Genomic DNA, 115,343 nt, shown 5'->3' with positions numbered 1-115,343 from the left:
ACTCGCACCCACGCGGACAGACCTGCCCGCCGCGGTGACCACGCTCGCTGGACCGGGCGTCGGACACGCCGTCGCTCTCGGCGGCGTCCGCCTAGACTGGCCCGCGATGACCACCGACGAGCCGCAGGCCACACCGCACGACCTGGTCGAGGAGACCGAGGAGCAGCTCGACGCCGTCTCCGAGGAAGCGGCGGCGCTCGAAGCGTCGGACGCTGACGTGGTCGACGCGAAGACCGTGTCCGCGACGGAACTGCGGAGCCTGTTCGAAGACCAGGCGCTGCCGTTCATGGACCAGCTCTACGGCGCCGCGATGCGCATGACGCGGAACCCCGCCGATGCCTCGGACCTCGTTCAGGAGACCTTCGTCAAGGCCTTCGCTGCGTTCCGCCAGTTCCGCCAGGGCACGAACCTCAAGGCGTGGCTGTACCGGATCCTCACGAACACGTTCATCAACACGTACCGCAAGAACCAGCGGAACCCGTACCAGGGCACGATCGACGAGCTCGAGGACTGGCAGCTCGGCGGCGCGGAGAGCGTCACGCAGTCCATCTCGGCCCGCTCGGCCGAAGCGGACGCGATCGACCACCTGCCGTCCTCCGCCGTGAAGGACGCGCTGCAGGCCATCCCGGAGGACTTCCGGATGGCCGTCTACTTCGCCGATGTCGAGGGCTTCTCCTACCAGGAGATCGCCGACATCATGAAGACCCCCGTCGGGACGGTCATGAGCCGTCTCCACCGTGGTCGCCGGCTCCTCCGGGGGCTCCTGGCGGACCACGCCCGAGAGACCGGCATCGTCCCGGACGCAGCGTCGACGGCGACGATGCGCGGACGAGGCCGGAACACCGCGACCACTGGTCGCACCGCGAACCCGGGCCGCACCGCGGCTCAGGGCCGCACGGATCGAAAGGGTGAACGATGAGCGGCTGCGACTGCTCCAAGGCCAAGGCGGAGCTCGAGGAGTTCCTGCACGACGAACTCCGCCGCGAAGACGCGGCGGACATCCGCGAGCACATGGACGACTGCGAGGACTGCACCACCGAGCACCGCGTGAACGTCGTCCTCATGGAGACCGTGAAGCGCGCGTGCAAGGAGACCGCTCCGGACCAGCTCCGGACCGAGATCCTGGCGCGCATCCGCGTGGAGCAGGCGACGCACTGACACCCGTGCGACGCGTCGTGCGGTGTGCTCCCGGCGTCACACGGTGTGTGGCGTCGGTAGGGTCGCCAGCATGACCTTCTCCGTCGAGTCGATCACCAGCTGGTCCGACCCGGACGTCGCCGACGTCGCCGCCCTCGTCCGGACCCTCGGGCACACCGCGGACGAGTCCGCGATGCGCGCCCGGCTCGAACGCCTGACCGCCGAGGCGGGCCACCGCACGTGGTTGGTCCGCGACGACGACGGCCGCGCGGTGGCCGTCGCGGGAGCGCAGGTCACGTGGGCGTACGCGTCCGACGAGCCGACGGCGCAGCTGCTCCTGCTGGTGGTCGACCCCACGGCCAGGAGGCTCGGCACCGGTTCCGCGCTCATCAGCACGTTCGAGACGTGGGCCGTCTCGCAGGGCGCCCGGCAGCTGTCCGCCGTCAGTGCGGCCGCGACCGACAGCGCGCACCGCTTCTACCAGAAGCGCGGCTACCACGACGCGGGGGTGCGCTACACGCGCATCGTGTAGCTGCGCGCGCTGCGCGCGCTGCGCGCGCCGCGCGCCGCGCGCCGCGCGCTGCGCGCGCTGCGCGCGCTGCGCGCGCTGCGCGCGCTGCGCGCGCCGCGCGCCGCGCGCGGCGCGCGCGCCGCACCCGCGCGGGTCGTTCCGCGCGTGGTGAGTCGAATCGCGCGTAGGAGGTGAGAACTTCCGACTCGCTACGCGCGAATCGCCTTCCCAGTGCACCCGAGATGGGAAGGAACGCGCGACGTGCGTGGCGGAGGCGTGACGAGCCTCCCGGCGGATCCGAGCGCACGACGCGCCCCCGGACGCACAACGCGCCCCGCTGTGACGGGGCGCGTTGTCTGCGCGAGGGCGCGAAGCCGGTGTCCGGCGAGCCGAGGGGCTACCCGAGGGCCTTCGTGATGACCTCGGTCGCCTCGTGGGCGCTGCGCTTCGAGGAACCCGTCGCGGGTGCCGCACTGGCCGGGCGCGACGCGACCGAGAGCGGGCGTCCGTCGAGGTGCGGCGAGAGGTTCATGCACACGAACGGCCAGGCGCCCTGGTTCTCCGGCTCTTCCTGCGCCCACACGACGTCGGCGTTCGGGTAGCTGCCGAGGACCTCGAGGATGCGCTCGAGGGGGAGCGGGGCGAGCTGCTCGAGCCGCACGAGGGCGACGTCGGTCGTCCCGCGCTTGTCGAGCTCGGCGCGGAGGTCGTGGTGCACCTTGCCGGAGTGCAGGACCACGCGGCGCACGGCACCCTTGTCGGTGATGTGCGCGTCGTCGAGGACCTCTTCGAAGGTCCCGCTCGTGAAGTCCTCCACCGCGCTCGTCGCCTGGCGGAGTCGCAGCATCGCCTTCGGGCTGAACACGATGAGCGGCTTCTGCGGGCGCTCCCAGGCCTGGCGGCGGAGCAGGTGGAAGTACGACGCCGGCGTCGACGGGCGTGCCACGACCATGTTGTCCTCGGCACAGAGCTGCAGGTAGCGCTCGATGCGTGCGGACGAGTGGTCCGGCCCCTGGCCCTCGTAGCCGTGCGGCAGGAGCAGGACGAGGCCGGAGCGCTGTCCCCACTTCTGCTCTGCGGAGGAGATGAACTCGTCGATGACGGTCTGCGCGCCGTTGGCGAAGTCGCCGAACTGCGCTTCCCAGAGCACGAGCGCCTCGGGCCGTTCGACCGAGTAGCCGTACTCGAACGCCATCGCCGCGTACTCGCTGAGCAGCGTGTCGTAGATGTAGAAGCGGGCCTGGTCCTCGGTCAGGTTCGACAGCGGCAGCCACTCCTGGCCGTTCACGCGGTCGTGGAAGACCGCCTGGCGCTGGACGAACGTGCCGCGGCGGGCGTCCTGCCCGGCGAGCCGGACCGGCTTGCCCTCGGTGAGGATCGAGCCGATCGCCATGAGCTCGGCCATCGCCCAGTCGACGCCGCCCTTGCGGGTCATGTCGGTGCGCTTGGTCAGCAGGGCCTGCAGCTTCGGGTGCACCTGGAACCCGGCGGGCGGGTTGCCGTGCGCGTCGCCGATGAGCTCGACGAGTTCCTGCGAGATCGCGGTCTCGTGGACGTCGTTCTCCGAGTCGTCGCGCTGCGAGGTCGGGCGTTCGAGCCCCTGCACGGCGCCGTCGTCGTCGACCGTGATGACCGGGATGGTGCCCGTCTGCGCTTCGTGCGTCTCCGCGAACGCGCGCTCGAGGCGGTCCTGGAAGTCGCGGTGCGCTTCGTCGTACTCCTCTTGCGTGATGTCGCCGCGGCCGACGAGCGCCTCGGTGAACAGGGTGCGGACGGAACGCTTCGCCTCGATCAGGTTGTACATCAGCGGCTGCGTCATCGAGGGGTCGTCGCCCTCGTTGTGGCCGCGTCGGCGGTAGCAGACCAGGTCGATGACGACGTCGCGGTGGAACTCGTCGCGGTACGCGAACGCGAGGTCCGCGACACGAGCCACGGCTTCGGGGTCGTCGCCGTTCACGTGGAAGATCGGCGCCTGGATCGTCTTCGCCACGTCGGTCGAGTACACCGAGGTGCGCCCGGAGTCCGGCGGGGTGGTGAAGCCGACCTGGTTGTTGATGACGAGGTGCACGGTGCCGCCGGTGCGGTACCCGCGGAGCTGGGACATCTGCAGCGTCTCGACGACGACGCCCTGGCCGGCCATCGCCGCGTCGCCGTGCACGAGCACGGGGAGCACACCGAAGGTGCCGGCGGGCTTCCGGTCCTGCTTGGCGCGGACGATGCCCTCGAGCACGCCGTCCACCGCTTCGAGGTGGGACGGGTTCGCGGCGATCGTGATCGGGATCGACGTGCCGTCGGAGGCGCGGAACACGCCTTCGGTGCCGACGTGGTACTTGACGTCGCCGGAGCCCTGGCCCTGCACGGCGCCGGGGAGCGTGGTGCCCTCGAACTCGCGGAAGATCTGGCCGTAGGTCTTGCCGGCGATGTTCGTCAGCACGTTGAGACGACCGCGGTGCGCCATGCCGATCGCGACCTCTTCGAGCCCGGCGAGGGCTGCCTGCTGGATGAGGGTGTCGAGGAACGCGATCGTGGACTCGCCGCCTTCGAGCGAGAAGCGCTTCTGGCCGACGTACTTCGTCTGCAGGAAGGTCTCGAACGCCTCGGCCTCGTTGAGCTTGCCGAGGACGCGGAGCTGCTCTTCCTTCGAGGGCTTCGAGTACGGGACCTCGATGCGGGACTGCACCCAGCGGCGCTGTTCCGGGTCCTGGATGTGCATGTACTCGATGCCGACGGTGCGGCAGTAGGCGTCCCGGAGGACTCCGAGGATGTCGCGGAGCGGCGCGGTCGTGGTGCCGGCGAGGCCGCCGGTGACGAACTCGCGGTCGAGGTCCCAGAACGTCAGCCCGTGGCTCTCGATCTCGAGGTCGGGGTGGGTGCGCTGGCGGTACTCGAGCGGGTCGACGTCGGCCATCAGGTGACCGCGGACCCGGAAGCTGTTGATGAGCTCCTGCACGCGGGCCGTCTTGCCGACGCGGTGCGCCAGGTCGACGTTGATGTCGTTCGCCCACTGGATCGGCTTGTACGGGATCCGGAGGGCGGAGAAGATGCCCTCGTAGAAGCCGTGCTCGCCGATGAGCCGCTCGTGCACCTTCTTCAGGTACTCGCCCGACCCGGCGCCCTGGATGACGCGGTGGTCGTAGGTGCTCGTCAGCGTGATGGTCTTGCCGACACCGAGCTCGACGAGGGTCTTCGGCGCGGACCCCTGGAACTGCGCGGGGTACTCGAGCGCGCCGGCGCCGATGATCGCGCCCTGGCCCTTGGTGAGGCGGGGGACCGAGTGCACGGTGCCGATGCCGCCCGGGTTCGTCAGGGAGATCGTGGTGCCCTGGAAGTCCGTCGGGGTGAGCTTGTTGTCGCGGGCTCGCTTGACGAGGTCTTCGTAGGCGGTGAGGAACTGGCCGAACGTCAGGGTCTCCGCGCGCTTGATGCTCGGGACGAGGAGCGAGCGGGTGCCGTCCTTCTTCGGGACGTCGATCGCGATGCCGAGGTTGACGTGCGCGGGCTGCACGACGAAGGGCTTGCCGTCGCGCTCCTCGTAGAAGACGTTCTGGCTCGGGAAGTCCTTGAGCGCCTGGACCATCGCCCAGCCGATGAGGTGCGTGAAGGAGATCTTGCCGCCGCGGGCACGGCGCAGGTGGTTGTTGACGACGATCCGGTTGTCGATCATCAGCTTCGCCGGGATCGTCCGGACGCTGGTCGCCGTCGGGACCGTGAGCGAGGCGTCCATGTTCGAGGCCAGCGTCTTCGCCATGCCGCGGAGCGGGGTCGCCACGTCTTCGTGGGTTTCCTCGTGGTCGTCGGCCTCGTCGTTGGCCTCGGCCGGGATCGGCTGCGGCGACGGCTGCTTCGACGTCGTCCGGGCCTGGATCTGGCCGCCCTTGCCCTCGGCGGGGGCGGCGTCCGACTGCGCGGGAGCCGAGGCGGCCTGTGCCGGGGCAGCCTGCGCCGAGGCAGCCTGCGCGAGTGCCGGAGCGGCAGGCGCCGAGGCCGCGTCCGCGGGAGCGCTCTTGCCGGCGGCACTCTGGTGGTAGCTCTCGAGGACCGGCCACCAGGACTTGTCGACCGAGTCCTTGTCGGCGATGAACTGCTCGTAGAGCTCGTCCACGAGCCACTCGTTCGCGCCGAATTCGCCCGCGGTCTCGTCAGTTCCGGTCAGATGGCTCGACACAGCCGATCGCCCACTCTCCGTCGATTGATACTCGTGTGTGTCGTGCGGCGCAACCCTGCCCCGCACGACGTCAAGCGTAGCCGTTTCCACATGTCCGTTCGGTGTCAGCCCGAGGCATGTCGTCGAGCAGTACGGTGGGCCGCATGAGGTTCTACGAGACCCGGCCGACGCACGACCTGACGTACTCCGACGTGTTCCTCGTCCCGAGCCGATCCGCCGTGACGAGCCGCTTCGACGTGGACCTCGCCGCGAACGACGGCTCGGGCGCCACGATCCCGATCGTCAGCGCGAACATGAACTCGGTCACGGGCCCCCGGCTCGCGGCCACCCTCGCCCGACGGGGTGGGCTCGGGGTGCTCCCGCAGGACATGCACCTGCAGGACCTCGACGCCGCGATCCGCTGGGTCAAGGACCAGCCCGTCGACTTCGACACCGCCGTCGAGATGGGGCCGGACACCACCGTCGCGGAGACCCTCGAGCAGCTCCTGCCCGTCGCCGGCCGCGGGGTCGTGGTCCGGGGCGGTGACGGCGACTACCTCGGGTGCGTCCCCGCCACCCGGCTCGGCACCGCCGGCCCCGACGCCACGCTCCGCGACCTGCTGCACGGCGCCTCCACGGGCATCGACGCCGAGGACGCCGGCACCCCGCGGCACGTCTACGACGTCCTCACCGCGGCGGGCGCGGACTTCGCGCCGGTGACCCGGCACGGCCACGTCGTCGGCACCACCAGCCCGACCAGCGCGATCCGGTCGAGCATCTACCGTCCGGCGGTGGACGCCTCCGGTCGGCTCCGTGTCGGCGCCGCAATCGGCATCAACGGCGACGTCGCGGCCAAGGCGCAGGCCCTCGCCGCTGCCGGCGTCGACGTCCTCGTGCTCGACACCGCCCACGGCCACCAGGAAGGGATGCTCCGCGCGCTCCGCACCGTCGCCGCCCTCGACCTCGGGATCCCGCTGGTCGCCGGCAACGTCGTCACCGCGGACGCCGTCCACCACCTCGTCGAGGCGGGCGCGTCGATCATCAAGGTCGGTGTGGGCCCCGGTGCCATGTGCACGACCCGGATGATGACCGCGGTCGGGCGTCCGCAGTTCTCCGCCGTGCTCGAGACCGCCGCGGCGGCGAAGGCCCTCGGCGCGCACGTCTGGGCCGACGGCGGCGTGCGGTACCCCCGTGACGTCGCACTCGCCCTGGCCGCGGGCGCGAGCGCGGTGATGATCGGCTCGTGGTTCGCCGGCACGCTCGAAGCGCCCGGTGTCCTCCGGCGCGACGCGAAGGGCGCCGCCTACAAGGAGAGCTGGGGTATGGCGTCCGCCAAGGCCGTGCGCGAACGCTTCGAGCGCCTCGACCCGTACGAGCGGGCACGGAAGGCGCTCTTCGCCGAGGGCATCTCGTCCTCGACGATCTACCTCGACCCGGAGCGGCCGAGCGTGGAGGACCTCCTCGACATGATCACGACGGGCGTCCGCAGCTCCGCCACGTACGCGGGCGCGACGAGCCTCGCGGAGTTCCACGACCGTGCGCTCGTCGGCATCCAGTCCGCCGCCGGGTACGAAGAGGGCAAGCCGCTCCCGGTCAGCTGGTAGGGGCACCACACCCGACCCCGTGACGGACGGGAGGCCCGGTGCCAGCTGGCACCGAGCCTCCCGTCCGCTTGTCCGGAGCGTCTACCGGCGTCTGGTCGCGTCCTCGACGGTGCCGACGAGCTCCTCGAGGATGTCCTCGAGGAACAGGACGCCCGTCGTCCGGCCGTCCGCGTCGAACGCCCGCGCCACGTGGCGGCCTGCGGCGCGCATCGTGGCGAGCGCGTCCTCGAGGTCCATCTCGGTGTACAGCGAGATGAGCTGGCGGATGCGCTTCGGGGGCACCGGGTCGTCGAACTCGTCGGGGCGCAGGTCGATGACGTCCTTGACGTGCACGTAGCCGGTCGGCTCGCCGGTCTCGCCGGTCAGCACGTACCGGGAGAACCCGCGCTGCGCGACCGCGCGTTCGACGTCAGCGGGGGTGGCGTCCTCGGGGAGCGTGACCAGCTCGGACATCGGCACCGCGATGTCCCGGACCTTCTTCTCGGTGAACTCGAACGCCATCCGGAGCGTGCCGCCGTCGTCGGACAGCGTGCCCTCGCGGCGGGACTGCTCCACGATGGTCTGCACCTCCTCGACGGTGTAGGCGCTGACCGCCTCGTCCTTCGGCTCCACCTTGAACAGCCGGAGCACGGCGTTCGCGATCTCGTTGAGGCCGACGACGACCCAGTGCAGGCCGTGGCCGATGTACCAGAGCGTCGGCACGAGGAGCAGTGCCGCACGGTCGGGCATCGAGAACGAGATGTTCTTCGGCACCATCTCGCCGAAGACCACGTGCAGGAACGAGACGAGCAGCAGCGTGAAGACGAACGCCACGATGCCGATCACCTCGACGCTCCACCCGGTCAGGTGCAGCGGGACCTCGAGCAGGTGGTGGATCGCCGGCTCGGAGACGTTGAGGATGAGCAGCGAGCACACGGTGATGCCGAGCTGGGTGGTCGCGAGCATCCGGGTCGCGTGCTCCATCGCCCACAGGGTCATCTGCGCGGCACGGGAGCCCTCTTCGGCACGGGGCTCGATCTGGGAGCGGCGTGCGGAGATCACGGCGAACTCGGCCGCGACGAAGTAGGCGTTGCCCGCGAGCAGGACGAACAGCCAGAAGATGCCCCACCAGTCGCTGCTCATCGGGTGCTCTCCTTCTGCTTGCTCTTCGCGGACGAGTTCGGGATCGTCACGCCGCCGGGCGGGGTGTCCGTGGGGGTCGGGGTCCAGCGGACCCGGTCGACCCGCCGTCCGTCGAGGCGCTCGACGCGGAACACGCCGTCCTCGAGCGGGACCTCGTCGCCGACGACCGGCAGCCGCCCGAGTGTCGACATGATGAAGCCGCCGACGGTCTCGTAGGGGCCGTCCTCGGGGACCTTGACCCCGGCACGGTCCTCGAGCTCGTCAGGACGGAGCAGCCCGGGGAAGGTCAGCCAGTTGCGGGAACGGACGACGTCGATGCGGGCGCGGTCGTGCTCGTCCGACACCTCGCCGACGATCTCCTCGATGAGGTCCTCGAGCGTGACGACCCCGGCGGTGCCGCCGTACTCGTCGACGACGATGACCATCTGGTAGCCGCGGCCGCGCACCTCGGTGAGGAGCGTGTCACCGGGCATCGTCTCGGGGACCCGCTCGGCGTCGGTCATCAGCGCGCCGACGGGGACCTCCGGACGCTTCTCACGCGGGACGGCGACGGCCTGCTTGACGTGCACGATCCCGACGACGTCGTCCGCGTCCTCCTCGATGACGGGGAAGCGGCTGAAGCCGGTCCGGCGGGCGAGGGTGATGACGTCCTCGGCGGACTCCGAGACCCGGATCGTGGACAACCGCGGGCGCGGGGTCATCACGTCGCTGGCGTCGAGCTCGGAGAAGGACAGCGTGCGCTGGAGGAGCGTCGCGGTGTCCTGTTCGAGCGAGCCCTCGGACGCCGAACGACGGAGCAGCGACGTGAGCTCCTCGGCGCTGCGCGCACCGGAGAGCTCCTCCTGCGGCTCGATGCCGATCGCGCGGAGCACGGCGTTCGCGGTGCCGTTCAGCACGGCGACCGCTGGCTTGAAGACCGTCGTGAACGCGATCTGCAGCGGCACCACGAGCTTCGCGGTCTGCAGCGGCAGTGCGAGCGCGAAGTTCTTCGGCACGAGCTCGCCGAGGATCATCGAGAGCAGCGTCGCGATGACGAGCGCCACGATCGAGCCGACCGTCTCGACGATCCCCTCGGGGAGCGCCAGCGCCAGGAACGGTGCCTCGAGCAGCTTCGCGATCGACGGCTCGAGCAGGTAGCCGGTCAGCAGCGTCGTCAGCGTGATGCCGAGCTGTGCGCTGGACAGGTGCGTCGAGGTGACCTTGAGCGCACCGATGACCGGCGCGAGGCCGGGCTCGCCGCGGTCACGGCGCGCCTCGACGTCGGCGCGGTCGAGGTTCACGAGTGCGAACTCCGACGCGACGAAGACGCCGGTGCCGAGCGTCAGCAGGATGCCACCGACGAGCATGACGATGTCGATGGGGCTCATCGGGTCCACCCCCGGGGGCTGGACGTGCTCCGCCAGCGGACAGCGCTGCGGGCACACGACGAGTCAGGGCAGCTCACTGAGTGAGCGCCGGATGAGTGGTGGGGCGAAGAAGGATTCGGAGGATCGTCCACAGTGGTCATCATCGTAATCACGAGGTCGGGCCGGAACCCGAGAATCCGCCTTACTTCGTGACGCTTGCTCGGTGGTACTGCTGGGGCTCGTAGTCGAGTTCGACCCCGAGCTCGACCGCCGCACGGAGCGGGAAGCCCGGGTCACGGAGGAACTCACGCCCGACCATCACCACGTCGGCCTGCCCGGTCGCCACGATCTGCTCGGCCTGGAACGCCTCGGAGATCATCCCGACGGCGATCGTGCCGATGCCGGCGTTCCGCTTGATCTCCGCGGCGAAGGGCACCTGGTAGCCCGGGCCGACGGGGATCGGCGCACTCGCGACGTTGCCGCCGGTCGAGACGTCGGCGAGGTCGGCACCGTGCTCGGCGGCCCAGCGGGCGACCTCGGTGACCTCGTCGAGCGTCAGACCGCCGTCGGTCCAGTCGGTCGCGGAGAAGCGGACGACGATCGGGAAGCCCTCGCCGACCTCGGCACGCACGGCGTCGACCACGTCGAGCAGCGCGCGGGCCCGGTTCTCGAGGGAGCCGCCGAACTCGTCGGTGCGGTGGTTGCTCAGCGGGGAGAGGAACTGGTGCAGGAGGTACCCGTGCGCGGCGTGCAGCTCGACGAGGTCGAAGCCCGCCTCCACGGCACGACGTGCGGCGACGGCGAAGCCGACCGCGACGAGGCGGATGTCCTCGGTGGAGAGCTCGCGCGGGACGTCGTACCCCGGGAACGCCTCGGCGGACGGGCCGACGGCGGTCCAGCCGCCCTCGGACGCCGGGACCGTGCCGTGGGACGACTCCCAGGGGCGGTAGGTCGAGGCCTTACGGCCCGCGTGGGCGAGCTGCACGCCGGCCGCGGCGCCCTGCGAGTGGATGAAGTCGACGATCGGGCGGAACGCGTCGCGCTGCTCGTCGTTCCAGAGGCCGAGGTCCTGCGGGCTGATCCGTCCCTCCGGCACGACCCCGGTGGCCTCGACGACGACCGCGCCGGCGCCGCCCTTTGCGAACCCGCCGAGGTGCACGAGGTGCCACGGCGTCGGGACGCCGTCCTGCTGCTCGACCGAGTACTGGCACATCGGGGAGACCCAGATGCGGTTGCGGACCGTCAGGTCGCGGATGGTGATCGGCTCGAACAGGGCGTGCGTCACGCGGTGGCTCCTTCGTGCGGGGTGGCCGTCACCGACAGCTCCTCCAGGAACCCCCGGAGCAGCGCTGGTGACGTGTAGTGGTGGCCGACCGCCCCGATCGCTTCCGCGCCGGCGGCGTTCTCGGCCCTGTTGTCCACGAACACCATCTGCGACGGCTCGATTCCCAGACGCTCGCAGGTGTCGCGGTAGATGGACAGGTCGGGCTTCAGCACGTGTTCCTCGGCGCTCACCACGACTGTCTCGAACAGCGACCCCATCGGCGACCGCCGGTACGGGTCCCCGAAGTCGAACCCGGCGTTCGAGAGCAGCGCCAGCCGGGTGCCGGCGTCGTGCAGCTCCTCGACGAGGTCGAGCACCGCGGGGTCGACCTCGAACCACCCCGTGTAGTCGATCGCCCAGAGCCGGTGGATCTCACTGACCGACCAGGAGCGGCCGGTGCGGGCAGCGATCGCGCGCCAGTACTCCAGCACGCTGAGGTCGCCGCGGTCCAGGTCGTGGCGGAGCTCCTGGTAGACGGGGAAGAGCTCGTCCTCCGGCAGCCCGGTGGCCTCGAGCAGGGCGTCCCGCGCGGCGGTGGGCGTGCGGCTGATCACCTCGCCGTAGTCGAACACGACGACACGACCGGGCAGGAACAGGCTCATGCGCTCCACCGTAACGTGGGGTCGATGAACGACTTCGTGCCCTTCTCCGTGTCCGACGCCGCCGCGTGGACGACCGCGCCGACCGGGGAGTCCACGAAGTACCGGCGAGGGGTGCTCGGCGTCGCGACCGGTTCGGCCGCCTACCCGGGTGCGGCGATCATGGGCGTCGACGCGGCCGTGCACACCGGGGTGGGGATGGTCCGGTACGTCGGACCCGACCGTGCGACGGACTTCGTGCTCGCCCGCCGTCCCGAGGTCGTGTCCGGCATCGGCCGCGTGCAGGCCTGGTTGGTCGGGTCCGGGATCTCGGCGTCCTCGCTCGGTTCGCTCGACCCGGCGACCGCTGCCGCCTTCGAGCACGCGTCCGAGGACGGCGTCCCGGTGGTCGTCGACGCCGGGGCGATCCCGCTGGTCGACCTCGGACCGCTCGCGGTGCTGACGCCGCACGCGGGGGAGCTCGCCGCGCTGCTGCACGTCTCCCGTGATGCAGTCGAGGAGGACCCGCGGGGCTCCGCGCTCCGCGCCGCCGAGCAGACCGGGAGCGTCGTGCTCCTCAAGGGCTCCGACACGCACGTCGTCACCCCGGACGGGTCCGTGCGGCTCGTCGCGTCCTCCGCCACGCCGTGGCTCGCCGCCGCCGGCGCGGGGGACGTCCTCGGTGGGGTGCTCGGGGCGCTCGTGGCCACCCGGGCGGGCTCCGGGGAGGTCGGTCCGGCGGACCTCGCGCACCTCGCGGCGGCCGCGGCGGTCGTGCACGGCACCGCGGCGCGGCGGGCGTCCGGCGGTGGGCCGTTCACGATGACGACGCTCATCGAGGCGCTGCCCGGTGTCGTCCGTGACCTCCTCGTGACCGGGGACGCGCCCGCCTGAGGCGCGCCGGGGTCGCCCGCTGCCGAGCCGGAGCGACAGGGTCGCTGTCGTACGACAGCACGGTTGTCGGTGTGCGGCGCGGCGCGCGGCGCGCGGCGGGAGCGCGGCGGGCGTGAGCGGCGCGCGGTGGCCGCCGCGTGCACTGGTCGCGACCACGGCCGGCCGGGAGGCTCGGTGGCGGACGGGTGCTGCGCCTCCAGGCCGGTGGGGTGTGCGTCCACGGCACGTGCGTGCGCATGTTCCGACACCGCGCCGGTCGATCGACTCCTGCGGTGTCGGAAGGCATCAGCGCACCCGCGGGGACGCGGGGCGTGCTCGCGGGAAGCCGCAACGACCGCGGGATCACGCATGCGGCGCGGGAGCCCGCACCGATCCCGCTGGCGGGGTGCGGGGTCCTCGTGGTGGACCCGGTGGACGCGTAGACAGACCTGTGAGGGACACCGCCGGACCGCAACCACGGGCCGGTCCGGTCCCCGGAACCGCTCGACCCAGAAAGCGATCCACGACCATGCAGGACGCACACCGCGCCGTGCGCCACGTCGATGACGACGACGGCAGCACCGCAGCTCCCACCCGACGCCGGGACGACCGATGAAGGTCTCCAGGTCACTGCTCGTGTTCGCCGCGGTCATCGCCGCCGGTGTCACCCTCGGCACGGTCTCCACGGCCGATGCCCGCGGGTGGGTGGGCGACCCCGCCTCGCCCTCCGCGGCGTCGGTGTCCGCGCCGACCCCGACGCCCACCGTGCCGGCGAACGGCGCCGCCCCGACCTTCTCCGAGGACTTCGACACCCCGGCAGCTGCTGGTGGGCAGTTCGCCACCACCTACGCGGGGTCCTGGCAGCCGTACCCGGACGGCATGGCCAACCGGTACTGGTCGAACGAGATCATCAGCGCGCACGACGGCTACATGGACGTCGCGATGGACGGCAAGCGCGGGGCGGCCGGCACGTTCGGCACCCCGACGGGCGCGTGGGGACACGTCGGCGGGACCTTCAGCGTCCGCGCCCGGGCCACCGGTGGCGACGGCAACGGTGCCGCGTTCCTGCTGTGGCCGACCTCGAACGTCTGGTCCGAGGGGGAGGTCGACTTCCCCGAGGGCACCTTCCAGGGGACCGTCGGCGCGTTCAGTCACTCGATGGTGAAGGGCCAGGAACGGAGCGCGGTCGGGCTGCACACGGACGCGACGTGGCGGCAGTGGCACACCTACACGACCGAGTGGATCCCGGGGGAGGCGGTCCGGTACTACGTGGACGGGCAGATCGTCCTCACGGTGACACAGCACGTGCCGACCACGGCGCACCGGTTCATGTTCCAGATCGGCAACTGGGGGAAGCCAGGGCACCTCGAGATCGACTGGGTGAAGACCTGGGACCGTTCCTAGGCGGACGTCACCCCGCGGGCGTCGCGTGGACGAGGAACTCGACCGTGCCGTCGTCGTCGACCTTGACGAACCCGAGGCTCGGGGCCTGCACGCCGTAGTCGGCGAAGGTGATCGGGATCGAGCCGGAGATGTCCACGCCGTCGCCGTTCAGGCCGACCTCGAGCTTCGCGGTGACCGCCTTCGTGACGCCGTGGAGCGTCAGGTCCCCGCTCGCCTCGACCTGCTTCGTACCGGACCCGGTGGGGACCGCGTCGGCGATCGGACCCGTGAGCGTGAACGTCGCGGTGGGGAACGCCGAGGTGTCGAGCGCGGAGTCGCGGAAGTACGAGTCGCGCTGGGCGGAGTCGGTGGCGATGTCGGCGACCTGCACCGTGATCGCGGCCGTGGTGATCGAGGAGCCGTCCACCGTGGCGGTGCCGGTCACGCTGTCGGTGCGGCCGGTGACCGTGACGTCCGAACCGTTCAGCACCTCGTGCAGGCGGTAGCCGGCCTCCGAGTCCCCGCCCACGGTCCAGGTGCCCGCGAGGTCGCTCGCATCGAGCGTCGAGGGGGCGCGGCTGGCGGCGACGCTCGGTGCGGCCGATGCCTTCGCGTTCTCGGCGTTCGAGTACACGTTCGTGCCGATCAGGACGCCGGCGACGCCGAGGACGACGACGGCTGCGGCGACGGAGATCCAGATGGTGGCGGTGCGGCGGCGGCGGGTGGGCTTCGGCTGGCGCCCGTTGCCGCTCCGCGGGTGCTCGGGGGTCCCGTTCGTGGTCACGGGGAGACGGTGACACGTCACTCTCGGGAAGTGCTGGGTGTCGCCGCTCCGCTCATCCGGTGCTCGCTACGCTCATCCGGTGCTGAAGTCGCGCTGGTTCGAGGTCGTCTGCTTCGCCGTGGCGTTCGTGATCGTGCACGCGGTGCTGTGGTGGCTGACGTCGGTGACGGCGAACCTCCCGCTGGGTGACGTGACGATCACCTACCGGCGCTGGATCGAGACCGGGCTGCACGCGCACTCCTGGGTCGGGATCGACTCGGACTGGGTCTACCCGATCGTCGCGATCGTGCCGATGGCCGCGGCGGCACTCGGTGGCGTCGCCGCCATCGGCACCGGCTGGCTCCTGCTCATGGTCCTGCTCGACGCCGTCGCCTGCTGGTTCCTCTGGCGGTTCCGCGCGCTCGGCGTCCGCGTCGTCTGGTGGTGGCTGGTGTTCCTGCTGGCGCTCGGCCCGATCGGCCTCGGGCGGATCGACACCGTCGCGACCGCCGTGGCGCTCGTCGGTGTGGCGTACGTCGCCTCCCGCCCCGCCGTCGCCTCGGCCGTGTTCACCGTCGCGGCGTGGATCAAGGTCTGGCCGGCCGCGCTCGTCGGGGTGCTCCTCGTCCTGCGGCGCGGACACCGGCGGGGTGTGCTCACGGGTGCGCTCACCGTCACCGCACTCGTCGTGCTCGTCGACGTGCTGTTCGGCGGCGCCGCGCACCTGCTCTCGTTCGTCGGGCAGCAGTCCGGCCGTGCGCTCCAGATCGAGGCGCCCCTCGCGACGCCGTTCATGTGGGTGGCCGCCGCGCACGTGCCCGGCGCCGCGGTGTTCTACGACACCGAGATCCTGACGTTCGAGGTGTCCGGCACGGGGACCCACCTCGCCGCGGCCGTGTCGACGCCGCTGATGGCGCTCGTCGTGCTGGCCGGGTTCGGGCTGGCGGTCTGGGCGGTCGCGCGTGGCGCCAAGCGCGCCGAGGTCGCCCCGGTGCTCGCGCTGCTGCTCGTCGCGGCGCTCGTCGCCACGAACAAGGTGGGGTCGCCGCAGTACATCGGGTGGTTCGCGGTGCCGATCGTGTGGGGGCTCGTCGCCGGGCGGGGCAGTGCGCGTCGCTTCCTGCCCGTGGCTGTGCTCGCGCTGCCGATGGCGTTCCTGACGCAGCTGATCTATCCCGCGTACTACGACCAGGTGCTCACCGTGCAGCCGTGGATCCTCGTGGTGCTCACCGTGCGGAACGTGCTCGAGGTCGTGATCCTGGTCTGGGCGGTGGTGCTCGTGGTGCGGCTGGGGCTCCTCGCGAAGCGATCCCGCGACTCGGACGGGCGGCCGACGGTCGCCGAGGGCAGGATGGACGCATGATCGTCGCGTTCTCCATCGCTCCGTCCGGCGGCCCGTCCGCGTCCTCCGACGGCTCCGTCCACGATGCGGTCGCCGCCGCAGTGCGGGTCGTGCGGGAGTCCGGGCTGCCGAACCGCACCTCCTCGATGTTCACCGAGATCGAGGGCTCGTGGGACGAGTGCATGGCCGTGGTGAAGGCCGCGACCGACGCCGTCCTGCCCTTCGGGACCCGCGTCTCGCTCGTGCTCAAGGCCGACATCCGACCCGGACACACCGGTGAGCTGGACGGCAAGATCGAGCGGCTCGAAGCGGCGCTCGACGCCTGAGCCCCGAGGCGTGCACGCCCGGGACCCTGTGCCCCGATCTGGGGTCGACTGGGAGTTGGCTGCGTGAGAGATGCTCTCCTAGCGTGAGGACGTCCACATCCGTGGCGTCATCAGGGGGAGCACCACATGCCGTACGGCAACTACGAGTTCAGCAAGGACATGGGGGCCATCCGGGCCGACCAGGCAGCGTCCGCGAAGTCACTCAAGAGCATCGAGTTCGCCAGCGGGGCGAGCATGGTGTTCAACGGGCTCACCGCGCTCAACGCGGCGAAGGCCGCACGGAGCGCCCAGGAGCAGATCGCACTCCAGCAGGAGCAGAACGCGCTGCAGCAGGCCATGGCGGAGCAGACCGCCCGTCACGAGTTCTCGATGTGGCGGCAGACGCCCGAAGGTGCGGCCTTCGTGGACTGGCAGCAGCGCGCGGCCGCACTCATCCCGTTCCTCCGTGACCGGGACCGGTCGTGGCAGTCCGCCTGGGCCGGTGCCATCGGGCGCGCCCGTGCGGCGACCCCGGTCGACGAACAGCGTCGTGTCGCGGGGCAGCCCGCGAGGCTCCGCCAGACCCCGCTGAAGGTGCTGTCGATCGTCGCGTTCGTCCTGCTCGTGTTCCCGCTCGTCGGACTCGGGCTGGCGGCGCTGACGTCGGCGTTCTCGAACGGGCAGCAGGCGTACCAGGACTGCCTCGGCAACGTCAGCGAGATCCTCACGCGTGCCGAGTGCGAGGCGATCAGGCCCGGGAACCCGTTCGTCGGCCCGATCGTGTGGCTCGTCCTCCTCGCCGGCCTCGGCGTGCTCTTCACGGTGCTGCGTCGTGTCCGGATGCGCGCCGCGCGGAACGACCGTCGACTCGCGGACGAGTCGGCGGCGCGCACCGAGCGGTGGGGCTTCGACCCGCTGCTGACCACCGGCGCCTGGTACGGCTGGCACGAGTCCGAGTCCTTCCAGGGGTACGCCGACCGGCTCGAGCAGCTCGTCCGGAGCGGCGCCACGACCCGCCCGACCGCCGGGCAGCTCATCCGCCTCCAGGTCCCGACACCGTGGCAGCCGGCCGACCACCTGCCCGCCGAGGTGAACGACTTCCTGGCGACCGTCCAGCAGGAGAACGCGTCGCTCGCGGTGTGAATCGGGGGTGTCCTCCGGCGGGTCGCCGACACGCCGGAGGCCTCCCGCGGATGTCGGTGGTCGGGTGTCTCATGGGGTTCATCGAGCCGCACCCGGTGGCCCGATGACGACGAGGAGATCGCGATCATGGCGGACCTGACGATGCACGACGGTTGGTGCGAGGACTGCGATGCGCGGACGGTCGTCATCGACACCGACGCGCACGGCGAGCACGCCTGGGCGACCTGCGTCGAGTGCGGAGCGGGCTGGGTGCACCGTGACGACGCAACGGCCCCGACCGTCGTCGAGCGCGAACTGGAGCGCCGCGCGGCCTGACCTGCAGGACGCCCGCCCGCTCGAATCGTTTCGTGTCGGTGTCTTCCGTGGGTGTTTGGAGCGGTCTACACTGATCCGACCGGACCGTTGCCGCGGTCTGGCCCCGACCGGCTCCGGCTGGTCACCGACCGGCTCCGGCTGGTCCCCGACCGGCTCCGGCCGGTTGCTTCCGTTCACCGTCGAGCGGACCGGCTGCACGCCGGTCGCGATGACGCGGTCCCCAGCCTGGAGGCCCGGCGCGGCCCCGCAGCACGCCGCACCTCCAGCCACGGCTGGGTCCAGACCCGCCCTCCCGTTCGAAGACCAGGCACCATGTCACAGCTCACGCCCGCGCGCCGCGCACTCGCGCTCATCGCGCTCGCCCTCGGTGGCTTCGCCATCGGTTCCACGGAGTTCGTGGCGATGGGGCTGTTGCCGAACATCGCCGCAGCACTCCTGCCGACGCAGTACGCCGCCGACCCGGACGCCGGGGTCGCGCACGCCGGCTGGCTGGTGAGCGCCTACGCCCTCGGGGTCGTCGTCGGTGCGCCGACCATCGCCGCGATGTCGGCGAAGTTCCCGCGCAAGGGCCTCCTGCTCGTGCTGCTCATCGGCTTCGTGGTCGCCACGATTGCCAGCGCGATCCTGCCGTCCTTCGGGCTCGTCCTGGTCGCACGCTTCGTCGCCGGGCTGCCGCACGGTGCGTACTTCGGGATCGCGTCGATCGTGGCCGGCGACATCATGGGTCCTGGCAAGCGCGGCAAGGGCATCGCGATGGTGCTGCTCGGGCTGTCGATCGCGAACGTCGTGGGTGTCCCCGCGATCACCTGGATCGGGCAGAACGCCGGCTGGCGTGTGGCGTACGGCGTGGTCTCGGTGCTGTTCGCGGCGACCTTCCTCGCCGTCGCGGCGTTCGTGCCGCGCAGCGCCCGTGACGAGTCGGCGTCCATCGGCCGCGAGCTCCGGGCCTTCCGCGTCCCGCAGGTGTGGCTCGTGATGGGCCTCGGCGCCGTCGGGTTCGGCGGGTTCTTCGCCGTGTACTCGTACATCTCGCCGCTCGTGCAGAACGTCACCGGGTTGTCGGAGGGCGCGGTGCCGCTCGTCCTCGTCGTCGTCGGGCTCGGCATGGTCGTCGGCGGTGTCCTCGGCGGGCACCTGGCGGACCACAGCGTCAAGCGCACCATCTACTTCGGGATGTTCGCGCTCATCGGGGCGTTGCTCGTGACCGTGCTGACCGCGCAGTTCACGGTCGGCATCTTCGTCGGGGCGTTCCTGCTCGGTGCGACCTCGTCCGCGATCCCGCCCGCGGTGCAGTCCCGGCTGATGGACGTCGCCGGCGACGCACGGACCATCGCGGCAGCGCTCAACCACTCGGCGTTCAACATCGGGAACTCGCTCGGCGCAGCGCTCGGTGGCGCGGTCATCGCCGCCGGGTTCGGCTTCGTCGCACCGGGGTGGCTCGGCATCGTCCTGGCGCTGCTCGGCGTCGGCATGACCGCGATCAGCTACGGCGTCGAGCGCCGTTCGACCCGCCGTGCGCGCGTGTCGTCCCCGCACCCCACGACCGGCCCGATCACGTCCCCGATCCCGATCGTCTGACCCCGCTTCGCGCCGCCCGATGCGCTGTCCCGCTCCGTGAGCGTGCTCGATCTCGGTCGGCGCAGCTCGCTCGACGGGCGGTGACGACCCACCGTGCTCGGCAGACGCGAGCGGTGTGTCGTGACCGGTGGGGTCACACCGCAGTGCCAGGCACGCACCAGCGTCGCACCGCACCGGGAAACGGACACAGCACCACGGGATCCCGTGGTGCTGTGTCCGTTTCGTGGCGAAGCCCGGAGCGCGGGCATCCCGGCGCCCGGGCCCCGCCCCGCACCGAGCGCGCGACTACAGCCCGTGCGGGCTGCCGTCCTGCACGATGATGCCGTCGGTGATCGCCCGCTTCCGGAGCGCCACCTTCGTGCCGACGTCGAAGCCGGCCACGCGGTACTTCTCGCGGATGCGCTTGAGGTAGCTCTTCGCGGTCTCCTCGGAGATGCCGAGCTGGTACGCCACGCTCTTCACCGGCTCGCCACCGCCGTAGAGCGCCATCACGCGCCGCTCCTGCGCGCTGAGCTTCGGCACGCCGCCGACGTCGCCGCTGTTGATCGCCAGGTCGAGTTCTGCGGAGACGTACTGCTCGCCGCGCTGTGCGGAGCGGATCGCCTCGACGATCATCTCGGCGTCCTCGCTCTTCACGAGGTAGCCGAGCGCGCCGGAGCCGAGGGCTTCGCGCACGACGTTCGGCTCCGAGTAGGTGCTCATCACGACGGTCTTCACGCCGGCCGTCTTGAGCGTCGAGATCTTCAACGAGACCGGGATCGAGTCCTTGAGGTCGAGGTCGAGGAGCACCACGTCGACCGGGAACGCGGGGCTCGTGAGGAGCTCCGGCCAGGTCGTCACGGCGGCGACGAGCGTGATGTCGTCGGCGGCGCCGCGGATCCACTCGGTGAGCGCGCCGAGGAGCATCTTGTGGTCGTCGACGAGGGCGAGTCGGATCGGTTCCTCTGGAGTCGCCATGCTGGCGTCCTTTCTCGTGGTCTGCGTGGCCGAGCCTAGGTGGTGGGCCCACTCGGCGAGGACAGGCTGGTCAGGGTGTCCGGCAACCCGTCACATCGTGGGGTGCCGGTCGACGACGCAGTGCGCGACGATGTGCAGCGCGCCGTCCCGCATCGTGTCGGTGTACGGGCCGATGCGCGCCAGGCCGCTCCACGCCGTCGGACCGAGCCGGCGCCGGGTGACCCCGCGCGACTCGATGACGATCGGGACGTCCATCGTGTCGTCGGAGACCGGGTGTCCGGCGGTGCCGACGGGGCCGAGCGTCACGGAGACCATCGGGACACCAGGCTGCAGGCCGCGTCCGTCGCCGACCATCTGCCAGAGCGCCTGCAGCAGACCGTCGCGCTGCGCGGGCGTGAGGTGCCCGGCGAGGGAACTCGGATCGGCGACGCTGACCGCACGGCCGAGGTGGTCGGACTCCGTGATCGCGTGGTAGAGCCAGGTCTCGCGGCGGCCCTCGATGAGGTGCAGGCGGAGCTCCGTGGCCAGCGACGCGGCGACCGAGGACGACGCGTCGGACAGGGGGAGCGGGTCCGTGCCGTTGGCGACCGCGTCGAGGAGCTTCTCCGCGGCGAGGTCGAGTCGGGCGAGCTCGTCCGAGGCGAGCATCCCGACCGCGAACTGCGGCGCTGTGACGTTCGACTGCACGAGCACCCGGTCGAGCTCCCGCTGGACGAGCTGCCGGAAGCGGTGGGTGACGAAGATCGCCACAGAGGGCGGGACGATCACGAGCGCGAGCATCGACAGAAGCCCGGGGATCGTCTCCGAGGTGATCGGGGTCGACGCGATCGACATCCCGACGAACGCCAGGCCGAGGACGGTGATGGCTGCAGCGACCTCCCGCGCGGGGCGGAGCGTCGCCACGGGCAGGAGCGCGAAGCCGGCGGCCACCGAGGCGCTCGCGGTGTGGGCGAGGTCGTGCTCCGGCCAGACGCCGATGAAGTCGAGGGTGACGACGCAGCCGAGCACCACGCAGATCAGCGCGAAGGCCAGTCCGGTCAGGCGTTCGCCGTAGGTCATGACGCTGAGGCCGACCCCGACGGCGGCCACGATGAACAGCATCCACGCGGCGGCCGGCAGCCACGGATCGGTGTAGCCGTTCCAGTGGGCGAGGAAGACCGCGATGCCGGCGACGGCCTCGACCGCGGTGAGCACCGCGGCGCCGAGACCGAGGTGTCCCGCACCGAGCGAGGCTCCTGGCTTCGCCGCCTGCCGCAGCGATCGTGCCCCGGTCGAGGTGGAGGGGAGGCCGCGCGCCTGCCGACGTTCGGTGCCCCGATAGCGCTCACGGGCCTCCCGTCGGGTCCGCGGAGCGGGCTGCGCGCTCTCACCGGGGAGACCGCGACCGATGGTGTCCTCGGGGATGCGGCTCATCGGGGCGCCTCCAGGACGACGGTGGTGCCGGAACCCGGCGCGGAGAAGAGGCGGGCGTCGCCGCCGACTTCGCGGAGGCGGTTCACGACGCTCTCCTTGAACCCGAGCCGTTCTTCGTCGATCGCCCCGATCTCGAAGCCGACGCCGGAGTCGGTGACCATCGCGCGGACCATGTCGTTGTCGTGCACGATCGTGACGTGCGCCTCGGCGACGCCGGCGTGCCGGCGGACGTTCTCCAGGCACTCCGCGAGGGCGAGCAGGAACGCGTCGAGGACGTTCGTGGGGAGGAGCACCTGGCCGGTGCCGTGCCAGCTGACCTCGAGCCCCATCCGGCCGAAGCGCTGCTTGACCGACTCGAGGGTCTGCCCGAGCGGGGACTCCTCGGTGCGGGTGAGGGAGTAGTCGCCGGACTGCTGGGGCTGCGGCGTCGCGCCGAGCCGGAGGTGCCGGAGGAGTCTGGCGTCCTCCGCAGCCTGCTCGCGCATGGCCTGCTCGGAGACGCCGACGCCCGAGTGTGCGAGGAGTGTGAGCGTGGCGAGGACCGTGTCGTGCAGGAGGCGCGCGCCCTGGCGGCGCTGCGCCTCGGTCTCGCTGGCCTGCCGCTCCGCGCGGTGTGCCGTGCCGATGCTGTAGATGCGGCGGGCGACCCGGGGGATGCTCCGGGAGATCCAGAACGCGACGACCGCGGTGAGCACCCAGCCGAGGGCAGCGCCGCCGACCGGGGAGGTGAGGACACCGCCGGTGGCGTTGACCATGATCGCGAGCGACGCGACACCGCCGAGGACCGTCAGACCGAGGCCGACCAGGTGTCCGCGCTGCGCCATCAGCAGCGAGGAGAGGCCGCCGGCGGCGAGGGGGACGAGTGCGCTGGCCACGACCGGGCGGGCGTCGGCGTCGGCACCGGTGGTCAGGAGGAAGAGCGCTCCGAGCCCGGAGACGAGCGTCAGCGCGGTCCACCACACGGCGCCGTTCCAGCCGAAGACGACGAGGGCGGCGACCATCACGACGATGCAGGCGACGCCGGCGGCGAGCGGTCCGGCGGGGACGGCGAGGGAGCACAGGATGCTGACCAGGCTGACGAGCGTGCAGATGATCCCGACCACACGGGTCGTCGACCGGAGGAGTCGGTCACGTTCCTGTGCGAGGGGTTCCATCGTGGTCCTGATCGGTTCTGTGCTCGTCGGTGGTGCGATCGGCCGGGCGGCGGTGCGGTGCGGTGCTGTGCTGTGCGCGTCGGCGCGGCTGGTCCGGACATCATTCCACGAGCGACACCCATTGGGGGGTGTTCGGCACGCCTGCTAGTTGGGTTTGGCAACGAAGTTGTTATTGCAGTTGCGATCAGAACCGGGGACCGGCATCAGCTGGACGGAACACGTCCAGCAGGTGCGCACATCGTCCAGGCGGCCGGCCGGCCGCCGCGCGGCTCAGCCGAGCAGCCGCCGCAGGTGCGCCCCGACCGCCTCGTGCTCGATGAGGAACCCGTCGTGCCCGAACTCGCTCTCGATCACCGCGGCCCGGTCACCGTCGAGCGTGTCCGGGATCCCCGCGGCGATGCGGTGCTGGTCCTCCACCGGGAACAGGCGGTCGCTCGAGATCCCGACGACCAGGGTCCGCGCCGTGATCCGCCCGAGCGCCGCCGCGACACCGCCCCGCCCCGCGCCGAGGTCGTGCGAGTCCATCGCGTGCGTCAGCGTCACGTAGGTGGACGCGTCGAAGCGCCGGGTGAACTTGTTCCCGTGGAAGTCGAGGTAGCTCTCCACCGAGAACCGTCCGTCGTCGCCGAGCGGGGACACGTCGGACTGCCAGGAGCGGTCGAAGCGCCCGTTCAGCTCGTCGGACGCGCGGTACGTCATCATCGCCATCCGCCGGGCGAGGGACAGCCCACGGGAGGGACCGTCGCCGGGGTCGGCCTCGAAGTAGTCGCCGCCGGCGAACCCGGGGTCCATCTGGATCGCGGCGCGCTGCAGCGAGTTCGCGGCGATCTGGTCCGCGGTGGTCTGCGCCGTGCTGGCCAGGACGGCCAGCCGCGCCACCCGCGACGGGTACGAGGCGGCGAACTCCAGCGCGTGCATCCCGCCCATGGAGCCGCCGACGACCGCGGCGAACGTGTCGATGCCGAGCGCGTCGGCGAGCTGGGCCTGCGCGGCGATCTGGTCCCGCACGGTGACGAACGGGAACCGGGAGCCCCACTCGACGCCGTCCGGGGACACCGACGACGGCCCCGTCGAGCCCTGGCACCCGCCGAGCATGTTCGGTGCGACGACGAACCACCGGTCCGTGTCGATCGCGCGGCCCGGGCCGACGACGTCGCCCCACCACCCGGCGGTGCGGTGCCCGGGGCCGGCTGCGCCCGCCACGTGGGAGTCGCCGGTGAGCGCGTGGAACACCACGATCGCGTTGTCCCGAGCCGCGTTCAGTTCGCCCCAGGTCTCGTAGGCGATCCGGACGCTCGGCAGGCGGCCACCGCGGACCCACTGCTCGCCGATTGCGGTGAAGTGCCGGGATCCGGGGTGGTCGCCAGGGCGCCAGGCACCGGTGACCGGGGGTTTCCCCAGTGTGCCGAGTGCGGTGCCGGGCACCAGGGTGGACGGCACGGAGTCCTCGGGAGTCGTCTGCCAGTCCATGGTGCGTCCATTCTCCCGGACGGGGGCGTGCCCGGTCGCCGTGTTACGTCGTCCCGGTCGCGTCCGGCGGTGGTGTGGTCGGACCGGACGGGAGGCTCGGCTCGGCTCCGCCGCGGTCGTCGCGTCCGCGGGGGGCGACACCGTCGCTGTCGTACGACGACGGGGACGTCGCTGTCCGGCGGGTGCAACAGTTGCACACGCGAGGGAACGACGAGGTCGCTGTCGTACGACAGCGACCTCGTCGTTCTGGGTCGGGAGCGCGCGTCGGGAGTCTGGGTCGGGAGCGCGCGTCGGGAGTCCGCGTTGGGAGCGCGGGTCGGGAGCGCGGGCCGCGCTACGCGCGGAGGCCCTCCTGCGCGACGGCACGGGCTGCGGCGAGCCCGGCCTCGAGGTCCGCCTTGAGGTCCTCGACGTTCTCGATGCCGACCGACAGGCGGACGAGCCCCGGCGTGACACCGGTCGTCAGCTGCTGCTCGGGCGTGAGCTGCGAGTGCGTCGTGGACGCCGGGTGGATGACGAGCGAGCGCACGTCGCCGATGTTCGCGAGGTGCGAGAACAGCGACAGGTTGTCCACGAGCGCCCGGCCCGCGTCGACACCGCCCTTGAGCTCGAACGACAGCACCGCGCCGACGCCCTTCGGCGCGTACCGCGTGGCGGCGCCGTACCAGGGCGAGGTCGGCAGCCCGGCGTACGCGACCGTGGCGACGTCGGGGTGGCGGTCGAGCCACTCCGCGATCTCCTGCGCGTTCGCGACGTGGCGTTCGATGCGGAGCGAGAGCGTCTCGATGCCCTGCAGCAGCGCGAACGCCGTGTCGGGGGAGCTCGAGGCACCGAGGTCGCGGAGCAGCTGCACGCGCGCCTTGATGATGTAGGCCAGCGAGTTGCCGACCGCCTCGGCGAAGACGGCCCCGTGGTAGGAGGGGTCCGGCGTGTTGAACTCGGGGAACTTCTCCGGGTGCTGCGACCACGGGAAGGTGCCGCCGTCGACGATGACGCCGCCGATGACGGTGCCGTGTCCACCGAGGAACTTCGTCGCGGAGTGCACCACGATGTCGGCCCCGTGCTCGAACGGACGGATCAGGTACGGCGTCGCGATCGTGTTGTCGACGATGAGCGGCACGCCGGACTCGTGCGCGATGTTCGCGACGGTGGTGATGTCGAGGACGTTGATCTTCGGGTTGCCGATGGTCTCCGCGAAGAACAGCTTCGTGTTCGGGCGGACCGCACGGCGCCACTCCTCGGGGTCGTCCTGGTCCTCGACGAAGGTGGTCTCGATGCCGAGGCGCGCCAGCGTGTACTTGAACAGGTTGTAGGTGCCGCCGTAGATCGACGACGACGACACGATGTGGTCGCCGGCCTGCGCGATGTTCAGCACGGCGTACGTCTCGGCGGCCTGGCCGGAGGCGACGAGGAGCGCACCGGAACCACCCTCGAGCGCCGCGATGCGCTGTTCGAGGACGTCGTTCGTCGGGTTCATGATGCGCGAGTAGATGTTGCCCGGCTTGGCGAGGGCGAAGAGGTCACGCGCCTCGTCCGAGTTCGCGAAGACGTACGAGGTCGTCTTGTAGATCGGCGTGGCCCGGGCACCCGTGGTCGGGTCCGGCTGTGCGCCGGCGTGGACCTGCGTGGTCTCGAACCGCCACTGCGCGGCGTCGTTCTCGGTCATCTCGTGCTCCTGTCCGTGCAGCTGGTCGTCGGGTCGCCGTGGGCGCCGGTCGGGAGGAACGGCGCGCCTTCACGTCGTCGCACACGCTACGGACGTGGCCGGTCCGGCACCACCGCCCCCGTCTCGTGACGTAACGCATGTCGACGCCTGCGCGGAGATGTCACTGCCGGAACAACCAGCGCACGTTCGGCTCGAGGAGCCAGTGCATGCCGCGGCGGACGAACGGCTGCGCCAGGAACAGGCTCACTGCGCAGGCGATGACGACCATGAGGAGCACGAACGGCCACGCGGAGTGCGGTCCGGCCAGGACGCCGGACTCACGGATCGGGTAGAGCACGAACGTGTGCAGCAGGTAGACGTACATGGTCGCTGCGCCGAACTGCGTGATCCAGACGTTCCGCCGGGGGACCAGCACCAGGAAGGACGCCGTCAGCAGCGTCGCGAGGAGCATCAGCCCGAAGCGCACCGCACCGGCCCACCACGCGTCCTCGCCGAGCCCCGAGTAGGAGTCGTCGTAGAAGAACCAGTGGTGCAGGTCGAACTCCTTGAACTGCGGGATCCACAGCGCGCAGGACACCGCCCACGCCAGGAACACGATCCCGGCGGCGACCCGGACCCGGACGACGGTGCGCCGGGACGCCTCGTACCAGCGGTCGAACACGCCCCACTGCTTCACCTGCCACCCGAGCAGGAAGAACGGCAGCAGGCTGATCGCCCGCGACAGCGAGAGCGTCGAGTCGACGTTGTCGAAGTACCCGACGCCGATGCTGAACACGACGGCCCAGAACAGCGGCCACCGCAGCTGCGCGAGGTACGGCAGGATCAGCTTGAAGATCCCGAGGGCGAGCAGGAACCAGAGCGTCCACGTCGGCTGGGTCGGGTTGAACTTCTTCCCGCCCTCGACCAGCGCCTGCACCACGGTCCAGATCGTCTGCATGATGATGTACGGCACGACGATGTCGGTGATCGTCCGGCGCATCCGCTTCGCCGTCGGGGTGTCCGCGGACGAGAAGTACCCGCTGATCACACCGAACGCCGGCATGTGGAACGCGTAGATGAACGTGTACAGCGCGAGGGCGTGCTCGCTCGCCGTCGTCTGTCGCTGGATCGCGTGGCCGATCACCACGAGCGTCACCGCGATGAACCGCGCGGTGTCCCACATCGGGATCCGGCGAGGGGTCTTCCCGGGTTCGAGCCTCGTGTCCGGGGTCGAGGGTGCCGGGGGCGCAGCGTCCGTCGTCATCGGCGGTCACGTTACCGGATCGTGATGTGCGCGGTTCGGTACGGTTGTCCGGACATCGCATCGGTGTCGGATCTGACCTGCGCTGGAGGAAGCACATGGCACGTCGCGTCGTCGTCACGGGAGCGAGCTCGGGGATCGGGGCGGCCACCGTCCGTCTGTTCACCGCGCACGGATGGGACGTGCTGGCCGTCGCCCGACGCGCCGAACGGCTCGCGGCGCTCGCCGAGGAGACCGGCGCCGACACCCTCGTGGCCGACATCACGGTGGCCGAGGACGTGGCGGCGCTCGCTGCGCGCGTCGCAGAGCTCGGGGGAGCCGACGTGCTCGTCAACAACGCCGGCGGCGCCTTCGGGTCCGCGAGCGTCGAGGACTCCGACGTCGACGACTGGCGCGCGATGTTCGAGGTCAACGTGATCGGCACGAAGCGCGTCATCGCGGCACTGCTCCCGCAGCTGCGCCGTCGCGCTGCCGATGCCGGGAGCGCCGACATCGTCACCGTGACGAGCACCGCGGGCTTCACCGCCTACGAGAACGGCGGCGGGTACAACGCGGCGAAGTTCGCCGAGCACGCGCTCGTCGGCGCGCTGCGGCTCGAGCTGAACGGCGAACCGATCCGCGTCGTCGAGATCGCCCCGGGCCTGGTGAAGACCGACGAGTTCGCGCTCGTCCGGTTCGGCGGCGACGAGGCCAAGGCCGCCGCGGTGTACGACGGCGTCGAGGACCCGCTGACGGCTGACGACGTCGCGGCGGCGATCGTGCACTCGGTCGAGCTGCCCGCCCACGTGAACCTCGACCTCATCACGATCCGTCCGGTCGCGCAGTCGGCGCAGCACAAGCTCGCGCGCGGACACCTGTCGCCCAAGTCCTGAGCGGCACCGGACCGCCCGGGCTCGCGTCCGCACGCGCCCGGGCGGCGACTGCGGGTCGCGGCAGTGGCATCCCTGCCGGTACCGTGGTCGGATGCCGATCAGCAGCGAACCCGCCGAGTCCCCGTCGCCCGCTGTCGTGACCGTGACGAGCGGGCCAGAGGTCCTGGGCTGGCTCGAGTTCGGCGACGCGGCACGACTCCTCGCGAAGGACGTCCTCTCCGCCGGGTTCGAACCCGAGGTCGTGGTGGCCGTCGCCCGCGGCGGACTCATCATCGCCGGGGCCGTCGCCTACGCGCTCGGCACCAAGGAGTGCGGCTCGATCAACGTCGAGTTCTACACCGACGTCGAGCAGCGCCTCGAAGAGCCCGTCGTGCTCGCACCGGCCCTCGACGCCCCGAGCCTCGCGGGCAAGCGCGTCCTCGTCGTGGACGACGTCTCCGACTCCGGGCGCACCCTCGCCCTCGTCGTGGACATCATCGCGAAGGCCGGCGCCGACGTCCGCAGCGCGTGCCTCTACTCCAAGCCGGGCACCGTCCTCGAGCCCGACCACGTCTGGCGTCGCGTCGACGGCTGGATCACGTTCCCCTGGAGCGCCCTCGCACCCGTGACGGCCGAGTCGTGAGCATCCACCTCGTCGGCGGCGGACTCCTCGCCGCGTCCGACGCCGCTGCTCCCTTCCTCGCCGAGGCGACCGCCCGGTCCGCCGCGGTCGGCCGCACCGTCCCGCGCATCGGGCTCCTCTCGGTCGCCGGCCCGGACGGCTCGAGCCCCTCGTCCACCGCGGACATCGCGGAGACGCTCGGCGGCGCGCGCGCCGCGGAGGTCCTCGTGACCGAGGTCGCGCCCGGCCAGCCGTTCAGCACCGCCGTCCTCAGCGACATCGACGCGCTCGTCGTCGGCGGCGGCCGCACCCCGGACTACCTCGACGCCATCGCGCCGCTCGTGGACCAGATCCGGCTGCTCGTCTCGGACGGGCTGCCCTACCTCGGCTACTCGGCCGGCGCGATGATCGCCTCCGACCGGGCGCTCCTCGGCGGCTGGCGCGTCGGCGGTGTCGAGGTCTGCCCGGAGGGCGCGTCCGAAGGTCTCGACGAGGTGGAGCTCCGCGAGGGCCTCGGCCTGGTCGACCTCACCATCGACGTGCACGCGGTGCAGGCCGGCACCCTCGCGCGGCTCATCGCCAGCGCGGAAGCCGAGTTCGTCACGGCGGGTCTCGCCATCGACGAGGACACCGCACTCGTCGTCGGCGAGGGCGCGCTCGAGGTCCGCGGCTCCGGCAGCGTGTGGCGGGTGGTGGCCGGCGACGAGTCGGTCTCCGTCGGGACCATGGGCGCGTAGCAGCGCACCGACACCCCGATGCAGCCCGTCCCGCTCGCCGACCTGGTCGATCCCGGCTGGGCGACCGCGCTCGCCCCGGTGGAGGACGACGTGCACCGCATCGGTGCCTGGCTCCGCGAGGAGACCGCCGCCGGTCGTCCGTACCTGCCGGCGGGCGCGTCGGTGCTCCGCGCCTTCGAGTACCCGTTCGACGACGTGAAGGTCCTCGTCATCGGGCAGGACCCGTACCCGACGCCCGGGCACCCGATCGGGCTGTCCTTCGCGGTCGACCCCGGCGTCCGCCCGGTCCCGCGCAGCCTGGCGAACATCTACCGCGAGCTGCACGACGACCTCGGGGTGACCCCTCCCGAGCACGGCGACCTCCGCCCGTGGTCCTCGCGCGGCGTGATGCTGCTCAACCGGGTGCTCACCGTCGGAGCGGGGGACGCCGGCAGCCACCGGAACAAGGGCTGGGAGCGGGTCACCGAGCAGGCCGTCCGGGCCCTGGTCGCCCGCGGGAAGCCGCTCGTCGCGGTGCTCTGGGGCGCCCAGGCCGGGTCCGTCCGGCCGTTCCTCGGGGACACCCCGGTCGTCGCATCGGCGCACCCGAGCCCGCTGAGTGCCTCCCGCGGGTTCTTCGGCAGCCGTCCCTTCTCGCAGGTGAACGAGCTGCTCGTCGCCCAGGGTGCCGACCCCGTCGACTGGACGCTGCCCGCGCGGGTGTGACGAGCCTCCAGGCCGGATCCGTGACCACGCGTCGGACGCGACCCTGCCCCGCGCGTCGGGCGGGACCCGTAGGCTCGGAGCGTGCTCGAGGAGGAATACCGCCAGCGGCGGGTGCTGCCGCGCCATCTGCGTGCGCCGGCCCCGTCGGAGACCGCGTTCGTCTGGTCGATCCGCGCTGCGGAGCCGTCGGACCTGCCGGACATCCGTGACATCCATTCGCACTACGTGCGGAACTCGTCGGTGACGTTCGACGGGTCGGTGCTGTCCTTCGCGGCGTGGAAGCAGCGCTACGACGAGATCCGGCGGCGGAAGCTGCCCTTCCTCGTCGCGGTGAACCCGTCCGGGCAGATCCTCGGGTACGCCCTCGTCGACCCGTGGAACCCGCGCGACCGGTCGAACCACGTCGTTGAGAACTCGATCTACCTGGGGCCGGCGTCCGGCGGCAAGGGGCTCGGACGCGCGCTGATGGAGGCGCTGCTCGACGAGTGCCGGGCCGCCGGCGTGCGCGAGGTCGTGGCGGTCATCGCCGACCGGTCCGCCGACGCCTCGATCCGGTTGCACCAGCGGCTCGGCTTCGAGGAGATCGGGCGGATGGGCAAGGTCGGCTACAAGTACGACCGGTGGCTCGGCACGGTGACGATGCGACTGCGCCTCCGCGGGCCGCGGACGCGGCGCGGCGCCCGCCGGTAGCGGGCGCCGAGCCGGGTCAGCCCACGGCGTCAGCGCGCGGGGGTCAGCGCGCGGGAGCCAGCGCCAGGCGGGCGATGACCTCGGTGGCCTCCTCGGACGGGGTGCGGTCGGCGGCGATCGTGATGTGCGCCTCGTCCGACCCCGGGAGCTCGAGGATCGCGAGCTGGGACGCCAGCAACGACGTCGGCATGTAGTGCCCCGTGCGTGCGGACATCCGCTCCTCGATGAGCGCCCCGTCCCCGGCGACGTGCACGAACACGACCCCCGGCGCCCGGAGGACGTCGCGGTACGAGCGCTTCAGCGCCGAGCAGGTCACGACCCCGTGTGAGCCGTCTGCCAGGTGGTCGTCGATCCAGCCGGAGACCACGTCGAGCCAGGGCCACCGGTCCTCGTCGTCGAGGGGGATGCCGGCGTGCATCTTGTCGACGTTCGCCGGCGGGTGCATCGAGTCGCCCTCGGCGAAGTCCCACCCGAGTCGTTCGGCGACCATCGCGGCGACGGTGGACTTGCCGGAGCCGGAGACCCCCATCACGACGAGGACGCGGGCATCGAGCGCAGCGGAATCGGTCGAGTCGCTCACGAGATGAACACCCCGGCCAGCAGGACCCCGAGCAACCCGAACACGGAGATCAGGCACTCCAGGACCGTCCACGTCTTGAACGTCTGCCCGACGGTCATGTTGAAGTAGCTCTTCACCAGCCAGAACCCGGCGTCGTTGACGTGCGACAGGAACACCGAGCCGGCGCCGATCGCCAGGACGAGCAACGAGGTCTCTGGCGTGGACAGCCCCTGCGCGATCGGGGCCATGATGCCCGCGGCGGTGACGGTCGCGACGGTGGCGGAGCCGGTCGCGACACGGACGAGCGCGGACACGACCCACGCGACGAGGAGCACCGAGACGCCGGAGTCCTTCACCGCGTCGGCGATCACCCCGCCGATCCCGGTGTCGATGAGCACCTGCTTGAACCCACCACCGGCACCGACGATGAGGAGCACCCCGGCGACGGGCGGCAGCGCGCTCTCGAGGGACTTCGACACCGCGGACCGGTCCATGCCGCCGCCGATCGCGAAGAAGACGATCGCGTAGAGCGCGGCGAGGCCGATGGCGATCATCGGCGTGCCGAGGAAGTCGAGCAGGCCCACCCAGGTGCCGGAGGCGTCGGGGACCGTTGCTTCACGGATGGCCGCGGCGAGCATGAGCACGACGGGCAGCAGGATGCCGATGAGCGCGACCGTGAAGGACGGGCTGCGCGGTTCGGTGATGGTCCGCGTGAAGTCGCTCTTGTCGTTCGGGAGCGACGCGGTGTCCTGCGAGGGCCGTCCGCGTCGGGCCTGACGGCCTTCGTGCGCGGGATCCGAGCCGGCACCGGAGCCGCCGCCGGAGCCCGAACCGGACTCGGAGCCGCCGCGCGACCCGAACAGGTCCGGCGCGGGGATCGGGACCCAGCGGGCCGCGAAGGTGGCGAAGAGCGGCCCGGAGAGGATGATCACCGGGATCGCCAGCACGATGCCGAACGCCAGCGTGGTGCCGAGGTTCGCCCCGACGGTCGAGATCGCGACGAGCGGGCCGGGGTGCGGCGGCACGAACGCGTGCATCGTGGAGAGGCCGACGAGCGCCGGGACCGCGATCTTCATGACCGGGACCTCGCTGCGCTTGGCGACGAGGACGATGATCGGGATGAGGAGCACGAGGCCGACCTCGAAGAACATCGGCAGGCCGATCAGTGCCCCGATGAGCGCCATCGTCCAGGGCAGCAGCGCCTTCGACGACTTCCGGACGAGCGTGTCCACGACCCGGTCGGCGGCGCCCGAGTCGACGAGCATCTTGCCGAACATCGACCCGAGGCCGACCAGGATGCCGACGCTCGTCATCGTGTCGCCGAATCCGGTGCCGAAGCTCTCGACCGCCTTCGCCGGGGCGAGGCCGGCACCGATGCCGACGCCGATCGCGCCGATCGTCAGGGCGATGAACGGGTGGATCTTGAGCCAGGTGATCAGGACGATGATCACGACGACGCCGGCCAGCGCTGCGATCACGAGCTGCGGCACGGTGCCGGCGGCCTTGACCGTCTCGGTCCCGGCGGCGAGCACGGTGTTGGTGACCGGTCCGCTCGCGGTGAGGGGGTGAGGCATCGGTGCCCCTTCCTGGAGCCGCTGATGCGTGGCTCCGTCGCCTTGGTTCTCGGTGGTGCTGGCGCGTCACGCCGTCACTCAATAATCTGATTAATCAGACTACATGGCGATCTGCCGCGCGGCACACTCCCGTCCGCGCAGTCTGCCGGTCTGATGGAGATCGCGTCACACCGACGCGCACGACGTACTGCACGGAGGAACGATGACGACCCCACGCGGCCTGCACGCGCAGGTGCTCGAGACGCTGGGCCAGCGGATCGTCTCCGGAGCGGTCGTCGCCGGCACGGTGCTCCGCCCCGAGGACGTCACCGCGGAGTTCGGCGTCTCGCGCTCGGTGGTGCGCGAGGCGCTCCGCGTCCTGCAGTCCCTCGGCCTGGTCGAGCCCCGGCAGCGCGTCGGCACCCAGGTGCTGCCGCCGACGTCGTGGGAGCTGCTCGCGCCGGAGGTGATCCGGTGGCGCGGTGCCTCGAGCGGGTACTTCGTGCAGCAGCGGGAGCTCCTCGAGCTCCGCCTCGGGATCGAACCGGTCGCCGCCTCCCTCGCGGCGACCCGCGGCACGGGTGCCACCGCCCCGGTGCTCGCCGCCGCGCTCGACATGGTGGACGCCGCACGGTCCGGGGACGGGACCGCCTACCTCGAGGCCGACGTGCGCTTCCACCGCGCGCTCCTCACCGGCTCCGGGAACACCGTCTTCGCGCACTTCGCGACCACCGTCGAGGCACTGCTCCGCACCCGCACCTCCGAGTCCCGCGACACCATCACCCGGTGGACGGGCGCCGCCGCAGCCCGGCACGAGGCCGTCGGACGGGCGCTGGCCGCGGGCGACCCGGCGGCGGCCGCGACGGCGACGACCGCCCTGGTGGGCGTCACCCGCGACGAGTTCATCGCCGAGGCGCCCGGCCGCTGACGCCGACGTGCGGTGGCCGGCCCGGGCGGTGAGCGCGCGTCACCACCGGACGGGAGGCTCGGTGCGGGCCGGCACCGGGCCTCCCGTCCGGCGGTCTCAGCGTTCCGTCACGTGACCCGCCTCGACACGCCACTGGCGGTCCAGCCGGACCGTCTCGAGCATCCGGCGGTCGTGCGTGACGAGCAGGAGGGTGCCGTCGTAGGAGTCGAGCGCCTGCTCGAGCTGCTCGATCGCGGCGAGGTCGAGGTGGTTCGTCGGCTCGTCGAGCACGAGGACGTTCACCCCGCGGGCCTGCAGCAGCGCCAGCCCGGCACGGGTGCGTTCGCCGGGGGAGAGCTCTCCGGCGGCACGGCCGACGTGGTCCGCCTTGAGGCCGAACTTCGCCAGGAGCGTGCGGACCTCGGCTGTGGCCATCTCCGGGACGAGGTCCTCGAAGAGCACGGCGAGCGGCTCGGTGCCGGTGAAGAGCCCGCGCGCCTGGTCGATCTCGCCGATCGCGACGTTCGCCCCGGTGCTCGCCGTGCCCGTCGTCGGTCCCTGCTTGCCGAGGAGTGCGCGGAGGAGCGTCGACTTGCCGGCGCCGTTCGGGCCGGTGATGCCGATGCGGTCGCCGCCGTCGACCTGCAGCGACACCGGGCCGAGCGTGAAGTCGCCCTGCGTGAACGTGGCGTCGGACAGGGTCGCGACGACGGCGGAGCTGCGCGGGGCCTGGCCGATCGTGAACTCGAGCTGCCACTCCTTGCGGGGCTCCTCCACCTCGTCGAGGCGGGCGATGCGCGACTCCATCTGCCGGACCTTCTGCGCCTGCTTCTCGCTCGACTCGGAAGCGGCCTTGCGGCGGATCTTGTCGTTGTCCGGCGCCTTCTTCATCGCGTTCCGGACGCCCTGGCTCGACCACTCCCGCTGCGTGCGGGCACGGGACACCAGGTCGGCCTTCGTCGCGGCGAACTCGTCGTACGCGTCGCGCTTGTGCTGCCGGGCGATCTCGCGCTCTTCGAGGTACGCGTCGTAGCCACCCCCGAAGAGCCGGTTCGAGGACTGTGCCAGGTCCAGCTCGAGGACCGCGGTGACCGAGCGGGCGAGGAACTCCCGGTCGTGGCTGACCAGGACGGCGCCGCCGCGGAGGCCGTGCACGAAGTCCTCGAGGCGGCGGAGCCCGTCGAGGTCGAGGTCGTTCGTCGGCTCGTCGAGGAGCACGATGTCGAACCGCGAGAGCAGGAGCGCCGCGAGGCCCACCCGTGCCGCCTGCCCGCCGGAGAGCGCGGTCATCGGCGCCGTCGTGTCGACGGTGAGCCCGAGGTCCGCGAGGACGACCGGGACGCGTTCGTCGAGGTCCGCGGCTCCCGAGGCGAGCCATCGGTCGAGCGCGGTGGAGTAGCGGTCGGCGGCGTCGGCCCCGGCGTCCGGGTCCCCGAGCGCCGCAGCAGCGGTGTCCATCTCGGCGGTGGCCGCGGCGCAGCCCGTTCGCCGGGCCAGGTACGCCGCGACCGTCTCGCCGGCGACGCGCTCGTGCTCCTGGGGGAGCCAGCCGACGAAGGCGTCGGTCGGGGCGAGCGACACCGTGCCGGCGAGGGGTTCGTCGACGCCCGCCAGCAGCCGGAGCAGCGTCGACTTGCCGGCGCCGTTCACGCCGACGACCCCGATCACGTCACCGGGTGCGACCGTCAGGTCGAGGGAGTCGAACAGCGTGCGTGCGGCGTAGCCGCCGGCGAGGCCCTTGGCGACGAGCGTGGCGGTCATGGTGCCATCGTCCCATGGCGCGCGGGCCCGTTTTGCGGTAGCCATGGGGGTGTGAACCGTTCCGTCGCCGTCGTGGGTCCCGGCGCGATCGGGACGACCGTCGCGGCGGCGCTCCACGAGGTCGGCAGGACGCCGGCGCTGTACGGGCGACGAGCGCGTGCCGACGTCACGCTCGTCGTCGACGACCGCCGGATCGTGGTGCCGGGGCCGGTCGTCGGCGTTGGTCCTGCTCCGGCCGTGTCGGCTCCTGTTCCGGCCGTGTCGGTTCCCGCTCCGGCCGTGTCGGTTGCTGCTCCGGCCGTGTCGGTTCCTGCTCGGCCGGTCGACGTGGTGTTCCTCGCGGTGAAGGCGACCCAGGTGGCGGCGGCCGCCGGGTGGCTCGACGCGCTGTGCGGGCCGGACACCGTCGTGTGCGTGCTGCAGAACGGCGTCGAACAGGTCGCGGCCGTCACGCCGTACGCCGGGAGCGCGCAGGTCGTCCCCGCCGTGGTCTGGTTCCCCGCCGTCGGCGAGCCGGACGGCGCCGTGCGGTTGCTCGCGCCGGCTCGGCTGACGCTGCCGGACACGCCGGCCGCAGCAGTCGTTCGCGACGTCCTGGACGGGTCGCGCTGCTCGGTCGAGCTCGCGGCCGACTTCACGTCCGTCGCCTGGCGGAAGCTCGTGCAGAACGCCGTGGCGGGACTCATGGCGCTGACGGGCCGCCGTGCCGGGGTGTTCGGCCGGCCGGACGTCGCCGAGCTCGCCCTCGCCTACGCGCGCGAGTGCGTCGTGGTCGGCCGTGCCGTCGGGGCGGACCTCGGGGACGACGTGGCGCCCGCCGTCGTCGCGGGCTTCGTCGACGCACCCGCCGACTCCGGCACCTCGATCCTCGCTGACCGCGACGCCGGCCACCCGCTCGAGTGGGACGTCCGCAACGGCGTCGTCCGTCGGCTCGGACGCGCCCACGGCATCCCCACCCCGATCAGCGACGTCGTGGTGCCCCTCCTCGCCGCCGTGAGCGACGGACCAGGGTGACGACCGCGCTGTTCCTGCTCGCCGCCGGGGTCGTCGCCGGGGTCATCGGCACGGCCGGTGGGATCACGTCGCTCGTGGCGTACCCGGCGCTCCTCGCCGTCGGGGTGCCGGCACTCGCCGCGAACGTGACGAACTCCGTCGCGTTGCTCGGCAGTGGTGCGAGTTCAGCGCTCCGGGCCCGCGGCGACCTCGACGGGCACGGCGCGACGCTGCGGCGGTGGCTCCCGGTGACGGTCGTCGTGTCCGCCGTCGGCGCGGTGCTCCTCCTCGTGACGCCGGCGCACGTGTTCGACCGGATCGTGCCGTTCCTCGTCGCCGCAGGGTCCGTGCTGCTCCTGGCGCAGCCCTGGATCGACCGCCGCCGGGGAGCCGCGCGGATGCGCCGTGGCTCCGCCGCCGCGAGCGTCTCAGCCGTGTCGCTCTACAACGGGTACTTCGGGGCGGGGTCCGGCGTGCTGATGATCGCGGTGATGCTGCTCGACGGCGAGCCCGTGCTGCACCGGGCGAACGCGCTCAAGAACGTGCTGCTGCTCGCGGCCGACATCGTGCCCGCGGTGCTGTTCGCGGTGTCCGGGACCGTGGTGTGGGCGATGGTGTGGCCGCTCGGGGCGGGGGCCGTGATCGGTGGTCTGATCGGGCCGTCCGTCGCCCGCCGGGTGCCGCAGACGCCGCTGCGGATCGCGATCGCGGTGTGCGGGTTCGTCCTGGCGGGGTACCTGCTCGTCGCGGGGTGACGGGTGCCCGGTGGCGCGTGCCGGGCGCGAGCCGGGTGGCGCGTGGCGAGTGCCGGGCGGGCGCGTGCGGGCGTGTGGTGGGGCACTTCGCGCGTGGTGAGTTGAATCGCGCGTAGGGGGTCGGTTCTTTCGACTGCCCGAGCCCGATTCGACCTTCCAGCGCGGATGCCATGGGAAGGAACGCGCACCGGGCACTGTGGCGGGTCGGCCTCTCGCGCCGCGCTCGGCTCGGGAGTGAGTCGCTCGATCGTCTCCGCGCGCTCGGTGAGTGCCCGCATCTGCGAGCCTCGATCCCGAGGGGTCGGTCCAACCGTCGCCCGACGGGTGCCGGGTGCCGGGTGCTCGATCTGGTCGGCCTCGGTGCGGGGTCTTGCGCATGCATACCGGGTATGGGCATACTCGGTATGTCCGGAGCTGTCGTCCACGAGGACGACGTCACGACGGACACGACCGCGAGGGGGATCGCATGAGCGTCAGGATGGGTGTACTCGCGCTGCTGGTGGGAGGACCCGGGTACGGGTACCAACTCCGGGGGGAGTTCGAGCACAGGACCGGCGGGACCTGGCCACTGAACATCGGCCAGGTCTACACGACGCTCGACCGCCTCGAGCGGGACGGCCTCGTGGCCCGCGGCGACGCCGACGACGACGGACACGTCGTCTACACGGCGACGGACGCGGGCCACGAGGAGGTCGCCCGCTGGTTCAGCGAGCCGGTGCCGGCCAAGCGCGGCCGGGACGAGCTCGCGATCAAGTTCGCGCTCGCGGTGACCGTGCCCGGCGTCGACGTCGCTCGACTCGTGCAGGTGCAGCGTGCCGCGGCACTGCGGAACCTGCAGGACCTGACCCGGCTGAAGCGCTCGGCGGACCCGGCGGCGGACCTCGCATGGTCACTGGTCCTGGAGTCGATGGTGTTCCAGGCGGAGTCCGAGGTGCGGTGGCTCGACCACGTCGAGTCCTCCGTCGCGCGGTACCGTCCGTCGGCCGCGCCCACGACTTCGTCGTCTGCTGCGTCTGCTGCGTCTGCTGCGGCTGCGGGCTCCGCGGGAGGTGCCCGGTGACCGCGACGGGGTCGACGGTCGTGCCGCTCCTCGAGCTCGACGCCGTCAGCGTGCAGTACGGCTCCGGTGCCAAGGCCGTCACGGCGCTCGCCGGCATCGACCTGCGGGTGGCCCGGGGCGAGATGGTCGCCGTGATGGGCACGTCCGGCTCCGGGAAGTCCACGCTGCTGGCGTGCGCCGGAACCCTGCTCCCGCCGACGAGCGGCGAGGTCGTCATCGACGGCGACTGGCTGTCCGACCGTCCGGCACGGGACCTCGCGGCACTGCGCCGACGGCTCGTCGGGTTCGTCTTCCAGGACTTCAACCTCATCCCGTCGCTCACGGCTGCCGAGAACGTCGCGCTCCCGCTGGAGCTCGACGGGTGGAAGCCGAGCCGCGCCCGGCGCGCCGCCGAACTCGCGCTCGACAACGTGGAACTCGCGCACCGCATGGACGCCTACCCGGACGACCTCTCCGGCGGGCAGCAGCAGCGCGTGGCGATCGCCCGCGGCGTCGTCGGCGACCGTCGGCTCGTGCTCGCCGACGAACCGACCGGCGCGCTCGACTCCCAGACCGGGGAGGTGGTGCTGCGGATGCTCCGCCGGCACGTCGACGCCGGTGCCGGAGCACTCCTCGTCACGCACGACGCGCGGCACGCGGCGTGGGCGGACCGGATCGTCTTCCTCCGCGACGGACGGATCGTGGACGAGACGGCGTACTCCGGCGTCGAGCTGACCCTCGCGCACGGACGGTCCGGCTCGTGAGCGGCCGACGGGACTCCGCCCGGGGCCACCGTCGATCGGCAGCAGCGCGACCGGACCTCGTGGTCCGGACGCCGCTCGCGCTCCGGTCGGCGGTCCGACTCGGGCGACGGCTCGCCTTCGCCAGGCTCGGACGCGCGGCGCTGATCGTCGCGCTCATCGGCGTCCCGACCGCGGGCTTCGCGGCGGCGGCGGTCGTGGTGCAGTCGACCCAGGCGACGACGACCGAGAGGCTGGACTACTCCCTCGGGCACGCGGCCGCCCAGATGCGGGTCGTCGGGCCGGACCTGTCGGGCATGCGGCAGGACCCGGTCGACTGGCAGGTCACCGACACGCGCCGGAACTCCCCGGCGTTCCGCTCCTCCGATGCCGACCAGCCGTGGGCGTCGGTACTCGACCACGTCCCGGCCGGCGCGGTCTCGATCCCGGTGGGCTCGACGAACGTCGTCGTGGACGGGCCGAAGGGGCCCGTCGCGCTGCCGGGGACCGAGGGCAGCACGTGGGACGACGCCCTCGACGGGCACTGGCGCGTCCTGAGCGGCCGGGCGCCGACGACGCCCGCCGAGCTCATGGTCACGCCGGCGACGCTCCAGCGGCTCGACGCCCGCGTCGGCGACACCGTCGACGTCACCGACCCGATGACGAAGCGGTTCACCATCACCGGGACCATGCGCGACCTCGGGTCCGTCCCGGACGTCCAGGGCGTGTTCCTGCCATGGGGGACGACGCTCGGCAACGCGGCGGACGCCACCGCTGTGGAACCGTACGACCTCACCGTGTACCTCGCGACCGACGCCCCGACGTGGTCGGAGATCCACGCGCTCAACGCGCACGGCATCGTCGTCGAGTCCCGCCCGGTGGTCCTCGACCCGCCGGACGACCGCGTCGGTGGGCAGGGCAGCGGGATGAACTGGTACCTCGCCGGCCTCACGCTGATCGGCGTGTTCGCACTCTTCGAGGTCGCGCTCCTCGCCGGTGCCGCCTTCCTCGTCGGGACCCGCGCGGACTCCCGCTCCTACGCGATCCTCGCGAGCGTCGGCGGCGACCGGCGGTTCGTCCGGACCGTCGTCGCCGGCTCCGGCCTGGTGCTCGGGGTCACGGCGGCCGTCCTCGGCGTCGCGGCCGGCGTCGGCATCGGACGGGTCGCGTTCGGCGTGCTCGACAACGGCGACGTGACGTCCTACCCGGGCTTCCACGTCCCCGCGCTCCTGCTGCTCGCGATCGCCGGTGCCGGGGTGCTCGCCGGACTCGTCTCGTCGCTCGTCGCCGCGCGCGCTGCGACCCGCATCGACGTCCTCAGCGCCCTGCGCGGTTCCCGACGGCCGGTCACCCCCAGCCGGAAGACCCGCGTCCGGCGACGGATCTGGGGTCCCGTGCTCGTCGTGGTCGGGGGCGTGATGACCCTCGCCTGCGGTGTCGGCGTGCTGATGCTCAACGACCGCCCGGTGCAGCACGACGACCTCGCCTGGATCGTCGGCGCCGGGGTCGCGCTCGGTCCGTGCCTCGTCCAGCTCGGCGTGGTCCTGTGCGCGCCCGAGGTGCTCGGAGCCGTCTCCCGCGCCACGGAGCGACTCGGTTTGGCGTCGCGACTCGCGGCTCGGGACGCCCGACGCAACCCGATCCGCACCGTCCCCGTGCTCGCCAGCGTCATGAGCGTGGTGTTCGTCGCGTCCGTCGTGATGACCTGGACCGCGTCGTCGCACGCCGCGTTCGTCCGCGACTACGAGTACCGCACGGCCGTCGGCGTCGCCACCGCCGACGTCTCCGTGACCAACGGCGGCTACGACGCGGCGGTGACCCGGCACGCGGCCGAGGTCCTCGGCCACGTGCTCGACCACGACCGCATCCGGGTGCTCGGCGTCGCGCAGGAGCAGACGACCGAGCAGCCCGGCACACAGACGCTCCCGCACGTCTGGGAGCAGCGCGACTGCCCGACGAACGACACGACAGGGTGCTCCCGGTTCCTGCAGTCCACGGACAGCACCGCCCCGCACATCTGGGCGGGCACCGCGGACGACCTCGCGGTGCTCACCGGGCACCGCACCTCGGCTGCCGTCTCGGAAGCGCTCGCCTCCGGCAAGGCGGTCTCGCTCTGGCCGGAGTACGTCCGCGACGGTATGGTCCGCATCGACAGCTTCGAGGACCGGAAGTGGGACGACCCACTCCCGACCGGTGACACCCGACCGGATGCGAGCGTCAGCATCCCAGCGGTGCTCGACGTGCAGAGCCCACGGATCATGGTCGGGGTATTCATGACCCCCGAGACCGCTCGGCAGCACGGCGTGCCGACGGTTGACGGCATGCTCGTCACCCGCCTGCCCGGGCAGCTCACGACGGCGCAGTGGGACGACCTGAACTCGGCGTGGCAGGGCCGCGGGGGAGCGGACCGCGACCTGTGGGGCGGTCCGGCCTTCGGCTACGAGGCCGGACCGGTCGACGGTTCGGCCCCGGTGATGGCCGTCGCCCTGGCGCTCGCTGCCGCCGTGACGATCGGCGCGACCGGTGTCGCGGTCGGCCTGGCGCGGGCAGACGGCCGGCGCGACGACGAAGTGCTCGACGCCGTGGGGGCGGCACCGCGGCTGCGCCGGCGGATCTCCACCTGGCAGGCGGCGATCCTCTCGGCGGTCGGCGCGGTGATCGGCACGGCCCTCGGGTTGCTCCCGATCCGGGCGCTCACGCTCCGGTTCACGGACTCGGCCGTCGGTGTCACGCACACCCCCTTCGCGCCCGACTGGACGATGCTCGTGCTCCTCGCGCTCGGCCTGCCGGTCGTCGTCACGCTGGGCACCTGGCTCACGTCCGGCCGTCGGCGCCGCCCGACGGTGCGTCGCGCGCCCTGACCCGGCGCGCCAGCTGCCGGCCTCGCCGACTTGCGTCGAAATGGTGTCCGAAAGCGACAGTGGTCGCGAGCCGCGCACACGACCACTGTCGCTTTCGCGCACCACTTCGCGCCGGGTAGCGTCGCGGACGTGGCGAACGTGCGGGTGGTGGCGTACCGGGAGGCGTGGGCCGGGCGGTTCGGCGAGCTGCGGGATGCGTACGCGGCCGCGCTCGGCGCGTCTGGACTGACGCCGATCGCGATCGAACACGTCGGGAGCACGGCCGTGCCGGGGCTCGCGGCGAAACCGGTGATCGACGTCGACGTCGTGGTGGACGCCCCGGACGTCGATCTCGCAGTCCGAGCGCTCGGACTGATCGGGTTCGAGCCGTCCGGCCCGGGCGGCGTGCCAGGCCGGGTCGCCTTCTTCACGCCGGAGCGCTTCCGGCCCAGCAACACGTACGTCGTGACGGTGGGGTCGCTGGCGCTCCGGAACCACCTCGCGGTGCGCGACGTCCTGCGGTCCGATCGCGCACTCCGAGACGAGTACGGCACGGTCAAGCTCCGCGCGGCCGATACCGCTGCGGACATCGACGCGTACCTGGCGGCGAAGAGCGAGGTCCTCGAGCGGATCCTGCGCAGGGCCGGGCTCAGCGACGGGGACCTGGCAGCGATCGCGGCGGCGAACCGGGCGATCGCGGAGCGGGGCGCGCTCGGCTAGGGAGTGAGTCGCTCGATCGTCTCCGCGCGCTCGGTGAGTGCCCGGATCTGCGAGCCTCGATCCCGAGGGGTCGGTCCGAGACGCTCGCCCGTGAACCGCACGAGGTCGAGGAGAACGACCGCGACACAGGCGCGGAGCACGACGGGTTCGGCGGCTCTCGCACCCGCGGTGACGATGCGTTCGACTGCAGCCGGGGTGATCCGCGCGTGGCTGAGCAGCGTCGCGAAGTCGAAGACGCGGGTTCCGCTGCCGATCGCCTCGATGTCGACGACGCCACGGACGACGCCGTCCTGGAACAAGAGGTTCGCCGGACGGAGATCACCGTGCACCATGTCGGTCCGCGGCCACGCGACACTGCCAGCACCGTCGGCCAGCCGGTCGCACACCTCGAGCAGGCGACGGTCGGCGCCCTGCTCCCGGGCGGTGGAACGGAGGCGCTCCCAGCCGTCGCCGAGTTGCTCGAGCGCGAAGTCGGTCCAGGAACGGCCCGGGTCCGGGTCGAGGCCGGCCTGCGACTCGACGACGTCGACGATCGCCGCGGCGGTGCGTTCGTCGACGAGCTCGATGGTCCGTCCTGGGCAGAACTCCTGCAGGACGTACGCGGTGCCCGTCGTGGTCGTACCGACCTCCGACCACGCCGGGGTCGGGTACCCCGCTCGCCGGACCGCGGCGACGGGACCCGCGGCGGCCGTCACCTGACGCGCCCACCCGGCGTCGGCCGTCAGCTTGAGGACCGCCGTCCGTCCGTCGTCGTGCCGGACCGACCACGCGCCGGACTGCAGCCCGCCCCGGAACGGTGAGCCGAGCCTCCATCCCGGTGCCCTGCCGTGGACCTCGTGCAGCACCTGCTCGGCGGCGGCGCGGTCGCTGGTCACGGGCACGACGCTAGCGGGTGGGCGCGGGCAGGATGGGCGCATGACACGCATCCTCGTGACGGGCAGCACCGACGGCCTCGGACGCGCGACGGCGCAGTCCTTCCTCGACGACGGGCACGACGTCGTCGTGCACGCCCGGAACGACGAGCGCGCCGCTGCGCTGGCGTCGCTGACGGACCGTGGGGCCGAGCTGCTCGTGGTCGACCTCGCGGAGCGTGGGGCGGTCGTCGCCGCGGCGACCCGGCTCGACGCGGAAGGGCCGGTGGACGCCGTCGTGCACAACGCCGGCGTCATCTCCGGCCGGTCGCTCGTCCCCGTGAACGTGGTGGCGCCCTACCTGTTCACCGCACTGCTCACGACACCGACCCGCCACGTCTACCTCAGCAGCGGCATGCACCGCGGTGGCCGCGCGGAACTCGACCGGATCGACTGGAGCGGGTCGACGGACTCGGCGAGCTACTCGGACACCAAGCTCCTCGTCACGGCGCTCGCCGCAGGCATCGCTGAGCGCTGGGCTCCCGACGTGCTGGCGAACGCCGTCGACCCCGGGTGGGTGCCGACGAAGATGGGTGGCGCGGGCGCACCCGACGACTTCGAGCTGGGGCACCGGACGCAGGAACGCCTCGTGACGGACCCAGACCTGCGGGTCAGCGGCGGGTACTGGTTCCACGGGGAGCAGCAGGAGCCGCATCCCGCCGTCCACGACCCTGCGTTCCGGGAGCGACTGCTGGACGTGCTGGCCGCGGAGACCGGGGTGTCGTTGCCGTCACGGTGGCGGCGCGTCCGGCCCGTGCGTGGCGAGCCATGCGGACGCGAGGCCGATCGCGTGTATGGAGTCCGGCGTGCCGGGGCGGTTCAGGAACGCGTGCCCGCTGCCCGCCAGCACGTGCCGCTCGACCTGGACACCCGCGGCGGTGAGCTCGGCCGCGAACCGTTCGCCGGACGCACGCATCGTGTCGTGCTCCGCGTCGACCAGGAGCGTCCGCGGGAAGGCGTCGAGCGGGTGGCCGCCCGGGAACGCGCGGGGATCCGCTCGGGCGTCGCCGGTGCGGGCATGGGCACGGTTCGCGGCATCGAGGGCCCACGGGGCGTGCGTCAGACGACGGTGCCCGCGGACGGTCCGGGCGATCGCCGGGACACGGGGCGTGCGGGCGTGGAAGAATCCGTACGCGAGGAACGCCCCGACCGGCGCGGGCAGGTCGTCGGACGCTGGCGTCCCGGACACGGCCAGCGCCGCCGCTGCGGCCAGGCACGCGCCCGCGCTCGCACCACCGAGCACCACCCCGTCGGAGGCGGCCTCGCTGACCGCGCGGTACGCGGCGAGGACCTCCCGGTGCGCCAGCGGGAACGGCGTCCGCGCACGGGGCCCACGCCGCGCCGCCCACGGCATCCCGGGGAGGGGTGAGAGCCGGTAGTCGACGGTCACGACGGGGACACCGCGCGCCGCGAGTGCCCGGGCGACGGCGTCCGACTCCGGCAGGTCCAGGTCACCTCGGAAGAAGCCCCCACCGTGCAACCAGAGCAGGGTCGGCGATCCGGGGCGGACGGCGGCGGGCTCGTACCGGCGGAGCGGCACCGGACCGGACGGCCCCGCGACCAGGTCGTCCGCGAGTGAGACGGTCACGGGAGGACGTCCACCACCCGGACGTCGCCGACGACCGGGTCGAGGGCCCCTGCCGATGCCGCGGCGAGGTCCGTGCGCAGCACGTCGAGTTCCTGCGCGGGCACCCACAGCTCGAACGTGGCCGCTGCGCCGTACGTGGTGTCCCCCAGGGTGGCGTCGTGGTGGTCGACCCAGGAGCGCAGCACGTTGTCGAGCCGCCCCGCGTCGGCGTGCTCGACGTCCACGCTGACCCGGGTGAGCGCGACGCGGCGGACGACCGTCGCCCGGTCGAGCGCCTCGGACACCGAGGTGGAGTACGCCCGGACGAGCCCGCCGGCGCCGAGCTTCACGCCGCCGAAGTACCGGGTGACGATCGCCACGACGTCCGTGAGGTCCCGACGGCGCAGCACCTCGAGCATCGGGACGCCCGCGGTGCCCGACGGCTCGCCGTCGTCGGAGGACCGCGCCTGGTCGCCGAGCACCCCGGTGACCATCGCGGTGCAGTGGTGACGGGCGTCCCAGGCCGCGCGGCGGACCTCGGCGATCGCCCGGTCCGCGTCCGCGACGTCCGCCACGGGGACCACGTGCGTGATGAACCGCGACTTCGTGATCACGATCTCGTGCTCGAGGGGCGCAGCGACGGTGGACGGGTAGCTGCGGCTCACCCGACGAGCGTACCGACGGACGACGACCGGGCGCCGACGACCTGGCATGCGACGGGCCTACAGTGCACCATGACCGAAACCGAACCGACACCGGGGCTCATGCGCCTCGGCGTCGTCGCGACCTCCCGGAAGGCCGACGAACACCGGCTGCCCATCCACCCCGCGCACTTCGGCCGCATCGACGCGGACCTCCGTGCGGCCATGGTCGTCGAACGCGGCTACGGGCTGCGTTTCGGCGTCCCGGACGAACAGATCGCACCCCTCGTCGGCGCCGTCGCCGACCGCGCCGAGGTGCTCGCAGCAGCCGACGTCGTCCTGCTCCCGAAGCCCCAGGCGTCCGACCTCGCCGACCTCCGGGACGGGCAGGTCCTCTGGGGGTGGCCGCACTGCGTCCAGGACCAGGAGATCACCCAGCTCGCGATCGACAAGCAGCTGACCCTCATCGCGTGGGAGGCCATGAACCACTGGCAGCCGGACGGCGGCTTCGGGCTGCACGTCTTCCACAAGAACAACGAGCTCGCCGGGTACTGCTCGGTGCTGCACGGCATGCAGCTCTGCGGCTCCACCGGGGACTACGGCCGCCGCCTGACCGCCGTCGTGATCGGCTTCGGCGCCACCGCCCGCGGCGCCGTCACCGCGCTCAACGCACACGGGGTCCACGACGTCCGGGTGCTCACGAACCGTCGCCCGGCCGCGGTCGGGTCACCGATCCCGTCCGTCGACGTCGTGCACTTCGAACACGACGCAGCGGCCCCGCACGCCAGCACCGTGAACACGGACCAGGGGCCGGTGCGCCTCGCCCCGTACCTGGCCGAGAACGACATCGTCGTGAACTGCACCCTGCAGGACCCGAACGCGCCGCTGACGTACCTCCGCACCGAGGACCTCGACGCGTTCCGCCCGGGGAGCCTCATCGTCGACGTGTCCGTGGACGAGGGCATGGGGTTCGAGTGGGCACGAGCCACCACGTTCGCCGAGCCGATGGTCACCGTGGGTGACTCGACGAACTACTACGCGGTGGACCACAGCCCGTCGCTGCTCTGGAACTCGTCGACGTGGGAGATCAGCGAGGCGCTGATGCCGTTCCTCCGGACGGTGATGACCGGGCCGTCGGCGTGGACCGGGTCCGAGACGATCCGCCGGGCGATCGAGATCGAGAACGGCCACGTCCGCAACGAGGCGATCCTCACCTTCCAGGGACGGTCGCGGGCGTACCCCTACCCGATCCGCTGAGCGGGACGGACGCGCCAGCGCGGCCGGTCACGCCAGCCGCGGCACCACCGTCGCGAAGCTGCCGTCCAACGCCGCCATGAAGGACGCGTGCACCAGGCTCCCCGGGACGGTGGTGTCCCAGAGCGTCAGGTCCGGCGCCGCGCAGGCGTCGGACACGACGGTCACCGTGAACCCGAGCTCCGACGCCGCCCGCACCGTGGAGTCGACGCACATGCTGCTCATCATCCCGACGACCACGAGCTCGGTGACCCCGGCATCGGCGAGGAGCGACTGCAGCCCCGTCCCGACGAAGCTGTTCGGCTCGTGCTTCTCCAGCACCGGCTCACCGTCCGCCGGCGCCACGAGCGGGTGGAACCCGACACCCGGCGTCCCCGGCACGAAGAAACCGGCATCCGCCTCGGTCGCGGTGTGGAACACGTGCACGACCAGCTCACCCGAGGCGCGGAACGCATCGAGGACCTCCCGCGCCGCGGCGGCCGCCGCCTCCGGCTCGACGAGGGGGAACGCGCCCCCGGGGAAGTAGTCGAGCTGGATGTCGACGAGGACGAGCGCACGGGTCATGGATGCAGCGTAACTAGGCTCGGGAACCGTGTTCGAACTCCACCACCTCTCCGCGCAGGAACTCTGGGACTGGATCCGCCGCGGCGACACCACGGCCCGCGAAGCGACCGAGCACTTCCTCGCCCGCATCGAACGGCTCGACCCGGAACTCGGTGCCTTCGTGACGGTCACTGCCGACGACGCACGCGAACGGGCCGACCGTCTCGGCCACCTGGTGCCGACGTCCAGACCGCTGTGGGGCCTCCCGTCCGGTGACAAGGACCTGTACGACCGGGCCGGCGTGCCCACCGGATCCGGGACCGTCGCGCTGCCGGAGCGGCCCGCGACCGCCGACCACCCGCTGGTGGCGGCGCTCGCCGCGGCCGGCGCGCTGAGCCTCGGGAAGACCGCGAGCCCCGAGTTCGGGATGTCGTCCTCGTCGGAGACCCGCCGCGGTGTCACGCGGAACCCGTACGACACCACCCGTGCGCCGGGCGGCTCTTCGAGCGGTGCGGCCGTCGCGGTGGCCGCCGGACTGCTGCCGGCAGCGGTCGGGTCCGACGGCGGGGGATCGGTGCGGATCCCGGCGGCAGCGACCGGCCTGGTCGGGCTGAAGCCGAGCCGCGGGCGGGTGCCGTCCATGCCCGGGCGGTCGGGGGTCGGCGGGCTGTCGGTCGCCGGGCCGCTGACGCGGACCGTGGCGGATGCCGGGATGTACCTCGACGCGCTGGTCGCGCCGACCGGTCTCGACGAACCCGTGCCGTACGCGCTCGTGACCCCCGACGTCGGCGACGGGCCGTTCACCGCTGCGGCCGTCCGTGGCGAGGGGCGCTTCGTCCTCGGGGTGCTCGACGGGTCCCCGTGGGACGACACCGTCGACGTCGTCGTCGACCCGGCAGCCCGTGACGCGGTCGACACCGCGGTGCGGGTGCTCTCCGAGCTCGGGCACGGGATCGAGGACGTCGCGATGCCCCGCACGCCCTACGCCTCGGCGTTCCGGGTCGCGTGGGAGAGCTCCGCGGCGCAGCTGCCGTCCGTGCCGGGGATCGACCTCACCGCCCTCACGCCGCTCGTGTCCTGGCTCGTCGCCCGCGGGCAGGCGCTCACCGGGACCCAGGTGCTCGCCGCGATGACGGCGCTCGACACGTTCTCGACAACGCTGATCAGCGCGTTCGGCCGGTTCGATGCGGTCATCACGCCGACGCTGGCGCTCACCCCGCGGCCGCTCGGCTGGTACGGGGACGACCCGTCGGAGGACTTCCGCCGCCAGTGCGCGTACTCGCCGTGGACCTCGATGGCGAACGTCGCGGGGCTCCCCGCGATCACGCTGCCCGTCGGGGTCACTGCGGCGGACCACCCGGACGGCGGCGGGCTGCCGATGGGCGTGCAGCTGATCGGGCGGCCGGGCGGGGAGCGGACGCTCCTGGCGCTCGGAGCGCAGCTCGAGCGGCGGCTGCGCTGGCAGCGGAGGCACCCGCCGGGGTGGTGAGCGCGGCCGCGCGGCGGGGCGGCGGCGCCCGGCGGGGCGGCGGCGCGGGTGGGGCGGGCGGGCGGCGCGGCGGGGCGGACTCGCAACGACGACGTCGCTGTCGTACGACAGCGACCTCGTCGTTCCCCCGCGTCGACAACCATTGCAAGCGCCCGCCGACGACAGCCTCGCTGTCGTACGACAACGCAGTTGTCGTCGGTTGCGGACGCAACGAACGTGCCCTGCGGCCCACCACCCACCGGCCTGGAGGCTCGTGGCGGCCTGGCACCGAGCCTCCAGGCCGGCACGTGGTCGCGACCTCCGACACGGCGGCAGACGATCGACGCCCGCGATGTCGGAACATGCACACGCGCCGGATTCGTCCGCATGATTCGATACGGCGGCGGTCGATCGACGCCCGTGGTGTCGGACCATGCACACGCACCGGATCCGTCCGCATGATTCGACACGGCGGCAGTCGATCGACGCCCGCGGTGTCGGAACGCTTCTGTCGCCGCCCGCGCCCGCGCCCCGCGCGCCCGCGCCCCCCCGCGCGCCTACGGCAGCGTCGGCGCCGCCGCCACCAGCGCCCGCGTCACCGGGTGCGCCGGCGCGTCGAGCAGGGACACCGGCCCGTGCTCCACGATGCGACCGGCGGACATCACCGCGACGGTGTCGCACAGCCGCTGCACCACGCCGATGTCGTGCGACACGAGCACCATCGTCAACCCGAGCGACTCCGCGAGGGACTCCAGCAGCGCGATCACCCGCGCCCGCACCACCACGTCGAGGGCGCTCATCGGCTCGTCCCCGAACAGGATCCGCGGCCCGTGCACGACGGCCCGCGCGATCGCGATGCGCTGCCGCTGCCCGCCGGAGAACTCGTGCGGGTACCGGTCCACGGCGTCGGCGGGCAGGTCCACGCGCGCCAACGCCGACGCGACCAGCGACCGGTGCGACCCCGGGATCCGCAGGGCTCGGAGCGGCTCGGCGACGATCGACCCGACGCGCATCCGTGGGTCGAGCGAGGCGTACGGGTCCTGGAACACCACCCCGGTCTCGCGCCGGAACCAGCGCATCGCGGCCGCGGACCCGGACGCGACCACCGGTCGACCGTCGGCGGACACGCTGCCGGCGGAAGGAGCCTCCAGACCGGCGAGGAGCCGCACCAGCGTCGACTTGCCGGATCCGGACTCCCCGACGATCCCGAGTCGCTGCCCGGTGGCGACCGTGAGGTCGACGCCGTCGACGGCGGTGCGGATCGGCCCGGGTTCGAACGGTCCACGGCGGGGGAGCCGGTAGGTGCGGTGCAGGCCGGTGCCGACGAGGGCGTTCACGGGAGCCTCCTGGCGGTGGCGCGCGCCGCGTCGACGAGCGCGCGTGTCGCGGCGTGTCGCGGCGCGGCGAGCAGGTCGGCGACACTGCCGCTCTCGACGACGCGCCCGGCGTCGAGCACGACGACGGTGTCGGCGATCCGCGCGAGGACCGCGAGGTCGTGCGTCACGAACAGGATCGAGACGTCGAGGCCGGCGAGCAGGTCGAGGATCCGAGCCTCGGTGGTGACGTCGAGCGCCGTGGTGGGCTCGTCCGCGATGATCAGCCCCGGCTGCCCGGCCATCGCCATCGCGATGCAGATCCGCTGCCGCTGCCCGCCGGAGAGCTGGTGCGGGTACTGCCGGAGCAGCGACGTCGGGTCGGGCAGACCGACCGCGCGGGCGAGGTCGAGGGCGGCCGCATCGGCACCCCGACGGTCGAGTCCGCGGTGCAACCGGAGCGGTTCGGCGATCTGCTTCCCGACGCGGCGCAGCGGGTCGAGTGCGGTGCCGGGCTCCTGGAAGACCATGCCCATCCGGGCGCCACGGAACGCGGCGCGCGACCGGTCGGGCATCCCGACGAGCTCCGTCCCGTCCAGGCGGATGCTGCCCGTCACGTCCGCGCCGGTCGGCTCCAACCCCATCAGGGCCAGTGAGGTCATCGACTTCCCGGATCCGGATGCGCCGATCACGCCGACACGACGGCCGGGAGGCACGGTGAAGCTCACGTCGTCGAGCACCGTCCGCCCCGTGATGCGGACCGACAGGCCACGCACCTCGAGTCCGCCGGCTGCGGTCGTGCTGCCGGCCGCGGTGTTGCTCGTCGCGTCGTTGCTCGTCGGGTCGCTGCTCGTCATGCGGTCACCCCGGTCTCGGCGGAGCTCACGTCGGTGCGGGTGGCGGTGTCCGCGCGGGCGGTGCCGCTCGTGCGGTCGCCGGACGTCAGCCGCGGGTCGGACGCGTCGCGGACGGCGTCCCCGAGGAGTGAGAGCGCCGCGACGACGAGGGCGATCGCCGCGCCCGGCCAGGTCGCGCTCCACGGGTGCACGCCGATGTACGTCTGCAGGTCGGCGAGCAGGCTGCCCCAGGACGCGGTGCCCGACCCGGCGCCGTAGCCGAGGTAGGACAGCCCGGCCTCCGCGAGGACCGCGGTCGCCATCGCGAGGGAGAGCTGCACGGTGAAGATCGGGGCCGCGTTCGGGATGAGGTGCCGGAACAGCACCCCGCCCGGTCCGACGCCGGAGGCCCGCGCCGCCGTCACGTAGTCGCTCCGCGCGATGCGGCGGATCTCGCCGCGGGCGACCCGGGCGATCGTCACGCCGAAGCTCAGCCCGACCGCCACGATCACGACCCCGAGCGAGCCGCCGAAGACCGCGGTGAGGAGCATCGCCGTGAGGAGCGTGGGGAACGCCACCAGGATGTCGAGGAGGACGGCCGTGCCCTCGCGGACCCAGCGCGCGGTGAGCGATCCGATCGCGGTGAGCACGATCCCGACGACGCTCGCGATCAGCCCGGCGCCGATCGCCACGACGAGCGTGGTCCGCGTGCCGGCGAGCAGGTAGCTGGCGATGTCCCGGCCGATGCCGTCCGTGCCGAACCAGTGCGCGGCGCTCGGCGGGTCCCACTGGTGGAACGGGTCGGTGCGGAACGGGTCCTGGGGCGTCCAGAACAGCGACACCACGGCCAGGACCACGAGCAGGCCGAGGACGACCACGGCGAAGGCCCCGGTCGGGCGGGCGACGAGTCGGCGGATGCTGGCTCCGGTCATCACGCTGCCTCCCGCTGCCGGGGGTCGAGCGTGCGGTGCACCACGTCGACCGCGAACCCGACGAGCAGCACGAGCCCGGTGAGCACGAGGAGCTCCGACTGCACCTTCGTGATGTCGCGGCGTCCGACGTCGGTGACGAGCATCCGGCCGACGCCGGGCAGCGAGAACAGCTGCTCGACGACGACGGCCCCGACGAGGAGCCCGGCGATCTGCACGCCGAGGACCGCGAGGACCGTCAGCGCGACCGAGCCGAGTCCGTGCCGGAGGAGCGCCTGCGTGCGGGTGAGCCCGATCGCCGCCGCGGTCCGGAGGTGGTCCGCGTCGAGGACCGACAGCGTCGCCGATCGGGTGAAGCGGAGGATCACCGCGCCCTCCACCGCACCGATCGTCAGCGCGGGGAGCACGAGCGAGGAGAACGCCCGACCGGGTTCGGACCAGCCGTCGAGCGGGAAGCCCTGCGTCGGCAGCCAGTGCAGCGTGACGGCGAACAGCGCGACCATGAGCATGCCGGCCCACACGATCGGCACGGACGCGACGGCCTGCGCGACGAACGCGATGACCGCCCCGCCGGCACGACGCCGGAGCACGGCGGCGATGACGCCGAGCGGCACGCCGATGACGAGCGCCGCCGCCAGGGACATCCCGGCGAGGGGCAGCGTGACGCCGAGCTTCTGCGTGATCTCCGGGGCGACGGCGCCGTTCGTGACGAGCGAGCGCCCGAGGTCACCGCGGAACACCCCGCCGATCCAGTCGAGGTACTGCACGATCGCGGGCCGGTCGAGGCCGAGCTGCTGCCGGAGCTGCTCGACCTGCGCCGGCGTCGCCTGGGTGCCCGCGACGATCTGCGCGACGTCGCCGGGCAGCACGCGGAGCGTGGCGAAGATGATGATGCTCGCCACGAGCAGGCCGACGACGAGCAGCAGCAGTCGCCCGATGAGGAACCGGGTCACGGGATCGATCGTAGTTGTGTGTGGGGCGGGCTACTTGATCGCCAGCTTCGACAGGTCCAGACGCGAGTTGCCGCCGTCGTACGGGAAGCCCGTCACGCCCGTGCGGACCGCCGTGATCGACGTCGCGGTGTACAGCCACTCGCCGGCCGCGTCCTCGCTGACGATCTTCGCCGCCTTCCGCAGGTCCTCGGTCTTCGTCTCGGTCGACGTCGTCGCGACGGAGTCCGCGTACAGGGCCTGCACCTCGGCGTTGTCGTACCCGAAGTAGTAGTCCGGGTTCGCCCAGTTGCCGAAGTCACGTGCCTCGACGTGGTTCACCATCGACAGGTCGAAGTCCTTCTTCTCGAACACCTGCGACAGCCACGTGGCGAAGTCGACGCGCTTGACGGTGAGCGTGATGCCGACGTCGGCGAGCTGGGACTTCAGGACGTCCCCGATGGTGGTCGGGTAGACGTTCGCGTACGTGAGCGTCAGGTTCAGCTTCGGCGAGCCCGCTGCGGCGAGGAGCTTCTTCGCGTTCGCGGGGTCGTACGCGTCGATGTCGGTCAGGTCCTGGTACCCGGGGTCGAGCGCCGGGATCGGGCCGCCCTGCTCGACGCCGGTACCGCCGATGGCCTTGATGAGCGCCTTCGCGTCGATCGCCTGGCGGATGGCCTGCCGGACGCGCTTGTCGGTGAACGGCGCCTTCGCGTCGTTGAACGCGAGCGTGTACTTGTCCGTCGTCTTGCCGGAGTGCAGCGAGATGTCCGGGTTGCCCTGCAGCTGGCTCTTCAGGGTACCGTCGACGGCGGTCTGCACGTCGAGGTCCCCGTTCGCCATCGCGTTCACGGCCGTCGAGGGCTGGGTGATGTACCGGAAGACGATCTTCGCGACCTTCGCCTTCGTGCCCCAGTAGTCGGCGTTCCGCTTGAACGTCAGGGAGTCGCCCTGCTTCCACGAGGCGACCTCGTACGGGCCGGTGCCGTTCGCGGTGTCGGAGAGGTCGTTCTTCGCAGCCTTCTCGAGCACCAGGCCGGAGCGCCCGGTGAGGTTCCAGAGCAGGTCGGAGTCCGGCTTCGCGAGCTCGAGGACGACGGTGTCGCTCGACGGCGACGTGATCGAGGACACCCCGGCCAGGCGCGCGGAGTCGACGTAGGACGTGTTCGACTTGACCTGCTCGAGCGACCACACGACGTCGGCGGCGGTGACCGGCTTGCCGTCCTGGAAGGTGGTGTCCTTCCGGAGCGTGAACGTGTACGTCAGGCCGTCGCTCGACACGTCGTGCGACGAGGCGAGGACGTTCCGGATGTCGCCGGTCGAGGTCCGGCCGACGAGGCCCTGGTAGACGTTGTCGATGAGGACCTGGTCGAGCGCCGCACCCGACTGCGTGCGGATGTCGAGACTCGTCGGCTCGAGGACCAGGCCGACCCGCGCGGTGGCGTCGTCGCCACCGGTCGTGGTGTCCGAGGACCCCGAGCACCCGGCGAGCGTGACGCCGGCGACGAGTGCCATCGCGGCCGCGACCATCGCGGTACGACGGCGGCGGGAGAGGGAGAAGCTCATGGGTCGTGGGTTCCTTCCGGCGCACGTGGAGCGACGGTCGTCGCGCGCGCTCGGAAGAATCTACCGGCGCGCGGGGGTTTGTTCGATCCCGTGCAACAAACCGTTACGAGCGGCCCATTCCCGGATCGCGGTGGCCAGCGCGAGGGGCGCCTGGGTCTGCACCGCGTGGCGCGCCTCGACCGTGACGATCTCGGCGTGCGGCAGCCGCTCGGCGAAGGTCGTGACGAGCTTGGGGGAGACGTACCCGCGGTCGCCCCGGACGAGCAGGATCGGGACGTCGAGCGCCTCCAGGTCCGGCCAGGCGTCCGCGAACCGTCCCACCGATGACGTCCGGCCGGCGGGCAGGTGCGGGAAGTGGTGGCGACGGACGAGCTTCCCGTCCTCGCCGAGGCGCGTGGTGTGCCGGGCCTCCCGCAGCAGCACGGCGCGGTCGTCGCCGACGCGGGCCTCGATCGCGCGGTCGACGACCTCGTCGAGGGACGCGAACGGTTCCTCGGTCTCCAGCGCCCGCGCGATCCGGTCCACGGCACGCTGGGCGAAGTCGGGCGACATGTCGACGAGCACCAGGCCGGTCACGCGCTCCGGTGCCGTCGCGGCGATGCGGGCAGCCAGGATCGCGCCGAGCGAGTGCCCGACCAGGACACCCGGCGGGACCTCGAGCGCGTCGAGTGCGGCGATGACGGCCGGCGCGGTCGCGGCGGCCGCGTAGTCGGCGTCGTCCCGCCACGCCGACCGGCCGTGGCCGGGCAGGTCGAGGGCGACCGCCGGCTGACCGACGGCCAGGGCCGTCGCGTCGAAGCTGTGGGCGTCGATGCCGAGCCCGTGCAGGTAGGTGACCCGAGCCTCCAGACCGGGTTCCGCCGGGTCCTGCCAACGGATCGCGGAGATGTCGCCACCCTGCTGGGTCCGGATCTCCTGCCGGGAGGCTCGGAGCGGCGCCGTCACGCCGCTCGCGCGGGCGAGGTCGGCCAGGTCGCGGAATTCGTCGTCGGCATCGGGCACGGTGCCCAGTCTCGCACCCGGCGCAGTCCTTCCGCCGTCAGGGCTGTCCTTCCACCCTTAGGTTAGGCATGCCATACTTGGTCCTCGTGGCAGCCCGGTTCCGTGTCTTCTCCGTCCGTGTGGCAGCCGTCACGTCCCTCACCCCGAACTTCGTCCGGGTGACGCTGACCGGCGACGAGCTCGGCTCCTTCTCCGCGGTCGGACTCGACCAGAGGATCAAGGTCGTGCTGCCGATCCCCGGCCACGGCTTCACCGACCTGCCGGACGGCGCCGACTGGTACACGGCGTGGCGCGAGCTGCCCGATGCCACGCGCAACCCGCTCCGCACGTACACGGTGCGCTCGTTCCGCCCGGACGCCCGCGAGCTCGACATCGACTTCGTCGCCCACGGCGACACCGGCCCCGCGTCGCGCTGGGTCTCCTCCTGCATCGTGGGGGACGAGCTCCGGATCGTCGGACCCGCCGTGCCGTCCTCGCCCGCCGAGCTGCCCGCCGGCGGTGCCGAGTTCGCCCCGGGCGCCGCGAACCGGATCCTCCTCGCCGGCGACGAGACCGCCGCGCCCGCCATCTGCGCGATCCTCGAGTCGCTCGACGTCACGACCGTCGGACACGTCTTCATCGAGGTCCCGACCGACGCCGACCGGCTGCCGATCACCGCGCCCGCCGGGGTGGAGGTGCGGTGGATCGCCCGGAACGGCGCGTCGCACGGGGTCCGGATGACCGACCAGGTGCACGCGTGGGCGTCGACCGCCGTGGCGGGCGCCGCGCCGTGTTCGTCGGCGGACGAGCTGGCCGACGTCGACGTCGACGAGCAGGTCCTCTGGGAGATCCCGCCCGTCACCGACTCGCAGCTCTACGCCTGGATCGCGGGAGAGGCCGGGTGCATCAAGGAGCTCCGCCGCCACCTCGTGCGCGGGGTCGGGCTCGACCGGAAGCAGGTCGCGTTCATGGGCTACTGGCGGCACGGCAAGGCCGAGAATTGACCGTGGGCCTCGCTGGTGTCGCAGTGCCGACCACGGCGCTCGGTGCCCGGGGACTGACCCTCGCCTACGACGACCGCGTGGTCGTCGAGGGGCTCGACGTGGACATCCCGGACGGTGAGCTGACCGTCATCGTCGGCCCGAACGCGTGCGGCAAGTCGACGCTCCTGAAGTCCCTCGCGCGGACGCTCAAGCCGAACGCGGGGACCGTGTACCTCGACGGTGCGCCGATGTCCTCCTACCGCCCCAAGGCCGTCGCGCGCCGGGTGGCGATGCTGCCGCAGACGCCGATCGCGCCGGACGGGATCACCGTGCGGGACCTCGTGTCGCGCGGACGGTTCCCGCACCAGGACCTGCTGCACCCGACCTCCGGTTCCGACCGGGCCGCCGTGCAGCTCGCGTTGACGCAGACGGACACGCTCTCCCTCGCCGACCGCGGGGTCGACGAGCTCTCCGGCGGGCAGCGGCAGCGCGTCTGGATCGCGATGGTGCTCGCGCAGGAGACCGACATCGTGCTGCTCGACGAGCCCACGACGTTCCTCGACATCGCGCACCAGTACGACGTGCTCGAGCTCGCCGCGTCGCTGCACGCGGCCGGGCGCACCGTCGTCGCGGTGCTGCACGACCTGAACCAGGCGGCGCGGTACGCGACCCACGTCATCGCGATGCGCGCGGGGTCGATCGTGGCGTCCGGGCCGCCGACGTCGGTGGTGACGGCCGACCTCGTCGAGGACGTCTTCGGCCTGCCGTGCGTGGTCGTTCCCGACCCCGAGACGGGCACGCCCCTCGTGGTCCCGCGCCGCGCGCGCTGAGATCGCACTTCGTGTCGGGTCCCGCACCGGACCCGGCCCGTCGAGATCGCACTTCGTGTCGGGTCCTCGTGCGGAGCCGGCCCGCTGAGATCGCACTTCGTGTCGGGTCCTGCACCGGACCGCGCCCGCTGAGATCGCACTTCGTGTCGGGTCCTGGTGCGGGCGTCAGACACGAAGTGCGATCTCACCGCTCAGGGCGAGGCGAGGCGGGCACCGAGACGAGCGGGCACCGAGACGAGCGGGCACCGGTCAGCGGTAGTTGCCGTCCTCCAGGCCCGCCTCGATCTCGAAGCGGTTGCGCAGGGGATCACGCCCCGCGAGCGCGTACAGCAGCGGCATCAGCATGCCGTAGCGCCGCCACTGGGCGACGTGCACGCGCTCGTGGCGGAGCACCCCTTCGCCGTCGTTGTCCCGCGTCAGGTACACCGACCCGACGCAGGTCCCGCCGCGCCGGAACACCCAGCGGGGCAGGCCCGAGCAGACGATCAGCCCGTCGACGACCCGCACCGGCCCGGTCGACAACGGCAACCCGACCGCGAGCCCGACGAGGGTCGCGAACCCCCAGCCGGCGCGGGAGACGGGGGAGTCGAGCAGCGGGTTCCACACCCGTTACTCCGGGCGGCCGTAGGTCTCGAGGAGGCGCAGCCAGATCTCGTTCATGGTGGGGTAGGCGGGGACGGCGTGCCAGAGGCGGTCGATGGGGACCTCGCCGACGACGGCGATGGTGGCCGCGTGGAGCATCTCGGCGACGTCCTGTCCAACGAAGGTCATCCCGACGACGACCTTGCGGTCCTCGTCGACGACCATGTTCGCCCGCCCGGTGTACCCGTCGGCTTGCAGTGACGCGCCGGCGACGTTGCCGAGTTCGTACTCGACGACGCGGATGTTCAGGCCCTGCTGGCGTGCCTTGGCTTCGGTGAGGCCGATGCTGGCGACCTCGGGGTCGGTGAAGGTGACCTGTGGTGCGGCTGCGTGGTCGGCGGTCGCGACGTGCGCACCCCACGGCTCGGTGTGCAGCGGCGTGCCCTGGTGGCGGGCGGCGATCGCTTCACCGGCGGCGCGCGCCTGGTACTTGCCCTGGTGCGTCAGGAGGACACGGTGGTTGACGTCGCCGACGGCGTAGAGCCAGTCGGTGCCGGTGACGAGCATCGTGTCGTCGACGTCGAGCCAGTCCCCGGCGGTCAGGCCGACGGACTCGAGGCCGAGGTCGCGGGTGTGCGCGGAGCGGCCGGTCGCGGCGAGGACCTCGCTGGTGATCACCGTGGTGCCGTCGTCGAGGGTCGTGGTGACGAGGCCGTGCTCGTCCCGGTCCACGCGGGTCGGGTTCACGCCGGTGCGGACGTCGATGCCGGATTCACGCATCGCGTCGGCGACGAGTTCCCCGGCGAAGGGTTCCATCCCGCCGAGGAGTCCGTGTCGTGCGACGAGGGTGACCTTCGACCCGAGCGAGGCCCACGCGGTCGCGAGCTCGGAGCCGGACACGCCGCCGCCGATGACGAGGAGGCTCTCCGGGACGTGCTGCGCACTGGTGGCCTCACGCGTGCCCCAGGGCTTCGCGTCGGCGAGGCCCGGCACGTCGGGGAGGATGTGGAGGGAGCCGGTGACCAGGGCGATCGCGGCGGCGGCGGTGTAGGTGGTGCCGTCGACCTCGATGGCCTTCTCGCCGGTGATGCGGGCGTGTCCGCGGATCAGGTCGATGTTCGCGGAGTCGAGCCAGGACACCTGGCCGTCGTCCTTCCAGTCCGAGGTGAAGGAGTTGCGGCGGGCGAGGACCCGTGCGGCGTCGAGGTCGCCGGTGACGGCCTGCTTCGCGCCGTCGAGCCGCTTCGCCGCGGCGAGGGCGTGTCCGCTGCGGAGCAGCGCCTTGGAGGGCATGCACGCCCAGTAGGAGCACTCGCCGCCGACGAGCTCGGCCTCCACGATCGCGACGCTGAGGCCGCGCTTCTTGGCGTAGTCCGCCACGTTCTCGCCGACAGCGCCGGCGCCGATCACGATGAGGTCGTAGTCCGTCATGGAGCCGAGCGTACGCGGAAGGGCATGGACGGCGTCAGCCGACGCGTGCGGCCGCCGTGAGTGCGCCCACCGCGCGGAGGATCACGCCCATGTCGTCGACCGCGCGGTCCGGGTCGACGGGGGCGAAGCCGGTCAGCGCCGCCCCGACCAGGCGGCGACCACGGGTGGCTGCCTGGATGCGTTCGACGAGTGCGGCGCCGTCGAGTCCGAACGGGACGGGTTCGAGGAGCCCGTCCACCTCGGACGGGTCGAGGACGTCGAGGTCGACGTGGACGTAGACGGAGTCGGCTCCGGTGGCGTCGACGGCTGCGGCGATCGCGTCGGGGGTGGCGGCGTCGACGTCGAGGTGTCGGATGCCCGCGCGCTCCACGGCGTTGGTCTCGGAGTCGTCGACGCCACGGGTGCCGGCGAGTACCACCGAGGGGGAGGCCAGGGTCGGCAGCCCGGGGAACAGCTCGGACGGCCGGTCCACCAGGATCCGCAGCGCTGCGGTCTCGGCGGCGATCGGCTGCGCGCGGTTCAGCGGGCGGTACCCACTGGAACCGGAGATGCGGACGAAGGCGGTCCCGGGTTCGAGGGCGACGCTCCCGCCGAGGGCACTCGCGCCGTCGCCTCCGATGACGAGCACGGGCTCGGAGGCGATCGAGATCTCTTCTGCGACGCGCTCGGCGACCTGGAGCACCGAGGTGTACCGGGCGACGGCCGTCTCGAGGCGGTCACCCGCACCGGTCGGGACGTCGATGACGGTGGTGGCGGCGCGGGGGAGGTCGGCTGCTATCGCGGCGGCGCCGTCGCCGAGGCGCATCGCGCGCGACGACGCCGAACCCTGCCACTGACCGACGACGAGGAACTGCATGTCCTCATCCTGTCAGGCCGGGCCCGGCGTCGTCCGTGCGCGACGGGTCAGGACGTCAGAGCGACGAGGATCCGCCGGACTTCAGTGCCGCGAGCCGTGCTTCGACCTCGGCGTCACGGCCGACGTCCTCGAGCGACTCGAACTGCGCGTCGAGGCTCGACGACTGCAGTTCCTGCTGGCCGATGACCTTCGCTTCTTCGCGACGGACCTTCTCCTCGAAGCGTGCGAGGTCGCTCGTCGGGTCGGTGATGTCGATGTTCCCGATCGCGTCGTTGACCTTTGACTGCGCTTCGGCGGTCTTGGCACGCGCGACGAGGGTGTTGCGCTTGGACTTCAGCTCTTCGAGCTTCTGCTCCATGCCCGCCAGGCCCTGCTTGAGCTTCTCGACCTGCTCGTTCTGGGTGGCGAGCGGGGTCGCGTTGTCCTTGACTTCCTGCTCGGCGGCGATCTGCTTGCCGATCGCGATCTTGGCGAGGTTGTCGAACTTGTCGGCGTCGGCGGGCTTGCCCTCGGCGCGGTACTTGTCGGCGGCGGTCGAGGCGTTCGCGGCCTTCTGCCCCCACTCCTGCGCGGCGCGGACGTCTTCCTCGTTGTCCTGCTCGAGGAGGCGGAGGTTGCCGATGGTCTGCGCGATGGCGCTCTTCGCGTCGGCGATGTTGTTCGTGTAGTCACGCACGAGCTGGTCCAGCATCTTCTGCGGGTCCTCGGCGTCGTCGATGATCTGGTTGATGTTCGCCCGGACGAGCGAGGAGATGCGACCGAAGATCGTCTGCTTTGCCATTGCTGTTCCCTTTCTGGGGTGGTTGTCCATCGGGTTGGTACGTCAGCGGTGCACGGTCAGAAGCGACCACCGCCCGAGAAGCCGCCGCCGCCCCCGCCGCCACCGCCACCGCCGAAGCCGCCGCCCCCACCGCCGAAGCCGCCGCCGCCGAACGAGCCGCCGCCGAAGCTGCCGCCGCGTCCGCCGAGGAGCCCGCCGAGGACGATGCCGGTCACGAGGCCGCCGAGCTGCGCACCGTTCCCGCCGCCACCGGCACCGGGCCAGCCGCCCATGTCGTTGCCCGCTTCGTCCATCGCGGCCGCGGCGTACTGCTCGGCGGCACGCGCTGCCTGCAGGGCACGGAGCGGATCGGTCGTGGCGAGCTGGACGGCGTCGTCGAGGGCGCGTTCGGCTTCGGAGAGGCGTGTCCGGGCGGTCGGCCCGACTGCGCCGCGGCGCATCGAGATGAACTCCCGCGCCTGGCTGATGCGGGTCCGGGCGTCGCGGAGGGCGGCGTCGAGGGCCTGCAGCGCACGCTGGTTCTGCTCGTCGGCGGTGCGGGCCGTGGCGAGTGCGGCGTCGATCGCGGTGTTCGCCTTCGTGAGGGCGTCGACCGCGGCGATCGGGTCCTTCGGGTCGAGGCGTTCCCGGAGCACCGTCTCCGCGGTGGTGACCGCCGCGGCGAGGTCCGGGCCACCGGTGCGCAGGGTCCGGGCTGCGGCGACGTCACCTTCGATGTCGAGGCGCATGGCGTCCACCCGTGCCGAGGCTTCCTGGAAGGTCCCCGCGGCGCCGACGGCGGAGCCGGTCAGCTGCTGCACCTGGGCGAGGGCGTGCTGGCCGTCGCGGACGGCGACGACCGCTTCGCCCTTGTCGCCGTTGGCGATCGCGGCATCGGCCGCTGCGGAGCGTTCGGTGGCGTAGGCGAGGACTTCACGCGCCTGGTCGACGCTGTCCGACACGGTCGCGAGGGTCCGCCCGGCGTAGGAACTGCGGATGCGTTCGAGCGCGGCGGCCGCCTGGTCGAGCGTCGGCGGTGCGGCCCTGACGGCTTCGGCGAGGGCGACCGCTGCTTCGTCGACGCCGTCTTCGAGTGCGCGGAGCTGGTCGAAGGACTCCGTCTGCTCGGCGATAGCCGCGTGCGCCTGCTCGCAGATGGCGATGATCTGGTTGGACCAGTCGGCGCGCTGCTGCGGGGAGTCCGGGATCTCGTCGTCGAGCTGCTGCTGGAAGGTGAAGGCCTTCCGCACGTTCTGCTTGGCCGTGGCGACGGCGTCGGCGAAGGGCTTCGCAGCGTCGGCGCCGAACTGGGCCGTGGCGAAGCCGACTTCCTGTTCGGCGGTGCGGAGTTCGTCGTCGATGGTGACGAGGGCGGCCCCGGCCGTGCGTTCGAGGTCGGCGAGGGAGGCTTCCTGCGCCTTCGTCGCCGCGGCGGTCCTGCGCTTGTTCCGGGTGCGGATGACGAGGACGATCACGACGACCGCGATGACGACGACGAGCAGCAGGATCCACAGCCACGTCAGGTTCGGCGGGTCCTGCGAGGCGGAGAGCCCGTCGGCGAAGGCGGTGGCGGCACCGGCCCAGTCGCTGTCGCGCAGCTTCGGCACGAGGTCGTCGTTGACCGCGTTCTGCACGTCCGAGGAGGTGATCGCGGTCTCGTTGGTCTGCTGGATGTCGTAGGTGCGGGCGTCCGTCGCGATCGAGAGCAGGATGCCGTTCGAGTCGATCTGGTTGAGCGACATCGTCTCGTCGCCCCACGCGGCGTGGTCGCTCGGGTCGGTGAACTCCGGCACGTAGACGACGTAGAGCTGCGTGTCCGTCTTGTCCGCGAGGTCGCGGACGGCCTTCTCCACCGCGGTCTGCTGCGAGGCGCTCAGCGCGTCGGCGTCGTCGAGGACGTACGCACCGTCGAGCTGCACGGGCGCGGTGGCCCGGGCAGCCGTGGCCGGAGCGAGCACCAGGAGCGCCGCGATCACCGCTGCTGCGAGCCGTGCGCCCCAGCGTCCGGACGTCCCCCTGCCAGCGTCGGGCCGCCTGGTGTGCGATCCACTCTGGACCGTTCGCATCCGTTCTCCGTCCGTTCGGCAACGCCGCCCCCGAGGGCCGCGAAGCCCGGACTGCTGCGGGAGCGCGCCGTCGCCCGGAGTCTATCCAGGGACCGCATCGCTTGGCCCGGGACGCCCAGCACCTGTGGAGAGAGTTCCCCGGAGCCGGATCCTGTCCCCCGATCGGGGTAGTATCCGCAGCAGACCGTTTCGACGACGAAAGGGGTCGGCAATGGAACGAACGATGAACACGGAGGTCGTCCCGCTCGAGGACGGCTTCCACCGGGTGTCAACACCCGCCAGCGGAGTGATCGGTTTCGTGCGCGAGCACAACGGCCGCTACGAGGTCCTGCGCGGCCGCGTGCGCCAGGCGACCCGGTCCGAGGGTCTCTACTCGACGATGAACGTGGCACTGATCGCGCTGACGCACGCCTGAGCACGACGCACGCCTGAGCACGACACGCGCCTGAGCACGACGCACGCTCGAGCAAGCCGCTCACCACACGAGACACCGCCGGTCCCGGCGGTGTCTCGTTGCGTCCGGGGCGTGCCGGCGACAGTCCGGGCGTCCCGGCGACAGTAGAGTGCCTGCGTGGGTGAGTCGAGCCTCCAGGCCGTGTCGGTGCGCGTGTGCACGCCGGGCGCGACCCGACAGGCCGACCGGGAGGCCCTGCTCGCCTTCGTCGCGGAGGTCACCGGAGCGGATCCCGCGTCCACGGCGCTCGGCCGCCGGTGCCCGCACTGCCGCGGCACCGACCACGGGCGCCCCTGGGCGACCGCGGACGGCCGCCCGGTGGGGCTGAGCCTGTCCCGCACCGACGGCGCACTCGCCCTCGCGGTGGGACCGGCCCCGCTCGGCGTCGACGTCGAGCGCGTCACCCGGGTCGCCGCGGCGCCCCTCGACGCGTCCACGCCCGGTGAGCGTGTGCGGTACGGGGACGACCAGCGCGCCCGCACCGCCTGCTGGTCCGCCAAGGAGGCGGTGCTGAAGCTGGACGGCCGCGGGCTCCGCGTGGACCCGGCGACCGTCGACGTGGACCTCGACCTGGACATCGACGCGGGCACGGCCGCGCTCGACGGTGTGCGACACCCCGTGCAGGTGCACTGGCTCGACGACGACCTGGTCCTCGCGGTGGCCGCGGGCGGCGTCCCGATCGACGTCGAGGACGCGCGCCCGGGGGACCGGCGCTAGGGGAGTTCCGGGACCCCGGACTCGTCGATCCAGGGGCCGATGACCGTCTGGACGGCGGTCGTGCTCCGGCCCGAGGTGGTGGCGAAGGCGTCGACGACGTCGGACGGGGTGACCGTGCCGTGCCGGTGCCGTTCGGTGATGGTCCGGAGCCCGGCGGAGAACGCCGGGTCGCCGACCGTCCGGCGGAGTGCGTGCAGGGCGAGGGCACCGCGCTTGTACACGCGGTCGTCGAACATGTCCTTCGCGCCGGGGTCAGCGACCACCAGGTCCGACGGGTGGTCGAGCAGCGCCTGTCGGTGCTCGGCCGCGAGCACGTCCGCGGTGTCGCCGCCTCGGTGCTCGGACCAGAGCCACTCGGCGTAGCAGGCGAACCCCTCGTGCAGCCAGATGTCCCGCCAGCGGCCGAGGGTGACCGAGTTGCCGAACCACTGGTGCGCGAGCTCGTGGGCGATGAGCCGGTCGGTGCCGTGCTCGCCGTCGACGTGGTTCCGGCCGAAGACCGCGAGGCCGTGCGCCTCGAGCGGGATCTCGAGTTCGTCGTCGGTCACCACGACGCCGTATGCGGGGAACGGGTACGGGCCGAACCGGTCGGCGTACAGCGCGAGCATCTCCGGGACCTGCCCGAAGTCCGTCTTCACGGCGGCGGTCAGGTCGGCGGGGTGGTGGATCGTCACCGGGACCGGCGCGCCACGGAGCGTGTGGGTGCGGTAGCGGCCGATCTGCACCGTGGCCAGGTACGTCGCCATCGGGTCGGTCGTGGCGTAGGTCCACCGGGTGCCGCGGCCGGCGCGCTCCTGACCGAGGAGCTCTCCGTTCGCCAGCACGTCGTACCCGGACTCGCACGTGACCTCGATGCGGTACGTGGCCTTGTCGTCCGGACGGTCGTTGCACGGGAACCACGACGGCGCTCCCGTGGGCTGCGCGGCGACGATGACGCCGTCGGTGAGTTCCTCCCAGCCGATCTGCCCCCACGGGCTGCGGAGTGGGTGCGGAGTCCCGCGGTACCGGACGTGCAGCGTGAACTCGGCACCGGCGGCGATCGGTTCCGCCGGGGTCACCGTCAGCTTGTGCACCGCGGTCGACGTCTTCTTCGCTCGCTGCCCGTCGACGTCGGCCCGGTCGACCGTCAGCCCGTGCAGGTCGAGGACCACACGGTCGAGCGGTTCGAGCGCGGTCGCGGTGATCGTCGCGGTGCCGTCGAGGCGGTTCGTGGCGACGCGGTAGTCGAGCCGGAGGTCGTAGTGCGTGGCGCTCCAGCGTCGGTCGCCGCTGTGCGGGGTGTACGGGTCGGCGGCTGTGTTCGTCGGCTTCACGGTGCCGGTCAGTCTGCCACGACGCCGGCGGTCGGGTCCGTGGACGCGGCCCGGGCTGTCCAGGGTGCGCTCTCCCACGGCGCGATCGGGTTGCCCGCCCAGGACGTGCCGCCCGGGACCTGCTCGCCGCGCATCACGAGCGACGCGGGTGCGATCGTCGCCCCCGGGCCGATCCCGGCGGCCGGCAGGATCACGCTGTGCGGTCCGAGGGTGCCGCCGGCGTCCAGCCGGACCTCGTCGAGCTGCATCACCCGGTCGTGGAACAGGTGCGTCTGCACGACCGTGCCGCGTGCGATGGTGGCGCCGTCGCCGATCGTGACCAGGTCGGCCTCTGGCAGCCAGTACGTCTCGCACCAGACCCCGCGGCCGATCGTCGCGCCGAGGCTCCGCAACCAGGCGGCGAGCGCCGGCGTGCCGATGGCCTGCTCCGCGAACCACGGACGCGCGACGGTCTCCACGAACGTGTCCTGCACCTCGTTGCGCCAGACGAACGAGGACCACAGCGGGTGTTCCCGTGCGCGGATCCGACCGACGAACACCCACTTCGCGATCGTCGACACGGCGGCGGCCACGGCGCCGGCGACGACGAGGACGACCGCGGCGAGGAGCACCGTCCACCCGATGCCGACCGCCGACCAGAGCGCCAGGAGCGTGCCGCCGACCCCGAGGGCGATCGCCCCGGACACCATCGGCGCGACCACGCGGAGGACCTCCCAGCAGCCGCGCGCCACCCGGAGCCGCCGCGGAGGACGGAACGTGCGCTCCTCGTCGAAGGACGTCGCCGCGCGTCGGAGCCGCACCGGGGGAGAGCCGAGCCACGACGAGCCGCGCTTGGCCTTCTTCGGGACGGCGGAGAGCACCGCGACGAGCGCCTCACGCGGGACGCTCCGCCCGGCGCCGGTCATCCCGCTGTTCCCGAGGAACGCACGGCGACCCACCTTGGACCGGCCGATCGTGATGCGGCCGCCGCCGAGTTCGTACGTGGCGACCATCGTGTCGTCGGCGAGGAACGCACCGGACGCGATCTGCGTCAGGGACGGCAGCAGCAGCACCGTCGAGATCTCGGTGTTCCGCCCGACCCGTGCCCCGAGGAGCCGGAGCCACACCGGGGTGACGAGGCTCGCGTAGAGCGGGAAGAGCAGTGTGCGCGCGGCGTCGAGCACCCGTTCGGTGCACCACGCCTGCCAGCCGATCCGGGAACGCACCGGGTGCCGTCCCTCGTGCAGCCCGATCCCGAGCAGCCGGACCGCGGCGACGACGAGCCCCGCGTACACGATCCCGGCGACGACGGTCGCGAGCGGGACGAGTGCCAGCGCGTGCAGCACCGCGGCGCCGAGCGTCGGCGCCCGCCCGACCAGCGCAGCGGTCACGAGCAGTCCGACCGCGACACCGGTCACGGGCAACCCGGCCACGGCGACGGACCCGGCCCCGTACGCGGCGAGCCAGCGTCGACGTGACGCGGGGCGAGCCTCCCGGCCGTGCCTGGCCGACCCGACGCGTTCCGCCGGCGAACCAGCCCAGCGCTCGCCCACCGGGACCCGGCCCTGGACGGCGGAGCCCGCCTCGACCTCGGCACCCGCGCCGACGACCGCTCCGGGCATGAGCGTCGTGCGGCTGTGCACCACCGCGTCCGACCCGACGACGACGCGCCCGAGCCGGAACACGTCTCCGTCCACCCAGTGCCCGGCGAGGTCCACCTCGGGCTCGATCGACGCGCGCCGGCCGATCGTCAGCATCCCGGTGACCGGCGGCAGCGTGTGCAGGTCGACGTCCCGGCCGATCCGCGCCCCGAGCGCCCTGGCGTAGTAGCTGATCCACGGGGCACCCGCGGTGGACGGCCCGTCGACCGCCTCGGCGATCCGCTCGGCGAGCCACACCCGCACGTGCACCGAACCGCCCCGCGGGTGGTCGCCCGGCCGGACGCCGACGAGCACCAGGCGGGCGAGCGCCACCGTGACGGCCATCTTGCCGACGGGCGTCACGAACACCAGCACCGCGGCGACCAGGACCGGCCACGGCAGCACCGGGAGGAACGGCAGGGTGGTCGCGTGCAGGACCGCTGCGACGAGGGCCGTCCACGTCAGGACCCGGAGGCCGCGGAGCACCTGGACCGGCAGCCCGAGGAGCGTCAACGCGATCCCCGTCGCCGGCGGGGTCGGCCGGACGTCACGGTGTGCGGCGGCGACCGGGCCCGACGCGTCCAGCGCGTCCGCGAGCGCCCCGATGCGCGGGTGGTCGTAGACGTCTGCCACCGTCGTGGTGGGGTAGCGCTCGCGGATCGCCGAGACGAGCTGCGCCGCCGTCAGGGAGCCGCCGCCGTGCGCGAAGAAGTCGTCGTCGACGCTCGTCGGGGGGATGCCGAGGATCGCGGCCCACCGTTCGGCGATCCACGCGACGGTGGGCGGGAGCGAGAACTCGTCCCCTCCACCCGCAGCACCCAGCGGCCACGGGAGCGCCGCCCGGTCCACCTTGCCTGACGTCCGCGTCGGCAGGGTGTCCACCACCACGAGGAGCGGCACCAGCGCCGCCGGCAGCTCCTCCCGCAGCCGGGCGTTGGCCGCCGCCGTGTCCACGACCGCACCCGCGACGGGAGCGACGTACCCGACGAGCACCTGGTTCCCCGCCGGCGTCCGCTGCACCACGGCAGCCCCACCGGCGACGTCGTCGAGCGCCTGGAGCGCCGCGTCGATCTCCCCGAGCTCGATCCGCCGCCCACCGAGCTTCACCTGGTCGTCCGCCCGACCCTGGAACACCAGCCCCTCCGGGTCGTACCGGACCAGGTCACCGCTCCGGTACGCCCGCTCCCACCCGAGCTCCGGGAACGGGGCGTACTTCTCCGCGTCCTTCGCGGGATCGAGGTACCGCCCGAGCCCCACCCCGCCGATGACGAGCTCCCCGACCGCACCCGGCGCCACCCGCGCACCCGCGGCGTCGACCACCGCGAGGTCCCAGCCGTCCAGGGGCAGCCCGATCCGGATCGGCACGCTGCCGTCCAGCAGCGAACCGCACGCGACGACCGTCGCCTCCGTCGGCCCGTACGTGTTCCAGACCTCCCGGTCCCGACTCGCGATCCGGGCCGCGAGCTCGGGCGGACACGCCTCACCGCCGAAGACCACCAGCCGGACCTGCTCCAGCGCGTCGTCCGGCCACAGCGCCGCGAGCGTCGGGACCGTCGACACCACCGTGATGCCGTGCACGATCAGCCACGGCCCGAGGTCCACGCCCGTCCGCACCAGGGAGCGCGGAGCCGGCACCAGACACGCGCCGTGCCCCCACGCGAGCCACATCTCCTCGCAGGACGCGTCGAACGCGACGCTCAGCCCGGCGAGCACCCGGTCACCCGGGCCGATCGGGGCCCGCTGCAGGAACATCCGCGCCTCGGCGTCGACGAACGCCGCAGCGGAACGGTGCGTCACCGCGACGCCCTTGGGCACGCCCGTCGAGCCGGAGGTGAAGATCACCCATGCGTCGTCGGCCACGTCCGGTCCGTCGGCGCTCGCCGCGGGGTCGACGACCGGAGCGGGCACGCCGGGCACCCCGTCGGCGGCGTCCCCGTGCAGCACGCCGCCGGCGCCGATCACGCCGACGACCCCGGCCTCCCCGAAGACGAGCGTCGCGCGCTCCTCCGGGTCGTCCGCGTCGACGGGCACGTACGCCGCGCCGGCCGCCAGGACCGCGAGGACGGACAGGTACAGGTCGCGCCCGCCGGACGGGATCCGGATCCCCACGCGGTCGCCGCGCCGCACACCCCGCCGGGCGAGGTCGTCGGCGCGCTCGTGCACGAGCCGCAGCAGCGTCCGGTAGTCGATCGCGCCGTCGGGGTCCTCGAGCGCGAGCGCGGTCGGGTGCGCATCCGCGGTCGCCCGGAGGACGTCGAGCAGCGTGCGCGCCGGCGGTGCGAGCGTGCCGCGTGCCAGCTCGGTCTGCGGGTTCCCGGTGGCGAGCGTCATCGAGTCCTCTTCCCGGTCGTGTGCAGGTCGACCGGCCCGTGATCCTAGGGGGCCGAGGTGTCCTGTTCGGAAACAGCAGCCCGCGCCGCGTCCAGCGACGCAGCGAGGTCGATCGACTCGTCCAGTCCGTGCAGCGGCGACTCCGTCCGCCCCTCGGCGACGTAGTCCGCGAGCGCGACCGCCTGCCACACCAGTCCCTGCCGTCCACGCAGCCCGCTCGGCTCCGACCAGCGGTCCGCGTCCGCCCCGTGGTGCAGTGCGAACGAGGACGGGAACACGAAGTGGTCCGTGTACCGCACCGTCGCCCGGCTGCCGGCGATCGTCGCCAGGCCAGGCGTCCACGCGGTCATCGACGTGGTCGCCACGGACTGCGCGCCGCCGGTGGCCGTCGACACGGTGACGGACTGGAGGTCCACCCCACCGTCCGAGACGACTCCCGTCGTGCTGCTGGTCACCGGGGCGCCGGTGGCGAACCGTGCGAACCAGTGCGCGTAGACACCCGCATCGAGCAGGGCACCGCCGCCCTGCGCCCGGTCGAACATACGATCGGTCGGGTCCGGCTCGTGCGGCCAGCCGACGTCGACCATCGCCAGACGCACGTCGCCGAGCTCCCCGTCGGCGAGGAGCTGCGCGATCACGGTGGTCCCCGGGAGGTACCGGGTCCACATCGCCTCCATCGCGAACACGCCGGCGTCGCGGGCGGCGCTCGCGAGGCGTCGCGTGTCGGCCTCGGAGGTGGTCATCGGCTTCTCGACGAGCACGTACTTGCCGGCGGCGATCGCGAGGAGCGCGTGCTCGAGGTGCTGCGGGTGCGGCGAGGCGACGTAGACGACGTCGACGGTGGGGTCCGCGACGAGGGCCTCGTACGAGCCGTGTGCGGTGGGGACGCCGTGGCGTGCGGCGAAGGCGGCGGCGCGCTCGGGGGAGCGGGAGCCGACGGCGACGACGCGCTGGTCGGAGTTGGCGTGCAGCGTGGCGGTGAAGTCGTTCGCGATCTCGCCGGGGCCGATCACGCCCCACCCGAGCGTGGTGCCTCCGCGGAGCGGAACGGCGGTCGGCAGCGGAAACGTCATCGTCATCCCCCGAACCTACCGACGGCTCAGAGAGGCGGCGTCGATCCGCCCGCATACCTGTCGGACCCGACCACAGGCCGCCGCGCGCCTGTCGGAACGAACCACGGGGGATCAGTCGCGGCCTGCCGCGACATCGCGGGCTGCGGACTGAGCGAAGCGAAGACCACAGCTTCCGCGGCAATGTCTCTGTGCCCCCAGGAGGATTCGAACCTCCGCCCCTGCCTCCGGAGGGCAGTGCTCTATCCCCTGAGCTATGGGGGCCCGGGGTGGGAACAACCGTAGCAGGTCCCAGCCGCCCCCCAGGACCACCGGTTCCCTCGTGGGCCGTGGTCCGGTCACGGGCGGCCGGGAGGCGCGGTGCGGGCCCGCACCGCGCCTCCCGTCGGGTGGGCGGTGACGCTGCACGGCGTCGCTCGCGTCAGCCGGCCGGGGTCGCGGTGGGGGTCGGCGTGGCCGTCGCGGACGGCGAGACGGACGCTCCCGGTGTCGCGGACGCGTTCGGCGCGAGCACCTGCCGCACCGCGTCGACGACCGGCTGTGCCGAGCCGGGTTCGGTGAACAGGGTGGAGGAGGTCGTGATCCAGTACGGGTCCGCGAAGGCATCGGCGCGGCCGACGTCGTCGGTGAGGGAGAAGTAGCCCTCCACCGTGTAGGTCGGCACCGAACCACCCCGCTCGTACAGGGCGTCCTTGAGGTTCGTGAGTGACTTCTCAGGCAGGTCGGCGACCGCGACGGTGATCGTGACGGAGCTGTCGGCGACCTCGTCGAAGACGCAGACCCGGCCGCGCTGCTGGGCGATCCGGGCGGCGGCGGAGCCCTTCGCGGGTTCGGCCGAGGCGTCGAGTTCGAACTGCTGGCCGTAGACGGCGAAGGCGGTGTCGGGGAGGAGTTCTGCGCACGTCTGGGTGACGCGCTTGCCGATCGGCGCCGCGGTGGCGGAGGCGCTCGGCGTCGGGCCGGCGGAGCGTGTGGCGGTGCCGTCGGCGTCGCCACCGGAGCAGGCGGCGAGCACGAGGGCGGCGGGGACGGCGAGCGCGGCGACGCTGATCGCCCGGACCGATCGTCGGGAGGTCATGCGGCCATGATGCTGCATGCGTCCGTGTGAGCGAAGGGTGCCGTCGCGTGTGCAACGGGTGCCGTCGCGTGTGCAACGGGTGCCGTCGCGTGTGCAACGGGTGCCGTCGCGTGTGCAACGGGTGTCGGCGCCACGCCCGGTAGACTCGTCCGCCGTGACTCCTGCCGAACTCTCCGCCGCGTACCTGTCGATCCTGACCGGGATCGTCGAGCGCCGAGGCGCGTCCGACACCGTGACCGTCGAGGAGTCGCACGTCGCCCTCGAACGCCCGAAGAACCGGGCGCACGGGGACTGGGCCTCGAACGCCGCCATGCAGCTCGCGAAGCGCCTCGGGACGAACCCGCGCGAACTCGCGACGGAGATCGCTGGCGAGCTGACCGAGCTCGACGGCGTGGACACCGTCGACGTCGCCGGCCCCGGCTTCATCAACATCACGCTCGAGGCGGCTGCTGCCGGCGAGATCGCCCGCACCATCGTGGAGAACGGCGAGTCCTTCGGACACGGCGACCTCTACGACGGCGTGCGCATCGACCTCGAGTTCGTGTCCGCGAACCCGACCGGCCCGATCCACATGGGCGGCGTCCGCTGGGCCGCGGTGGGCGACAGCCTCGCCCGCGTGTTCCAGGCGCAGGGTGGCCTCGTCACGCGGGAGTACTACTTCAACGACCACGGCAGCCAGATCGACCGGTTCGCCCGGTCGCTCGTCGCCTCCGCACTGGGGGAGCCCACGCCGGAGGACGGTTACGGCGGCGCGTACATCGCCGAGATCGCGGCCCGGGTGCTGTCGACCTTCGACGGGGACGTGCGCAACTTGCCCCGCGACGAGGCGCAGGAGCTGTTCCGGCGCGAGGGCGTCGACTTCATGTTCGCCGACATCAAGCAGTCGCTGCACGAGTTCGGCGTCGACTTCGACGTCTACTTCCACGAGAACGCGCTGCACGAGTCGAAGGCCGTCGAGCGCGCCATCGAGCGGCTCCGCGCCAACGGTCACATGTACGAGGCCGAGGGCGCGCAGTGGCTCCGCACGACCGAGTTCGGCGACGACCGGGACCGCGTCGTCATCAAGTCCGACGGGGAGCCCGCGTACATCGCCGGCGACCTGGCGTACTACCTCGACAAGCGCGAGCGCGGGTTCGAGCGGAACCTGATCATGCTCGGCGCCGACCACCACGGCTACGTCGGCCGGATGATGGCGATGTGCGCCGCGTTCGGGGACGAGCCGGGCAAGAACCTCGAGATCCTGATCGGCCAGATGGTCAACCTGCTCAAGGACGGCGAGCCGATGCGCATGTCGAAGCGTGCGGGCACGATCGTCACGATGGAGGACCTCGTCGACGCCGTGGGTGTCGACGCGGGCCGCTACTCGCTCGTCCGGTTCGCCAGCGACACCGCGATCGACATCGACCTCGACCTGCTGACCAAGCGCACCAACGACAACCCGGTGTTCTACGTCCAGTACGCCCACGCCCGCACGCAGTCGGTCGCGCGGAACGCCGCGGCCTCGGGTGTGGACCGCTCGGCGTTCGACGCGTCGCTCCTCACCCACGACACCGAGGGCGCGCTGCTCGGGGCCCTGGCGGAGTACCCGCGCGTGGTCCGGCAGGCCGCCGAACTCCGCGAGCCGCACCGCATCGCGCGCTACATCGAGCAGCTCGCGGGGCTGTACCACCGCTGGTACGACGCCTGCCGGGTGACCCCGCTCGGCGACGAGACCGTGACCGACCTGCACCGCACGCGCCTGTGGCTGAACGACGCCACCGGCCAGGTCGTGCGGAACGGCCTCGGGTTGCTCGGGGTGAGCGCGCCCGAGCGCATGTAGCGCCGCGCGGCGGTCGCGCGTGCCGCGCCGCCCGCGCCGCCGGCCGAGCTTCGCGTAACCAAAACCACTCCGCACCACGGATGTCCGTGGTGCGGAGTGGTTTTGGTTGTGCGGCGCCGGCCCGCACCGCGGCGGGCGCACCGCACCGCGGCACCCGCCGCGCCCGCCGCGCCGGGCCCGCACCGCGCCTCCAGGCCGCATCCCGGGGGACGCTGGCAAGGTGGGACGCATGTCCACCGCACCCGCCGCCCCACGCCAGCGCCGCCGCGGCCGCACCGCAGCGATCGTCGTCATCGGCATCGTGGTGCTGCTCGCCGTGCTCGTCGTCATCGCCGAGTTCGTGCTCCGCGGCGTCGTCGACCGGATGATCGCGCAGCAGGTCGAGCAGTCGCTGCCCGACGGCACGACCGGCACCGTGGACGCCCACGCCGAGGGCGTGATCATCCCGCAGCTCATCAGCGGCACCCTCGACGACGTGGCGATCTCGTCGACGAAGCTGACGGTGGACGGCATCCCGCTCGCCGCCGACGTCACCGCGCACGACGTCCCGATCGACGGCAAGGGGAACGTGCACGACGTGGACGGCACGGTGACCCTGGCGGCGTCGAGCGTGAAGGACCTCGCGAAGTACAGCCCGCTGTTCGACCGCCTGTCGCTCGTGGACGGTGGCGTGCAGCTCTCCGGGACGACGGCCGTGCTCGGCTACGACATCTCGTACCAGGCCCGTGGCACCGTCGCCGCGCAGTCCGCGGGCAAGGGCATCACGATCACCCCGAAGACCGTGCGCATCACGAACTCGGCGCTCGACCTCAAGGTCGACGACATCCCCGGCGTCACGAACACCCCGGTGCAGGTGTGCACCGCGCAGTTCCTGCCCGAGGCGCTCCGCGTGCGATCGCTCGACGTCACCGCCGCGAAGGCGACCGTGCGGATCACCGCCGACGAGCTGCCCCTCAGCGAGGACGGTCTGCAGACCGTCGGCACGTGCTGACTTCTCCACAGCGTGCGTAACACCGGACGGGAGGCCGGGCCCGGCTCGGTAGGATCGGGTCCCGTGAGCGAGAACCCACTTGCCCCGCCGCGGCTGCGGTTCCCGACGGATGCCTCCGCGCTGACCGCGCGGATCTGGCCCGCCTCCGCGACGCGCACCGACGACGGTTCGCTCGCGATCGGCGGTGTCGCCGCGTCCGACCTCGTCGCGCAGTTCGGCACGCCGCTGTACGTGGTCGACGAGCGGGACGTGCAGTCCCGTGCCGTCCGCGTGCGCAACGCCTTCAGCGAAGCGTTCGGCCGCATCGGCGCGCACGCCCACGTCTACTACGCCGGCAAGGCGTTTCTCACCACCCAGGTCGCGGCGTGGATGGCCGAAGCGGACCTCCGTGTCGACGTCTGCACCGGCGGTGAACTCGCGGTCGCCCTGGCCGGCGGCGTCGACCCCGGCCGGCTCGGGTTCCACGGCAACGACAAGTCCGACGCCGAGATCGCCCGCGCGGTGCAGGTCGGGGTCGGCACGATCGTCCTCGACTCCCACGAAGAGATCGACCGCGTCGCCGACGCCGCAGCGGCGGCCGGTGTCGTGCAGCGCGTCCGCATCCGGATCAACAGCGGGGTGCACGCCTCGACGCACGAGTACCTGGCGACCGCGCGCGAAGACCAGAAGTTCGGCATCCCCCTGACGGAAGCGGTGGACGCTGCGGAGACCATCCGGTCCCGGCCGTCGCTCGCCTTCGTCGGGCTGCACTCGCACATCGGGTCGCAGATCTTCGACGAGTCCGGGTTCCGTGAAGCCGCGCGTCGCCTGATGGACGTGCACGCCACGCTCGTGCAGTCCGGGCCGGTGCCGGAACTCAACCTCGGCGGTGGCTGGGGCATCGACTACACCGAAGCCGACTCCGCGTTCGAACCCGAAGACGTCGCCGACGCCCTCGCGATCATCGTCGCCGACGCCTGCGCCGAGCGCGGCATCCCGGTGCCGGACGTCGCGGTGGAGCCCGGGCGGTACATCGTCGGGCCGGCCGGCATCACGCTCTACCGGGTCGGCACGATCAAGCCCGTCACGCTCGAGACGACGGACACCGACGGCGCTGCCGACGGCGGCAGCGCCACCCGCACGTACGTCTCGGTCGACGGCGGGATGAGCGACAACGCCCGCCCGGCGCTGTACGGCGCCGAGTACACGGCACGGCTCGCCCGGACCTCGGACGCACCGGCGGTCCTGAGCCGCGTCGTCGGGAAGCACTGCGAGAGCGGCGACATCGTCGTCCACGACGAGTACCTGCCCGGGGACGTGCACCGCGGGGACCTCCTGGCCGTCGCGGCGACCGGTGCCTACTGCTGGAGCCTCGCGAGCAACTACAACCACGTCGGTCGTCCGCCGGTCGTCGCGGTCGCCGACGGCCGAGCACGTATCCTCGTCCGTGGTGAGACGGTCGACGACCTCCTCGCCCGCGACACCGGGGTGTCGCCCGTGGCCGCTGCCGGTGCCGCGCGGTGAGCCCCCGAGATCCCGGAGACACGCACCACATGATCGAATACCGCAACGTCCGCGTCGCGCTGCTCGGAGCCGGCTCGGTCGGCTCGCAGGTCGCGCGACTCCTGCTCGAACACGGTGACGAGCTGGCCTCGCGTGCCGGCGCCGGCCTCGAACTCGTGGGGATCGCCGTCCGTGACGTCGACGCCCAGCGGGACGTCGACCTGCCGCGCGAGCTGTTCACGACGGACGCTGCGTCGCTGATCCTCGGCGCGGACATCGTCGTCGAGCTCATCGGCGGCATCGAGCCGGCGCGCACCCTCGTGCTCCAGGCCCTGCAGTCCGGCGCCGACGTCGTCACCGGCAACAAGGCACTCCTCGCCACGCACGGCCCCGAGCTCTTCGCCGCGGCGGAGCAGGTCGGCGCGCAGCTCTACTACGAGGCAGCCGTCGCCGGGGCGATCCCGATCATCCGGCCGCTGCACGACTCCCTCGCCGGCGACCGCATCGTGCGGATCATGGGCATCGTCAACGGCACCACGAACTTCATCCTCGACCTGATGGACCGCGAAGGCGCCACGTTCGACGACGCCCTCGCCACCGCGACGGAGCTCGGGTACGCCGAGGCCGACCCGACCGCCGACATCGAGGGCTACGACGCCGCGCAGAAGGCGGCGATCCTGGCCTCGATCGCGTTCCACACCTCGGTGCCGCTCGCCGCCGTGCACCGAGAGGGCATCACCTCGGTCACCATCGAGCAGGTCCGCGCGGCGCGGAAGGCCGGCTACGTCGTGAAGATCCTCGCGACGTGCGAGCGCCTCACCGACGAGAACGGGCGCGAAGGCGTGAGCGCCCGCGTCTACCCGGCCCTCGTCCCGGAGTCGCACCCGCTCGCCAGCGTCCACGGCGCCAAGAACGCCGTCTTCGTCGAAGCCGAAGCGGCCGGCGACCTGATGTTCTACGGCGCCGGAGCCGGCGGGGTCGAGACGGCCTCCGCGGTCCTCGGTGACCTGGTCTCGGCAGCACGCCGGCACGTGATCGGCGGCCCCGGCATCGCCGAGTCGACCCGGTCCGACCTGCCCGTCTTCCCGATCGGCACGGTCCGGACCAGCTACCAGATCACCCTGCACGTGACGGACGCACCCGGCGTGCTGTCCACCGTCGCGGGCATCCTGGCGAAGCACGGCGTCAGCGTCGAGACCGTCGAGCAGTCGAGCGCACACGGGGTCGGCGGCACCGCGACCCTGGTGATCGGCACGCACGAAGCCCGCGAATCGGACCTCGCCGACACCGTGGTGTCCCTCCGCGGAGAGGACGTCGTCACCGACGTCGCCAGCGTGCTCCGCGTCGTCGGCGCCTGAGCCGCTCCCGATCCACCAGTCCCCACCAGCACTGCAGCACCGACAGAGAGAGAACCCCGATGGCCCACCAGTGGCAGGGCGTCCTGCGCGAGTACGCCGACCGACTCGACGTGACCGAGGCGACACCCGTCATCACGCTGGGGGAGGGCGGCACGCCGCTCATCCCGGCGAGGCGTCTCTCCGAGCGCACCGGCGCCGAGGTCTGGGTGAAGTTCGAGGGCATGAACCCGACGGGCTCCTTCAAGGACCGCGGCATGACGATGGCGATCTCGAAGGCGGTCGAGCACGGCGCGAAGGCCGTGATCTGCGCCTCGACCGGCAACACCAGCGCCTCGGCGGCCGCGTACGCCACGCACGCCGGCATCACCGCCGCCGTCCTGGTGCCGGAGGGCAAGATCGCGATGGGCAAGCTCAGCCAGGCCGTCGCCCACGACGCCCAGCTGCTGCAGGTCCAGGGCAACTTCGACGACTGCCTGGACATCGCGCGCGACCTCGCCGCGAACTACCCGGTGCACCTGGTCAACTCGGTCAACAACGACCGCATCGAGGGCCAGAAGACCGCCGCGTTCGAGGTCGTCGACGTCCTCGGTGACGCCCCGGACTTCCACTTCCTGCCCGTCGGCAACGCCGGCAACTACACGGCGTACTCCCGCGGCTACCGCGAGGACGTCGCCGCCGGTCGCTCGTCGAAGCTGCCGCGCATGTTCGGCTTCCAGGCCGCCGGCTCCGCCCCGATCGTGAACGGCGCCGTGGTCCAGCACCCGGAGACCGTCGCCTCGGCGATCCGCATCGGCAACCCGGCCTCGTGGAAGTTCGCCCTCGAAGCGCGTGAGGAGACGGACGGCTACTTCGGTGCGATCACCGACGCCGGCATCCTCGCCGCGCACCGCATCCTCTCGGCCGAGGTCGGCGTCTTCGTCGAACCGGCTTCCGCGATCGGTGTCGCCGGGCTCCTCGAGCGTGCCGACGCCGGCGAGATCCCGAAGGGCGCGAAGGTCGTCATCACGGTGACCGGCCACGGCCTCAAGGACCCGCAGTGGGCGCTCCGCACCGAGGACGGCTCCGACGTCACGCCGACCAGCGTGCCGGTGGACACCGCCGCGGTCGCCGACGTGCTCGGACTGGCCGGCGCGCGGTGAGCCCCGACCGCTCGTCCGGACCGGAAGCGGGCACGACCGCCCGCATCGCTGTACCGGCCGGACGGGCGGTCCGTGTGCGGGTCCCGGCGACCTCCGCGAACCTCGGCCCGGGGTTCGACTCGCTGGGGCTCGCGCTCTCCCTCTACGACGAGGTCGACGTCCGCGTGCGCCCCGAGCCGGGCGCGACCGTCACGGTGGAGGGCGTCGGCGCCGGTGAGGTCGCGACGGACGACACGAACCTCGTCGTCCGTGCCGTCCGCCGTGGGCTGGAGCACGCCGGAGTCGAGCAGCCCGGCCTCGAGCTGACGGCGGTGAACGCCATCCCGCACGGTCGCGGGATGGGCTCGTCCGCCGCGGCGATCGTCGCCGGGCTGATGGCAGCGCGTGGACTGCTCGAGGGGATCGTCGACCTCGACGCCTCGACGCTCCTCACCCTGGCCACCGAGATGGAGGGGCATCCGGACAACGTCGCACCGGCGCTCTTCGGCGGGCTCACCATCGCCTGGATGACGGCGGAGGGGCCCGCGTACAAGCGGCTCCTGGTGCACCGCGGTGTCGCGCCGGTGGTCTTCGTGCCGACCTCGACCCTGTCCACGAAGCTCGCGCGCTCCCTGCAGCCCGAGAGCGTCCCGCACGCCGACGCCGCGTTCAACGTGTCCCGGTCGGCGCTCCTCGTCGCCGCGCTCATCCAGAGCCCGGAACTCCTGCTCGCTGCGACCGAGGACCGGCTGCACCAGACCTACCGGGCGAGCGCGATGCCGGAGACGGACGCGTTGATCCGCCTGCTCCGGCAGCACGGGCTCGCTGCGGTCGTGTCCGGCGCCGGACCGAGCCTGCTCGTGCTCGGGTCCGACCCGGCGCAGCGCCTGACGGCAGCCGATCTGGTCGAACGACACGCCGAATCCACCTGGCGGCCGCTCATGCTGGCCGTCGATCTCGGTGGTGCTACAGTGAACCCGCACCCGGTGAACCACGGAGGAAACCCGTAGCGCGGCTTCGTGCCCAGCACGAACGACAGCCAGCACGTGTTCCACGGTTCGCAGGTGTGATCTCCCTCAGATCACCGCTTCCCGGTCCGTCGTCTGAACGGCGGCCGTCGCAACAGTGTCGGCACATCCCGAGTGCCACGCACCGCGCCGGAAGTCGGTGGAAACTCTCCGCGCTCTGCGGTTCGGAAGGAACACAGCAACTTGACCAACGTGAACAACTCTGCTGCCACGGCAGAGATCCCCAGCGACCTGCGCGCGCTCCGTCTGCCCGAACTGCAGCGGATCGCCTCCTCCCTCGGCATCACGGGGCTCTCGAAGCTCCGCAAGGGCGACCTCATCGCCGCGATCGAGGACAAGCGCCCCGAGACGACCGAAACCACGGCGACGGCCCCGGCCGTGACGCCGGAGCCCGAGTCCGCGACCGGTGCCGAAGCCGCCGCCGTCTCCGAGGAGCTCGCCCCGGCCGCCCTGACCCACCACGAAGCCGGCGCCGAGGCGACCGACGTCGTGGACGCCCCGACGACGGAGGCCGCGCCGTCGCGTGCCCGTCGTTCGCGCCGCGCCAGCTCCGGTGGCACCGTGACCACGGCGCCGACCACGGCCGCTGAGCACACCAACCACGGCCAGACCGGCACCGAGGACCTCCTCGCCGGCCTCGACCAGGTCCGCGCCGAGAAGGACGCCCAGGAAGCCCAGTCGGGCGGCCAGCGTCGTCGTCGCGGCCAGCAGCCGAAGGCCGACCAGGCCGCCGCCGCCGTCGTCGCCGAGGAGGCCCCGGCCACCGAGCAGGACGCCGACGCGACGAGCGTGCAGGACGACCAGCAGGACACGGACCAGAACGACCAGGGTCAGGGTCAGAACGACCAGGACCAGAACGGTGAGAACGAGGGCGGCTCGCGCCGTGGTCGTCGCAGCCGTGGACGCGGTCGTGGCCGCGGCCAGAACGCCGAGTCCGGCGACCAGCAGCAGGGTCAGCAGTCCCAGGACGCCGAGCCGGCCGCGCAGCAGAACGGCCGCCAGCAGAACAACCGCCAGGCCGACAAGCAGGACCAGGGCGACCAGGCCGAGCAGGGCGAGCAGAAGCAGGGCCGGCAGAAGCAGGGCCAGCAGAAGCAGAACCAGGGCCAGCAGAACCAGGCCCAGCAGAACCAGCACCAGAACCAGGCGCAGAACCAGCAGAACCACGCCCAGCAGCAGCGCGACGACCAGCAGCGTCGCGACCAGGAAGAGGCCGAGAGCGGCCGCAGCCGTCGCCAGCGCGACCGCAAGCGCGGCCGTGGCGGGCAGAACGACGACTTCGAGCCGGAGATCACCGAGGACGACGTCCTGATCCCGGTCGCGGGCATCCTCGACGTGCTCGACAACTACGCCTTCGTGCGGACCACCGGGTACCTCCCGGGCCCGAGCGACGTCTACGTCTCCCTCGGCCAGGTGAAGAAGTACCACCTGCGCAAGGGCGACGCCGTCGTCGGTGCGATCAAGCAGCCGCGCGACAACGAGCAGCAGAGCCGCCAGAAGTACAACGCGCTGGTCAAGATCGACACGATCAACGGCCAGTCCGCGGACGAGGCGGCGAGCCGCGTCGACTTCCAGGACCTCACCCCGCTGTACCCGAACGAGCGCCTGCGCCTCGAGACCGAGCCGGCGAAGCTGTCGACCCGGATCATCGACCTGGTGTCGCCGATCGGCAAGGGCCAGCGCGGCCTGATCGTCTCGCCGCCCAAGGCCGGCAAGACCGTCGTGCTGCAGGCCATCGCGAACGCGATCTCGAAGAACAACCCCGAGGCGCACCTCATGGTCGTCCTCGTGGACGAGCGGCCCGAAGAGGTCACCGACATGCAGCGCACGGTGAAGGGCGAGGTCATCGCCTCGACCTTCGACCGTCCCGCCGAGGACCACACCACGGTCGCCGAGCTCGCCATCGAGCGTGCGAAGCGCCTGGTGGAGCTCGGCCACGACGTCGTCGTGCTGCTCGACTCGATCACCCGTCTGGGTCGCGCCTACAACCTGGCGACCCCGCCGTCGGGCCGCGTGCTCTCCGGTGGCGTCGACTCCGCCGCGCTGTACCCGGCGAAGCGCTTCTTCGGCGCTGCTCGGAACATCGAGAACGGTGGCTCGCTGACCATCCTCGCCACGGCGCTCGTCGAGACCGGGTCGAAGATGGACGAGGTGATCTTCGAGGAGTTCAAGGGCACCGGCAACATGGAGCTCCGCCTGAACCGCCACCTGGCGGACAAGCGGATCTTCCCGGCCGTCGACGTCAACGCCTCCGGCACCCGTCGCGAGGAGCAGCTGCTCTCCGCCGACGAGGTCAAGATCACGTGGCGTCTGCGCCGGGCCCTCGCCGGGCTCGACCCGCAGCAGGCCCTCGAGATCGTGCTGCGGAACCTCAAGGAGACGCAGTCGAACGTCGAGTTCCTGGTGCAGGTGCAGAAGTCGGTCCCCGCGACCGGTCACCACAACGGCCACCAGGAGTAACCGGTGTTCGAGTCGGTGGCAGGGCTGCTGGCGGAACACGAGGACCTGACGCAGCAGTTGTCGGACCCCGCGCTCCACGCCGATGCGGCCCGGGCGAAGAAGGTCAACCGGCGGTTCGCCGAACTGAACCAGATCAAGTCCGCGTACGAGGCCTGGACGGCGGCGGGGGAGGACCTCGCCGCCGCCCGGGAACTCGCGCGTGAGGACTCGGCGTTCGCGGACGAGGTCCCCGAGCTCGAGGAGCAGCTCGCGGAGCGCCAGGAGCGGCTCCGCCGTCTGCTGATCCCTCGGGACCCGGACGACGGCCGTGACGTCATCATGGAGATCAAGGGCGGCGAGGGCGGCGAGGAATCGGCGCTGTTCGCGGCCGACCTGCTGCGCATGTACTCGCACTACGCCGAGTCCAAGGGCTGGAAGGTCGAGCTCCTCGAGCGCACCGAGAGCGACCTCGGCGGCTACAAGGACGTCCAGGTCGCGATCAAGTCGAACTCCTCCGACCCCGCGCAGGGCGTCTGGGCGCACCTGAAGTACGAGGGCGGCGTGCACCGCGTGCAGCGGGTCCCGCAGACCGAGTCGCAGGGGCGCATCCACACCTCGACGACCGGCGTGCTGGTCTTCCCCGAGGTGGACGAGCCCGAAGAGGTCGAGATCAACCAGAACGACCTCAAGATCGACGTGTACCGGTCCTCCGGTCCCGGCGGTCAGTCGGTGAACACGACGGACTCCGCGGTCCGCATCACGCACCTGCCCACGGGCATCACGGTCGCGATGCAGAACGAGAAGTCCCAGCTGCAGAACCGTGAGGCCGGCATGCGTGTCCTGCGTGCCCGCATCCTGGCCAAGCAGCAGGAGGAACTGGACGCCCTGGCGTCGGACGCCCGTCGTTCGCAGATCCGCGGGATGGACCGTTCGGAGCGCATCCGCACGTACAACTTCCCGGAGAACCGGATCGCGGACCACCGCACCGGGTACAAGGCGTACGACCTCGACCGCGTCATGAACGGTGCGCTCGAGCCCGTCATCGAGTCCGCCATCCGTGCGGACGAAGAGGCACGTCTGGCCGCCGTCGGCGACCAGAACGCCTAGGAACACTGCCCTGGAGGCCCGGATCACCCCCGACACGCCCCCCACGTTCGCAGCGGATCGCCTCCTCGACGAGGCGACCGCTGCGCTCGTCGCGCACGGGGTCCCGACCCCGCGCGTGGACGCGGAGCTCCTGCTCGCCTGGGCGACCGACACCTCGCGCGGCGCCGTGCAGGCCCGCGCGATGACCGGCGGCGCGATCGCGGGGGAGCACGTCGAGCGCTTCCGCCAGGCGGTCGCGCGGCGCGCCACACGCCTGCCGCTGCAGCACATCACCGGCGAGGCGCACTTCCGCGCGCTGACCCTGGCGGTCGGACCCGGGGTGTTCGTGCCCCGGCCGGAGACCGAGTCCGTCGTGCAGTTCGGCATCGACGCGCTCCGGGCGACCGCGGTGCCCGAGCCGATCGCCGTCGACCTCGGGTCGGGCAGCGGCGCCATCGCGATCGCCATGGACACCGAGGTGCCGAACGCCCTGGTGTACGCCGTCGAGCGATCGGCCGACGCGCTGCCCTGGACCCGGCGGAACGTCGAGACGTACGGCGGCACGGTCCGACTCGTCGAGGGCGACCTGGCCGACGCGTTCCCGGAACTCGATGGCTCGGTCTCGGTCGTCGTGTCGAACCCGCCGTACGTGCCGGACGACGCGATCCCGATCGACCCCGAGGTCCGCGACCACGACCCGGCGCTCGCGCTCTACGGCGGCGCCGACGGGCTCGACGCGGTCCGTGCCCTCACCGAGACCGCGTGGCGGCTCCTGGTGCCGGGCGGGTTGCTCGTCATCGAGCACGCGGAGCCACAGGGCGCAGCCGTGCGCGAGGTGCTGGCGCGCCGGGGGTTCCGTTCCCCGGAGACGCACGTGGACCTGACGGGACGCGACCGCACGACCACCGCCACGCGCTGACCGGGGCCGAGCCGGGCCTCCCGTCCGGGCCGAGCCGCGCGTCTACGCAGCGCGCGTTCCGCGTGTGGGAGGTCGTTTCGCGCGTGGGGAGTTGTTTCGCGCTTGGGGAGTTGTTTCGCGCGTAGGGGGTCGTTCCTTCCGACTCCCTACGCGCGTTCTCACTTCCCAGCGCACGCGCGATGGGAAGGAACGCGCGCAGTGTGTCTACGCGACGGTGGCGTCCGAGCGGGCCGCGACGAAGGCGCGGACCGCGTCGCGGAGGTCCGTGTCGTGCTCGACGAGCACGGCGGTGATGCCGACGGACCGGGCGCCCTCGACGTTCTCCGGCATGTCGTCCGCGAAGAACGTGTCCTCGGGGCGGGCGCCGTGGTGCTCGAGGGCCCGGAGGAACACCTCGGGCTCGGGCTTGCGCGCACCGAAGTTGCTCGACGTGTCCAGGTGCTCGCCGAACAGCGGCGGCAGGGACGGTGCCCAGCGGTGGATCCAGCGCCCCGCGAGCGGCCCGTTGTTCGTGAGCAGCGCGACACGGCCGTGCTCACTGGCGATGCGGACGGCCTCGATGCGCTCGGGCAGCTCGGTCATCGCAGCACCGCGGATGCGCGCCCACTCGGCCTCGGGCACCTCGCACTCCATCGCGGCCTCGAACGCGGCGAGGTAGGCGTCGCCGTCGGGGAAGTGGCCGGCCTCGGCCCGCATCTCACCGCCGGTGCGCCACCAGCGGCGTCGGAGCTCGTCGAGCTCGTGCCCGGTGAGCTCGGTGAGACCCGCCATCCGGGTCTTCCAGTCGTACCGGACGAGCACGTCGTCCATGTCGAAGAGGAACAGGAGTCGGGGCGCAGGCGTCTCGTTCACGATGTCCACCATTGTGTCGCACTATCATCGTCGAGTCATGGCATCCCGATACGACTGCAACGACCCCGACGGGCTCCTGACCGGGATGCGGCTCGCGCGCGCAGCACTCGGCCGGGGCGAACTCGTCGTGGTCCCCACCGACACCGTGTACGGCCTCGCTGCCGACGCCTTCAACCAGGCCGCCGTCCAGCGCCTCCTCGACGCGAAGGGACGCACCCGGCAGTCACCGCCGCCGGTGCTCATCCCCGGGCCGCCGACGCTCGACGCGCTCGCGAGCGAGGTCCCGCAGCAGGTCCGCGACCTCGTCGCCGAGTTCTGGCCCGGTGGACTCACCGTCATCCTGCGGTCGCAGCCGTCCCTCGACTGGGACCTCGGCGAGACTCGGGGGACCGTGGCGCTCCGGATGCCGGACTCGCGGATCGCGCTCGAGCTCCTGCAAGAGGTGGGGCCGCTCGCGGTGTCCTCCGCGAACTCCACGGGCGACCCCGCTGCGATGGACATCGACGCTGCCGAAGCGATGCTCGGCGACAGCGTCGCGGTCTACCTCGACGGTGGATCGCTCGCCCCCCACGACGGGTTCGAGGCCTCGACCGGCTCGACCATCGTCGACGCCACGGGCCTGTCGACGGGGGACGGTCTGCGGATCGTGCGCCACGGCGTCATCCCGGACTCCGAGATCGAACGGGTCGTGGGGGCCGACCTCGTCACATGAAGTACTACCTGCTCGCGGGGCTGATCTCGGCGGTCGTGAGCTTCCTCGTGAGCTGGCTCGTCTGGAAGCTCGGGATCCGCTACAAGTGGTACCCGAAGGTCCGCGAGCGAGACGTGCACCGGACGCCGACCCCGCGGCTCGGCGGGATCGCGATGTTCATCGGGATCATCGTCTCGCTGCTCTGCGCGTGGTTCGTCTTCCCGGAGATCGCGGGTGTGGACTACTTCCGGCTCGTCTTCGCGGAACCGCAGCGCGTGCTCGCGGTGCTGGCGGGGGCGACGATCATCGTGGTGCTCGGTGTCGCCGACGACATCTGGGACCTCGACTGGATGACGAAGCTCGCGGGGCAGATCATCGCCGCCGGCATCCTCGCCTGGCAGGGCGTCGCGATCGTGTCGCTCCCGATCGGCAACTCCCTCGGCGTCGGCTCGTCCTACATGAGCCTGATCTTCACCGTGCTGGCGGTCGTCCTGGTGATGAACGCCGTGAACTTCATCGACGGGCTCGACGGCCTCGTCGCCGGGGTCGCGATCATCGCCGGTGGGGTGTTCTTCCTCTACACGTTCTTCATCAACCGCGTGGTCGTGCAGACGGAGTTCTTCTTCAACCTGCCGTCACTGTTGACCGCGGTCCTCGTGGGGGCGTGCTTCGGCTTCCTGATCCTGAACTGGCACCCGGCGAAGCTCTTCATGGGCGACGCCGGCGCGCTGCTCGTCGGCTTCCTGATGGCCACGAGCGCCGTCTCGATCACGGGCAACATCGACCCGGCCGCGGTGCGCACCCGGACGGACCTGCTGCCGGCCTTCATCCCGATCCTGCTGCCGTTCGCGATCCTCATCGTGCCGATCCTCGACTTCGGCCTCGCGGTGTTCCGTCGCCTGAGCGCCGGGAAGTCGCCGTTCTCCGCAGACCGCAAGCACCTGCACCACCGGCTGCTCGACATGGGGCACTCGCACTTCCACGCGGTGCTGATCTTCTACGCGTGGACGGCGACCGTCGCGATCGGCTGTCTGCTCTTCCTGTTCGTCGAGTGGTGGTGGGTGGTCGCGTTCGTCGCGGTCGGCTTCACCATCTGCGCGATCGCCACGTTCGCGCCGCTCGGGCGGAAGCGCACCGAGATCCGCGTGCAGACCGCCGGGGCTGCCGGAGTCGTCGACGCCAGCCTCGACCCGCTGGACCGTGCCGCGGCCGCCCGTGACGGGCGTCCCGTGACGGGGCCGTCGCGGACCGCTCGTGCAGCGCGGTCCGCGCCGTCCGGCCGTTCCGCGTCATCCGCCCCGTCCGCCCCTGCCGCACCGTCGGCCCCTTCCGCCTCGTCCGACAGCTCGACCTCTGGAGACCACTCGTGACCGCACCGAACGGACTCGACCACGTCCGTCCCGTCTTCCGCCGGATCCTCGTGCAGGGAGCCGTCCTGGCGGCCGCACTCGCGGTCGTGGGCGGTCTCGTCGGGTTCCTCGTCGCCGGGGGACCGGGACTCGCCGGCGGACTGATCGGCGCGGTGATGAGCGTGGTGTTCTGCGGGCTGACCGCGGTGAGCGTGCTGCTGGCGATCCGGTTCTCCGGCGGGCAGATGATCTCCGGCGCGTTCTTCGGCACGATCATGGGGATGTTCCTCGTGAAGTTCGTGCTCTTCATCGTGGTGCTCGTGCTGTTGAAGGACCGCGACTGGGTGAGCACGCCCGTCCTGGCGATCGCGATCATCGTCGGGGTCATCGGCTCGCTCGTCATCGACGTGACGGTGATCAGCAAGGCGCGCGTGCCGATCGACGTCCGGCTCCCCGGCGCAGCGTCCACTCCGGAAGGCTCCGCGGAGCCTGAGAAGGACGACCCGCGCGTCTGAGAGCCCGGGAAGGCTCTCACACCTGGTAGTGTTTGTTGCGTCCGCGTCCGGAGCCTCGCTCGGAGCGGACAGCCTCCACACAGTCCACCATCGCGTGCCATGATGTGCGCGCGCCGACACAGGAGACAGCGCTGCTATCCCACGCTCTTCCCCTGTCCCTCACCGCTGCGGCCAACACCGTTGCGGCGGGGAGCAGTAAGGCCGCCGAGTTCCATGGTCCGTCGATCAACGAGTTCTTCCCGGACGCGATCTTCTTCGCCGGGACGCCGTTCGAGATCGATCGCGTCGTCATCATCCGCTTCATCGCGGTCGCAGTGCTCCTCGTCTTCGCGTTCGCGGGCACCCGCGCACTGAAGCTCGTCCCGAACCGCGGACAGGCGTTCATCGAGTACGGCTTCGACGTCGTGCGACGGAACACCTTCGACAACCTGGGCGAGAAGGACGGCAAGCGCTTCCTGCCGCTCCTCGCGTCGATCTTCTTCGGCGTGCTGTTCATGAACCTGACGGGTCTGATCCCGGGGCTGAACCTCGCCGGCACCAGCCGCATCGCGATGCCGATGATCCTCGCGCTCATCGCGTACGTCGCCTTCATCTACGCCGGTCTCCGCAAGCACCCGGGCACGTTCCTCCGGAACTCGCTCTTCCCGCCCGGGGTGCCGTGGTACCTGTACATCATCGTGACGCCGATCGAGCTCGTCTCGACCTTCGTCCTCCGCCCGGTCACGCTGACCCTGCGACTCCTGATGAACATGGTCGTCGGGCACCTGCTGCTCGTCCTGTTCTTCTCGGCAACGCAGTTCTTCTTCTTCGACGCCTCGCTCGGCTTCAAGGCCTTCGGCATCGGGACCATCGCCTTCGGCATCGCGTTCAGCTTCTTCGAGATCCTCGTCGCGCTGCTCCAGGCCTACGTCTTCATGCTCCTCACCGCCGTCTACATCCAGCTGGCGCTGGCCGACGAGCACTGATTCCTCACTGACCCCCTACGGGACCGGCATCCGTCGGACCCGCACCTCGAAAGGAAAACACGTGGACGCAACGACCGTTCTCGCGGAGATCAACGGCAACATCGCGACGGTTGGCTACGGCCTCGCAGCGATCGGCCCGGCCATCGGCGTCGGCATCGTCGTCGGCAAGACGATCGAGTCCGTCGCTCGCCAGCCCGAGCTCCAGGGCCGCCTGACGACCCTCATGTACATCGGTATCGCCTTCACCGAGGCCCTCGCCTTCATCGGCATCGCCACGTACTTCATCTTCACCTCGTAAGGCTTCTCGATGAACACTGCACTCATCATCGCGGCGGAGGAAACGCACAACCCGTTGATCCCGCCGGTGTACGACATCGTGTGGTCGCTGGTGGCCTTCGTCATCATCTTCCTGGTGTTCTGGCGTGTCGTCACGCCGCGCATCACGAAGATGCTCGATGAGCGCACCGAGGCCATCGAGGGTGGCATCAAGAAGGCGGAAGCCGCGCAGGAGCAGGCCGCAGCCGCGCTCGACGAGTACAACAAGCAGCTCGCCGACGCCCGTGCCGAAGCCTCCCGCATCCGCGAGCAGGCCCGTGCCGACGCCACGGCGATCGGCAACGAGGTCCGCGAGCAGGCATCCGCCGACGCAGCGCGCATCACGTCGAACGCCCAGGCGCAGATCGAGGCGGAGCGCCAGAGCGCGCTCCAGTCGCTCCGCTCCGAGGTCGGCTCGCTCGCACTCGACCTCGCGTCGGGTGTCATCGGCGAGTCCCTCAAGGACGACGCCAAGGCCACCGCGGTCGTCGACCGCTTCCTCGCCGACCTCGAGTCGACGAACAGCGCCGACGCGTCGCAGGCCGAGACGGAGCGCTGAGCATGCGGAGCGCCACCAGAGCAGCACTCTCGTCCACGCAGGCGGTGCTCGCCGACCTCGGCGGCAACGCCGACCTGGCGAGCGGTGCTGAGATCCTCGCCGCAGGGCGAGTGGTCGCCGGTGCGTCCCAGCTCCTCACGCTGCTGGCCGACCCGACCGCCGACATCGTCGGCAAGAAGGCCGTCGTCGACCGGGTCTTCGCCGGACAGTCCGACGCCACGCGCGCCGTGCTGACCGCCGTCGCCGGTTCCCGCTGGTCCTCCCAGCAGGACCTGCTCGCCGGCATCGAGGACGCGGGCATCCGTGCCGTCGCGGCCACGGCCGAGGCGGGCACCCCGATCGAAGCGGAGCTGTTCGCCTTCGAGACCGCTGTTCGTTCGGACGCCGGCCTCGAGCTGGCGCTCGGCACGAAGCTCGGCAGCCCGGAGCAGAAGAGCGCGCTCGTCGAGCGCCTCATCGGCAGCAAGTCGTCGCCGCAGACCGTGACGATCCTGTCGGCACTGGTCCAGCAGCCGCGCGGCCGCCGGATCGGTGAACTGGTCCGGGATGCCTCGCGCATCGTCGCCGACCAGGCCGAGAAGGTCGTGGCGACGGTCATCACTGCCACTGCGCTGTCGGAAGCACAGGCGGCTCGCGTCGCCCGCGGGCTGTCGGCGCGCTACGGCAAGGACATCATCGTCAACCACGTCGTCGACCCCAGGGTCGTCGGCGGGGTCCGGGTGCAGGTCGGTGGCGACGTCATCGACGGCACCGTGTCCACGCGCCTCGCCGACCTCCGGCTCCAGCTCGCCGGCTGAGCGTACGGTCGAACCGACACCCCAAGTCCACAACGGGAACTGTCCCCACCGGGCAGCATCACCCTCTCGGAGCCGAAGGGCCCCGGAAACCAACAAGGAAAATCCCATGGCAGACATCACCATCAGCCCCGATGAGATCCGTGATGCCCTGAAGGACTTCGTCTCGAACTACGAGCCGACGAAGGCCTCCACGGCCGAGGTCGGGCACGTCACCGACGCCGGTGACGGCATCGCCCACGTCGAAGGCCTCCCCGGCGTCATGGCCAACGAGCTCATCCGCTTCGAGGACGGCACGCTCGGCCTCGCGCAGAACCTCGACGAGGACTCGATCGGCGCCATCGTGCTCGGCGAGTTCGCCGGTGTCGAAGAGGGCCAGGAAGTCACCCGCACCGGCGAGGTCCTCTCGGCCCCGGTCGGCGACGGCTTCCTCGGTCGCGTCGTCGACCCGCTCGGCGCCCCGATCGACGGTCTCGGCGAGATCGCGGCCGAGGGTCGTCGTGCCCTCGAGCTCCAGGCTCCCGGCGTCATGTCCCGCAAGTCGGTGCACGAGCCGCTCCAGACCGGCATCAAGGCGATCGACGCCATGATCCCCGTCGGCCGTGGCCAGCGTCAGCTGATCATCGGCGACCGCCAGACCGGCAAGACGGCGATCGCGATCGACACGATCATCAACCAGAAGGCCAACTGGGAGTCGGGCGACGAGGACAAGCAGGTCCGCTGCATCTACGTCGCCATCGGCCAGAAGGGCTCCACGATCGCCTCCGTCAAGGGTGCGCTCGAGGACGCCGGCGCGATGGAGTACACGACCATCGTCGCCGCCCCGGCCTCCGACCCGGCCGGCTTCAAGTACCTCGCCCCGTACACCGGTTCGGCCATCGGCCAGCACTGGATGTACCAGGGCAAGCACGTCCTCATCATCTTCGATGACCTGTCGAAGCAGGCCGAGGCCTACCGTGCGGTGTCGCTCCTCCTGCGTCGTCCGCCGGGACGCGAGGCCTACCCGGGCGACGTCTTCTACCTGCACTCCCGTCTGCTGGAGCGTTGCGCGAAGCTGTCCGACGAGCTCGGCGCCGGTTCGATGACGGGTCTCCCGATCATCGAGACCAAGGCGAACGACGTCTCGGCGTACATCCCGACCAACGTCATCTCCATCACCGACGGCCAGATCTTCCTGCAGTCGGACCTCTTCAACGCGAACCAGCGTCCGGCTGTCGACGTGGGCATCTCGGTGTCCCGCGTCGGTGGTGACGCCCAGGTGAAGTCGATCAAGAAGGTCTCCGGCACGCTCAAGCTCGAGCTGGCGCAGTACCGCTCGCTCGAGGCCTTCGCGATGTTCGCGTCCGACCTCGACCAGGCGTCGCGTCGTCAGCTGGACCGTGGTGCTCGCCTCACCGAGCTCCTCAAGCAGCCGCAGTACTCGCCGTACCCGGTGGAGGAGCAGGTCGTCTCGATCTGGGCCGGCACCAACGGCAAGCTCGACACGGTCCCCGTCGCCGACGTGCTCCGCTTCGAGTCCGAGCTGCTCGACCACCTGCGTCGCAACTCCGACGTGCTCACGACCCTGCGCGAGACGAACCAGCTCAGCGACGACACCGTCGCCGAGATGGGCAAGCAGATCGACGAGTTCACGAAGAGCTTCCAGACGAGCGACGGCAAGACCCTCGGGTCGGAGCAGGTCCAGGCCGCTGACGCCGAGGACGTCGACCAGGAGCAGATCGTCAAGGGTCGTCGCTAGATGGCAGCCCAGGTCCGGGTCTACCGACAGCGAATCAAGTCCGCGAAGACCACGAAGAAGGTCACGCGCGCCATGGAGTTGATCTCGGCGTCGCGGATCCAGAAGGCCCAGGCCCGCATGGCCGCGTCCGGTCCGTACTCGCGTGCGGTGACCCGGGCCGTGTCGGCCGTGGCGACGTTCTCGAACGTCGACCACGTGCTGACCACCGAACCCGAGTCGTCGACCCGCGCAGCCGTGGTGCTGTTCACCTCGGACCGCGGCCTGAACGGCGCGTTCAGCACGAACGTCCTCAAGCAGGGCGAGGAGCTCGCCTCCCTGCTCCGCAGCGAGGGCAAGGACGTCGTCTACTACCTCGTCGGTCGCAAGTCCGTCGGGTACTTCGCGTTCCGTGAGCGTTCGTCCGAGCAGCAGTGGGTCGGCAACACCGACCAGCCCGAGTTCTCGACGGCCAAGGAGATCGGCGACGCGGTCGTGTCGAAGTTCCTCCAGGACACGGCAGAGGGCGGCGTGGACGAGATCCACATCGTGTTCAACCGCTTCCTGAGCCTCGCGACCCAGGAGCCGCAGGTCGTCCGCCTGCTCCCGCTCGAGGTCGTCGACGGCGTCGACGAGCCGACGGACAACGAGCCGCTCCCGCTCTACGAGTTCGAGCCGGACGCCGACGCGGTGCTCGACTCGCTGCTCCCGGTCTACATCGAGAGCCGCATCTTCAACGCCATGCTGCAGTCGGCTGCTTCCGAGCACGCCGCACGGCAGAAGGCGATGAAGGCGGCCAGCGACAACGCCGACTCGCTGATCCGTGACTTCACCCGACTCGCGAACAACGCGCGTCAGGCCGAGATCACACAGCAGATCTCCGAGATCGTCGGCGGCGCCGACGCCCTCTCGTCGAAGAAGAAGTAGTCCGCGTCGTTCGCGGACAGCAACCCACCCTCAGGAAGGCACCAGCCATGACCGACACCGCTACCACCGCGGTCGAGACGTCGTCGGCGCCCGGTGTCGGCCGGATCGCCCGTGTCACGGGCCCCGTCGTCGACATCGAGTTCCCGCACGACGCAATCCCGGAGATGTACAACCTCCTCTTCACGACGATCACCATCGGTGACTCGTCGCAGGAGATCGGCCTCGAGGTCGCGCAGCACCTCGGCGACGACCTGGTCCGTGCCATCTCCCTGAAGCCGACCGACGGCCTCGTCCGTGGTCAGGAAGTCCGTGACTCGGGCGCCCCGATCTCGGTCCCCGTCGGCGACGTCACCAAGGGCAAGGTCTTCGACGTGCTGGGCAACGTGCTCAACAGCGACGAGAAGCTCGAGATCACCGAGCGCTGGCCGATCCACCGCAAGGCCCCGGCCTTCGACCAGCTCGAGTCCAAGACCTCGATGTTCGAGACCGGCATCAAGTCGATCGACCTCCTCACCCCGTACGTGCAGGGTGGCAAGATCGGTCTCTTCGGTGGTGCGGGCGTCGGCAAGACCGTCCTCATCCAGGAGATGATCCAGCGCGTCGCGCAGGACCACGGCGGTGTGTCGGTGTTCGCCGGTGTCGGCGAGCGCACCCGTGAGGGCAACGACCTCATCGGTGAGATGGAAGAGGCGGGGGTCTTCGACAAGACCGCCCTCGTGTTCGGCCAGATGGACGAGCCGCCGGGAACGCGTCTCCGTGTCGCCCTGTCGGCGCTGACGATGGCGGAGTACTTCCGCGATGTCCAGAAGCAGGACGTGCTCCTCTTCATCGACAACATCTTCCGCTTCACGCAGGCCGGCTCCGAGGTCTCGACGCTGCTCGGCCGCATGCCGTCCGCGGTGGGCTACCAGCCGAACCTCGCCGACGAGATGGGTGTGCTCCAGGAGCGCATCACCTCGACGCGTGGTCACTCGATCACCTCGCTGCAGGCGATCTACGTCCCGGCTGACGACTACACCGACCCGGCGCCGGCGACCACGTTCGCGCACCTCGACGCCACCACGGAGCTCTCCCGCGAGATCGCGTCGCAGGGTCTCTACCCGGCGATCGACCCGCTGACCTCGACGTCGCGCATCATGGACCCCCGGTACCTGGGCGCTGACCACTACGAGACGGCGACGCGCGTCAAGCAGATCCTCCAGAAGAACAAGGAACTGCAGGAGATCATCGCCATCCTCGGTGTCGACGAGCTCTCCGAAGAGGACAAGATCACGGTCGAGCGCGCTCGTCGTATCCAGCAGTTCCTCTCGCAGAACACGTACATGGCCAAGAAGTTCACGGGCGTCGAGGGCTCCACGGTGCCGCTGAAGGACACGATCGAGTCCTTCCGCGCGATCGCCGACGGTGAGTTCGACCACGTGGCCACGCAGGCCTTCTTCAACGTCGGTGGCATCAACGACGTCGAAGAGAAGTGGGCGCAGATCCAGAAGGAGAACCGCTGAGATGGCGGGTCTCACCGTGAGTGTCGTCTCGGCAGACCGCGAGGTCTGGACGGGCGACACCACCATGGTCGTCGCACGCACGACGGAAGGCCAGATCGGCATCCTGGCGGGTCACGAGCCGATGCTCGCGATCCTCGCCCAGGGCCAGGTCCGCATCACGCGCGCCGACGGCTCGACCGTCGCGGTCGACGCTGAGGACGGCTTCCTCTCCGTCGAGCACGACACGGTCACGATCGTGGCGCGGCAGGCCGCGCTGGCGTCCTGACCGGACTGACCGTCCTCCTCCCGCCTTCGGAGACGAAGCGGGAGGGCGGGGAACCGGGCAGCACACTCGATCTGGGTGTGCTCTCGTTCCCGGAACTGACCCGAGAGCGGGCCGCGGTGATCACCGCGGCCCGCTCCGTCAGTTCCGAGGAGTCCTCGGCGCGGACGGCGTTGAAGCTCGGTCCGAAGTCGATCAGCGAGCGGTTCCGGAACCTCGCGCTCGAGACCTCGCCGACGCTGCCGGCGATCGAGAGGTACACCGGTGTGCTCTACGACCCGCTCGACGTCCCGGCGGCGTCCGACGAGGCCCGCGCCTGGTGGTCCCGGCACGTGGTCGTGCAGTCCGCGATGTTCGGACCGATCGGTGCGGGGGACCCGATCCCTGCGTACCGCCTGTCGCACGACTCGCGGCTCGCGCCGCTGCGGCTCGCCGCGCACTGGCCCGCCGTCTCCTCGCATGCGCTCGCGTCGCGTGCTGACGGGTTGGTGCTCGACCTCCGTTCCGAGGGGTACCGAGCGCTCGGCCCCGTCGGGGGTGCCGTGGCACTGCGCGTGGTGAGCGTCGACGGTTCTGGCCGTCGCAAGGCACTGAACCACTGGAACAAGACGGCGAAGGGGCGCCTGGTGTCGCTGCTCGGGCGGACCGGTGCCGAGGTCGGGTCGATGGACGACCTCGTCGGCTGGGCGCGTGGAGCCGGCGTGGTGCTCGAACAGGTCGACGGTGGGTGGGACCTCGTGGCGGAGAGCCTGGAGCCCGTCCGGATCTGACCGGCTCGGTCGTTCCTGCACAGGCAGGGTGATCGGTCGCGTTCTCCACGGGGTCCGGTCCGGCACCGGCCTGGAGGCTCGGATCACGCTTCGATGGCGACATGAACCCAGACGCCATGACCTCCACCGCTGACCCGTACGTCCGCTACCCGCGTGAGATCGCTGCCGCGGTCACACTGCCGGTGGCCGCCACGGCGCTCGTCACGCCGGGCACCGACCCGCCGTCGCCCGGTGCCAGGTCCGCGATCGGCACCGCGTGCGGAGCGCTGGCCACCCGGATGGCGCTGATCCGCTTCCTGGCGGCGCCGACCGCGGGGGAGCGCGCTGCCGGGGTTCGCCCCTTCGATCCCTTCCGTGATCCCACGCCGCTCGCGCTGCACGGGCAGGGGCCGTCCCCGGACCGTGACCGCATCCGCATCGCGGGGGACCGCGCTGTCGCCGTGTGGCACGGGTGGAAGGCACAGGGATCACCGCGCGACGACCGGCGGGGTGTCGCCGGGGCACTGGCCCTCGGCGCCTGGTGCTCCTGGGCGCTCGGGTCGTCGGCGCGGGCCGCGGTCCGGGCGCAGTACGCGCTCGACACCGTGCCGGACGACGCCCTCGCCGGGCTGGTGCAGCGCTCGTGCGCCGCCCGTTCCGCTCCGTCGTGGCAAGGGTGATGCGCGGTGCACCGGATCGTCTACGGTGGTGGTGACCACGCAGGAAGGGCACCACGTGCACGACGACGACGCCGACGACATCGAGGACACGGTGCTCCGTCCTCGGGTGTCCCGTCCGTCGGGGGTCGACGGCGCACGTGACGACGCCCTCGACGATGCGCTGGGGGACACGGTCATCCGTGCTCCGCGGCCCGCTCGCGCCGAGGAGCCGGACGCCCTCGACGACACGGTGGTGCGTGCAGGGGGAACCGACCACGTGCCCTGGACGCCACCGGGCGACGGCCGTGCGGCCGGTCTGCCGGGGGCGACCACGGGCCTCCCGGCGGTCGCGGAGCCGGTGCGCACCCGCGTTCCGTCGATCCGGATCGGCGACCGTGTGATCCGTCTCGACCGTCCGGTGGTCGTCGGCCGACGGCCGGCACTCCCGCGCATCGTGCGCGGCCCGGAACCAGAGCTCGTGACGGTGCGGTCCCCGAGCGGGCTGGTGTCGTCGTCGCACCTGCTCCTGCACGCCGAGGGCGAAGTGGCGGTGGTCGACGACCTCCGTTCGACCAACGGGACCCTCGTCCGGCCGGCCGGGGCTCCGGCGTACCGGATGCCGTCCGGTGCGTCGATCGTCGCGCTGACGGGTACGGTAGTCGAGATCGGGGACGGGGTCGCCATCGAGATCCTCTCGCCGCACCTCCGGGTGACCCCGCCGCCGGACGGATTCCCGCCGTTCCAGCACCAGCCTCCGATCACCCGTTGACCGGCACGCCCCGAACCCCCAGAGAGCGATCCAGAACGTGACCGAACTCGGCCGAGCCGCCGCCGCCCACGCCATCGACGTCCCGGGCAGGGACGGCGCCACCCTCACGCTCTCGTGGGGTGCCGCGACCGACGTCGGTCGTCGTCGCGACCACAACGAGGACAGCTACATCGTCGAAGCGCCGTTCTTCGTCGTCGCCGACGGCATGGGCGGTCACCTCGCCGGTGACCGCGCGAGCGACGCCGTGGTCCGTCGCCTCGGTGACGCGGTGGACGGGCCGTTCGGCAGCCGTCAGGAGATCCAGCGTGCCCTGCTGCTCGCGACGGCCGACATCGAACGTGCTGCCGGGGGCAACGCGATCGGCGCCGGCACGACCGTCACCGGGCTCGCGCTCGTGGCGTCGCACGGGCAGCCCGCCGCGCTCGTCTTCAACGTCGGGGACTCCCGCACGTACCGGGTGGAGGACGGGGTGCTCCGTCGGATCACCGTCGACCACTCCGTCGTGCAGGAGATGGTGGACGCCGGCGTCCTCCGTGCCGAGGACGCCGAGGCGCACCCGGACAGCAACGTCATCACCCGTGCCGTGGGCTTCGGCGAGCCGCCGTCGCCGGACTGGTGGACCCTGCCACTCCGGACCGGTGACCGGTACATCGTCTGCTCGGACGGGCTGACGAAGGAGATCGGCGACGCCGGCATCGGCCGGATCGCCGCGAAGGTCACCGACCCGCAGGAACTCGCCGAGCGGCTGGTCGGGGACGCCCTCGTCGCCGGCGGCCGGGACAACGTCACGGTCGTCGTGCTGCAGGTCGACGGAGCGCCGACCGACGGCGACCTCGAGGACACGCTGCCCCGCCACTGAACCGGCCGCCGAACTGCCCCCCGAACTGGGGGACGGTGGCCGTCCACCGGATGCTGGTGTGCAGTGTTCCGGTGTCTCGCTTCCGTAGGATGGAAGGCCGCGACGTACAACGGGCCGTGTCGGCCGGAGGGGAGCGAACGATGGCCCGACGCCTGCCGTCGACACCCCCTGTCATCCCCGGGTTCAGCCCGGTCCACGTGCTCGGCTCCGGCGGGTTCGCCGACGTCTTCCTCTACGAGCAGGACATGCCGCGCCGTCAGGTCGCGGTGAAGGTCCTGCTCGACGAAGTGGTCGACGACCGGGTCCGCCAGATGTTCCAGGCCGAGGCGAACCTGATGGCGCGCCTCAGCACGCACCCCTCGATCCTCACCGTCTTCCAGGCGAGCGTGGCGGCGGACGGCCGTCCCTACCTGGTGATGGAGCTCTGCTCGTCCTCGCTCAGCGAGCGCTACCGGCGTGAACCCGTCCCGGTGTCCGAGGTCCTCTCGATCGGGATCCGGATCGGGTCCGCGCTCGAGACCGCGCACCGCGAAGGCGTGCTGCACCGCGACATCAAGCCCTCGAACATCCTGCTCACCGCGTACGGCAACCCGGTCCTGTCGGACTTCGGCATCGCCGCGACGATCGGTGGGACGGACCCGGACGAACCGATCGGCATGTCGATCCCGTGGTCGGCGCCCGAAGTCCTCATCGACGAGTCGCGCGGCACGATCCAGTCCGAGGTCTACGCCCTGGCGGCCACCGTGTTCTCGCTCCTCGCGGGCCGCAGCCCGTTCGAGGTGGTCGGCGGCAAGAACGGCGCGTCGGACCTGATGTCCCGCATCGACAAGGGCGGCGTGAAGCCCACCGGCCGAGCGGACGTCCCGCCGTCGCTCGAGCGACTGCTCGCGACGGCGATGTCCCGGAAGACGCAGCTCCGGCCGGGCACCGTGATGGAGCTCGTCCGCGGCTTCCAGCAGGTCCAGGCCGAACTCGGCCTGCCGCAGACCGCGGCGGACGTCGCCGTGGAAGCCTGGTCCATCGCCACGCCGTCCCCGGACGGCGACCGCACCATGGTCCGCGAACTGCAGCCCCCGAGCCGCGTCGGCCGTCGCCGACGCACGCGTCGACCGGTGCAGGGCGGCGTCGCGGCCACCGGGTCGCGGAGCGTCGGCACCGTCCACCGCACCGGCTCGGTCACCCGCGGACGGCGTCGTTCCCGCCGGACGGTCGTGTGGGTGAGCTCGCTCGCCGCCGTGGTCGTCCTCGCCCTCGCCGCGACGACCGTGGTGCTCGTGTCCCGCGTCGGCTCCGGCGCGATCCCGACCGTGGCGGACGTCCGGGCGTCCTCCTCGTCGGAGTCGGTGACGTTCCGCTGGTCCGACCCCGGCCTCCACAACGGCGACACCTACGTGATCTCCTCGAACGGTGCGTCGAGCCAGCAGTCCGGCACCTCGTTCGTGGTCTCCGGCAGCAAGGGCGACGAAGAGTGCATCTCCGTCGCCGTGAACCGTGACGGCAAGACCGGCGTCGCGAGCGCCGAACGGTGCGCGACGATCGGCAGCGGGTCGTGATCCGACGTCTCCTGACGCAGCACCGGTCGGCAGCGGTGACGCTCGGGGTCTCGGTGCTCGTCGGTGCGCTCGTCGCCGGCGCCGCCGTCGTGTCGAGCGGCTACCACACACAGCGTGTGGCGCTCGGCGACGGGACCGTGTGGGTCCCCTCGGCCGAGTACGGCGCCGTCGGTCGCGCGAACACCGCCGTCCTGCAGCTGAACACCGCCATCGAGGCATCGTCCGACTCCCTGTCCGTGCTGCAGCGCGGCTCGACCGTCTACAGCGTGGACGAGACGAAGGGCACGGTCGCGAAGGTGGACGTCGCCGACGCCACCGTCGGGGACGCCGTCACCCTGCCGTCGGGCTCGCCCCAGGTGTTCTTCGCTGGCCGAACCGCGGTCATCGGCAACCAGGACACCGGTGAGCTCTGGTCGACGCCCGCGTCCGACCTCGACGAGTTCGACGCCTCGACCAAGGCGGACCTGACCCTCGGCGCCGATGCGGTCTTCGATGCCTCCGACGACCACGTCGCCGTCTACTCACCCCGCACCGGGACCGCCTCCCTGGTCGACGTCGGCACGACGCTCTCCGTCGCGAAGCGGTGGACCGTGCGGATGGACCGGAAGGACGACTTCCAGGTCGCGGCCGTCGGCACCCACGTCGCGGTGCTCGACCGGACCGACGGCACCCTGTCGGTCGACGGCGCCGAGGTCGACCTCGGCGACCGGGTCGGGGGGTCCCCGTCGCTCCAGCGGTCGACCACCGACGGCGACGCGGTCGTGGTCGCCGGCGCTGCCGGGCTCGTCCGGGTGACGCCGTCCGGCTCGGCGACGAGCACCGCCCTCGCCGTCTCCGGGCGTGCGGCCCGGCCCTACGTGGACGGCTCCTGCACCTACGGGGCCTGGAGCGGCGGTCAGGCGGTCGACACCTGCGCCGGCCGTGCCCTGCAGCGGCTCGACCAGGTGCCGGGCGCCGCGGCGCTGCAGATCGTGCACAACGGCGACACGATCGTCGCGAACGACCCGTCGACCGGCCGTGCGTGGGCGATCGACCGCAGCGGCCAGCTCATCGACAACTGGGCCGACCTCATCAAGCGGGACGACGACCAGCAGCAGGAACAGGTCTCCGACGACGACCCTGAGGTCGAGAAGGACCAGAAGCCGCCGGTCGCGGTCGACGACGACCTGGGCGCTCGTCCGGGACGCACCACGAGCCTCCCGGTCCTGCTCAACGACTACGACCCCAACGGCGACCCGATCGTGGTCAGCGAGATCGGGACGGTCAACGGAGCCGGCGGCTCCGTCGCCATCGTGGACGACGGCCAACGACTCCAGATCACCCTCGGCGACAGCGCCAGCGGCACCGTCTCCTTCCGGTACACGATCACCGACGGCAACGGCGGATCCGCCAGCGCGACGGTACGGGTGTCGGTGCGACCGGACTCCGAGAACGAAGCCCCGCGCCAGGTCCGTGACACCAGCGCCGACGTCGTCCAGAACGGGCACGTGTCCTCGAACGTCCTGGGGGACTGGGTCGACCCGGACGGCGACCCCGTCTACCTGAAGTCGGCGACGGCGTCCGACGGCGACCAGGCGTCGACGACGCCGGACGGTCTGCTCGACTTCCGGAACGCGAGCGGGCGCACGGGGGAGCGGAACGTCCAGCTCGTGGTCAGTGACGGACGGGCCGACGGCCGGGGCTCGCTGACGGTGCACGTCGCGAAGCAGGGCAGTGTCCCGCTCCGCGCCGACGCGTTCCCGGTGCAGGGGTACGCCGGCAAGGCCTTCACGGTCGACCCCCTCGAGCACGTGCGCGGGGGCAACGGCACGGTCACCCTGACGAGCGTCTCGTCGACGAGCGGCGTGACGATCACCCCGAGCTACGACGCCGGCACCTTCCGGGTGCAGGGAGACGCGGTGGGGGACCACCAGGTCGAGTACACGGTGACCGACGGCACGAAGACCGCGAGCGGCATCGTGCGGATCACGGTCCTGGCACCGCCGGACGCCTCCACCGCGCCGATCACCACCCCGAAGACCGTCTTCGTGAACACGCTGTCCACGAAGGACACCGACGTCACCGCGACCGACATCGACCCCGCGGGCGGCGTCCTGCTCGTCACCGCGCTCGACGGCCCGGACCGGACGTCCGGCGTGCAGGCGAGCATCCTCGACCAGCACACCGTCCGGACCACCCTCACAGCGCCCCTCGACGGCCCGGTCACCTTCACCTACACCGAGACGAACGGACTCGCCTCGGCGACCGGCACCGTCACCGTGGTCGAGATCCCGAAGCCCGACCGGATCCAGCCGCCCGTCGCGCAGTCCGACAGCGCGACCGTGCGGGTCGGCGACGTGGCGAACATCGACGTCCTCGCGAACGACACCCAGCCCGAGGGCGAGCCGCTCACCCTGCAGCCCGACCTCGTGCAGAACGTCCCGGGCGACGGCGGTCTGCTCTTCGCCTCCGGGGACCACCTCCGCTACCTCGCGCCCAAGACCCCCGGCAACTACACGGCCGTGTACCGCGTCGCCGGTCCCGACGGGCAGACCGCGGACGCCGCCGTCTCGATCTCCGTCCGTGAGAAGGACAGCGCGACGAACAACCCGCCGGTGCCGGAGACGGTGACCGCGCGGGTCGTGGCCGGGCAGGCCGTGCGGATCTCGATCCCGCTCAACGCGATCGATCCCGACGGCGACTCCGTCCAGCTCGTCGGCGTCGGGTCGAACCCCGACAAGGGCTCCGTGAGCGACGTCGCCGCGGACTCCCTCACCTACGAAGCCGGTGACTACTCCGCGGGGACCGACGAGTTCACGTACACGGTCGTGGACGCCCTCGGCGCCCGTGCGACCGGCACGATCCGCGTCGGCATCGCACCGCGGGCCGAACAGGCCGCCAACCCCGTCGCCGAGGCCGACCACGTGACGATCCGGCCGGGCGGGACGGTCACCGTCCGCGTGCTCCAGAACGACTCCGACCCCGAGGGCGGTGACCTCGCCGTCACGAAGGCCGAACCCACGGCGAAGGACGTCACGGCCAAGGTCCTCCGGAAGCAGGAGATCCGGGTCACCCCGCCGAAGACGGCGAAGTCCGGGGACTTCGCGGTGCTCTACACGGTCGCGAACGAGAACGGCGGCGCGAGCACCGCGTTCCTCACCGTCACCGTCGACAAGGACGCCAGCCCGCTGCGCCCGGAAGTCGACGACACCACCCTCGACCTGCAGGACATCCTGCACCGGCAGAGCGTCACCGTGGACGTCCTCGAGAACGTGTTCTTCGCCGAGGGCTCGACGTCCGACCTGACCGTCGGCGTCGTCGACGGGTACGGCGACACCGCCCGGGTCAACGACACCGGACGCATCGTCGTGCGGCTGACCGACGACTCGCAGGTCATCCCGTTCTCGGTGGCGCGCCAGGACCACCCCGACATCGTGTCGTACGGCTTCATCCACGTGCCCGGCTTCGACGACGCGCTCCCGCAGGTGAACCGGACCGCCGGTGCCATCACCGTCAAGAGCGAGGCGACGGTCCGCATCCCGCTGTCGAAGTACGTCGTGACCGCGAACGGCCAGACCGCGAAGGTGACCGACTCCGGCACGGTGAAGGCCACCCACGCGAACGGCGCCGACCTCGTCGTCGACTCCTCGACGCTGCAGTTCACGTCCGCGAAGCTCTACTACGGCAACGCGTCGATCTCGTTCGAGGTCACCGACGGGTCGAACGCGAACGGCGGCAAGGGACGCGTCGCGACCCTCGTGCTGCCGGTGAAGGTCACTCCGCGGTCGAACCAGCCGCCGGCGTTCACCGGGTCCTCGATCGACATGCAGCCGGGGGACTCGCGGACGATCGACCTCACGAAGCTGACCGACTACCCGTACCCGAAGGACCTGCCCGAGCTGAAGTACTCGGTCGTCAGCCAGCCCGCCTCGGGCACCACGGCGACGATCTCGGGGCAGCGCCTGACCATCAAGGTCGCCGACTCCGCCCGGAAGAACACCACGGCGACGATCGGGGTCGGGGTGGCTGACGCCACGAACTCCGGCCGGTCCGGCCTCGTCCAGGTGGGGATCGTCGCCTCCACCCGACCACTCGTGCAACCCGGCGGCGACAAGGCCACCGTGAAGCGGGGGTCCTCGACCACCATCGACGTGCTCGCCAACGACCAGCCGACCAACCCGTTCCCGGACGAGCGGCTCACTGTGACGAACATCCGCGGACTCGCCGGCGGTCTGCCCTCCGGCGTCACCATCACCCCGAGCGCGGACAAGTCCCGTCTGCAGGTGAGCGTGTCCGACTCCGCGAAGCCCGGCAACACGAACCTGCAGTACCAGGTGTCCGACGCCACGAAGGACGCGGACCGCGCGGTCTGGGGTGACGTCACGATCTCCGTGCAGGACGTCCCCGACGCCCCGGGCGCGCCCACCCGGACCGGTTCCTACGACGGCGGCCAGGTGACGCTGACGTGGGCGACCCCGCAGGCGAACAACTCGCCGATCACGGGGTACCGCGTCACCGGGACCAACGGCGTCGCGAAGGACTGCGGGCTCGCCACGGTGTGCACGATCACCGGGCTCGACCCGACCGCGTCCTACCGGTTCACCGTCTCGGCCGTGAACGCCGTGGGCGCGTCGGACGCCTCGAAGCAGTCCGCCCCGATGAGCGCCGACTTCGTCCCGGCGCCGCCCAAGGACATCACCGTCACCGCGGACAAGAACACCCCGAACCAGCTCGACGTGTCGTGGAGCGCGGTCAAGGCGCCGAACAACGGCAGCGCTGTGAACAACTACGTCGTCACGATCGACGGCCCTGGCCTGTCCACCACGAAGAACGCCGGGACGTCGACGACCGCGACCTTCGGCGGTGCCCAGAGCGCGGCGCAGTACACGGTGACGGTGTCCCCGCGGAACAGTGCCGATCGCGACAACACCGTGGTGCAGTGGAACACCGGTTCCGCGACGGGCACGGCGATCGGCACCCCGAGTGCGCCGCGGTCCCTGTCCGCCACCGCGAGCACCGACCAGATCTCGAACGGCCGCTCGCCGGTGACGGTGAAGTGGAGCGCGGCTGACGCTGCCGGTGCGCCGTCGGTCAGTTACCGCGTCTACCGGATCGCGAGCGGCAGCCCGTCGTGCACGAGCCTCGGCGGCGACGTCGTCGGGACGAGCAGCCCGGTGACCGACAACAACCCCGGTCGCGGCAGCCAGCGGTACGCCGTGGTCGCCGACAACGGGTCCTTCTGCAACGTGGACTTCGTCGACTCGGTGACGTACTCGCAGGCGACGAGCACGGGCAACGCCAGTGTCGGCGTCGACCAGACCGGGACCAACCGCTGGAACGCCACGATCACGGCCCCGCGGGAGTCGGTCGACCACTACGTGTTGAGCGTGGGCGGCACCACCGCGACGCTCCAGCCCGGAGGCGTCTGGTCCGGCGTCCCGAGCAGTGGGTACAACGTCGCCACGAGCTTCACGCTCACGGCCTGCGGCGGCCCCGGGGACAACTTCTGTGCACCGGACTCGGGCCGGTCGTCCGGCACGGTCGCCGCACTGAACACCGCGGTGTCGGTGACCGACGCCCAGAAGGGCAGCGCACTCGCGGTGAGCGGCCCGCCGGCGGCGAGCGGCGTGACGATCCGGTACACCGCGGAGTGGTTCGGGGACGACGGTGGCAACGGCCTGTCGCTCCCGAGCTCCTGGAACGCGGGCGAGAACCCGCCGAACGTTCCGCTCCTGGCGGTCTCGGTCCGTGTGAGCGCGTCGGCCACGCTCAACGGCACGCAGGTGCGCGTGAGCGGCTCGCAGTCCGACGCCTTCGCGACCACTGACCCGCCAGACACCGGCGGCGGGGACACCGGCGGCGACCCGAGCACCCCGCCCGACACGGGTACGGACACGGCCCCCGGCGCGGGCGGCTGACCCCCGCACGTCGACCGGCGACAATGTGAGTCGTGCCCCCGGGGCACGACCGACACCACGAGGAGAACTCCCCGCATGAGCATGACCCCCGAGCAGGCCACCTGGTTCGCCGACGTCGCCGGCCGCATCGTGACCAACGTCGAGCAGGTGCTCCTCGGGAAGACCTTCGTCATCCGCCTGGCGGTCACGGCGATGCTCAGCGAGGGCCACCTCCTCCTCGAGGACGTCCCCGGCACCGGCAAGACGAGCATGGCGCGGGCACTCGCGCAGAGCGTCCAGGGCTCGACGAACCGCATCCAGTTCACCCCGGACCTGCTCCCCGGCGACATCACCGGCATCAGCGTGTACGACCAGCGCAACCAGGAGTTCGAGTTCCACCGGGGTCCGGTGTTCGCGAACATCGTCCTGGCGGACGAGATCAACCGCGCGAGCCCGAAGACCCAGTCCGCACTGCTCGAGGCGATGGAGGAAGCCGCGATCACGGTCGACGGCGTCAACCACCGCCTGGCGGCTCCGTTCATGGTCATCGCGACGCAGAACCCCATCGAGCAGGCCGGCACGTACCGCCTGCCGGAGGCCCAGCTCGACCGCTTCCTCATGAAGACCTCGATCGGCTACCCGGACCACGCCGCGACGGTGAAGATCCTCGAGACGTCCTCCGCGCCGTCCTCGTCGGTGCCGCTCGCGAGCGTCGTCCCCGCCGCGACGATCACCGAGATGGCCGCCCTCGCCCGGACCGTGCACGTGGACGCGACGATCGCGGACTACGTCGCGCGCCTGGTGGACGCCACGCGCGCGGCGAGCGAGGTCCGCCTCGGCGTCAGCGTGCGCGGTGCGATGGGTCTGATGCGCGCCTCCCGCGTGTTCGCCGCGCTGAGCGGCCGTCACTACGTCACCCCCGACGACGTCAAGGCCCTCGCCGAGCCGGTCCTCGCGCACCGTCTCGTCCTCGACGCGGAGGCCGAGTTCGACGGCGTCAGCGCCACCAGTGTCGTCTCGCAGCTCCTCGTGGAGACCCCGCCGCCCGCGGACCGGGTCGCGTCGTGACGGACCGCCGGCCCGTCTCCACGCGCTCGCGTCGCCCCTCGTCGACGCGGTCGCGTCGCACGAGCACGGCGTACGAGCGCACGGGGACGGTCGCCGGCCTGACGAACGTCCGGACCCGCCTGGTCGGCGACCGTGACGGGGTGGCAGCGGATGCGGTCGTCGGTGTCGTCCGTCTGTGGCGGTCGGTCTGGAGGCTCGTCACGCGTTCCTGGGACGAGGTCTCGTCCGTGGTCACCGGTCTGGGCTGGACCGTGGCCGTCCTCACGCTCGTCGCGTTCGTCGTCGGGTACCGCTTCGGCCTGCGCGAGGTCGTGGTCGTCGGCTTCGCCGGCGCCGTGCTCGTGGTGGTCGCGGCGGTCGCGCTGATCGGCCGTTCGCGGTTGCTGATCCGGATGAGCCTGCCGGTCCGGCGGGTCGCGGTCGGCGACGAGGCCGGTGTCACGGTGACCGCGGAGAACCCCACCCGGCTGCCGTCCGTCCCGACCACCGTCGAGGTCCCGGTCGGCAGCGGCCTGGTCGACGTCGCGATCCCGACCATCGCCCCGCGCGGGACGTTCGAGCGTGCCGTCCCGGTGCCGACCCTGCGACGCGGCGTCCTGGACGTCGGCCCGGTGACCGGTGTCCGCGCGGACCCGGTCGGTCTGGTGCGCCGCGAACTCGTGTGGACCGAGCGGGAGCAGGTCATCGTGCACCCGCGGACCGTGGCGATCCCCGCGACGAGCACCGGCCTCGTTCGAGACCTGGAGGGCCAGGCGACGACGGACCTCTCCCCGGCGGACATCTCGTTCCACGCGATCCGCGAGTACATGCCGGGCGACGACCCCCGCACGATCCACTGGAAGTCGACGGCGAAGACCGGTGCCCTGATGGTGCGTCAGTTCGAGGACACCCGGCGGTCGCACCTCGTCGTGGCGCTGGGGATCTCCCGGACGGAGTTCGCCGACGACGAGGAGTTCGAGCTCGCGGTCAGCGCGGCGGCGTCCCTCGGCAGCCGGGCGGTCCGCGACGGCCGCGAGGTGACCGTGGTGGTGTCGGAGCGCACCCCGGAGTTCGCGAAGCGCCCGGTCTACGCCGTGCACGAGCTCCCCACGATCACGCCGACGCGCCTGCTCGACGACTTCGCGACGGTCTCGCTCGCGGACGCCTGCCTGCCCGTGGCGGAGGTCGCCCGGATCGTCGGCAACGACACCGCGGGCATCTCCGTCGCCTTCCTGGTCGTCGGTTCGACGGTCGAGCTGCCGGCACTCCGGCTCGCGGCCACGCGGTTCCCGATCGGCGTCGAGGTCGTCGCGGTGATCTGCGAACCCGAGGCCGTCCCGCGCTTCGTGCGGGTCCCCGGACTGACCGTGATGACCATCGGCTACCTCGACGACCTCCGTCTCGCGCTGCACCGATCGGCCGCCGCATGAGCGCCCCCTCCGTCGCACCCGCACCCCCGGCGGCCCCGACCCCGCCGCGCCGGACCACCCGCCGCGCGGCCCGACGCGTCGCTCGTCGGGTCTCCCCGTTCCGGCTCGTCGGCGGCACCCTCGTCGTCTGGCTCCTGCTCGCCGTCGCCAGCGTCGCGTGGTGGCCGATCTACCGCAACAGTGGCATGCTCGTCGCCGCGGTCACGGCCGTCGTGTTCGGGACGCTCATCGCCCTCCTCGGCGCGGTGCTCCGGCTGCCGACCGTCGTCGTGGCCGTCGCGACGGTCGCGGCGTTCACGCTCACCGGCGTCCCCGCTGCCGTTCCCGGCCAGGCCGCCGGACTCCTGCCCACCGGCCACGGGCTCCTCGACCTGTACTCCGGCGTCGCCCTCGGGTGGAAGCGCCTGATCACCATCAGCCTGCCGGTCGGGACCTACGAGGCCCTGCTGGTCCCGTTCTTCGTGACGCTCCTCGTCGCCACGGTGACGGCCGTGAGCGTGGCGACCCGTGCCTCCCGGCAGGAACTGGCGAGCATCCCGGCACTGGTCCTGTTCGCGGCCGGTGTGGTCGTCGGGCCGAGCCGACTGGACACGTCGATCGTGGTCGCGGTCGCGCTGACCGCGATCGCCCTGGTGTGGGCGGTGACGGTGCGGCACGCGCGCCGCGCGGTCGCGGTGGCGGAGACCATCGGCGCTCCCGTCGCGGTCGGCAGGTCCGTGCTCCGTCCCGCGCTCGTCGGCACCGGGACCGTCGTCGCGGCAGCCGTCGTCGCGACCGGACTCGGACTCGTCGCACCGCCGAGCACGCCACGGACCGTGGCGCGGACCGACGTGGTGAAGCCGTTCGACCCGCGCGACTACGTCAGCCCGCTCAGCGGGTTCCGCGCCTACGAGGAATCGACCGAGGCAGAGACCACGCAGTTGCGGGTGACGGGGTTGCCGGAGAACGGGTTCGTGCGGATCGCGACGCTCGACACGTACGACGGGGTGACGTACCGGGTGGGCGGGACGGACGGCGCGTCGGCGTCCGGCACGTTCGAGCGGGTGCCGACCTCCGTGGACGTGCGCGGGGTCCGGGGCACGACGGTGCACGTCGGCGTGACCGTCGACGGGTACAGCGGCGTGTGGCTGCCGACCGTCGGCGACCTGGAACGCGTCGAGTTCGGCGGCAGCGCTGGGGACCGTGAGCGCGGCTCCTTCTTCTACAACGCATCCACGGGGACCGGGGCGGTCCTCGGTGGGGTCGACGACGGCACCCGCTACGACCTCACCGCCGTCGTGCCGGACCAGCCGACCGACGAGCAGCTCGCGAAGGCGCAGCCCGGCGACGCCGCCGTGCCCGCAGCCCGCAACGTGCCGGATGCGGTGCGCGACACCGTCGAGTCGACGACGAGCGACGCCGGGAGCGACGGCGCGAAGCTGATCGCGATGATCCGGGCACTCAAGCAGAACGGCTACATCAGCCACGGTGTGGGGGACGACCGCGTCAGCCGCTCCGGGCACGGAGCCGACCGCATCCAGGAGCTCCTCACGTCCCCGCTGATGCTCGGCGACCAGGAGCAGTACGCGGTCGCCGCGGCGCTCATGGCCGAGGACATCGGGTTCCCGACCCGCGTGGTGCTCGGGTTCGCCGCCGGCGGGGACTCCGGCACCACCGCGTCGACGAGCGGCAGCGCCGGGACGACGACGTTCCGCGGGTCCGACGTGACCGCCCGCATCGAGGTGGACACCGCGCAGTGGGGCTGGGTGACGATCAACCCGAACCCGGCCGTCCGGGAGATCCCCGCGGAGCAGCAGCAGACCCCGAAGCCGGTCACGCGCCCCGAGACCGTCGTCCCGCCGCCCCCTGCCGACCAGCAGGACCAGGACCAGCAGGCACCGCCGCAGAGCGACCGGAACACCCCTGACCAGCCGCCGTTGTGGTTGCAGATCCTCCTCGCGGCGCTGCCGTGGGTGATCGGGACGCTCGCCTTCGTGGCGCTCGTGCTGCTGCCGTTCGGCGTGATCGTCCTGGTCAAGCGCGTCCGTCGGCGTCGACGACGTCGCGCGGCGACCGCACGCGCGCGGATCACCGGCGCGTGGGACGAGTACCGCGACGCCCTGCTCGACCGGGGCGAGGACGTCCCGGTGACGGCCACCCGGCGCGAGGTCGCCGTGAGCGCACCCGGTGACGGCGGGAGCGGCCTCGCTGCACTCGCGGACCGTGCGGTGTTCGGACCGAGCGACGCCGACGACCGCGCGGCGGACCGGATGTGGGACGCGACCGACACCGCGATCGGGCAACTGCGGGAGGGCCGGACCCGACGGCAGCGGATCCGCACCGCGGTCTCGGTCCGCTCACTCCGGACCGGTCCGGCGGCCGTCGCACGCGTCGGCCGGGCGGTCGCGGGACGTGCCCGCGCCGTGCGCCCCGGACGCGGAGCCGACGGTGACTACGATGTCCGGAGGCCCGCCGAGCGTCGCAGCGGGCCGGATGAGGACAGAGGCAACCTGTGATCAGATGCGAACACTGCGGATCGGTGCTCCCCGACGGGGCGATCTTCTGCGGTGAGTGCGGGCGTGCGGTGAACACGGCGTCCAGCCGCCGGACCGTCGCCCCCGAGCCCGTCGATCGGGGCACCCCGCCGCCGCTCCAGCAGCCCGACCCACACGGGCGCCGGCCCGACCCTGCCGCAGAGGCGTGGCTGCCGGAGTCGACGCTCGACCCGGCGACCCGCGCGTGGCTGACCGGCGCCGACCGTCGCCGGAACGAGCCGGTTGCGCCGGTCCCGGTGCAGACGCCGGACTCCTTCGCACCGCGCTCGGCGCCGACGCACGTGCACGGTGCCGGCAGCGGACTCGGCGAGTGGACCGGGGCGCCCGACTCGGCCGACGCCGCCGACCCCGTCGATGCGGTGGACTCCGTCCAGGCGTCCGCGCCCGCTGAACCGCCGCTGGACCCCGACGCCTTCCCCGCGGAACCCGCCCTCGCCGAGGACGACCCGGAGATCACCCGGGTCGCGCCGCGTGCGGACGCGCCGCCCGTGGTGCCGTCGGCAGCCGCCCCGTCGCCCGTCGCTCCGGCTCCTGCTCCTGCTCCTGCCCCTGCTCCGGCCGATCTTGCTCCCGCAGCTCCTGCGGAGTCCGCGGTGCCGTTCTGGGCCGCACCCGAGGAACCTGCCGCCGCACCGGCGCCGAGCGCTCCGTCATGGTGGATCGGCCGCGCGACCGACGAGCCGGCCGAGGAAGCCGCTCCGGACACCGACGACTCCGCGTCGACCGACGAGGCCGCCGCGGCTCCGGCCGACGGTGCCGCCGCCGCCGCCGCCACCGCCGACGACGCGGTTGCTGCGCCCACGGAGGCGCCGTTGCCGACGGACTCCGCCGCACCCGGAGCGCCTGCTGCTCCCGAAGCGCCCGAGGCTCCTCGGGCGGGGGACACCGTGGCCGTCGAGCCGCTGATCGACCGGCGCCCACCGCGCCCCACGCCGCTGGTGCAGCCGGGATCGCAGCCGACGACGTGCCACGTGTGCGGCAGTCGACTCGAGCCGGACGACATCTTCTGCAACGAGTGCGGAGCGGTCCGCCCGGCCGTGACCGCTGCCTTCACGGGCCCCGTGGTGCCGCTGCCGATCGCCCGCCCGGACTGGGCGGCGCAGGACGACGTGGTCGCCGACGATGAGATCGTCGACGAGGTCGCGGACGACGACGAGGACGACGAGGTCGCCGAGCAGCTCGACGAGATCGTCGCGGACGAGGTGGCGGATTCGGTCATGTCCGACGCCCCGGCCGACGCCCCTGCCGACGCCCCGTCCGACGCCCCGTCCGTCGACTCGTCGGTCGACGAACCCTCGGTCCCCGCATCACCGACCGCACCGTCCTCGGTCCCCGCGCCGGACGAGTCCGGCCCGGTCCTCTCCGCGACGCCGATGGTGCCGACCGCTGCACCGCTCCCGCCGATCCCCGGCGCAGCCATGCCGGAGCTCCCGCAGCCAGCGGAGGACGCCGCGCCCTCGAGCTCCGACGCCGACGAGAGCGCCCAGCTCGACGAGGACGTGGACGAGACCCGCATCGTCACGAAGACGCCGACCCGCGCACCCTTCGTCCTGCACTTCAGCACCGGCGAGCGACTCGGGGTCCACGGCACCGGACTCCTCGGGCGCCTGCCCCGACCGGAGCCGGGCGAGCGGTTCGACGACCTGCTGACGATCCACGACCCGGGCAAGTCCGTGTCGAAGACGCACCTCGAGCTCGGGCGCGACGGGGACGACCTGTGGGTGTCGGACCGGTTCTCCGGCAACGGTTCGGTGATCCGGCACATCGACGGGTCCATCCGCCGGTGCGAGCCGGGCCGTCGCTACCGTGTCGAGCGCGGTGCGCGTGTGGACGTGGGGGAGCAGTTCTTCCTCGTGCAGTGACCCGCTCCTGCACAGGCACCTCGACGGCATCGGTTCTCCACCGGTGCCGTCGATCTGCGTCCAGGGGCCGGCGGGTGCGCTGGACTGGTGCGCATGAGGGTGGTGCTCGTCCGGAGCGTGGTGATCGTGGCGGCGGTCGTGCTCGCCGTGGTCGGGTCCGACCGGTTCGTCGGCGCCGTCGCCACGCTCGCTGCCGCCGCCTGCCTGGTGGTCATCGCCTTGCTCGTGCGGAGCGTTCCCACACACCCGGACGTCGCCGCGGTCGACGTCCGCGCACCAACCGGGTCAGCAACGTGTGCACCGCCGCCCGCCGACCCGCGTGCACTGTCGGTGGGTTCGGCGTCCGACGGCAGCCCGGTCGGGCTCGACGCGGCGACCGGCATCGTCGTCGTCGGTCGGGGCGCGCTCGCGGTCGGGGTGTTCGTGGCCCTGGCTGCCGAACTCGGTCGCTGTGCCACGGGTGACGACGAACTCCGCACGGTCGGTCCCTCAGCGGGTGCGCTGCCCGACGGAGTCGGCGTCGCGGTGGTCGTCGACCAGGCGGGCCAGCGCGTGGGGTCGGTCGTGCTGGTGCCCGACCTCCGGAGCACCCCGCGGCAGCGGTCGCCGACCATCGACGTCACGCGTTACGGGTGCGCCGTCCGCAGCGCCCCGGACGCGCGCGCGAGCACGCGGGTCCTGCCACGCCTGCCGGTCCTCGACGGCCCGGCTGCTCCGCCGTGACCGAGCGCGGGTCAGCGCAGCCCGGCACCCGGTCGGATCGCCCCGACGCGCACCCCGCCGCCGAGCACCTTCTCGCCGGTGGCCGCGAGCACGTCGGCCACGCCGTCCGCCGGGACGACACCGTTGCGTTCCAGCAGGGTCAGCGCGGCGAGGGTCCCGGCGCGGAGCGCTCCGTCGAGGACCTTGACGACGACGGCCGCCCCGCCGGGCTTCCCCATCACCATGACGCCCTCGGCGCCGAGCTTCGCGACGAGCCCGAGCCGTTCGATCGTGACGGTGTTCGCGCGGCCCACGCCGTCGATCGCCCACGCGTTCGCGAGCACCGCGTCGGTGAGCTCCGCGGAGTCGGCGTCGGCGCGCCGCACCAGGCCGGCGATGCCCCGAGCCAGGCCGGTGAGCGTCAGCGGGAACACCGGGGCGCCGCACCCGTCGATGCCGACGACGTCGACGGTCTCGCCGGTGGCGTCCTCCACGGTGGAACGCACGATGCGCTGCATCGGGTGGTCGATGTCGAGGTAGGTGGCCTCGTCCCAGCCGTTCACCCGGCACGCGGCGAGCATGCCGGCGTGCTTGCCGGAGCAGTTCATCGTCAGGCGCCGGGGCTCGGTCATGGTGCGTCCGGTGGCGCGGTCGTAGGGCATGTCCGGCGGGCACCCCAGGTCGGCCTCGACGTGGTCGAAGGACTCGAGCATGTGCTGCACGACCGCCTGGTGCGACGGCGTCCCGGCGTGACTCGCCGTGGTGAGGACGAGTTCGGCGTCGTGGAACACCGCACCGGCACGGCGGACCGCCAGCGCCTGGAACGGCTTCATCGTGGACCGCGGGTAGATGCTCGCGCCGATGTCCCCGACGGAGTCGATCACCGTGCCGCTGGCATCGACGACGACACCGGCGCCGACGTGGCGGCTCTCGTCGAACCCGGAGCGCTCGAGCACCGCCAGCTCGACGGACCCCGCTGCGGTGAGAGGATGGCGGTCGGTGCGGACATCGGTGCTTCCCGTCATGTCGACGATCGTACCGAGACCGAACGACGCCGACGGACGGCTCGGTGGCGCACCGCACGCCGACGGACGGCTCGGCACCGCACCGCACGCCGACGGACCAGGGAGTTGCCATGCAGGACCACAGCTACGAAGTCGCGATCCAGTGGACCGGCGACCGCGGGACCGGCACCAGCGGGTACCGCGAGTACGGCCGCGAGCACGTCGTCACCGCCGCGGGCAAGCCGGACCTGCCCGGCTCGGCCGACCCGACCTTCCGCGGCGACCGCGACCGCTGGAACCCGGAGGAGCTCGTCACCGCAGCGCTCGCGCAGTGCCACATGCTCAGCTACCTGCACGTCGCCGTCACCCAGGGCTTCACGGTCCTGGCGTACGAAGACCGTGCGACCGCGACGCTGAACCTCAACCGCGACGGCTCCGGCGAGCTGACCGGCGCGACGCTGCACCCCGTCGTGACCATCGCCGAGGCGGACCGGGTCGCGGACGCCGAAGCCGCCCACGCCGCCGCGAACGCCCTCTGCTTCATCGCCCGCTCCGTCGCGTTCCCGGTGCGCCACGAGCCGGTGACCCGCGTGCAGGAGACCGTCGACGCAGACGCACTCGGAGCGGACTCATCGAAGCGTGAGGCAGACTAGGTCCCCGTGAAGCGTCTCCGCCTGCTCCCGATCGCCCTCGTTCCCGTCGTCGTCCTCGGGCTCGCCGCCTGCTCCGGCTCCGGCTCGAGCGACGCCTCTGCGTCCGCCACCGCCTCTGCGAGCGCGACGGCCTCCGCGATCACCAGCTGCCCGAAGCCCGGCAAATCCTCCGCCGCGATCGACGTCTCCGGTGACTTCGGTGGCACGAAGGCCCCGACGGTCACGTTCGACAAGGGCCTGAAGGCGACCCCGCCGCAGGCCACCACCGTGATCAAGGGCTCCGGTGCGGCCCTGAAGGACGGCGACTACGTCCAGGTCGCCTACAGCGTCTACAAGGCGTCCACGGCGAAGGCGCTCGGCACGGTCGGCTTCGACCAGGGCAACGCGCAGGTGCTCTCCGTCGGCGGGACCGGCTTCGGCGCCCTGCTCGCCTGCTCGCACGTCGGCGACCGCATCGCCGCCGTCGGCGCTTCCTCGGCGCTCGGCTTCAACACGGGCGGCAACATCGTCGTCGTCGCGGACGTCATCGCGCAGACGCCGACCAAGTCCACGGGTGCGGCGCAGACCCAGGACCCGAAGCTCCCGACGGTGAAGGACAAGGCCGACGGCGAGCCGGAGATCACGATCCCGAAGGTGGACGCGCCGTCGAAGACCACGGCCGAGGTCATCAAGCAGGGCACCGGCGACGAGATCGCCGACGGCGACACCGTGCTCGTCCAGTACAAGGGCGTCCTCTACGACGGTGGCAAGGAGTTCGACTCGACGTGGTCGAAGGGTGCTCCGACGACGTTCACCGTCGCCGAATCCTCCCTGATCAAGGGCTTCGTGACTGGTCTCGTCGGTCAGAAGATCGGTTCCCAGGTGATGATCGTCGTCACCCCGACCGACGGATACGGCGCGAACCCGCGCGAGGGATCGGGCATCCCGAAGAACGCGACGCTCGTCTTCGTCGTCGACATCCTCGCCAAGGGCTGACAGAGGGGTTTCAAACAGCGGAACGGGCGGAGCATTCGGTGCTCCGCCCGTTCTGTTCGTCTGGTCCTGATGAACCGTTGTCAGCGCGAGATCTTGACCACTGTCACCGGCTTGGACC

At 72.0% G+C, this 115,343-nt stretch carries 99 protein-coding genes and 1 tRNA gene (1 of these 100 cut by a window edge); 63 read left to right on the top strand and 37 right to left on the bottom strand.

The genetic code is table 11. The annotated features are described in order from the left end of the window. Positions 1–106: 106 nt before the first annotated feature. From EDF27_RS15000 to EDF27_RS14990, 3 genes are all read left to right on the top strand, one after another. On the top strand, positions 107–919 hold the full coding sequence (locus EDF27_RS15000) for a sigma-70 family RNA polymerase sigma factor (protein WP_123653673.1): 813 nt from the start codon (positions 107–109) through the stop codon (positions 917–919). Continuing rightward, positions 916–1,158 (top strand): zf-HC2 domain-containing protein, encoded by a 243-nt coding sequence (locus EDF27_RS14995; RefSeq protein ID WP_123653672.1) that lies wholly within the window; start codon positions 916–918, stop codon positions 1,156–1,158. Before EDF27_RS15000 ends, EDF27_RS14995 begins: the two co-directional genes overlap by 4 nt. A gap of 70 nt (positions 1,159–1,228) precedes the next feature. After that, positions 1,229–1,669 (top strand): GNAT family N-acetyltransferase, encoded by a 441-nt coding sequence (locus EDF27_RS14990; RefSeq protein ID WP_123653671.1) that lies wholly within the window; start codon positions 1,229–1,231, stop codon positions 1,667–1,669. A 376-nt stretch (positions 1,670–2,045) separates the two neighbouring features. On the opposite strand, the gene EDF27_RS14980 is transcribed toward EDF27_RS14990, so the two are convergent. Then, positions 2,046–5,813, bottom strand: coding sequence for a multifunctional oxoglutarate decarboxylase/oxoglutarate dehydrogenase thiamine pyrophosphate-binding subunit/dihydrolipoyllysine-residue succinyltransferase subunit (locus EDF27_RS14980; RefSeq protein WP_207909641.1), 3,768 nt, complete (start codon positions 5,811–5,813; stop codon positions 2,046–2,048). A 143-nt stretch (positions 5,814–5,956) separates the two neighbouring features. Here EDF27_RS14980 and EDF27_RS14975 point away from each other — a divergent pair, with 143 nt between their 5' ends. After that, the gene (locus EDF27_RS14975; RefSeq protein WP_123653670.1) at positions 5,957–7,396 is read left to right on the top strand and encodes a GuaB1 family IMP dehydrogenase-related protein; all 1,440 of its coding nucleotides are present in this window, start codon (positions 5,957–5,959) and stop codon (positions 7,394–7,396) included. An 81-nt stretch (positions 7,397–7,477) separates the two neighbouring features. On the opposite strand, the gene EDF27_RS14970 is transcribed toward EDF27_RS14975, so the two are convergent. From EDF27_RS14970 to EDF27_RS14955, 4 genes are all read right to left on the bottom strand, one after another. Beyond that, on the bottom strand, positions 7,478–8,518 hold the full coding sequence (locus EDF27_RS14970; protein WP_123653669.1) for a hemolysin family protein: 1,041 nt from the start codon (positions 8,516–8,518) through the stop codon (positions 7,478–7,480). Next, positions 8,515–9,885 carry a hemolysin family protein gene (locus EDF27_RS14965; RefSeq protein ID WP_243698376.1) on the bottom strand — a complete coding sequence of 457 codons (1,371 nt, stop codon included), beginning with the start codon at positions 9,883–9,885 and terminating at the stop codon, positions 8,515–8,517. The genes EDF27_RS14970 and EDF27_RS14965 overlap by 4 nt, the downstream gene beginning before the upstream one ends. Positions 9,886–10,066: 181 nt before the next feature. Continuing rightward, the gene (locus EDF27_RS14960; RefSeq protein ID WP_123653668.1) at positions 10,067–11,149 is read right to left on the bottom strand and encodes an NADH:flavin oxidoreductase/NADH oxidase; all 1,083 of its coding nucleotides are present in this window, start codon (positions 11,147–11,149) and stop codon (positions 10,067–10,069) included. Then, positions 11,146–11,790, bottom strand: a complete 645-nt coding sequence (locus EDF27_RS14955; RefSeq protein ID WP_123653667.1) for an HAD family phosphatase — start codon at positions 11,788–11,790, stop codon at positions 11,146–11,148. The genes EDF27_RS14960 and EDF27_RS14955 overlap by 4 nt, the downstream gene beginning before the upstream one ends. A gap of 24 nt (positions 11,791–11,814) precedes the next feature. Between EDF27_RS14955 and EDF27_RS14950 the strand changes: the two genes are divergently transcribed. Together EDF27_RS14950 and EDF27_RS14945 are read left to right on the top strand one after the other, a co-directional pair. Next, a complete protein-coding gene (locus EDF27_RS14950; RefSeq protein WP_123653666.1) occupies positions 11,815–12,660 on the top strand; it encodes an ADP/ATP-dependent (S)-NAD(P)H-hydrate dehydratase in 846 nt (281 codons plus the stop codon). 591 nt (positions 12,661–13,251) lie between these two features. After that, on the top strand, positions 13,252–14,043 hold the full coding sequence (locus EDF27_RS14945; RefSeq protein ID WP_132049659.1) for a glycoside hydrolase family 16 protein: 792 nt from the start codon (positions 13,252–13,254) through the stop codon (positions 14,041–14,043). A 7-nt stretch (positions 14,044–14,050) separates the two neighbouring features. Here EDF27_RS14945 and EDF27_RS14940 read toward each other — a convergent pair whose 3' ends face one another. Beyond that, positions 14,051–14,806 carry a YceI family protein gene (locus EDF27_RS14940; protein ID WP_132049657.1) on the bottom strand — a complete coding sequence of 252 codons (756 nt, stop codon included), beginning with the start codon at positions 14,804–14,806 and terminating at the stop codon, positions 14,051–14,053. 79 nt (positions 14,807–14,885) lie between these two features. Between EDF27_RS14940 and EDF27_RS14935 the strand changes: the two genes are divergently transcribed. From EDF27_RS14935 to EDF27_RS14915, 5 genes are all read left to right on the top strand, one after another. Then, positions 14,886–16,148 (top strand): glycosyltransferase 87 family protein, encoded by a 1,263-nt coding sequence (locus EDF27_RS14935; RefSeq protein ID WP_132049655.1) that lies wholly within the window; start codon positions 14,886–14,888, stop codon positions 16,146–16,148. Next, positions 16,145–16,453, top strand: a complete 309-nt coding sequence (locus tag EDF27_RS14930; RefSeq protein WP_123653662.1) for a thiamine-binding protein — start codon at positions 16,145–16,147, stop codon at positions 16,451–16,453. The genes EDF27_RS14935 and EDF27_RS14930 overlap by 4 nt, the downstream gene beginning before the upstream one ends. A 126-nt stretch (positions 16,454–16,579) precedes the next feature. Then, entirely contained in the window at positions 16,580–17,575 is a 996-nt protein-coding gene (locus tag EDF27_RS14925) for a hypothetical protein (protein WP_132049653.1), read from the top strand. Positions 17,576–17,701: 126 nt separating this feature from the next. Further along, complete coding sequence (locus EDF27_RS14920) at positions 17,702–17,890, top strand: hypothetical protein (protein WP_132049650.1); 189 nt, start codon at positions 17,702–17,704, stop codon at positions 17,888–17,890. Positions 17,891–18,202: 312 nt separating this feature from the next. Continuing rightward, the gene (locus EDF27_RS14915) at positions 18,203–19,468 is read left to right on the top strand and encodes an MFS transporter (RefSeq protein WP_123653659.1); all 1,266 of its coding nucleotides are present in this window, start codon (positions 18,203–18,205) and stop codon (positions 19,466–19,468) included. A 285-nt stretch (positions 19,469–19,753) separates the two neighbouring features. On the opposite strand, the gene EDF27_RS14910 is transcribed toward EDF27_RS14915, so the two are convergent. From EDF27_RS14910 to EDF27_RS14885, 6 genes are all read right to left on the bottom strand, one after another. Continuing rightward, entirely contained in the window at positions 19,754–20,425 is a 672-nt protein-coding gene (locus EDF27_RS14910) for a response regulator transcription factor (RefSeq protein ID WP_123653658.1), read from the bottom strand. A gap of 90 nt (positions 20,426–20,515) precedes the next feature. Further along, positions 20,516–21,838 carry a hypothetical protein gene (locus EDF27_RS14905; protein WP_123653657.1) on the bottom strand — a complete coding sequence of 441 codons (1,323 nt, stop codon included), beginning with the start codon at positions 21,836–21,838 and terminating at the stop codon, positions 20,516–20,518. Then, positions 21,835–22,992: an ATP-binding protein gene (locus EDF27_RS14900; RefSeq protein WP_123653656.1), complete on the bottom strand. Its 1,158-nt coding sequence runs from the start codon at positions 22,990–22,992 to the stop codon at positions 21,835–21,837. Before EDF27_RS14900 ends, EDF27_RS14905 begins: the two co-directional genes overlap by 4 nt. A gap of 270 nt (positions 22,993–23,262) precedes the next feature. Further along, positions 23,263–24,462, bottom strand: coding sequence for a homoserine O-acetyltransferase (locus EDF27_RS14895; RefSeq protein ID WP_132049648.1), 1,200 nt, complete (start codon positions 24,460–24,462; stop codon positions 23,263–23,265). 334 nt (positions 24,463–24,796) lie between these two features. After that, the gene (locus tag EDF27_RS14890; protein WP_123653654.1) at positions 24,797–26,128 is read right to left on the bottom strand and encodes a bifunctional o-acetylhomoserine/o-acetylserine sulfhydrylase; all 1,332 of its coding nucleotides are present in this window, start codon (positions 26,126–26,128) and stop codon (positions 24,797–24,799) included. A 160-nt stretch (positions 26,129–26,288) separates the two neighbouring features. Continuing rightward, positions 26,289–27,371, bottom strand: coding sequence for an acyltransferase family protein (locus EDF27_RS14885; RefSeq protein WP_123704175.1), 1,083 nt, complete (start codon positions 27,369–27,371; stop codon positions 26,289–26,291). A 95-nt stretch (positions 27,372–27,466) separates the two neighbouring features. On the opposite strand from EDF27_RS14885, the gene EDF27_RS14880 reads away from it, so the two are divergent. The 5 genes from EDF27_RS14880 (at position 27,467) to EDF27_RS14860 (ending at position 30,973) form a co-directional block, all read left to right on the top strand. After that, the gene (locus tag EDF27_RS14880) at positions 27,467–28,240 is read left to right on the top strand and encodes an SDR family oxidoreductase (RefSeq protein WP_123653652.1); all 774 of its coding nucleotides are present in this window, start codon (positions 27,467–27,469) and stop codon (positions 28,238–28,240) included. A gap of 91 nt (positions 28,241–28,331) precedes the next feature. Continuing rightward, entirely contained in the window at positions 28,332–28,862 is a 531-nt protein-coding gene (locus tag EDF27_RS14875) for a phosphoribosyltransferase (RefSeq protein ID WP_185017108.1), read from the top strand. Beyond that, positions 28,859–29,578 carry a Type 1 glutamine amidotransferase-like domain-containing protein gene (locus EDF27_RS14870; protein ID WP_132049646.1) on the top strand — a complete coding sequence of 240 codons (720 nt, stop codon included), beginning with the start codon at positions 28,859–28,861 and terminating at the stop codon, positions 29,576–29,578. The genes EDF27_RS14875 and EDF27_RS14870 overlap by 4 nt, the downstream gene beginning before the upstream one ends. 18 nt (positions 29,579–29,596) lie before the next feature. After that, positions 29,597–30,283 (top strand): uracil-DNA glycosylase, encoded by a 687-nt coding sequence (locus EDF27_RS14865; RefSeq protein WP_123704179.1) that lies wholly within the window; start codon positions 29,597–29,599, stop codon positions 30,281–30,283. Between the two features lie 81 nt (positions 30,284–30,364). Next, positions 30,365–30,973 carry a GNAT family N-acetyltransferase gene (locus tag EDF27_RS14860; RefSeq protein ID WP_123653649.1) on the top strand — a complete coding sequence of 203 codons (609 nt, stop codon included), beginning with the start codon at positions 30,365–30,367 and terminating at the stop codon, positions 30,971–30,973. 43 nt (positions 30,974–31,016) lie between these two features. On the opposite strand, the gene EDF27_RS14855 is transcribed toward EDF27_RS14860, so the two are convergent. Next, on the bottom strand, positions 31,017–31,553 hold the full coding sequence (locus tag EDF27_RS14855) for a gluconokinase (protein WP_311316812.1): 537 nt from the start codon (positions 31,551–31,553) through the stop codon (positions 31,017–31,019). Continuing rightward, a complete protein-coding gene (locus EDF27_RS14850; RefSeq protein ID WP_132049644.1) occupies positions 31,550–33,106 on the bottom strand; it encodes an SLC13 family permease in 1,557 nt (518 codons plus the stop codon). The genes EDF27_RS14855 and EDF27_RS14850 overlap by 4 nt, the downstream gene beginning before the upstream one ends. 202 nt (positions 33,107–33,308) lie before the next feature. On the opposite strand from EDF27_RS14850, the gene EDF27_RS14845 reads away from it, so the two are divergent. Continuing rightward, a complete protein-coding gene (locus EDF27_RS14845) occupies positions 33,309–34,013 on the top strand; it encodes an FCD domain-containing protein (RefSeq protein WP_132049642.1) in 705 nt (234 codons plus the stop codon). Between the two features lie 96 nt (positions 34,014–34,109). Here EDF27_RS14845 and EDF27_RS14840 read toward each other — a convergent pair whose 3' ends face one another. Further along, positions 34,110–35,753, bottom strand: a complete 1,644-nt coding sequence (locus tag EDF27_RS14840) for an ABC-F family ATP-binding cassette domain-containing protein (RefSeq protein WP_132049640.1) — start codon at positions 35,751–35,753, stop codon at positions 34,110–34,112. Between the two features lie 51 nt (positions 35,754–35,804). Between EDF27_RS14840 and EDF27_RS14835 the strand changes: the two genes are divergently transcribed. The 6 genes from EDF27_RS14835 to EDF27_RS14810 all read left to right on the top strand — a co-directional run bounded on the left by EDF27_RS14835 (position 35,805) and on the right by EDF27_RS14810 (position 42,840). Then, positions 35,805–36,767, top strand: a complete 963-nt coding sequence (locus EDF27_RS14835) for an oxidoreductase (protein WP_132049638.1) — start codon at positions 35,805–35,807, stop codon at positions 36,765–36,767. Beyond that, the gene (locus EDF27_RS14830; RefSeq protein ID WP_123653644.1) at positions 36,764–37,501 is read left to right on the top strand and encodes a sulfite exporter TauE/SafE family protein; all 738 of its coding nucleotides are present in this window, start codon (positions 36,764–36,766) and stop codon (positions 37,499–37,501) included. The genes EDF27_RS14835 and EDF27_RS14830 overlap by 4 nt, the downstream gene beginning before the upstream one ends. 466 nt (positions 37,502–37,967) lie before the next feature. After that, complete coding sequence (locus EDF27_RS14825) at positions 37,968–38,561, top strand: PadR family transcriptional regulator (protein ID WP_165931514.1); 594 nt, start codon at positions 37,968–37,970, stop codon at positions 38,559–38,561. Beyond that, positions 38,558–39,304 (top strand): ABC transporter ATP-binding protein, encoded by a 747-nt coding sequence (locus tag EDF27_RS14820; protein ID WP_123653643.1) that lies wholly within the window; start codon positions 38,558–38,560, stop codon positions 39,302–39,304. Before EDF27_RS14825 ends, EDF27_RS14820 begins: the two co-directional genes overlap by 4 nt. After that, entirely contained in the window at positions 39,301–42,141 is a 2,841-nt protein-coding gene (locus tag EDF27_RS14815) for an ABC transporter permease (RefSeq protein ID WP_132049637.1), read from the top strand. The genes EDF27_RS14820 and EDF27_RS14815 overlap by 4 nt, the downstream gene beginning before the upstream one ends. Before the next feature lie 129 nt (positions 42,142–42,270). Beyond that, complete coding sequence (locus EDF27_RS14810; RefSeq protein ID WP_243698375.1) at positions 42,271–42,840, top strand: GrpB family protein; 570 nt, start codon at positions 42,271–42,273, stop codon at positions 42,838–42,840. On the opposite strand, the gene EDF27_RS14805 is transcribed toward EDF27_RS14810, so the two are convergent. Beyond that, positions 42,837–43,715 carry an aminoglycoside phosphotransferase family protein gene (locus EDF27_RS14805; RefSeq protein ID WP_165931513.1) on the bottom strand — a complete coding sequence of 293 codons (879 nt, stop codon included), beginning with the start codon at positions 43,713–43,715 and terminating at the stop codon, positions 42,837–42,839. The two genes, EDF27_RS14810 and EDF27_RS14805, sit on opposite strands and share 4 nt — an antisense overlap. Before the next feature lie 40 nt (positions 43,716–43,755). Here EDF27_RS14805 and EDF27_RS20300 point away from each other — a divergent pair, with 40 nt between their 5' ends. Then, entirely contained in the window at positions 43,756–45,120 is a 1,365-nt protein-coding gene (locus EDF27_RS20300; RefSeq protein WP_347812803.1) for an SDR family NAD(P)-dependent oxidoreductase, read from the top strand. A 215-nt stretch (positions 45,121–45,335) separates the two neighbouring features. Here the strand turns inward: EDF27_RS20300 and EDF27_RS14790 are convergent, their stop codons facing one another. Then, positions 45,336–45,983 carry a YigZ family protein gene (locus EDF27_RS14790; RefSeq protein WP_243698374.1) on the bottom strand — a complete coding sequence of 216 codons (648 nt, stop codon included), beginning with the start codon at positions 45,981–45,983 and terminating at the stop codon, positions 45,336–45,338. Positions 45,984–46,052: 69 nt separating this feature from the next. Here EDF27_RS14790 and EDF27_RS14785 point away from each other — a divergent pair, with 69 nt between their 5' ends. After that, on the top strand, positions 46,053–47,216 hold the full coding sequence (locus tag EDF27_RS14785; RefSeq protein ID WP_123704200.1) for a N(5)-(carboxyethyl)ornithine synthase: 1,164 nt from the start codon (positions 46,053–46,055) through the stop codon (positions 47,214–47,216). 27 nt (positions 47,217–47,243) lie between these two features. On the opposite strand, the gene EDF27_RS14780 is transcribed toward EDF27_RS14785, so the two are convergent. Beyond that, the gene (locus EDF27_RS14780; protein WP_132049634.1) at positions 47,244–47,777 is read right to left on the bottom strand and encodes a cysteine hydrolase family protein; all 534 of its coding nucleotides are present in this window, start codon (positions 47,775–47,777) and stop codon (positions 47,244–47,246) included. Between the two features lie 28 nt (positions 47,778–47,805). Here EDF27_RS14780 and EDF27_RS14775 point away from each other — a divergent pair, with 28 nt between their 5' ends. After that, entirely contained in the window at positions 47,806–49,245 is a 1,440-nt protein-coding gene (locus EDF27_RS14775) for an amidase (RefSeq protein ID WP_132049633.1), read from the top strand. A 536-nt stretch (positions 49,246–49,781) separates the two neighbouring features. Here the strand turns inward: EDF27_RS14775 and EDF27_RS14770 are convergent. The 6 genes from EDF27_RS14770 to EDF27_RS14745 are packed head-to-tail and all read right to left on the bottom strand — an operon-like array spanning position 49,782 to position 55,799. After that, positions 49,782–50,561 carry an ABC transporter ATP-binding protein gene (locus tag EDF27_RS14770; RefSeq protein ID WP_123704206.1) on the bottom strand — a complete coding sequence of 260 codons (780 nt, stop codon included), beginning with the start codon at positions 50,559–50,561 and terminating at the stop codon, positions 49,782–49,784. After that, positions 50,558–51,394 carry an ABC transporter ATP-binding protein gene (locus EDF27_RS14765; RefSeq protein WP_132049632.1) on the bottom strand — a complete coding sequence of 279 codons (837 nt, stop codon included), beginning with the start codon at positions 51,392–51,394 and terminating at the stop codon, positions 50,558–50,560. Before EDF27_RS14765 ends, EDF27_RS14770 begins: the two co-directional genes overlap by 4 nt. Beyond that, positions 51,391–52,305 (bottom strand): ABC transporter permease, encoded by a 915-nt coding sequence (locus EDF27_RS14760; RefSeq protein ID WP_243698373.1) that lies wholly within the window; start codon positions 52,303–52,305, stop codon positions 51,391–51,393. The genes EDF27_RS14765 and EDF27_RS14760 overlap by 4 nt, the downstream gene beginning before the upstream one ends. After that, positions 52,305–53,255 carry an ABC transporter permease gene (locus tag EDF27_RS14755; RefSeq protein ID WP_123653632.1) on the bottom strand — a complete coding sequence of 317 codons (951 nt, stop codon included), beginning with the start codon at positions 53,253–53,255 and terminating at the stop codon, positions 52,305–52,307. Before EDF27_RS14755 ends, EDF27_RS14760 begins: the two co-directional genes overlap by 1 nt. A gap of 30 nt (positions 53,256–53,285) precedes the next feature. Beyond that, on the bottom strand, positions 53,286–54,797 hold the full coding sequence (locus EDF27_RS14750; protein ID WP_132049631.1) for an ABC transporter substrate-binding protein: 1,512 nt from the start codon (positions 54,795–54,797) through the stop codon (positions 53,286–53,288). 60 nt (positions 54,798–54,857) lie between these two features. After that, complete coding sequence (locus EDF27_RS14745; protein ID WP_165931512.1) at positions 54,858–55,799, bottom strand: alpha/beta fold hydrolase; 942 nt, start codon at positions 55,797–55,799, stop codon at positions 54,858–54,860. 68 nt (positions 55,800–55,867) lie between these two features. On the opposite strand from EDF27_RS14745, the gene EDF27_RS14740 reads away from it, so the two are divergent. Together EDF27_RS14740 and EDF27_RS14735 are read left to right on the top strand one after the other, a co-directional pair. Then, positions 55,868–56,782, top strand: coding sequence for a siderophore-interacting protein (locus EDF27_RS14740; protein ID WP_123653629.1), 915 nt, complete (start codon positions 55,868–55,870; stop codon positions 56,780–56,782). Between the two features lie 2 nt (positions 56,783–56,784). Then, the gene (locus EDF27_RS14735) at positions 56,785–57,591 is read left to right on the top strand and encodes an ABC transporter ATP-binding protein (RefSeq protein ID WP_207909640.1); all 807 of its coding nucleotides are present in this window, start codon (positions 56,785–56,787) and stop codon (positions 57,589–57,591) included. Positions 57,592–57,840: 249 nt separating this feature from the next. Here EDF27_RS14735 and EDF27_RS14730 read toward each other — a convergent pair whose 3' ends face one another. From EDF27_RS14730 to EDF27_RS20280, 5 genes are read right to left on the bottom strand one after another with little or no spacing between them, the layout of a single operon-like run. Continuing rightward, positions 57,841–58,197, bottom strand: coding sequence for a Fe-S oxidoreductase (locus EDF27_RS14730; protein ID WP_132049626.1), 357 nt, complete (start codon positions 58,195–58,197; stop codon positions 57,841–57,843). A 3-nt stretch (positions 58,198–58,200) separates the two neighbouring features. After that, the gene (locus EDF27_RS14725) at positions 58,201–59,604 is read right to left on the bottom strand and encodes an NAD(P)/FAD-dependent oxidoreductase (protein ID WP_132049624.1); all 1,404 of its coding nucleotides are present in this window, start codon (positions 59,602–59,604) and stop codon (positions 58,201–58,203) included. 34 nt (positions 59,605–59,638) lie between these two features. Next, positions 59,639–60,460, bottom strand: coding sequence for an arginase family protein (locus tag EDF27_RS14720; protein ID WP_132049622.1), 822 nt, complete (start codon positions 60,458–60,460; stop codon positions 59,639–59,641). Between the two features lie 55 nt (positions 60,461–60,515). Then, complete coding sequence (locus tag EDF27_RS14715) at positions 60,516–61,241, bottom strand: PspA/IM30 family protein (RefSeq protein ID WP_123653624.1); 726 nt, start codon at positions 61,239–61,241, stop codon at positions 60,516–60,518. A 56-nt stretch (positions 61,242–61,297) separates the two neighbouring features. Further along, complete coding sequence (locus EDF27_RS20280; RefSeq protein ID WP_132049619.1) at positions 61,298–63,286, bottom strand: TPM domain-containing protein; 1,989 nt, start codon at positions 63,284–63,286, stop codon at positions 61,298–61,300. A 211-nt stretch (positions 63,287–63,497) separates the two neighbouring features. On the opposite strand from EDF27_RS20280, the gene EDF27_RS14705 reads away from it, so the two are divergent. Both EDF27_RS14705 and EDF27_RS14700 read left to right on the top strand, forming a co-directional pair. After that, positions 63,498–63,701, top strand: coding sequence for a hypothetical protein (locus EDF27_RS14705; RefSeq protein WP_123704224.1), 204 nt, complete (start codon positions 63,498–63,500; stop codon positions 63,699–63,701). A 156-nt stretch (positions 63,702–63,857) separates the two neighbouring features. Further along, complete coding sequence (locus EDF27_RS14700) at positions 63,858–64,457, top strand: 4'-phosphopantetheinyl transferase superfamily protein (protein ID WP_132049617.1); 600 nt, start codon at positions 63,858–63,860, stop codon at positions 64,455–64,457. On the opposite strand, the gene EDF27_RS14695 is transcribed toward EDF27_RS14700, so the two are convergent. The 5 genes from EDF27_RS14695 to EDF27_RS14675 all read right to left on the bottom strand — a co-directional run bounded on the left by EDF27_RS14695 (position 64,454) and on the right by EDF27_RS14675 (position 71,868). Then, positions 64,454–65,770 (bottom strand): M1 family metallopeptidase, encoded by a 1,317-nt coding sequence (locus EDF27_RS14695; protein ID WP_243698372.1) that lies wholly within the window; start codon positions 65,768–65,770, stop codon positions 64,454–64,456. The genes EDF27_RS14700 and EDF27_RS14695 overlap by 4 nt on opposite strands. 8 nt (positions 65,771–65,778) lie before the next feature. Then, positions 65,779–69,720: a Pls/PosA family non-ribosomal peptide synthetase gene (locus EDF27_RS14690; RefSeq protein ID WP_132049615.1), complete on the bottom strand. Its 3,942-nt coding sequence runs from the start codon at positions 69,718–69,720 to the stop codon at positions 65,779–65,781. A gap of 44 nt (positions 69,721–69,764) precedes the next feature. Next, positions 69,765–70,799: a Gfo/Idh/MocA family oxidoreductase gene (locus EDF27_RS14685; protein ID WP_243698371.1), complete on the bottom strand. Its 1,035-nt coding sequence runs from the start codon at positions 70,797–70,799 to the stop codon at positions 69,765–69,767. A 183-nt stretch (positions 70,800–70,982) separates the two neighbouring features. Further along, positions 70,983–71,054, bottom strand: a tRNA-Arg gene (locus EDF27_RS14680). Positions 71,055–71,211: 157 nt separating this feature from the next. Beyond that, a complete protein-coding gene (locus EDF27_RS14675; RefSeq protein WP_132049613.1) occupies positions 71,212–71,868 on the bottom strand; it encodes a hypothetical protein in 657 nt (218 codons plus the stop codon). Between the two features lie 154 nt (positions 71,869–72,022). On the opposite strand from EDF27_RS14675, the gene argS reads away from it, so the two are divergent. The 9 genes from argS (at position 72,023) to prmC (ending at position 84,108) form a co-directional block, all read left to right on the top strand. Continuing rightward, on the top strand, positions 72,023–73,687 hold the full coding sequence (gene argS / locus EDF27_RS14670) for an arginine--tRNA ligase (RefSeq protein WP_123704232.1): 1,665 nt from the start codon (positions 72,023–72,025) through the stop codon (positions 73,685–73,687). A 229-nt stretch (positions 73,688–73,916) separates the two neighbouring features. Then, positions 73,917–74,678: an LmeA family phospholipid-binding protein gene (locus EDF27_RS14665; protein WP_132049611.1), complete on the top strand. Its 762-nt coding sequence runs from the start codon at positions 73,917–73,919 to the stop codon at positions 74,676–74,678. 63 nt (positions 74,679–74,741) lie between these two features. Then, entirely contained in the window at positions 74,742–76,181 is a 1,440-nt protein-coding gene (gene lysA / locus EDF27_RS14660) for a diaminopimelate decarboxylase (protein ID WP_132049609.1), read from the top strand. 29 nt (positions 76,182–76,210) lie between these two features. Continuing rightward, positions 76,211–77,518, top strand: coding sequence for a homoserine dehydrogenase (locus EDF27_RS14655; protein WP_132049607.1), 1,308 nt, complete (start codon positions 76,211–76,213; stop codon positions 77,516–77,518). A gap of 59 nt (positions 77,519–77,577) precedes the next feature. Further along, positions 77,578–78,657 carry a threonine synthase gene (thrC, locus tag EDF27_RS14650; protein WP_123653614.1) on the top strand — a complete coding sequence of 360 codons (1,080 nt, stop codon included), beginning with the start codon at positions 77,578–77,580 and terminating at the stop codon, positions 78,655–78,657. Positions 78,658–78,701: 44 nt separating this feature from the next. Next, the gene (thrB, locus tag EDF27_RS14645; RefSeq protein ID WP_132049836.1) at positions 78,702–79,646 is read left to right on the top strand and encodes a homoserine kinase; all 945 of its coding nucleotides are present in this window, start codon (positions 78,702–78,704) and stop codon (positions 79,644–79,646) included. A gap of 201 nt (positions 79,647–79,847) precedes the next feature. After that, a complete protein-coding gene (gene rho / locus EDF27_RS14640) occupies positions 79,848–82,124 on the top strand; it encodes a transcription termination factor Rho (protein ID WP_132049605.1) in 2,277 nt (758 codons plus the stop codon). 3 nt (positions 82,125–82,127) lie between these two features. Further along, positions 82,128–83,210, top strand: coding sequence for a peptide chain release factor 1 (prfA, locus tag EDF27_RS14635; RefSeq protein WP_123653612.1), 1,083 nt, complete (start codon positions 82,128–82,130; stop codon positions 83,208–83,210). 22 nt (positions 83,211–83,232) lie between these two features. Next, entirely contained in the window at positions 83,233–84,108 is an 876-nt protein-coding gene (prmC, locus tag EDF27_RS14630; protein WP_165931530.1) for a peptide chain release factor N(5)-glutamine methyltransferase, read from the top strand. A gap of 204 nt (positions 84,109–84,312) precedes the next feature. Here prmC and EDF27_RS14625 read toward each other — a convergent pair whose 3' ends face one another. Next, a complete protein-coding gene (locus EDF27_RS14625) occupies positions 84,313–84,960 on the bottom strand; it encodes an HAD family phosphatase (protein ID WP_243698370.1) in 648 nt (215 codons plus the stop codon). Positions 84,961–84,997: 37 nt separating this feature from the next. On the opposite strand from EDF27_RS14625, the gene EDF27_RS14620 reads away from it, so the two are divergent. From EDF27_RS14620 to EDF27_RS14515, 22 genes are all read left to right on the top strand, one after another. Further along, positions 84,998–85,672 carry an L-threonylcarbamoyladenylate synthase gene (locus EDF27_RS14620; protein ID WP_123704243.1) on the top strand — a complete coding sequence of 225 codons (675 nt, stop codon included), beginning with the start codon at positions 84,998–85,000 and terminating at the stop codon, positions 85,670–85,672. Then, entirely contained in the window at positions 85,669–87,021 is a 1,353-nt protein-coding gene (locus EDF27_RS14615) for an MraY family glycosyltransferase (RefSeq protein ID WP_132049599.1), read from the top strand. Before EDF27_RS14620 ends, EDF27_RS14615 begins: the two co-directional genes overlap by 4 nt. Beyond that, entirely contained in the window at positions 87,018–87,515 is a 498-nt protein-coding gene (locus EDF27_RS14610) for a hypothetical protein (RefSeq protein ID WP_123653607.1), read from the top strand. Before EDF27_RS14615 ends, EDF27_RS14610 begins: the two co-directional genes overlap by 4 nt. Positions 87,516–87,619: 104 nt before the next feature. Next, positions 87,620–88,480, top strand: a complete 861-nt coding sequence (gene atpB / locus EDF27_RS14605) for a F0F1 ATP synthase subunit A (RefSeq protein WP_243698369.1) — start codon at positions 87,620–87,622, stop codon at positions 88,478–88,480. 61 nt (positions 88,481–88,541) lie between these two features. Continuing rightward, on the top strand, positions 88,542–88,778 hold the full coding sequence (gene atpE, locus EDF27_RS14600; protein WP_123704245.1) for an ATP synthase F0 subunit C: 237 nt from the start codon (positions 88,542–88,544) through the stop codon (positions 88,776–88,778). Between the two features lie 9 nt (positions 88,779–88,787). Beyond that, positions 88,788–89,354, top strand: a complete 567-nt coding sequence (locus EDF27_RS14595) for a F0F1 ATP synthase subunit B (RefSeq protein WP_123704247.1) — start codon at positions 88,788–88,790, stop codon at positions 89,352–89,354. Positions 89,355–89,356: 2 nt separating this feature from the next. Then, positions 89,357–90,151: a F0F1 ATP synthase subunit delta gene (locus EDF27_RS14590; RefSeq protein WP_132049597.1), complete on the top strand. Its 795-nt coding sequence runs from the start codon at positions 89,357–89,359 to the stop codon at positions 90,149–90,151. A gap of 106 nt (positions 90,152–90,257) precedes the next feature. Beyond that, positions 90,258–91,886 carry a F0F1 ATP synthase subunit alpha gene (gene atpA / locus EDF27_RS14585; protein WP_123653604.1) on the top strand — a complete coding sequence of 543 codons (1,629 nt, stop codon included), beginning with the start codon at positions 90,258–90,260 and terminating at the stop codon, positions 91,884–91,886. Further along, a complete protein-coding gene (locus tag EDF27_RS14580; RefSeq protein ID WP_123653603.1) occupies positions 91,887–92,789 on the top strand; it encodes a F0F1 ATP synthase subunit gamma in 903 nt (300 codons plus the stop codon). It begins immediately after the preceding gene. 47 nt (positions 92,790–92,836) lie between these two features. Beyond that, a complete protein-coding gene (atpD, locus tag EDF27_RS14575; RefSeq protein WP_123653602.1) occupies positions 92,837–94,291 on the top strand; it encodes a F0F1 ATP synthase subunit beta in 1,455 nt (484 codons plus the stop codon). A gap of 1 nt (position 94,292) precedes the next feature. Continuing rightward, positions 94,293–94,556 (top strand): F0F1 ATP synthase subunit epsilon, encoded by a 264-nt coding sequence (locus EDF27_RS14570; protein ID WP_056124084.1) that lies wholly within the window; start codon positions 94,293–94,295, stop codon positions 94,554–94,556. Further along, positions 94,553–95,323, top strand: coding sequence for a peroxide stress protein YaaA (gene yaaA / locus EDF27_RS14565; protein WP_347812804.1), 771 nt, complete (start codon positions 94,553–94,555; stop codon positions 95,321–95,323). Before EDF27_RS14570 ends, yaaA begins: the two co-directional genes overlap by 4 nt. Before the next feature lie 116 nt (positions 95,324–95,439). Then, the gene (locus EDF27_RS14560; RefSeq protein ID WP_132049593.1) at positions 95,440–95,982 is read left to right on the top strand and encodes a hypothetical protein; all 543 of its coding nucleotides are present in this window, start codon (positions 95,440–95,442) and stop codon (positions 95,980–95,982) included. A gap of 31 nt (positions 95,983–96,013) precedes the next feature. Further along, positions 96,014–96,730, top strand: coding sequence for an FHA domain-containing protein (locus EDF27_RS14555; protein ID WP_132049591.1), 717 nt, complete (start codon positions 96,014–96,016; stop codon positions 96,728–96,730). Positions 96,731–96,767: 37 nt separating this feature from the next. Next, positions 96,768–97,589 (top strand): protein phosphatase 2C domain-containing protein, encoded by an 822-nt coding sequence (locus EDF27_RS14550; protein WP_243698368.1) that lies wholly within the window; start codon positions 96,768–96,770, stop codon positions 97,587–97,589. A 140-nt stretch (positions 97,590–97,729) separates the two neighbouring features. Continuing rightward, a complete protein-coding gene (locus tag EDF27_RS14545) occupies positions 97,730–99,142 on the top strand; it encodes a serine/threonine-protein kinase (protein WP_123704256.1) in 1,413 nt (470 codons plus the stop codon). Further along, the gene (locus tag EDF27_RS14540) at positions 99,139–105,039 is read left to right on the top strand and encodes an Ig-like domain-containing protein (RefSeq protein ID WP_132049589.1); all 5,901 of its coding nucleotides are present in this window, start codon (positions 99,139–99,141) and stop codon (positions 105,037–105,039) included. The genes EDF27_RS14545 and EDF27_RS14540 overlap by 4 nt, the downstream gene beginning before the upstream one ends. Positions 105,040–105,114: 75 nt before the next feature. Then, the gene (locus EDF27_RS14535) at positions 105,115–106,086 is read left to right on the top strand and encodes a MoxR family ATPase (RefSeq protein ID WP_123653596.1); all 972 of its coding nucleotides are present in this window, start codon (positions 105,115–105,117) and stop codon (positions 106,084–106,086) included. Then, entirely contained in the window at positions 106,083–107,495 is a 1,413-nt protein-coding gene (locus EDF27_RS14530; RefSeq protein ID WP_123704260.1) for a DUF58 domain-containing protein, read from the top strand. The genes EDF27_RS14535 and EDF27_RS14530 overlap by 4 nt, the downstream gene beginning before the upstream one ends. Continuing rightward, positions 107,492–109,990, top strand: a complete 2,499-nt coding sequence (locus tag EDF27_RS14525; protein ID WP_123704262.1) for a transglutaminaseTgpA domain-containing protein — start codon at positions 107,492–107,494, stop codon at positions 109,988–109,990. The genes EDF27_RS14530 and EDF27_RS14525 overlap by 4 nt, the downstream gene beginning before the upstream one ends. Before the next feature lie 23 nt (positions 109,991–110,013). After that, positions 110,014–111,891, top strand: coding sequence for a hypothetical protein (locus EDF27_RS19765; RefSeq protein ID WP_165931511.1), 1,878 nt, complete (start codon positions 110,014–110,016; stop codon positions 111,889–111,891). Between the two features lie 93 nt (positions 111,892–111,984). Further along, the gene (locus EDF27_RS14515) at positions 111,985–112,614 is read left to right on the top strand and encodes a hypothetical protein (protein WP_132049587.1); all 630 of its coding nucleotides are present in this window, start codon (positions 111,985–111,987) and stop codon (positions 112,612–112,614) included. 11 nt (positions 112,615–112,625) lie between these two features. On the opposite strand, the gene EDF27_RS14510 is transcribed toward EDF27_RS14515, so the two are convergent. Beyond that, the gene (locus tag EDF27_RS14510; RefSeq protein ID WP_132049585.1) at positions 112,626–113,618 is read right to left on the bottom strand and encodes an asparaginase; all 993 of its coding nucleotides are present in this window, start codon (positions 113,616–113,618) and stop codon (positions 112,626–112,628) included. A 110-nt stretch (positions 113,619–113,728) separates the two neighbouring features. Here EDF27_RS14510 and EDF27_RS14505 point away from each other — a divergent pair, with 110 nt between their 5' ends. Both EDF27_RS14505 and EDF27_RS14500 read left to right on the top strand, forming a co-directional pair. Then, positions 113,729–114,250, top strand: coding sequence for an OsmC family protein (locus tag EDF27_RS14505; RefSeq protein ID WP_132049583.1), 522 nt, complete (start codon positions 113,729–113,731; stop codon positions 114,248–114,250). A 6-nt stretch (positions 114,251–114,256) separates the two neighbouring features. Then, entirely contained in the window at positions 114,257–115,225 is a 969-nt protein-coding gene (locus tag EDF27_RS14500; RefSeq protein WP_132049581.1) for an FKBP-type peptidyl-prolyl cis-trans isomerase, read from the top strand. A gap of 80 nt (positions 115,226–115,305) precedes the next feature. On the opposite strand, the gene EDF27_RS14495 is transcribed toward EDF27_RS14500, so the two are convergent. Further along, positions 115,306–115,343 carry the 3' portion of a hypothetical protein gene (locus tag EDF27_RS14495; RefSeq protein WP_132049579.1) on the bottom strand. Its footprint extends 454 nt past the window's final position, so the window shows 38 of its 492 coding nt (coding positions 455–492); its start codon lies off the right edge, out of view — the gene reads right to left on this strand; it ends in the stop codon at positions 115,306–115,308.

The sequence above is a fragment of the Curtobacterium sp. PhB136 genome (genome assembly GCF_004346855.1).
Lineage (GTDB): Bacteria > Actinomycetota > Actinomycetes > Actinomycetales > Microbacteriaceae > Curtobacterium.
The sequence above is the reverse complement of the archived record's forward strand: the minus strand, read 5'-3'. Positions and strand labels throughout refer to the sequence as shown.

What these genes read in the sequence shown, in the direction of transcription:
- atpA (WP_123653604.1), top strand. Translation starts at nt 90,258, where the DNA reads ATGGCAGACATCACCATCAGCCCCGATGAGATCCGTGATGCCCTGAAG.
- EDF27_RS14905 (WP_123653657.1), bottom strand. Translation starts at nt 21,838, where the DNA reads ATGAGCCGCATCCCCGAGGACACCATCGGTCGCGGTCTCCCCGGTGAG.
- EDF27_RS14890 (WP_123653654.1), bottom strand. Translation starts at nt 26,128, where the DNA reads ATGACCGAGAACGACGCCGCGCAGTGGCGGTTCGAGACCACGCAGGTC.
- EDF27_RS14725 (WP_132049624.1), bottom strand. Translation starts at nt 59,604, where the DNA reads ATGACGGACTACGACCTCATCGTGATCGGCGCCGGCGCTGTCGGCGAG.
- EDF27_RS14715 (WP_123653624.1), bottom strand. Translation starts at nt 61,241, where the DNA reads ATGGCAAAGCAGACGATCTTCGGTCGCATCTCCTCGCTCGTCCGGGCG.
- EDF27_RS14580 (WP_123653603.1), top strand. Translation starts at nt 91,887, where the DNA reads ATGGCAGCCCAGGTCCGGGTCTACCGACAGCGAATCAAGTCCGCGAAG.
- EDF27_RS14950 (WP_123653666.1), top strand. Translation starts at nt 11,815, where the DNA reads ATGAACGACTTCGTGCCCTTCTCCGTGTCCGACGCCGCCGCGTGGACG.
- EDF27_RS14545 (WP_123704256.1), top strand. Translation starts at nt 97,730, where the DNA reads ATGGCCCGACGCCTGCCGTCGACACCCCCTGTCATCCCCGGGTTCAGC.
- EDF27_RS14740 (WP_123653629.1), top strand. Translation starts at nt 55,868, where the DNA reads ATGCCATACTTGGTCCTCGTGGCAGCCCGGTTCCGTGTCTTCTCCGTC.
- EDF27_RS14845 (WP_132049642.1), top strand. Translation starts at nt 33,309, where the DNA reads ATGACGACCCCACGCGGCCTGCACGCGCAGGTGCTCGAGACGCTGGGC.
- EDF27_RS14840 (WP_132049640.1), bottom strand. Translation starts at nt 35,753, where the DNA reads ATGACCGCCACGCTCGTCGCCAAGGGCCTCGCCGGCGGCTACGCCGCA.
- EDF27_RS14685 (WP_243698371.1), bottom strand. Translation starts at nt 70,799, where the DNA reads ATGACGATGACGTTTCCGCTGCCGACCGCCGTTCCGCTCCGCGGAGGC.
- EDF27_RS14515 (WP_132049587.1), top strand. Translation starts at nt 111,985, where the DNA reads ATGAGGGTGGTGCTCGTCCGGAGCGTGGTGATCGTGGCGGCGGTCGTG.
- EDF27_RS14720 (WP_132049622.1), bottom strand. Translation starts at nt 60,460, where the DNA reads ATGCAGTTCCTCGTCGTCGGTCAGTGGCAGGGTTCGGCGTCGTCGCGC.
- EDF27_RS14705 (WP_123704224.1), top strand. Translation starts at nt 63,498, where the DNA reads ATGGAACGAACGATGAACACGGAGGTCGTCCCGCTCGAGGACGGCTTC.
- EDF27_RS15000 (WP_123653673.1), top strand. Translation starts at nt 107, where the DNA reads ATGACCACCGACGAGCCGCAGGCCACACCGCACGACCTGGTCGAGGAG.
- EDF27_RS14760 (WP_243698373.1), bottom strand. Translation starts at nt 52,305, where the DNA reads ATGACCGGAGCCAGCATCCGCCGACTCGTCGCCCGCCCGACCGGGGCC.
- EDF27_RS14595 (WP_123704247.1), top strand. Translation starts at nt 88,788, where the DNA reads ATGAACACTGCACTCATCATCGCGGCGGAGGAAACGCACAACCCGTTG.
- EDF27_RS14535 (WP_123653596.1), top strand. Translation starts at nt 105,115, where the DNA reads ATGAGCATGACCCCCGAGCAGGCCACCTGGTTCGCCGACGTCGCCGGC.
- EDF27_RS14675 (WP_132049613.1), bottom strand. Translation starts at nt 71,868, where the DNA reads ATGACCTCCCGACGATCGGTCCGGGCGATCAGCGTCGCCGCGCTCGCC.
- EDF27_RS14665 (WP_132049611.1), top strand. Translation starts at nt 73,917, where the DNA reads ATGTCCACCGCACCCGCCGCCCCACGCCAGCGCCGCCGCGGCCGCACC.
- EDF27_RS14965 (WP_243698376.1), bottom strand. Translation starts at nt 9,885, where the DNA reads ATGAGCCCCATCGACATCGTCATGCTCGTCGGTGGCATCCTGCTGACG.
- EDF27_RS14920 (WP_132049650.1), top strand. Translation starts at nt 17,702, where the DNA reads ATGGCGGACCTGACGATGCACGACGGTTGGTGCGAGGACTGCGATGCG.
- EDF27_RS14880 (WP_123653652.1), top strand. Translation starts at nt 27,467, where the DNA reads ATGGCACGTCGCGTCGTCGTCACGGGAGCGAGCTCGGGGATCGGGGCG.
- EDF27_RS14780 (WP_132049634.1), bottom strand. Translation starts at nt 47,777, where the DNA reads ATGACCCGTGCGCTCGTCCTCGTCGACATCCAGCTCGACTACTTCCCC.
- EDF27_RS14970 (WP_123653669.1), bottom strand. Translation starts at nt 8,518, where the DNA reads ATGAGCAGCGACTGGTGGGGCATCTTCTGGCTGTTCGTCCTGCTCGCG.
- EDF27_RS14785 (WP_123704200.1), top strand. Translation starts at nt 46,053, where the DNA reads ATGACCGAAACCGAACCGACACCGGGGCTCATGCGCCTCGGCGTCGTC.
- EDF27_RS14900 (WP_123653656.1), bottom strand. Translation starts at nt 22,992, where the DNA reads ATGGAACCCCTCGCACAGGAACGTGACCGACTCCTCCGGTCGACGACC.
- EDF27_RS14990 (WP_123653671.1), top strand. Translation starts at nt 1,229, where the DNA reads ATGACCTTCTCCGTCGAGTCGATCACCAGCTGGTCCGACCCGGACGTC.
- EDF27_RS14590 (WP_132049597.1), top strand. Translation starts at nt 89,357, where the DNA reads ATGCGGAGCGCCACCAGAGCAGCACTCTCGTCCACGCAGGCGGTGCTC.
- EDF27_RS20300 (WP_347812803.1), top strand. Translation starts at nt 43,756, where the DNA reads ATGACACGCATCCTCGTGACGGGCAGCACCGACGGCCTCGGACGCGCG.
- EDF27_RS14850 (WP_132049644.1), bottom strand. Translation starts at nt 33,106, where the DNA reads ATGCCTCACCCCCTCACCGCGAGCGGACCGGTCACCAACACCGTGCTC.
- thrC (WP_123653614.1), top strand. Translation starts at nt 77,578, where the DNA reads ATGGCCCACCAGTGGCAGGGCGTCCTGCGCGAGTACGCCGACCGACTC.
- atpD (WP_123653602.1), top strand. Translation starts at nt 92,837, where the DNA reads ATGACCGACACCGCTACCACCGCGGTCGAGACGTCGTCGGCGCCCGGT.
- EDF27_RS14930 (WP_123653662.1), top strand. Translation starts at nt 16,145, where the DNA reads ATGATCGTCGCGTTCTCCATCGCTCCGTCCGGCGGCCCGTCCGCGTCC.
- EDF27_RS14615 (WP_132049599.1), top strand. Translation starts at nt 85,669, where the DNA reads ATGAAGTACTACCTGCTCGCGGGGCTGATCTCGGCGGTCGTGAGCTTC.
- EDF27_RS14620 (WP_123704243.1), top strand. Translation starts at nt 84,998, where the DNA reads ATGGCATCCCGATACGACTGCAACGACCCCGACGGGCTCCTGACCGGG.
- EDF27_RS14750 (WP_132049631.1), bottom strand. Translation starts at nt 54,797, where the DNA reads ATGAGCTTCTCCCTCTCCCGCCGCCGTCGTACCGCGATGGTCGCGGCC.
- EDF27_RS14885 (WP_123704175.1), bottom strand. Translation starts at nt 27,371, where the DNA reads ATGACGACGGACGCTGCGCCCCCGGCACCCTCGACCCCGGACACGAGG.
- EDF27_RS14955 (WP_123653667.1), bottom strand. Translation starts at nt 11,790, where the DNA reads ATGAGCCTGTTCCTGCCCGGTCGTGTCGTCGTGTTCGACTACGGCGAG.
- EDF27_RS14910 (WP_123653658.1), bottom strand. Translation starts at nt 20,425, where the DNA reads ATGGCGACTCCAGAGGAACCGATCCGACTCGCCCTCGTCGACGACCAC.
- EDF27_RS14560 (WP_132049593.1), top strand. Translation starts at nt 95,440, where the DNA reads ATGACCTCCACCGCTGACCCGTACGTCCGCTACCCGCGTGAGATCGCT.
- EDF27_RS14525 (WP_123704262.1), top strand. Translation starts at nt 107,492, where the DNA reads ATGAGCGCCCCCTCCGTCGCACCCGCACCCCCGGCGGCCCCGACCCCG.
- EDF27_RS14865 (WP_123704179.1), top strand. Translation starts at nt 29,597, where the DNA reads ATGCAGCCCGTCCCGCTCGCCGACCTGGTCGATCCCGGCTGGGCGACC.
- EDF27_RS14945 (WP_132049659.1), top strand. Translation starts at nt 13,252, where the DNA reads ATGAAGGTCTCCAGGTCACTGCTCGTGTTCGCCGCGGTCATCGCCGCC.
- EDF27_RS14510 (WP_132049585.1), bottom strand. Translation starts at nt 113,618, where the DNA reads ATGACGGGAAGCACCGATGTCCGCACCGACCGCCATCCTCTCACCGCA.
- EDF27_RS14570 (WP_056124084.1), top strand. Translation starts at nt 94,293, where the DNA reads ATGGCGGGTCTCACCGTGAGTGTCGTCTCGGCAGACCGCGAGGTCTGG.
- EDF27_RS14655 (WP_132049607.1), top strand. Translation starts at nt 76,211, where the DNA reads ATGATCGAATACCGCAACGTCCGCGTCGCGCTGCTCGGAGCCGGCTCG.
- EDF27_RS14875 (WP_185017108.1), top strand. Translation starts at nt 28,332, where the DNA reads ATGCCGATCAGCAGCGAACCCGCCGAGTCCCCGTCGCCCGCTGTCGTG.
- EDF27_RS14995 (WP_123653672.1), top strand. Translation starts at nt 916, where the DNA reads ATGAGCGGCTGCGACTGCTCCAAGGCCAAGGCGGAGCTCGAGGAGTTC.
- EDF27_RS14825 (WP_165931514.1), top strand. Translation starts at nt 37,968, where the DNA reads ATGAGCGTCAGGATGGGTGTACTCGCGCTGCTGGTGGGAGGACCCGGG.
- EDF27_RS14915 (WP_123653659.1), top strand. Translation starts at nt 18,203, where the DNA reads ATGTCACAGCTCACGCCCGCGCGCCGCGCACTCGCGCTCATCGCGCTC.
- EDF27_RS14975 (WP_123653670.1), top strand. Translation starts at nt 5,957, where the DNA reads ATGAGGTTCTACGAGACCCGGCCGACGCACGACCTGACGTACTCCGAC.
- EDF27_RS14765 (WP_132049632.1), bottom strand. Translation starts at nt 51,394, where the DNA reads ATGACGAGCAGCGACCCGACGAGCAACGACGCGACGAGCAACACCGCG.
- EDF27_RS14895 (WP_132049648.1), bottom strand. Translation starts at nt 24,462, where the DNA reads ATGGACTGGCAGACGACTCCCGAGGACTCCGTGCCGTCCACCCTGGTG.
- EDF27_RS14925 (WP_132049653.1), top strand. Translation starts at nt 16,580, where the DNA reads ATGCCGTACGGCAACTACGAGTTCAGCAAGGACATGGGGGCCATCCGG.
- EDF27_RS14505 (WP_132049583.1), top strand. Translation starts at nt 113,729, where the DNA reads ATGCAGGACCACAGCTACGAAGTCGCGATCCAGTGGACCGGCGACCGC.
- EDF27_RS14690 (WP_132049615.1), bottom strand. Translation starts at nt 69,720, where the DNA reads ATGACGCTCGCCACCGGGAACCCGCAGACCGAGCTGGCACGCGGCACG.
- EDF27_RS20280 (WP_132049619.1), bottom strand. Translation starts at nt 63,286, where the DNA reads ATGCGAACGGTCCAGAGTGGATCGCACACCAGGCGGCCCGACGCTGGC.